This window comes from Ensifer sp. LC384, from assembly GCF_001695865.1.
In the GTDB taxonomy this organism is placed as follows: Bacteria; Pseudomonadota; Alphaproteobacteria; order Rhizobiales; family Rhizobiaceae; genus Ensifer.
In genome coordinates, this window is sequence record NZ_MBST01000019.1 from 1 (window position 1) to 100,413 (window position 100,413).

Annotated in this window: 104 protein-coding genes and 1 tRNA gene; 58 read left to right on the plus strand and 47 right to left on the minus strand. The window is 62.3% G+C overall.

All coding sequences use genetic code 11. The features are described 5' to 3' along the window. From BC363_RS35705 to ureG, 15 genes are all read left to right on the plus strand, one after another. A partial coding sequence (locus tag BC363_RS35705; protein WP_210183662.1) for a hypothetical protein occupies positions 1–264 on the plus strand: 264 nt, incomplete at its 5' end. Between the two features lie 44 nt (positions 265–308). Continuing rightward, positions 309–1,283 (plus strand): D-glycerate dehydrogenase, encoded by a 975-nt coding sequence (locus BC363_RS15830; protein WP_065783138.1) that lies wholly within the window; start codon positions 309–311, stop codon positions 1,281–1,283. A gap of 117 nt (positions 1,284–1,400) precedes the next feature. Then, complete coding sequence (locus BC363_RS15835) at positions 1,401–2,234, plus strand: urease accessory protein UreD (RefSeq protein WP_065783137.1); 834 nt, start codon at positions 1,401–1,403, stop codon at positions 2,232–2,234. A 25-nt stretch (positions 2,235–2,259) separates the two neighbouring features. Then, positions 2,260–2,562, plus strand: a complete 303-nt coding sequence (locus tag BC363_RS15840) for an urease subunit gamma (protein ID WP_025428139.1) — start codon at positions 2,260–2,262, stop codon at positions 2,560–2,562. A 12-nt stretch (positions 2,563–2,574) separates the two neighbouring features. Beyond that, positions 2,575–2,829: a DUF1272 domain-containing protein gene (locus BC363_RS15845; protein ID WP_065783136.1), complete on the plus strand. Its 255-nt coding sequence runs from the start codon at positions 2,575–2,577 to the stop codon at positions 2,827–2,829. Between the two features lie 17 nt (positions 2,830–2,846). Then, complete coding sequence (locus BC363_RS15850; protein WP_065783135.1) at positions 2,847–3,152, plus strand: urease subunit beta; 306 nt, start codon at positions 2,847–2,849, stop codon at positions 3,150–3,152. Between the two features lie 8 nt (positions 3,153–3,160). After that, positions 3,161–3,577 (plus strand): lysozyme inhibitor LprI family protein, encoded by a 417-nt coding sequence (locus BC363_RS15855; RefSeq protein WP_065783152.1) that lies wholly within the window; start codon positions 3,161–3,163, stop codon positions 3,575–3,577. A gap of 2 nt (positions 3,578–3,579) precedes the next feature. Continuing rightward, on the plus strand, positions 3,580–4,227 hold the full coding sequence (locus BC363_RS15860) for a Urease operon accessory protein (RefSeq protein WP_141690342.1): 648 nt from the start codon (positions 3,580–3,582) through the stop codon (positions 4,225–4,227). Positions 4,228–4,231: 4 nt separating this feature from the next. Then, positions 4,232–5,944 (plus strand): urease subunit alpha, encoded by a 1,713-nt coding sequence (ureC, locus tag BC363_RS15865; protein ID WP_065783133.1) that lies wholly within the window; start codon positions 4,232–4,234, stop codon positions 5,942–5,944. A 64-nt stretch (positions 5,945–6,008) separates the two neighbouring features. Next, on the plus strand, positions 6,009–6,659 hold the full coding sequence (locus tag BC363_RS15870; protein WP_244519885.1) for a TIGR02117 family protein: 651 nt from the start codon (positions 6,009–6,011) through the stop codon (positions 6,657–6,659). A 191-nt stretch (positions 6,660–6,850) separates the two neighbouring features. After that, on the plus strand, positions 6,851–7,390 hold the full coding sequence (locus tag BC363_RS15875; protein ID WP_065783132.1) for a peroxiredoxin: 540 nt from the start codon (positions 6,851–6,853) through the stop codon (positions 7,388–7,390). A 95-nt stretch (positions 7,391–7,485) separates the two neighbouring features. Further along, a complete protein-coding gene (locus BC363_RS15880) occupies positions 7,486–7,782 on the plus strand; it encodes a putative quinol monooxygenase (RefSeq protein ID WP_065783131.1) in 297 nt (98 codons plus the stop codon). 1 nt (position 7,783) lies between these two features. Beyond that, positions 7,784–8,260 (plus strand): urease accessory protein UreE, encoded by a 477-nt coding sequence (gene ureE, locus BC363_RS15885; RefSeq protein ID WP_065783130.1) that lies wholly within the window; start codon positions 7,784–7,786, stop codon positions 8,258–8,260. Beyond that, on the plus strand, positions 8,253–8,924 hold the full coding sequence (locus BC363_RS15890) for an urease accessory protein UreF (RefSeq protein WP_065783129.1): 672 nt from the start codon (positions 8,253–8,255) through the stop codon (positions 8,922–8,924). The genes ureE and BC363_RS15890 overlap by 8 nt, the downstream gene beginning before the upstream one ends. Positions 8,925–8,955: 31 nt before the next feature. Continuing rightward, a complete protein-coding gene (ureG, locus tag BC363_RS15895) occupies positions 8,956–9,567 on the plus strand; it encodes an urease accessory protein UreG (RefSeq protein WP_065793309.1) in 612 nt (203 codons plus the stop codon). Positions 9,568–9,875: 308 nt separating this feature from the next. Here the strand turns inward: ureG and BC363_RS15900 are convergent, their stop codons facing one another. From BC363_RS15900 to BC363_RS15940, 9 genes are all read right to left on the minus strand, one after another. Next, positions 9,876–10,556: a Crp/Fnr family transcriptional regulator gene (locus BC363_RS15900; protein ID WP_065783127.1), complete on the minus strand. Its 681-nt coding sequence runs from the start codon at positions 10,554–10,556 to the stop codon at positions 9,876–9,878. A 135-nt stretch (positions 10,557–10,691) separates the two neighbouring features. After that, positions 10,692–13,997 (minus strand): efflux RND transporter permease subunit, encoded by a 3,306-nt coding sequence (locus tag BC363_RS15905; protein ID WP_065783126.1) that lies wholly within the window; start codon positions 13,995–13,997, stop codon positions 10,692–10,694. Between the two features lie 14 nt (positions 13,998–14,011). Further along, complete coding sequence (locus BC363_RS15910) at positions 14,012–15,199, minus strand: efflux RND transporter periplasmic adaptor subunit (protein ID WP_065783125.1); 1,188 nt, start codon at positions 15,197–15,199, stop codon at positions 14,012–14,014. Between the two features lie 639 nt (positions 15,200–15,838). Beyond that, on the minus strand, positions 15,839–16,831 hold the full coding sequence (locus tag BC363_RS15915) for an ABC transporter substrate-binding protein (RefSeq protein ID WP_065783124.1): 993 nt from the start codon (positions 16,829–16,831) through the stop codon (positions 15,839–15,841). Positions 16,832–16,928: 97 nt separating this feature from the next. After that, entirely contained in the window at positions 16,929–17,798 is an 870-nt protein-coding gene (locus tag BC363_RS15920) for an ABC transporter permease (protein ID WP_065783123.1), read from the minus strand. Next, positions 17,795–18,679: an ABC transporter permease gene (locus BC363_RS15925; protein ID WP_065783122.1), complete on the minus strand. Its 885-nt coding sequence runs from the start codon at positions 18,677–18,679 to the stop codon at positions 17,795–17,797. Before BC363_RS15925 ends, BC363_RS15920 begins: the two co-directional genes overlap by 4 nt. A gap of 2 nt (positions 18,680–18,681) precedes the next feature. Next, a complete protein-coding gene (locus tag BC363_RS15930; RefSeq protein ID WP_065783121.1) occupies positions 18,682–19,017 on the minus strand; it encodes a hypothetical protein in 336 nt (111 codons plus the stop codon). Continuing rightward, entirely contained in the window at positions 19,014–19,490 is a 477-nt protein-coding gene (locus BC363_RS15935; protein ID WP_065783120.1) for a GNAT family N-acetyltransferase, read from the minus strand. The genes BC363_RS15930 and BC363_RS15935 overlap by 4 nt, the downstream gene beginning before the upstream one ends. Next, the gene (locus BC363_RS15940) at positions 19,480–20,271 is read right to left on the minus strand and encodes an ABC transporter ATP-binding protein (protein WP_065783150.1); all 792 of its coding nucleotides are present in this window, start codon (positions 20,269–20,271) and stop codon (positions 19,480–19,482) included. The genes BC363_RS15935 and BC363_RS15940 overlap by 11 nt, the downstream gene beginning before the upstream one ends. Before the next feature lie 121 nt (positions 20,272–20,392). On the opposite strand from BC363_RS15940, the gene BC363_RS15945 reads away from it, so the two are divergent. After that, positions 20,393–20,806, plus strand: a complete 414-nt coding sequence (locus BC363_RS15945; protein WP_065783119.1) for a cupin domain-containing protein — start codon at positions 20,393–20,395, stop codon at positions 20,804–20,806. Between the two features lie 98 nt (positions 20,807–20,904). Here the strand turns inward: BC363_RS15945 and hydA are convergent, their stop codons facing one another. Together hydA and BC363_RS15955 are read right to left on the minus strand one after the other, a co-directional pair. Then, on the minus strand, positions 20,905–22,359 hold the full coding sequence (gene hydA, locus BC363_RS15950) for a dihydropyrimidinase (RefSeq protein ID WP_065783118.1): 1,455 nt from the start codon (positions 22,357–22,359) through the stop codon (positions 20,905–20,907). Positions 22,360–22,441: 82 nt separating this feature from the next. Next, positions 22,442–23,692, minus strand: coding sequence for a Zn-dependent hydrolase (locus tag BC363_RS15955; protein WP_141690337.1), 1,251 nt, complete (start codon positions 23,690–23,692; stop codon positions 22,442–22,444). A 284-nt stretch (positions 23,693–23,976) separates the two neighbouring features. Here BC363_RS15955 and rutR point away from each other — a divergent pair, with 284 nt between their 5' ends. Continuing rightward, positions 23,977–24,630, plus strand: a complete 654-nt coding sequence (gene rutR / locus BC363_RS15960) for an HTH-type transcriptional regulator RutR (RefSeq protein WP_065783149.1) — start codon at positions 23,977–23,979, stop codon at positions 24,628–24,630. Between the two features lie 12 nt (positions 24,631–24,642). Here rutR and BC363_RS15965 read toward each other — a convergent pair whose 3' ends face one another. The 4 genes from BC363_RS15965 to BC363_RS15980 form a co-directional block, all read right to left on the minus strand. Further along, a complete protein-coding gene (locus BC363_RS15965; protein WP_065783116.1) occupies positions 24,643–25,572 on the minus strand; it encodes a DMT family transporter in 930 nt (309 codons plus the stop codon). 49 nt (positions 25,573–25,621) lie between these two features. Then, entirely contained in the window at positions 25,622–27,298 is a 1,677-nt protein-coding gene (locus BC363_RS15970) for an adenylate/guanylate cyclase domain-containing protein (protein ID WP_065783148.1), read from the minus strand. Positions 27,299–27,437: 139 nt separating this feature from the next. Further along, positions 27,438–27,809, minus strand: a complete 372-nt coding sequence (locus BC363_RS15975) for a VOC family protein (protein ID WP_065783115.1) — start codon at positions 27,807–27,809, stop codon at positions 27,438–27,440. 63 nt (positions 27,810–27,872) lie between these two features. Further along, entirely contained in the window at positions 27,873–28,772 is a 900-nt protein-coding gene (locus BC363_RS15980; RefSeq protein WP_065783114.1) for a LysR family transcriptional regulator, read from the minus strand. Positions 28,773–28,878: 106 nt separating this feature from the next. Here BC363_RS15980 and BC363_RS15985 point away from each other — a divergent pair, with 106 nt between their 5' ends. Further along, a complete protein-coding gene (locus tag BC363_RS15985; protein ID WP_065783113.1) occupies positions 28,879–29,901 on the plus strand; it encodes an NAD(P)-dependent alcohol dehydrogenase in 1,023 nt (340 codons plus the stop codon). 57 nt (positions 29,902–29,958) lie between these two features. Here the strand turns inward: BC363_RS15985 and preA are convergent, their stop codons facing one another. Together preA and BC363_RS15995 are read right to left on the minus strand one after the other, a co-directional pair. After that, positions 29,959–31,272 carry an NAD-dependent dihydropyrimidine dehydrogenase subunit PreA gene (preA, locus tag BC363_RS15990; protein ID WP_065783112.1) on the minus strand — a complete coding sequence of 438 codons (1,314 nt, stop codon included), beginning with the start codon at positions 31,270–31,272 and terminating at the stop codon, positions 29,959–29,961. A gap of 20 nt (positions 31,273–31,292) precedes the next feature. After that, positions 31,293–32,654, minus strand: coding sequence for an NAD(P)-dependent oxidoreductase (locus tag BC363_RS15995; RefSeq protein ID WP_065783111.1), 1,362 nt, complete (start codon positions 32,652–32,654; stop codon positions 31,293–31,295). Positions 32,655–32,970: 316 nt separating this feature from the next. Between BC363_RS15995 and BC363_RS16000 the strand changes: the two genes are divergently transcribed. From BC363_RS16000 to BC363_RS16040, 9 genes are all read left to right on the plus strand, one after another. Further along, positions 32,971–33,924 carry a sugar-binding transcriptional regulator gene (locus BC363_RS16000; protein WP_065783110.1) on the plus strand — a complete coding sequence of 318 codons (954 nt, stop codon included), beginning with the start codon at positions 32,971–32,973 and terminating at the stop codon, positions 33,922–33,924. Positions 33,925–34,133: 209 nt separating this feature from the next. Next, positions 34,134–35,444 carry a sugar ABC transporter substrate-binding protein gene (locus BC363_RS16005; protein ID WP_065783109.1) on the plus strand — a complete coding sequence of 437 codons (1,311 nt, stop codon included), beginning with the start codon at positions 34,134–34,136 and terminating at the stop codon, positions 35,442–35,444. A gap of 142 nt (positions 35,445–35,586) precedes the next feature. After that, positions 35,587–36,459, plus strand: a complete 873-nt coding sequence (locus BC363_RS16010) for a sugar ABC transporter permease (RefSeq protein ID WP_065783108.1) — start codon at positions 35,587–35,589, stop codon at positions 36,457–36,459. Between the two features lie 5 nt (positions 36,460–36,464). Beyond that, on the plus strand, positions 36,465–37,295 hold the full coding sequence (locus BC363_RS16015; RefSeq protein WP_065783107.1) for a carbohydrate ABC transporter permease: 831 nt from the start codon (positions 36,465–36,467) through the stop codon (positions 37,293–37,295). Between the two features lie 11 nt (positions 37,296–37,306). Next, positions 37,307–38,308: an ABC transporter ATP-binding protein gene (locus BC363_RS16020; protein WP_065783106.1), complete on the plus strand. Its 1,002-nt coding sequence runs from the start codon at positions 37,307–37,309 to the stop codon at positions 38,306–38,308. Beyond that, positions 38,305–39,078 carry an L-iditol 2-dehydrogenase gene (locus BC363_RS16025; protein ID WP_065783105.1) on the plus strand — a complete coding sequence of 258 codons (774 nt, stop codon included), beginning with the start codon at positions 38,305–38,307 and terminating at the stop codon, positions 39,076–39,078. Before BC363_RS16020 ends, BC363_RS16025 begins: the two co-directional genes overlap by 4 nt. A gap of 40 nt (positions 39,079–39,118) precedes the next feature. Then, a complete protein-coding gene (locus tag BC363_RS16030) occupies positions 39,119–40,603 on the plus strand; it encodes a mannitol dehydrogenase family protein (protein ID WP_065783104.1) in 1,485 nt (494 codons plus the stop codon). 6 nt (positions 40,604–40,609) lie between these two features. Continuing rightward, entirely contained in the window at positions 40,610–41,278 is a 669-nt protein-coding gene (locus BC363_RS16035; protein ID WP_065783103.1) for an HAD family hydrolase, read from the plus strand. A 21-nt stretch (positions 41,279–41,299) separates the two neighbouring features. Further along, positions 41,300–42,883, plus strand: coding sequence for an FGGY-family carbohydrate kinase (locus BC363_RS16040; RefSeq protein WP_065783102.1), 1,584 nt, complete (start codon positions 41,300–41,302; stop codon positions 42,881–42,883). A 286-nt stretch (positions 42,884–43,169) separates the two neighbouring features. Here the strand turns inward: BC363_RS16040 and BC363_RS16045 are convergent, their stop codons facing one another. Beyond that, positions 43,170–43,964, minus strand: coding sequence for a response regulator (locus tag BC363_RS16045; RefSeq protein ID WP_065783101.1), 795 nt, complete (start codon positions 43,962–43,964; stop codon positions 43,170–43,172). A gap of 135 nt (positions 43,965–44,099) precedes the next feature. On the opposite strand from BC363_RS16045, the gene BC363_RS16050 reads away from it, so the two are divergent. From BC363_RS16050 to BC363_RS16060, 3 genes are all read left to right on the plus strand, one after another. Then, a complete protein-coding gene (locus BC363_RS16050; protein WP_053248081.1) occupies positions 44,100–44,294 on the plus strand; it encodes a NepR family anti-sigma factor in 195 nt (64 codons plus the stop codon). Between the two features lie 8 nt (positions 44,295–44,302). Then, entirely contained in the window at positions 44,303–44,857 is a 555-nt protein-coding gene (locus tag BC363_RS16055; protein ID WP_053248082.1) for an RNA polymerase sigma factor, read from the plus strand. Positions 44,858–45,004: 147 nt separating this feature from the next. Further along, positions 45,005–46,513 carry an HWE histidine kinase domain-containing protein gene (locus BC363_RS16060; protein WP_065783100.1) on the plus strand — a complete coding sequence of 503 codons (1,509 nt, stop codon included), beginning with the start codon at positions 45,005–45,007 and terminating at the stop codon, positions 46,511–46,513. Here BC363_RS16060 and BC363_RS16065 read toward each other — a convergent pair. From BC363_RS16065 to hemP, 7 genes are all read right to left on the minus strand, one after another. Then, entirely contained in the window at positions 46,510–46,941 is a 432-nt protein-coding gene (locus BC363_RS16065; RefSeq protein ID WP_065783099.1) for a hypothetical protein, read from the minus strand. The genes BC363_RS16060 and BC363_RS16065 overlap by 4 nt on opposite strands. An 84-nt stretch (positions 46,942–47,025) precedes the next feature. Beyond that, on the minus strand, positions 47,026–47,394 hold the full coding sequence (locus BC363_RS16070; RefSeq protein ID WP_065783098.1) for a DUF883 family protein: 369 nt from the start codon (positions 47,392–47,394) through the stop codon (positions 47,026–47,028). Positions 47,395–47,561: 167 nt separating this feature from the next. Beyond that, complete coding sequence (locus tag BC363_RS16075; protein ID WP_065783097.1) at positions 47,562–48,353, minus strand: heme ABC transporter ATP-binding protein; 792 nt, start codon at positions 48,351–48,353, stop codon at positions 47,562–47,564. 9 nt (positions 48,354–48,362) lie between these two features. Next, complete coding sequence (locus tag BC363_RS16080) at positions 48,363–49,487, minus strand: iron ABC transporter permease (RefSeq protein ID WP_065783096.1); 1,125 nt, start codon at positions 49,485–49,487, stop codon at positions 48,363–48,365. Further along, positions 49,474–50,424: a hemin ABC transporter substrate-binding protein gene (locus tag BC363_RS16085; protein WP_065783095.1), complete on the minus strand. Its 951-nt coding sequence runs from the start codon at positions 50,422–50,424 to the stop codon at positions 49,474–49,476. Before BC363_RS16085 ends, BC363_RS16080 begins: the two co-directional genes overlap by 14 nt. A gap of 10 nt (positions 50,425–50,434) precedes the next feature. Then, positions 50,435–51,496 carry a ChuX/HutX family heme-like substrate-binding protein gene (locus BC363_RS16090; RefSeq protein WP_065783094.1) on the minus strand — a complete coding sequence of 354 codons (1,062 nt, stop codon included), beginning with the start codon at positions 51,494–51,496 and terminating at the stop codon, positions 50,435–50,437. Positions 51,497–51,506: 10 nt separating this feature from the next. Beyond that, positions 51,507–51,734, minus strand: a complete 228-nt coding sequence (gene hemP, locus BC363_RS36355) for a hemin uptake protein HemP (RefSeq protein WP_065783093.1) — start codon at positions 51,732–51,734, stop codon at positions 51,507–51,509. A gap of 168 nt (positions 51,735–51,902) precedes the next feature. Between hemP and BC363_RS16100 the strand changes: the two genes are divergently transcribed. The 5 genes from BC363_RS16100 (at position 51,903) to BC363_RS16120 (ending at position 54,623) form a co-directional block, all read left to right on the plus strand. After that, positions 51,903–52,337: a hypothetical protein gene (locus tag BC363_RS16100; protein ID WP_141690343.1), complete on the plus strand. Its 435-nt coding sequence runs from the start codon at positions 51,903–51,905 to the stop codon at positions 52,335–52,337. Positions 52,338–52,398: 61 nt separating this feature from the next. Then, positions 52,399–53,316, plus strand: coding sequence for a TonB family protein (locus BC363_RS16105; RefSeq protein ID WP_065783091.1), 918 nt, complete (start codon positions 52,399–52,401; stop codon positions 53,314–53,316). A 234-nt stretch (positions 53,317–53,550) separates the two neighbouring features. Next, positions 53,551–53,961, plus strand: coding sequence for a DUF2325 domain-containing protein (locus BC363_RS16110; RefSeq protein ID WP_065783090.1), 411 nt, complete (start codon positions 53,551–53,553; stop codon positions 53,959–53,961). A 67-nt stretch (positions 53,962–54,028) separates the two neighbouring features. Further along, a complete protein-coding gene (locus BC363_RS16115; protein ID WP_065783089.1) occupies positions 54,029–54,298 on the plus strand; it encodes a hypothetical protein in 270 nt (89 codons plus the stop codon). A 10-nt stretch (positions 54,299–54,308) separates the two neighbouring features. After that, positions 54,309–54,623: an antibiotic biosynthesis monooxygenase gene (locus BC363_RS16120; RefSeq protein WP_065783088.1), complete on the plus strand. Its 315-nt coding sequence runs from the start codon at positions 54,309–54,311 to the stop codon at positions 54,621–54,623. Between the two features lie 31 nt (positions 54,624–54,654). Here the strand turns inward: BC363_RS16120 and BC363_RS16125 are convergent, their stop codons facing one another. Together BC363_RS16125 and BC363_RS16130 are read right to left on the minus strand one after the other, a co-directional pair. Beyond that, a complete protein-coding gene (locus BC363_RS16125; RefSeq protein WP_065783087.1) occupies positions 54,655–55,023 on the minus strand; it encodes a DUF423 domain-containing protein in 369 nt (122 codons plus the stop codon). 7 nt (positions 55,024–55,030) lie between these two features. Further along, positions 55,031–55,423 (minus strand): group II truncated hemoglobin, encoded by a 393-nt coding sequence (locus BC363_RS16130; RefSeq protein WP_065783086.1) that lies wholly within the window; start codon positions 55,421–55,423, stop codon positions 55,031–55,033. A 139-nt stretch (positions 55,424–55,562) separates the two neighbouring features. Between BC363_RS16130 and BC363_RS16135 the strand changes: the two genes are divergently transcribed. The 4 genes from BC363_RS16135 to BC363_RS16150 all read left to right on the plus strand — a co-directional run bounded on the left by BC363_RS16135 (position 55,563) and on the right by BC363_RS16150 (position 58,424). After that, positions 55,563–56,123, plus strand: a complete 561-nt coding sequence (locus BC363_RS16135) for a TetR/AcrR family transcriptional regulator (RefSeq protein WP_065783085.1) — start codon at positions 55,563–55,565, stop codon at positions 56,121–56,123. Between the two features lie 17 nt (positions 56,124–56,140). After that, positions 56,141–56,482: an SMR family transporter gene (locus BC363_RS16140; protein ID WP_065783147.1), complete on the plus strand. Its 342-nt coding sequence runs from the start codon at positions 56,141–56,143 to the stop codon at positions 56,480–56,482. A 107-nt stretch (positions 56,483–56,589) separates the two neighbouring features. Further along, on the plus strand, positions 56,590–57,375 hold the full coding sequence (locus BC363_RS16145) for a ThuA domain-containing protein (protein WP_065783084.1): 786 nt from the start codon (positions 56,590–56,592) through the stop codon (positions 57,373–57,375). Positions 57,376–57,380: 5 nt separating this feature from the next. Then, on the plus strand, positions 57,381–58,424 hold the full coding sequence (locus BC363_RS16150) for a Gfo/Idh/MocA family oxidoreductase (protein WP_065783083.1): 1,044 nt from the start codon (positions 57,381–57,383) through the stop codon (positions 58,422–58,424). 9 nt (positions 58,425–58,433) lie between these two features. On the opposite strand, the gene BC363_RS16155 is transcribed toward BC363_RS16150, so the two are convergent. Next, positions 58,434–59,450 (minus strand): substrate-binding domain-containing protein, encoded by a 1,017-nt coding sequence (locus BC363_RS16155; protein ID WP_065783082.1) that lies wholly within the window; start codon positions 59,448–59,450, stop codon positions 58,434–58,436. Between the two features lie 66 nt (positions 59,451–59,516). Continuing rightward, positions 59,517–60,722, minus strand: coding sequence for an alpha/beta hydrolase (locus tag BC363_RS16160; protein WP_065783146.1), 1,206 nt, complete (start codon positions 60,720–60,722; stop codon positions 59,517–59,519). Positions 60,723–61,074: 352 nt separating this feature from the next. Here BC363_RS16160 and BC363_RS16165 point away from each other — a divergent pair, with 352 nt between their 5' ends. The 6 genes from BC363_RS16165 to BC363_RS16190 are packed head-to-tail and all read left to right on the plus strand — an operon-like array spanning position 61,075 to position 67,425. Beyond that, positions 61,075–62,130: a dipeptidase gene (locus tag BC363_RS16165; RefSeq protein WP_065783081.1), complete on the plus strand. Its 1,056-nt coding sequence runs from the start codon at positions 61,075–61,077 to the stop codon at positions 62,128–62,130. A 48-nt stretch (positions 62,131–62,178) separates the two neighbouring features. Continuing rightward, on the plus strand, positions 62,179–63,819 hold the full coding sequence (locus BC363_RS16170; RefSeq protein ID WP_065783080.1) for an ABC transporter substrate-binding protein: 1,641 nt from the start codon (positions 62,179–62,181) through the stop codon (positions 63,817–63,819). Positions 63,820–63,843: 24 nt separating this feature from the next. Beyond that, entirely contained in the window at positions 63,844–64,905 is a 1,062-nt protein-coding gene (locus BC363_RS16175) for an ABC transporter permease (protein ID WP_141690340.1), read from the plus strand. Further along, entirely contained in the window at positions 64,902–65,834 is a 933-nt protein-coding gene (gene nikC / locus BC363_RS16180) for a nickel transporter permease (protein WP_065783078.1), read from the plus strand. Before BC363_RS16175 ends, nikC begins: the two co-directional genes overlap by 4 nt. Next, a complete protein-coding gene (locus tag BC363_RS16185; protein WP_065783077.1) occupies positions 65,831–66,664 on the plus strand; it encodes an ABC transporter ATP-binding protein in 834 nt (277 codons plus the stop codon). The genes nikC and BC363_RS16185 overlap by 4 nt, the downstream gene beginning before the upstream one ends. Continuing rightward, on the plus strand, positions 66,661–67,425 hold the full coding sequence (locus BC363_RS16190) for an ABC transporter ATP-binding protein (protein WP_065783076.1): 765 nt from the start codon (positions 66,661–66,663) through the stop codon (positions 67,423–67,425). Before BC363_RS16185 ends, BC363_RS16190 begins: the two co-directional genes overlap by 4 nt. 133 nt (positions 67,426–67,558) lie before the next feature. Here the strand turns inward: BC363_RS16190 and BC363_RS16195 are convergent, their stop codons facing one another. From BC363_RS16195 to rfbF, 4 genes are all read right to left on the minus strand, one after another. After that, positions 67,559–68,296 carry a hypothetical protein gene (locus BC363_RS16195; protein WP_244519886.1) on the minus strand — a complete coding sequence of 246 codons (738 nt, stop codon included), beginning with the start codon at positions 68,294–68,296 and terminating at the stop codon, positions 67,559–67,561. A 61-nt stretch (positions 68,297–68,357) separates the two neighbouring features. Next, entirely contained in the window at positions 68,358–69,590 is a 1,233-nt protein-coding gene (locus BC363_RS16200) for a class I SAM-dependent methyltransferase (RefSeq protein ID WP_065783075.1), read from the minus strand. A gap of 7 nt (positions 69,591–69,597) precedes the next feature. Further along, entirely contained in the window at positions 69,598–70,665 is a 1,068-nt protein-coding gene (rfbG, locus tag BC363_RS16205) for a CDP-glucose 4,6-dehydratase (RefSeq protein WP_065783074.1), read from the minus strand. Then, positions 70,662–71,429 carry a glucose-1-phosphate cytidylyltransferase gene (rfbF, locus tag BC363_RS16210; RefSeq protein WP_065783073.1) on the minus strand — a complete coding sequence of 256 codons (768 nt, stop codon included), beginning with the start codon at positions 71,427–71,429 and terminating at the stop codon, positions 70,662–70,664. The genes rfbG and rfbF overlap by 4 nt, the downstream gene beginning before the upstream one ends. A 233-nt stretch (positions 71,430–71,662) precedes the next feature. On the opposite strand from rfbF, the gene BC363_RS16215 reads away from it, so the two are divergent. Continuing rightward, the gene (locus BC363_RS16215) at positions 71,663–72,493 is read left to right on the plus strand and encodes a glycosyltransferase (RefSeq protein WP_065783072.1); all 831 of its coding nucleotides are present in this window, start codon (positions 71,663–71,665) and stop codon (positions 72,491–72,493) included. Positions 72,494–72,503: 10 nt separating this feature from the next. On the opposite strand, the gene BC363_RS16220 is transcribed toward BC363_RS16215, so the two are convergent. The 6 genes from BC363_RS16220 to BC363_RS16245 form a co-directional block, all read right to left on the minus strand. Next, positions 72,504–73,613 carry a DegT/DnrJ/EryC1/StrS family aminotransferase gene (locus BC363_RS16220; protein WP_065783071.1) on the minus strand — a complete coding sequence of 370 codons (1,110 nt, stop codon included), beginning with the start codon at positions 73,611–73,613 and terminating at the stop codon, positions 72,504–72,506. A 148-nt stretch (positions 73,614–73,761) separates the two neighbouring features. Further along, entirely contained in the window at positions 73,762–74,913 is a 1,152-nt protein-coding gene (locus tag BC363_RS16225) for a methyltransferase domain-containing protein (protein ID WP_065783070.1), read from the minus strand. Continuing rightward, positions 74,910–75,767, minus strand: a complete 858-nt coding sequence (locus BC363_RS16230) for a phytanoyl-CoA dioxygenase family protein (protein ID WP_083223482.1) — start codon at positions 75,765–75,767, stop codon at positions 74,910–74,912. Before BC363_RS16230 ends, BC363_RS16225 begins: the two co-directional genes overlap by 4 nt. After that, positions 75,764–76,489 (minus strand): WbqC family protein, encoded by a 726-nt coding sequence (locus BC363_RS16235; RefSeq protein ID WP_065783069.1) that lies wholly within the window; start codon positions 76,487–76,489, stop codon positions 75,764–75,766. The genes BC363_RS16230 and BC363_RS16235 overlap by 4 nt, the downstream gene beginning before the upstream one ends. Continuing rightward, positions 76,486–76,995, minus strand: a complete 510-nt coding sequence (locus BC363_RS16240) for a GNAT family protein (protein WP_244519887.1) — start codon at positions 76,993–76,995, stop codon at positions 76,486–76,488. Before BC363_RS16240 ends, BC363_RS16235 begins: the two co-directional genes overlap by 4 nt. A 35-nt stretch (positions 76,996–77,030) precedes the next feature. After that, the gene (locus tag BC363_RS16245; protein ID WP_065783068.1) at positions 77,031–77,783 is read right to left on the minus strand and encodes a CmcI family methyltransferase; all 753 of its coding nucleotides are present in this window, start codon (positions 77,781–77,783) and stop codon (positions 77,031–77,033) included. Positions 77,784–77,967: 184 nt separating this feature from the next. On the opposite strand from BC363_RS16245, the gene rfbC reads away from it, so the two are divergent. Together rfbC and BC363_RS16255 are read left to right on the plus strand one after the other, a co-directional pair. Then, positions 77,968–78,501: a dTDP-4-dehydrorhamnose 3,5-epimerase gene (rfbC, locus tag BC363_RS16250; RefSeq protein WP_065783067.1), complete on the plus strand. Its 534-nt coding sequence runs from the start codon at positions 77,968–77,970 to the stop codon at positions 78,499–78,501. A 92-nt stretch (positions 78,502–78,593) separates the two neighbouring features. Then, positions 78,594–80,306, plus strand: a complete 1,713-nt coding sequence (locus tag BC363_RS16255; protein WP_065783142.1) for an adenylate/guanylate cyclase domain-containing protein — start codon at positions 78,594–78,596, stop codon at positions 80,304–80,306. Between the two features lie 97 nt (positions 80,307–80,403). On the opposite strand, the gene BC363_RS16260 is transcribed toward BC363_RS16255, so the two are convergent. Continuing rightward, complete coding sequence (locus BC363_RS16260) at positions 80,404–81,147, minus strand: SDR family oxidoreductase (protein ID WP_065783066.1); 744 nt, start codon at positions 81,145–81,147, stop codon at positions 80,404–80,406. A gap of 97 nt (positions 81,148–81,244) precedes the next feature. Here BC363_RS16260 and BC363_RS16265 point away from each other — a divergent pair, with 97 nt between their 5' ends. Both BC363_RS16265 and BC363_RS35470 read left to right on the plus strand, forming a co-directional pair. Continuing rightward, positions 81,245–82,150 (plus strand): AraC family transcriptional regulator, encoded by a 906-nt coding sequence (locus BC363_RS16265; protein WP_065783065.1) that lies wholly within the window; start codon positions 81,245–81,247, stop codon positions 82,148–82,150. Positions 82,151–82,365: 215 nt separating this feature from the next. Then, positions 82,366–83,157, plus strand: a complete 792-nt coding sequence (locus tag BC363_RS35470; RefSeq protein ID WP_065783064.1) for a DUF559 domain-containing protein — start codon at positions 82,366–82,368, stop codon at positions 83,155–83,157. Between the two features lie 191 nt (positions 83,158–83,348). Here BC363_RS35470 and BC363_RS16275 read toward each other — a convergent pair. The 4 genes from BC363_RS16275 to xylF form a co-directional block, all read right to left on the minus strand. After that, positions 83,349–83,425, minus strand: a tRNA-Arg gene (locus tag BC363_RS16275). Between the two features lie 320 nt (positions 83,426–83,745). Further along, positions 83,746–84,531 (minus strand): ATP-binding cassette domain-containing protein, encoded by a 786-nt coding sequence (locus BC363_RS16280; RefSeq protein WP_053248122.1) that lies wholly within the window; start codon positions 84,529–84,531, stop codon positions 83,746–83,748. Positions 84,532–84,546: 15 nt separating this feature from the next. After that, the gene (locus BC363_RS16285; RefSeq protein ID WP_065783063.1) at positions 84,547–85,875 is read right to left on the minus strand and encodes a sugar ABC transporter permease; all 1,329 of its coding nucleotides are present in this window, start codon (positions 85,873–85,875) and stop codon (positions 84,547–84,549) included. A 339-nt stretch (positions 85,876–86,214) separates the two neighbouring features. Continuing rightward, entirely contained in the window at positions 86,215–87,252 is a 1,038-nt protein-coding gene (gene xylF / locus BC363_RS16290) for a D-xylose ABC transporter substrate-binding protein (protein WP_065783062.1), read from the minus strand. A 575-nt stretch (positions 87,253–87,827) separates the two neighbouring features. Between xylF and BC363_RS16295 the strand changes: the two genes are divergently transcribed. Together BC363_RS16295 and BC363_RS16300 are read left to right on the plus strand one after the other, a co-directional pair. Further along, on the plus strand, positions 87,828–89,048 hold the full coding sequence (locus tag BC363_RS16295; protein ID WP_065783141.1) for an ROK family transcriptional regulator: 1,221 nt from the start codon (positions 87,828–87,830) through the stop codon (positions 89,046–89,048). A gap of 132 nt (positions 89,049–89,180) precedes the next feature. Then, entirely contained in the window at positions 89,181–91,547 is a 2,367-nt protein-coding gene (locus tag BC363_RS16300) for an EAL domain-containing protein (RefSeq protein WP_065783061.1), read from the plus strand. A gap of 70 nt (positions 91,548–91,617) precedes the next feature. Here the strand turns inward: BC363_RS16300 and iolG are convergent, their stop codons facing one another. Next, positions 91,618–92,610: an inositol 2-dehydrogenase gene (gene iolG, locus BC363_RS16305; protein WP_065783140.1), complete on the minus strand. Its 993-nt coding sequence runs from the start codon at positions 92,608–92,610 to the stop codon at positions 91,618–91,620. Positions 92,611–92,962: 352 nt separating this feature from the next. On the opposite strand from iolG, the gene BC363_RS16310 reads away from it, so the two are divergent. After that, a complete protein-coding gene (locus BC363_RS16310; RefSeq protein WP_065783060.1) occupies positions 92,963–93,217 on the plus strand; it encodes a hypothetical protein in 255 nt (84 codons plus the stop codon). A gap of 13 nt (positions 93,218–93,230) precedes the next feature. On the opposite strand, the gene BC363_RS16315 is transcribed toward BC363_RS16310, so the two are convergent. Further along, positions 93,231–93,665 carry a hypothetical protein gene (locus tag BC363_RS16315; protein WP_065783059.1) on the minus strand — a complete coding sequence of 145 codons (435 nt, stop codon included), beginning with the start codon at positions 93,663–93,665 and terminating at the stop codon, positions 93,231–93,233. 152 nt (positions 93,666–93,817) lie between these two features. Next, positions 93,818–94,798 carry a LysR family transcriptional regulator gene (locus BC363_RS16320; RefSeq protein ID WP_141690344.1) on the minus strand — a complete coding sequence of 327 codons (981 nt, stop codon included), beginning with the start codon at positions 94,796–94,798 and terminating at the stop codon, positions 93,818–93,820. 281 nt (positions 94,799–95,079) lie between these two features. Between BC363_RS16320 and chvE the strand changes: the two genes are divergently transcribed. The 5 genes from chvE to BC363_RS16345 form a co-directional block, all read left to right on the plus strand. Continuing rightward, complete coding sequence (chvE, locus tag BC363_RS16325) at positions 95,080–96,147, plus strand: multiple monosaccharide ABC transporter substrate-binding protein (RefSeq protein ID WP_065783057.1); 1,068 nt, start codon at positions 95,080–95,082, stop codon at positions 96,145–96,147. A gap of 98 nt (positions 96,148–96,245) precedes the next feature. Continuing rightward, the gene (gene mmsA / locus BC363_RS16330; protein ID WP_065783056.1) at positions 96,246–97,781 is read left to right on the plus strand and encodes a multiple monosaccharide ABC transporter ATP-binding protein; all 1,536 of its coding nucleotides are present in this window, start codon (positions 96,246–96,248) and stop codon (positions 97,779–97,781) included. Then, on the plus strand, positions 97,781–98,989 hold the full coding sequence (gene mmsB / locus BC363_RS16335; protein WP_065783055.1) for a multiple monosaccharide ABC transporter permease: 1,209 nt from the start codon (positions 97,781–97,783) through the stop codon (positions 98,987–98,989). The genes mmsA and mmsB overlap by 1 nt, the downstream gene beginning before the upstream one ends. Before the next feature lie 170 nt (positions 98,990–99,159). Beyond that, positions 99,160–100,155, plus strand: a complete 996-nt coding sequence (gene araD1, locus BC363_RS16340) for an AraD1 family protein (protein WP_065783139.1) — start codon at positions 99,160–99,162, stop codon at positions 100,153–100,155. 73 nt (positions 100,156–100,228) lie between these two features. Next, a partial coding sequence (locus BC363_RS16345) for an aldehyde dehydrogenase family protein (RefSeq protein WP_141690341.1) occupies positions 100,229–100,413 on the plus strand: 185 nt, incomplete at its 3' end.

The window sequence follows — 100,413 nt, forward strand, 5'->3', positions numbered from 1 at the left end:
ACCGGCCATGGCGTGAGCCGGCGCGTCCTTCTTCCCCTCCGCCAAAACACGGCCGTCAAAAACAACCCAATCCGCAAAACAAAACCCGCCGAAAAATCGACGGGTTTGTCAGCGGTCTGGGCCCGGCGAGTGATCGCCGGGCTTTTCGTTTCGGGGTGGGAGTTCTCGGCGGGTGAGGATGGTTCTTCACCCCCGTTCCGTCTCGGCAAAGTCATTGCTCAGGCCTTCATTCGTCGGCGCGCAGCAGGCTGTCCGTCGCCGTGATTTCGTGCACTATCGCCGAACGATTCTGTTTCGGAGGTTGCCCCATGAGTTCCAAGCCGCGCATTCTCGTCACCCGCCGTTGGCCCGAAGCGGTGGAGCGCGTGCTGGCCGACCGTTTCGATGTGGTGCTGAACGAGCAAGACGTGGCGATGTCGGGCGATCAGATGGCGCAGGCGCTGCGCGATTTTGATGCCGTGCTGCCGACGGTTTCCGACCGTCTGCCGGCAAGCCTGTTCGACGGCGGCGGCATCAGGGCAAGGATCCTCGGCAACTACGGTGTCGGTTACAACCACATCGACGTTGCCGCCGCCAAGGCAGCCAATATCGTCGTCACCAACACGCCTGGCGTTCTGACCGATTGCACCGCCGATATCGCCATGACGCTGCTGCTTGCCGTGGCGCGGCGCGCGGGCGAGGGGGAGCGCCAGATCAGGGCGGGCGAATGGACCGGCTGGCGACCGACCCACATGATCGGCGGCAAGGTGACCGGCAAGACGCTCGGCATCATCGGCTTCGGCCGGATCGGCAAGGCGATGGCAAAGCGCTGTCATTTCGGGTTCGACATGGAGGTGGTGTTCTACAACCGCTCGCCTATCGATGCGGCCGAAGCCGCACGCTACGGCGCACGCCAGCTCGATACTGTCGATGAGGTGCTGAAGGTCGCCGACTTCGTCTCGCTGCACTGCCCGGGTGGTGGCGAGAACCGGCATCTCATCAATGCTGAGCGGCTGGCGATGATGAAAAAAGGCGCCCACCTCGTCAACACGGCGCGCGGCGATGTGGTGGATGAGCCGGCGCTGATCGAGGCGCTGAAGAACGGTGTCATCAGAGGCGCCGGCCTCGACGTCTTCGAGGCGGAACCGAATGTCCCGGCCGGCCTGCGAGCGCTCGAGAACGTCGTTCTGCTGCCGCATCTCGGCAGTGCGACCGAGGAAACACGCGTCGCGATGGGCATGAAGGTGGTCGACAACATCACCGCCTTCTTCGACGGGCGGGAGCCACCGGATCGGGTGGCGTAAGGACTTGGTCGTTCGTTGGGCATTGACTGCTCATAAAGCGGTCACTTTGATGATTTTCTTTGCAAAACAATAGCTTGACTTGACGCCTCCAGATGCCGACGATGGCGGCGGATGAACATGAGCATTGCGGCAATCATCGCCCCGCAGCGGGCGTTTGGAAAAGGACGGCTGGTGGCCAAGGCGGCCGTCGGTCGAACGGGCATTGCCGAGCTTTACCAGGAAGGCTGCGCCAAGATCCGGCTGCCGAAAACCTTCGACAGCTCCATGGAGGCCGTGTTGATCAACTCGTCGGGCGGGCTGACCGGCGGTGATCGCATGCTCTGGGAGATCGAAGCCGGTGTGGCGACCGAGCTGACCATCACCACGCAGGCCTGCGAGAAGATCTACAAGGCCAGCGCCGGCACGGTCGATGTCACGACACGCATTGACGTGGCGGCGGGGGCGCGGGTCGAGTGGCTGCCGCAGGAGACGATCCTGTTCGATCGCGCCTCGCTGTCGCGCTCACTCGACGTCGAGCTTGACCACGGCGCAACATTTCTTGGCGTCGAAGCCGTGCTGCTCGGCCGCAGAGCCATGGGCGAAGCGGTGCACTCAGGGCTCTTCCGCGATCGCTGGCGCATTCGCGTCGATGGCCGGCTGCTGCACGCTGAGAACCTGACCTTTGCCGACGATATTGCCGCCCTTGCGGCGCGCGCTGCGGTCCTCGGTGACAATGTGGCCTTTGCGACGTTGTTTTATGCCGGACCCGATTGCGAATTGCTGCTGCCACGACTGCGCGCGCAGCTTGAAACGCAAGCGGGGGCGGGCATCAGCCATGTCCAGGTTGGTGGTCGCGACAAGCTGGTTGCGCGCTTTGTAGCAGCGGACGGCTTCTCGCTCAGAAAAATCCTCATCCCGGTCATTTCGCACTTGCGTAAGCAAACGACAGTGCCGAAAGTCTGGGTCCTCTAATCCGCAATCAAACCGGTGGCGACGCATGAATCTTACCCCGCGCGAAAAGGACAAGCTGTTGATTTCCATGGCCGCGATGGTTGCCCGCCGCCGCCTTGAGCGCGGCGTCAAGCTCAACCATCCTGAGGCGATCGCGCTGATTACCGACTTCGTCGTCGAAGGTGCGCGTGACGGTCGATCGGTCGCCGAACTGATGGAAGCGGGCGCCCATGTGATCACCCGCGCGCAGGTGATGGAGGGGATCGCGGAGATGATCCACGACATCCAGGTCGAGGCGACCTTCCCGGATGGCACCAAGCTTGTCACCGTGCACGAACCGATCCGCTGAGGAGGCTAAGAGATGCTGGCACTGCGCCCGAACTGCGAATGCTGCGACAAGGATCTGCCGCCCGACAGCCGCGAAGCGATGATCTGCACCTTCGAGTGCACGTTCTGCGTCGATTGTGTCGAAGGCACGCTCGATGGCACCTGCCCCAACTGCGGCGGCGAGTTTACCCGGCGCCCGGTGCGTCCGGCCGCGCTGCTGGCGAAGTATCCGGCATTGACCGAGCGGGTGCTGAAGCCGCAAGGCTGCGCCGACGCCAACGCGGCCTGACAGGGGAGAGGGAACAGATGATCCCAGGGGAAATCATTGCCGCAAGCGGCGAGATCGAGCTCAACCACGGCGTCGAGACGGTGGCGATCGAGGTCTCCAACACCGGCGATCGGCCGGTGCAGGTCGGCAGCCACTATCATTTTGCCGAAACCAATGCCGGGCTCGACTTCGACCGCAGTGCGGCCCACGGCAAACGGCTCGATATTCCCGCGGGCACCGCTGTCCGCTTCGAGCCCGGACAGAAAAGACTGGTCACGCTCATTCCGCTTTCGGGCAAGCGCGAGGTTTACGGCTTCCGCCAGCAGGTCATGGGAAAGCTATAGGGATGAGGATGCGAACGACGCTGATCGTGGGCGCCTTGCTGCTGGTAGCCATACCGGCCCTGGCGCAGGAGGACGATGTCGATTGCGCCAATGCGATGACGCAGGCGGACATGAACATCTGCTCGAACAAGGACTATGAGGCGGCCGACGCCGAACTCAACAAGGTCTACAAGCAGACCGTTGTGGCGATGAAGGCCAAGGACAAGGAACTTGCCGACATCAGCGCCGATTATGTCGGTGCGGAGGAAGCGCTGAAAAAGGCGCAGCGCGCCTGGATCGGCTACCGTGACGGCCAGTGCGAGCTTGCCGGCTTCGAGGCGCGCGGCGGATCGATGGAGCCGATGCTGGTGTCCGGTTGCCTGGCGCAACTGACCACGGCACGCACCAAGGAACTCAAAGAGCTGCTCGAGCCCACGGAAAACTGACCCTGATGCCTGGTCGCACCATCATGATCGTGGGGAACGGAGAGGTGCCGGAAGGTGCTGCCGCGACCATCGATGCGGCCGATATCGTCATCCGCTTCAACGATTGTCGTTCCGTCGGCGCCGGCGGGATGAGGACCGATATCGTCGCCGTCTGCAACACGGGCCGGCCGGCGTTTGCCATGCTCGGCGGCGGGCGCTGGAAGAACAGCGCCCCGGTGCGGCAGGCGCGCGAGATCTGGAGCGTGCGATCGGCTAGGAAATTTGCTGGCCTGCGCGCGGCATTGGCCGAAACACACCCGGACCTCGATGATTTCTGCGACGATTACACCGCCGGTTTCGAGAGTTTTGCGGCGTCGACCGGTCGGGCGCATCGGGTCATCGCCAGCGCGTCTCATGAGCGGTTGGACCGGGATTTGTCCCGGTTTGCGCCCGGGCCTTATGTGGTGCCGTCGAGCGGCATGGTGGTGATCGCCGACGTGCTGTCCGGTTTTGCGGCAGCTGATGATGATGTCGTTCTTGCCGGTTTCGGCCATGTCGGCTGGGCGTTGCATCCCTTCGCTGCCGAGCGGCAGTTCGTCGACGCCCTTGTTGCCGAAGGCCGTCTTCGTCGTCTTTCCCCTTCTTCTTCAGACTTGTCCCAAGGAGCCTGAGCCCATGCCCTACAAGATGTCGCGCGCGGCCTATGCCAACATGTTCGGCCCGACGGTCGGCGACAAGGTTCGGCTCGCCGACACGGAGCTGTTCATCGAGGTGGAGAAGGACTTCACCACCTATGGCGAGGAGGTGAAATTCGGCGGCGGCAAGGTTATCCGCGACGGCATGGGGCAAAGCCAGGTGACGCGCGCGGCGGGTGCCGTCGACACGGTGATCACCAACGCGCTGATCGTCGACCACTGGGGCATCGTCAAGGCGGATATCGGGCTGAGGGGCGGGCGCATCGCGGCGATCGGCAAGGCCGGCAATCCCGATATGCAGCCTGGTGTGACGATCATCGTCGGCCCCGGCACCGAGGTGATTGCCGGGGAGGGCAAGATCGTTACGGCCGGCGGCATGGACAGCCACATCCACTTCATCTGCCCGCAGCAGATCGAGGAAGCACTGATGAGCGGGCTCACCTGTATGCTCGGTGGCGGCACGGGACCTGCGCATGGGACGCTCGCAACCACCTGCACGCCCGGCCCCTGGCATCTTGCCCGCATGATCGAGGCGGCGGACGCCTTCCCGATGAACCTTGCCTTTGCCGGCAAAGGCAATGCCTCGTTGCCGGGCGCGCTTGTCGAGATGGTGCTTGCGGGCGCCACCTCGCTGAAGCTGCACGAGGACTGGGGCTCGACGCCGGCCGCCGTCGACTGCTGCCTTGGTGTTGCCGACGAATACGACGTGCAGGTGATGATCCACACCGATACGCTGAACGAGAGCGGTTCCGTCGAGGACACGATCGCGGCGATCAAGGGCCGCACGATCCATGCCTACCACACGGAAGGGGCAGGTGGAGGCCATGCGCCCGACATCATCAAGATCTGCGGCCAGCCGAACGTCATTCCGTCGTCGACCAACCCGACCCGGCCCTACACCAAGAACACGCTGGCAGAACACCTCGACATGCTGATGGTCTGCCATCACCTGTCGCCATCGATCCCCGAGGATATCGCTTTCGCCGAAAGCCGGATCCGCAAGGAGACGATCGCTGCCGAAGACATCCTGCATGACATCGGCGCCTTCTCGATCATCTCGTCGGACAGCCAGGCGATGGGGCGCGTCGGCGAGGTGGCGATCCGCACCTGGCAGACGGCCGACAAGATGAAGCGCCAGCGCGGCGCGCTGCCGCAGGAAACCGGCGACAACGACAATTTTCGGGTCAAGCGCTACATCGCCAAATACACGATCAACCCGGCGATCGCCCACGGCCTCAGCCATGAGATCGGTTCGCTGGAAGTCGGCAAGCGTGCCGACCTTGTCATCTGGAACCCGGCCTTCTTCGGCGTGAAGCCCGATATGGTGCTGATAGGCGGAACCATCGCTGCAGCGCCGATGGGTGACCCGAACGCCTCGATCCCGACGCCGCAGCCGGTGCACTACCGGCCGATGTTCGGCGCATATGGCAAGAGCCGCACGAATTCCTCCGTCACCTTCGTGTCGCAGGCCTCGCTCGATGCTGGTTTGGCGGCCAAGCTCGGCGTCGCCAAGCAGCTCGTCGCCGTCAGGAACACCCGCGGCGGCATCGGCAAGGCGTCGATGATCCACAACAATCTGACGCCGCATGTGGAGGTCGACCCGGAGACCTACGAAGTGCGCGCCGATGGCGAGCTTCTCACCTGCGAGCCTGCGACCGTTTTGCCGATGGCGCAGCGTTATTTCCTGTTCTGAGCGGCAAACGACATTGTCTCGAAGAAGCGGTATCCGGCGGGCCCTCAAGTGGGCCGCGTATGGCGTGTCGGCACTTATTGTGGCTGCCGTTCTCGGGACGATCATCCCGCGACCGCTGCTGACGCGCACGGCCACCGCCGCGGCAGTTGCGTCGGCTACCGCCGGCGAGCGTATCCTGATCCTGTCCGGGCAGATTCACACCGATATCGCCATTCCGCTCAATGACGAGACCCGGACGCGGTTCGCCTTCGCAGGCGAGGCGGGCATGCCGCTTGATCATCCGAAGGCGCGATGGCTGATCTTCGGCTGGGGCGGCCGTTCGTTCTATCTGGAAACGCCGACATGGTCGGAACTGAAGCCGATGCCGGTCGTAAGGGCGCTGACGCTCGACCGCTCGGTCATGCATGTGGATATCGCCAGGGCGATCGTCGAACCCCAGCCTTCGGTCGAAAGCGTCGATCTCGAGCGCTCCGAATTCGAGAAGCTCATGACGTTCATCTCCGAAAGCTTTGCCAGGAACGGTAGCGCCGTCGTTCCGGTCGAGGGCTTTTCCTATGGTTATGCGGACCGCTTCTTCGAGGCCGAGGGCACGTTCAATGCGCTTTTCGGATGCAACACCTGGACGGCACGGGCGTTGAGAGAAGCCGGATTGAAGACGGGGTTCTGGAACCCTCTTCCGTCCACCCTCAGCCTGTCCTTGCGGCTCCATAACTGACCCCCTGCCAGCGCCGATGCAGTGTCGCCACAGGCATGCGTCGGCCGCATGCCTGCCATGCGCGGGCGTAAATCGAAGCCTTTCGTGCTGCACCGCAGCGGAATTTCCGGTAGGAAGCGGACTGATATTTCCGATCACGACTGTTCTCCCAAGACCGCTCGCGATCGAGTGCCTGCACTGAAGGAGATGACATGCTCGGCAGAAAAGTACCCTCCGTAACGTTCCGCACCCGCGTTCGCGATGAAGCCGTCGGCGGCTCCAACCCGTTCCGTTGGCAGGACGTTTCCTCCGACGACTACTTCGCCGGCAAGCGCGTCGTGCTGTTCTCGCTTCCGGGCGCCTTCACGCCCACCTGCTCGACCTTCCAGCTGCCCGACTTCGAAAAGCTGACGGCCGAATTCCGCGCCGAAGGTGTTGACGAAATCTATTGCATCTCGGTCAACGACGCATTCGTGATGAACGCCTGGGGCAAGTCGCAGAACCTGGCAAACGTCAAGCTGATCCCGGATGGTTCGGGCGAGTTCACCCGCAAGATGGGCATGCTCGTTGCCAAGGACAATCTCGGTTTCGGCATGCGCTCCTGGCGCTACGCTGCCGTCGTCAACAACGGTGTCGTCGAGCAGTGGTTCGAGGAAGAAGGCTATTCCGACAATTGCGACAGCGATCCCTACGGCGTTTCCTCGCCGCAGAACATTCTCGAAACGCTGAAGTCGCAGAAGCTCGCAGCCTGATCAGGCCGACGGACGGATCGTTTTTTGAAACCCCGGTGCTAGCGCCGGGGTTTTTTCTTGCTACACTGCCTGATGAAAAAGATGTCGAGGGTTCAATGGTTTACATTATCGCATATCTGACGGCTCACCCGGGCAAGGCCGCCGAGGTCGTGTCGCTCGCAGGTCCGTTGATCGAGGCGACGCGACGGGAAGCGGGCTGCATCAGCTACGATCTCTATCAGAAGCCAGCCGAGCCCGATGCTTTGGTGTTCGTTGAAACCTGGAAGGACAAGGAAGCAGTCGACGCCCATTTCGCCGAGCCGCATCTGAAGGCTTTCCAGGCGGCAATGGCGGATCTGTTGGTTGAGGCGCGCATCGAGCTCGTTCACCCGGAAAAGATCGAGGTGCTCTGACATGCCCTATCGTTCGACCGAGGTGCTCTCGCCGGGGCCCAAGGACAAGGCGCCATTGCACAGCGTCGCCTTGGCCCATGATGCACGGCATCTGCGCCGCAAGCTACTGCATCTCGAGAACGACGATGTGGTCATGCTTGATCTGAAGGAAGCGGTAATGCTGGCCGACGGCGACCTGCTGGTGCTGGAAGGCGGCGGCTATATCCGCATCGTCGCGGCACCCGAAGCGCTTTACGAGATCCGCCCGCGCGATCCACTGCATCTCGTCGAACTGGCCTGGCATTTGGGCAACCGCCACTTGCCCGCACAGATCGAGCCGAACCGCATTCTGATCACCCGCGATCCGGTCATTCGGGCGATGCTCGAGGGGCTGGGCGCCACGGTCGTCGATGTCTCCGAGCCGTTCCATCCGCTGCGCGGCGCCTATCACGCGGCCGCCGGTCACGATCACGGCCATCACCACCATCACCATGGCTGAACGGGTCGATACGCAAGCGCTGCTTCGCCTCGTGACCTGGCTGTCGCCGGCCTTCCCCGTCGGTGCCTTCTCCTATTCGAACGGGTTGGAACAGGCGGTTCACGACGGCCATGTCCCCGATGCCGAAAGCCTGCGACTGTGGCTGGAGACGCTTCTTTGCCACGGCTCCGGCTGGAACGATGCGGTGCTGCTTGGCGAAGCCTATCGAGCCTTCGATGAGCCAGCGCGGCTTCAATCCGTCATCGAGCTTGCCGAGGCGATGGCGGCAAGCCGTGAGCGGCACATGGAAACCATGTTGCAGGGCGAGGCTTTTCTCGCAGCAGCGCGGCATTGGCCGCATCCTGTCTTCGAAGCACTCGGAGACACCGTCGCCTATCCCGTCGCAGTTGGTGCAGTCGCGGGTGCGCACTGCACAGGCCTCGAGCCGGCGATCGCCGCCTATCTCAATGCATCCGTCTCCAATGCGGTATCGGTGGCGATCCGCTGCGGCGTCACCGGCCAGCGCGACGGGGTCGGTTTGATCGCAGGACTTGAACCGACGATTGCTGCAGTGGCCCGCGAAGCGGAGGCTGCATCGCTGGAAAACCTTGGCTCGGCCACGATAACAGCCGATATTTCATCTCTCAGGCACGAGACCCTGCATTCACGGCTCTTCCGCTCCTGAGCGTGAGCGCCGCCTTCGAAAGGAACGTCACATGGCATCGAAAAATGGTCCCCTGCGCGTCGGCATCGGCGGGCCCGTCGGTTCCGGCAAGACAGCGCTGACGGAGAAGCTGTGCAAGGCGATGCGGGGGAAATACTCGGTCGCAGTCGTTACCAACGACATCTACACCAAGGAGGATGCCGAAGCGCTGGTGCGCATGCAGGCGCTGCCATCGGACCGCATCGTCGGCGTGGAGACCGGCGGTTGCCCGCACACGGCGATCCGCGAGGACGCGACGATCAACCTGCAGGCGATCGCCGACCTCAACCGCCGTTTTCCCGATCTCGATGTCGTCTTCATCGAGTCCGGCGGCGACAATCTGGCTGCCACCTTCTCCCCGGATCTGGCCGACCTGACCATCTATGTCATCTCCGTCTGCCAGGGCGAGGAGATCCCGCGCAAGGGCGGGCCGGGCATCACCAAGTCCGACCTGCTTGTCATCAACAAGCGGGATCTTGCGCCCTATGTCGGCGCCGACCTTGACGTCATGGATCGCGACGCAACCCGGATGCGGGCGGGCAAGCCCTTTGTCTTCACCGACATGAAGCGCGGCGACGGTGTCAACCGGATCGTCGATTTCCTGACGCTGCATGGTGGGCTTTGAGGCCGCGCCGACAGGCTCGAACCGAGACCACTGTGAGGAATTCTCGTCCACCGTTGTCACACGGGATATGGACCCGCTTCGGTGCTACTGCATAATTCCTTAAATCGGAATCGATTTAAGGACAAAATTATGCAGCAACTCAAAGTGTTACAGCGACCTTTGCGCGTCTAAATAGACGCGCGGCGCTATAGGGCATGTCCAGGAAAAGTGCGAAGCGGCTTTCCGTCAGGAAGTGCGTAAAAACAAAGAGATAGAGCGTTTCTGCGACTCCGTCTAAGGCGGAAGCGCTCCAGGTCCGGTTGCCGCCGCTAGAAGCGCTCCAGGGCCTGGCGGTCGTGGATCTCGATCATGCGGCCCTTGACGGTGACGCCCGAGCGGCGAAGGGCAGAAAAGGCGCGCGAAAGTGCCTCGGGTGCCAGGCCCAGCTTGCCGGCCAGCACGTTCTTCTGGAACGGCAGCCTGAACGAGAAGGTTGTCGAGCCATCGGGGCAGTGGCCGAGTATGTAGCTCGCGACGCGCTGCGGCGCTGTCAGGAGACGGTCCTCGGCCAGGCAATCCTCGGCCATCTGGCCGTGACGGCAGAGCAGTTCCATCAGCGCCTGGGCGATATCCGGATGCTGCTCGGCAAGCCTGCGCAGGTTCCGGCTGTCGAGCCGGGCAATCATCGAGGACCCGATCGCTTGCGCATTGGCGGTGGCGCGGTTGCCGAGGAACATCGCGTTCTCGCCGAAAATCTCACCCCTGGGAAAGACGGCGATGTCAGCTTCGCGCCCATCCTTGCCGAGCCGATAGACGCGCACGAGGCCGGACAACACGCAGAAGACACTGTCCACCGGCTCATCCTGGTGAAACAGAATATCGTGTTCCTCGTGGTTGGAAACGACCGCGCCTTCGAGAATGGCATCGGACGCCGCTGCCGACAGCTTCTCAAAAAAGCGAGAGCCCAGCAGAACCGCTCTGTCATTCGAGTTCAATCGCAAGGTCTTCATCACACCGGCCCTGAGTAAACGTCTAGTCTCAGGATAACCGGGCTTTTGAAACGTAAATTGACCTCGATCAAACAATTCCTACAAAAAAGGCCCGCACCGGTGGGTGCGGGCCGATTGTCAGGTGATTTGTACCGGTTACTCGGCAGCAAGCGCCGGATGATTGATCACCTTGCCCGCTTGCTTGCCTTTCGACTGGCCGTCCTCGATCGTCTTCAAGCGCTCTTCCAGGTCTTCGATCGTCTTGCCCTGATCGTTGACGAGCTCCGTCAGCGCCTCGCGGTCGAGAGGCAGGTTTTCCTCGTCCTTCTTGCCGACGAAGCGACCGAAGATCCGGGCGAGCAAGCGCGACAGGTCGTCCATGATCAGGAAGAACGACGGCACGACGACGAGGCTCAAGATCGTGGAAACGATGATGCCGCCGATCACCGCGATTGCCATCGGCGCGCGGAACGAGCCACCTTCGCCGACACCGAGCGCGGAGGGTAGCATGCCTGCAGACATGGCGATCGAGGTCATGACGATCGGGCGGGCGCGCTTGCGGCCGGCTTCGATCATCGACAGCGTCCGGTCCATGCCGTGATGCATCATCTCGATACCGAAATCGACAAGCAGGATGGCGTTCTTGGTGACGATGCCCATCAGCATCAGGATACCGATCAGGACCGGCATCGACAGCGCGTTCTGGGTGAGGATCAGCGCACCTGCCACGCCGCCGATGGCAAGCGGCAGCGAGAACAGGATGGTGAAGGGCTGGATCACGTCCTTGAACAACAGGATCAGCACAACCAGCACCAGCATCAGGCCGAGCAGCATGGCGTTGCCGAAGCTCTGCTGCATCTCCGCCTGCACCTCGGCGTCGCCGCTTTCTAGGAACTGCACCGAAGACGGAAGCTCGGCGCCATCGGCGATCTGCTTGAAGCGTTCCGACGCGGTGTTGAGGGCGACTCCGATCGGCAGATCGGCGCCTAGCGTGACCACGCGATTGCGGTCATAGCGTTTGATCGAGCTTGGGCCCTCGGAGTAATTAATGTCGGCAACGCTCGACAACGGCACCGTCGACCCCGAGGCCGTCTGGACCTTCAGATTGCGGATTGCGGCGATATCCGTGCGGAAGTCGCGGTTGATCTGGACCCGGATCGGGATGAGCCGACCATCGAGCGCAATCTTCGTAAGCGCAGCATCGATATCGCCGATGGTCGCCACACGGACCACTTCGGAAATCTGGGCAGTCGTGATGCCGAGGCGCGACATCTGTTCGTCACGCGGACGGATCTGCAGCTCCGGACGCGGCAGGGCGCCATCGGGACTGACATTGGCCAGCAGCGGATCGCTGCGCAGCTTCGATTCGAGTGTCGCAACGGCCTTGTCGAGATCGGCCTCATTGTTGGAAAGCAGGTTGAACGACAGGTCACGCTCGCCGCGGTCGTTGAGCTTGATGACCCGGACATCCGGGATCGAGCCGACCCGTGCGAAGATTTCCTTCTCGATCTGCGACTGCGGAATGATGCGCCCAGTGGGCGGCAGCTTCGGCAGGTACTGGCCGATGACCGGCAGGCCGCCAATGACGTCGTTGACGAGCTTGTTGAGCAGCGAGTGGTCGAGCTTTTTCAGAAGCACGGTGACCGTAGCGCGGCGCAGTTCGAGGTCGCCCTTCGGTGATGCGCCGCCAAGCACGAAGACACTTTCGACGCCTTCGAGGTCTTTGACCCGTTCGTAGATCTCGGCGGTCGTCCGGTCGGTATCCTCGAGCATCGCGTCCGGCGGCAGTTCGATCGACAGGCTGACGCGCGAGGCGTCTTCCGGCGGCAGGAAGCTGCCGGGCACCTGGAACAGGAAGTAGACCGAGATCACCAGGCTGGCGATGGCGGCGAGCAGCGTCGTATAGCGCCAGCGCGTCGTCACTCGGATCAGCCCGGTGTAGAGCTTCATCAAACCGGTATCTTCGTCGCCGTGATGCTTGCCGACATCCGATGCTCGCATCAGGTAAGCGGCCATCACCGGGGTGATCAGGCGGGCAACGAGAAGCGAGAAGAACACCGACACGGCGACGGTCAGGCCGAACTGAATGAAGTACTGGCCCGGTATGCCCGGCATGAACGACACGGGCACGAACACGGCGATGATGGTGAAGGTTGTGGCGATGACGGCGAGGCCAATCTCATCCGCCGCTTCGATCGCCGCGCGATAGGGCGATTTGCCCATGCGGATGTGGCGCTCGATATTCTCGATCTCCACGATCGCATCGTCGACGAGAATGCCGGTTGCGAGCGTCAGGGCCAGGAAGCTGACGAGGTTCAGCGAGAAGCCGAGCATATCCATGATCCAGAAGGTCGGGATCGCGGAGAGGGGCAGGGCGACGGCTGAGATCAGCGTGGCGCGCCAGTTGCGCAGGAACAGCATGACGACGATGACGGCGAGCAGCGCGCCTTCCATCAGCGTATGCAGCGCCGCCTCGTAGTTGCCGTAGGTGAAATAGACGGAATCGTCGACCATCTCGATGGTGACGTCAGGGTTCGCCGCCCGGATTTTATCCAGCGACTTGGCCACGGTTTCGGCAACGCTGACTTCGCTGGCGCCCTTGGCGCGGAAAACCGCGAAGGTCACGCCGGGATTGCCGTTGAAGCGCGAGAAGGAGCGGGGTTCCTCATAGGTATCGGTGACGGTGCCGAGTTCGGACAGCCGGACGAAGCGGCCGCTTGGAACCGAGATCATCGTGTTGGCGAGCTGGTCAACGTTGCGGGCGTCGCCGAGCGTGCGGATCGCCTGCTCGCTGCCGCCGACCTGGCCGCGGCCGGAGCCGAGGTCCATGTTCATGCGGCGAAGCTGGCCGTTGACGTCGGCCGCCGTGATGCCGAGCGAATTCAGCCTGTCCTCGTTGAGCTCGACGCGGACTTCACGGTCGGCGCCGCCGTAGCGGTCGACCCGGCCGATGCCGCTCTTGCCCTGAATTTCACGCTTGATCGTGTCGTCGACGAACCAGGAAAGCTCTTCCAGCGTCATGCCGGGCGAGGAGACCGCAAAGGTCTGGATCGCCTGGCCCTCGACATCGACCTTGGAAACGATCGGTTCTTCGATCGAGGTCGGCAGGTCGCCGCGAATGCGGTCGATCGCGTCCTTGACGTCCTGCACTGCCTGGGTCGTCGGCACTTCCATGCGGAAGATCACGGCCGTGGTAGACGTGCCATCGTTGATCGTCGATTGGATGTGGTCGACGCCGGTGATGCTGGCGACCGCGTCCTCGATTTCCTTGGTGACCTGGGTTTCGAGTTCAGCCGGCGAGGCGCCGCTCTGTGCGACGTTGATCGAGACGATCGGCACGTCGATATTGGGGAAGCGGGTGATCGGCAGGCTGACGAACGACTGATAGCCGAGTACCAGCAGCACGAAAAAGGCGAGGATCGGAGCGATCGGATTTCGGATGGACCAGGCTGAGAAGTTCATGGTCACGGTTCCTGTCAGTTGGTCGCTGGTTGCGCTGATTTGACGGGGTTGATGCGGTCGCCGTCGCGCACATAGGCGCCGGCCCTTGCCACGACCTGCTCGCCGGCCTTCAACCCGTCAACAACCTCGACGAACTTGCCGTCGGAGATACCCGTTATCACCGGCACGATGTTCACCACACCATTGTCGACCTTGCGGACGATGGTTTTGCCGTTCTCATTGGTCACCGCCGTTTGCGGCAGAACGACAGCCTGCTTCTGTTCGGTGGTGATGACGGCGTTGGCATACATGCCCGAGCGTGCCTTGGTGGTGTCCTTGAGACTGATGAAGACGGTACCGAGACGAGACACGGGATCGACCGTCGGTGCGATCAGTCGAATGGCGCCTTCGACCTTGGTGTTGCCGCCCGCAAGAGTGATCGTCGCCGGTTGGCCGACCGCAAGCTTGATGATGTCGGCTTCGGCAACGTCGGCCTTCATCTCGATCGCGCCGTCGCGGATCATCGCAAAGAGCGGCTCGCCGCTGCCATTGGCGATCGCGCCGATCTTGGCGTTCTTGGCGGAAATGACACCGGCGACCGGGGCTTTGACCTCGGTGCGGGTGAGGCGAAGATCGATGTCATCGATCTGGGCTTGCGCCACCTTGATATCGGCACTGGAGACGGCAACGGCCTGTTCGGCCGAGCGGACGCGGGCACGGGTGGCTGCGGCAAGAGCGCGGACACGATCGGCTTCAGCCGTCGAGACCGTGCCGTTCTTGGCAAGCTCTGCGTTGCGATCGCTGACGCGTGTCGCTTCCTCGGAATTGGCCTTGGCTTCACTGAGCTGGGCGTTGAGCTGTGCGAGGCCGGCTTCCGCCTTGGCGAGTGCCGCTTCGAGCTGGCTCTTTTCAAGCCGCAGGGCGTCGTCGTTGAGAACGACGAGGACGCTACCTTCTTCGACCTTGTCGCCGATATCGACGTTCAGCGCGCGGATCGACAATCCCTCGACCTGCGGCGCGACATAGACCTGCTCCACGGCCTGTATCGTCCCGGTTGCAACGACGCGATCGCTGATCGACTGATCGACGGCCTCGGTGACGACGATCGACGGCAGGCTCTGCGCCGGCTGGACCTTGGTCGCTTCTTCGGCAAATGCACTTGAATACGGAGCAATGATCATCGCAGCGCAAACGCTGAGAACAGGTAATACTTTCTGAGCCATCGGCTTTACAATCCTGGCAACGGAAACGACGTAAAAGCGGATCTGTGCCTTCCAAGGCCGGATCCCGGTACAATCAAGCGATTTTCAGTTTCGCCGACGCCTTGTTTTCGCGAACCAGGCGAAACAACGCATAGGCGCACGGCCATCGTATTCATGCGCCGCTCACACGGTATCAGACCGTGAGCGCGGGCAGGACGGGGATAGGCTTCCTCAAGCAAACCGTTCGGAAAATGAACTCCTCCGTGTTGCTTGCCTCCAACAAACATCCGCGCCTATGTAATCTTCACATCATGTGCTTACAAGTGCGGTGAAGTGATGGTTCCTCAATATTTCTTCTGTTCTGCAGTCTTGGTTGCAATCTCGACACGATCTTGACAATCGGGGTGCATCACCGGCCCGTTGACCTCGAATTGCCACCCCCACACCCGGAAATTCGCGGCAACCCTACTGCATAATTCCTTAAATCGGAATCGATTTAAGGAGAAAATTATGCAGCAGATTTAAGGTGTTACAGCGTCCTTTGCGCGTCATATTTGACGCGCGGCGTTGTAGTGGGCCATGAATGGCCTGCACAGAAACGGAAGAGGGCCGCGCGATTGCCGTCGCGCGACCCTTTCCTGTCGTTCAGCCCGGTTCTTCTTACTTCAGCGCTGCGTCGGTGATCTCGTGCGTCCAGGCGCCTTCCGGCTCCTTGGAGATGACCGGATCGGAACCGCCCGAAAGCAGCGACTGCACGGTGCGCTTGTAGTCGGCTTCATCCAGAGCGCCGTTCGAACCGGCGGTCAGCTTGGCCACTTCGCCCATCATGCGTTTCTGGTGTTTTTCCGTCTGGGCGCCGGTCGAGTCATTTTCGAGAACGATGCCGGCGGCTTCATCCGGGTTTTCCTCGGCGTATTTCCAGCCCTTCATCGAGGCGCGCACGAACTTGACCATCTTCTCCTTGAAGGCCGCGTCCTTGAGCTTGTCTTCGAGCACGTAGAGGCCGTCTTCGAGCGTCGCCACACCCTGGTCTTCATACTGGAAGGTCACGAGATCGTCCGGCTTGATGCCGGCGTCGATGACCTGCCAGTACTCGTTGTAGGTCATGGTCGAGATGCAGGCCGCCTGCTTCTGGATCAGCGGGTCGACGTTAAAGCCCTGCTTCAGAACCGTCACGCCTTCCGGCCCGCCATCGGTCGGGATCTTCAGGTGCGACATCCAGGACAGGAACGGATATTCGTTGCCGAAGAACCAGACGCCAAGGGTGTGTCCCTTGAACTTGTCGGGGCTGGTGACGCCGCTCTCCTTGAGGCAGGTCAACATCATGCCCGATTTCTTGAACGGCTGGGCGATGTTGACGAGCGGCACGCCCTTTTCGCGGGTGGCAAGGGCCGAAGGCATCCAGTCGACGACGACGTCGGCGCCGCCACCGGCAATCACCTGCGCCGGCGCGATATCAGGGCCGCCGGGCTTGATGTCGACGTCGAGCCCTTCTTCCTCGTAAAAGCCCTTGTCCTTGGCGACGTAGTAACCGGCGAACTGGGCCTGCGTGACCCATTTCAGCTGCAGCGTCACCTTGTCGGCGGCTTCGGCCTGGAACGCTGTAAGCGAAAAGACGCCTGCGGCGAGAAGCGATGCAAGTCTCTTGTTCATGTCAGTTCCCTCTTGTTTTTGCTTCATTTTCTTTGAGTTGCGCAATTCCGGACGGAAAGCCGTTTCACGCTCTTCCTGGAATTGCTCTGTGTCGTTCTCAGGCGCGCCCTCCGCGAATGGAAGGATGCCAGAAGGTGACGGCGCGCTCGATGAGTGCCACCACCCCGTAAAAAGCCGAACCTGCCACCGCCGCGACGGCGATTTCGGCCCAGACCATGTCGACGTTCATGCGGCCCACTTCCGTGGAGATCCGGAACCCCATGCCGACAATGGGTGTCCCGAAGAATTCGGCGACGATGGCGCCGATCAGCGCCAGGGTGGAATTGATCTTGAGCGCGTTGAAGATGAACGGCCAGGCGGCCGGCAGGCGCAGCTTGACGAGCGTCTGCCACCAGGAGGCGGCATAGGTGCGCATCAGGTCGCGCTCCATGTGGCTGGCCGCCGCCAGGCCGGCGATGGTGTTCACCAGCATCGGGAAGAACGTCATGATGACGACGACGGCGACCTTGGACTGCCAGTCGAAGCCGAACCACATGACCATGATCGGCGCAACGCCGATGACCGGCAGCGCCGAGACGAAGTTGCCGAGCGGCAGCAGTCCCTTCTGCAGGAAGGGCGAACGATCGATGAGGATGGCAACGACGAAGCCGAGGCCGCAACCGAGCGCATAGCCCGTCAGCACCGCCTTCAGGAAGGTCTGGCGGAAGTCTGCCGCCAGCGTCGGCAGCGAGTTGATCAGGCGCTGCCAGATCATCGACGGCGCCGGCAGCAGGACCGAAGGCACGGAAAAGCCCCGCACGATGCCCTCCCAAAGCACCAGCAGGGTGACGCCGAAGAGGAGCGGCACGGCGAAACGCGTGGCCCGGTTGGCGACATCGCTTTCAAAACGCTGGCGCACCAGCCATTCGTTGACGGCCCAGGCGGCAAGCCAGAAGACGATGGCGCCAATCAGGATCGGAAGGTTCATGGCTTGGCCCCCATGCGCTTCAGGACGGCGGTGTGTGCAAAGCCGACGATCATCACCAGGACGGCGGCAAGCGCTGCCGCCATGAATAGAGCCGACCAGATCTGCACGGTCTGGCCGTAATAGGAGCCGGCCAGCAGGCGGGCGCCGAGGCCGGCCACGGCGCCGGTCGGCAGTTCGCCGACGATGGCGCCGACAAGCGAAATGGCGACGGCAACCTTCAGCGAGGTGAAGAGATAGGGCATCGACGACGGCCAGCGCAGTTTCCAGAAGGTCTGTGCCTGCGAGGCGTTGTAGGTGTGCATAAGGTCAAGCTGGATCGCCTCGGGACTGCGCAGGCCCTTCACCATGCCGACGACGACGGGGAAGAAGGAGAGGTAGGTCGAGATCAGCGCCTTCGGCAAGAGCCCGGAGATGCCGATCGCGTTCAGGACGACGATGATCATCGGCGCGACGGCGAGGATCGGGATCGTCTGGCTGGCGATCACCCAGGGCATCAGCGATCGGTCCATGGCGCGGTTGTGGACGATGCCGACGGCCAGGAGGATGCCGAGCACAGCGCCGATGCCGAAACCGAGCAGGGTGGCCGAGAGCGTGATCCAGGCGTGATAGACCAGGCTGCGTTTCGAGGTGATCGGCTTGTTGAACGTCGTGTCCCAGATCTCGGCAATAACCTGATGCGGTGCCGGCAGCACCGGCCGTTCCTGCGCCATGGTGTTGTGAACGATCTGCGAGAAACTGATCTCGGTGCCGGCGCGGGCGGCGGTGTCGCGCTCGAAGGGCGCGTTCAGGAAGACGACAGCGATGTACCAGACCACGATCAGCAGCGCGACAACGGTGCCGACGGGCAAGAGTTTGTCCCTGAGAAAGCTTTCCTCGCGCATGGTCATGCCTTTCCGCTTGCCGGCAGCAACATCAGGCCCATGGCGGCGATGCCGAGCATGACGCCGGCCGCCTGGGTGAGGCTGAGCCTTTCGCCGAACACAGCAAAGGCGATGATGTTGACGAGAACCAGTTGGACTATGGCCGACAGCGAGATCGCAAGGCCAAGCCCGCCATCACGCATCAGTTTTACCATGATGATGTTGCCGATCATGTAGAGCCCGAGTGCCACGACCAGCACGCCGATATGGCTGTTGGAGACATAGGCGCGCGAAGCCGTCGCGCCGCCGAGAAAGATGGTCGTGGCAAGCAGTAGCCAGAGGACATAGGCAAGGTTCATGGCCGCCCCTCCGCTCCGCGCCAATGGTAGAGAATGTCAGGCAGGCTTTCCTCGTTGTCGCCATCGGTGCGGCGAACGGCCGAAAAACCCTGTCGTTCATAGAAGCGCTGGGCTTTGCCGTTTGCCTCAAAGGTCCAAAGGTTCAATTCGCTTGCGGACAGCGATTTGGCGGTCTTGAGCAGATCGCTGCCGACGCCTATGCCGCGGCAGGCGTCGTCGACATAAAGCGCCGTCACATAATGATTGCTGGAGAGTGCCATGAAACCCGCGACCCGGTCGTCCCGCTCGGCGACGACCACCGTCCGTTCGACAAAAACCGTCTCGACATAAAACCGCTCGACGTCGGCATGGTCGTGTATCCGCGGCATCCACGGGGTCGCGTCGATCCAGCGGTTCAGAATGTCGGCGCAGGCGCTCATGTCGGCCCGTGCTGCAGCACGGCAGATGGTCGAAGACGCCCCGCTATTCCTCATAGCTGTGCCCCGCTCTCAGGCCTTCGCGCACGCGATGGGCAACCTCGAGAAATTCGGGCGTTTCGCGAATGCCGAGCGGACGTTCGCGCGGCAGAGGCGATTCGATGATGTCGGTGACGCGGCCGGGCCGCGGGCTCATCACCACGATCTTGGTCGAGAGATAAACCGCTTCGGGAATGGAATGGGTGACGAAACAGATGGTCTTGTTGGTGCGAGCCCAGAGCTTCAGGAGCTGCTCGTTCAGGTGGTCGCGGACGATCTCGTCGAGCGCGCCGAAGGGCTCGTCCATCAAGAGAAGATCGGCGTCGAAGGCAAGCGCACGGGCGATCGATGCGCGCTGCTGCATGCCGCCGGAGAGCTGCCATGGGTATTTTTTGCCGAAGCCGGCGAGGTTGACGAGGTCCAGCGTGCGGTCGATGCGCGCCTTCTGCTCCTGCCTCGAATAGCCCATGATCTCCAGCGGTAGGGCGATGTTCTTCTCGATCGTGCGCCAGGGATAGAGCGCCGCCGCCTGGAAGACATAACCATAGGCGCGCTGGCGCCGGGCTTCTTCGGGCGTCATGCCGTTGACGGTGATCGTGCCGGAGGTCGCCTTTTCCAGATCGGCGATGACGCGCAGGAACGTCGTCTTGCCGCAGCCGGAGGGGCCGATGAAGGAAACGAAATCGCCCTTGGCGACATCAAGATTGACGCCGGTCAGCGCGTTGACCGGGCCGTCGGCGGTCTCGAAAGTCAGGCAGAGGTTCCGGGCCGAAACCACGGATGCGGTATTGGACGTCATCGGCGAATACTCATTCTGGCTTGGCTGTGTCAGACTGCTATCCGGACCGGCAACATGCAATCGCGGATTTGTAAGCGGAGCCGTTTGCTGCTGGTTTTTCAGGGAATTCTGGAGAACAGTCATGTCTCGATCATCCAATCCTGGCTGTCGCGTGGTTCGGCCCGGCAATGGACATGCCGGAAAGCAGGGGCTCAGCTATTTCGAGGGCATCGCGGCGGAAACCGTCGGCGCGACCGGCATCTGCATGCATCTGCTGACGATCCCACCCGGCGCCCGTGCGAAGGCGCACCTGCACGAGGGTCATGAGACGGCGATCTATGTGCTGTCGGGGGAGGCGCACACCTGGTTCGGCGAGCGGCTCGAGGAGCATGTCGTCGTGCGCGCCGGCGAGATGTTCTACATTCCGGCCGGCGTGCCGCATCTGCCGGCGAACCTCTCCGACGCGCCCTGTTCGGCGGTGATCGCCCGCACCGACCCCAAGGGGCAGGAAAGCGTCGTCCTCTTGCCGGAGCTCGACGCTCTCGTGCCTCACTGACGCGACCTGCAACCGCGGCGAAGCGTCCCGCCGGTTCGGCGGGACATGTCCGGTGGGACAGAGCGGTGTGAAGACGTGCAGGCCGCGAAGCAACGAGATCACACTCCGGTTGCCGGAATGCCGGTGCGCTGGACGGCGCGGGGGGCGGTGACTTCCTTCCAGGTCGAGAGCGCGGTGCTGACGGCCGGGAACGGATCGCGGCGGACGAATTCGCCATGGCCCTCGCGCGTCTTGATCGTGCTTTCCTCGATGGCGACGACACCACGGGTCAGTGTGTAACGCGGCAGGCCCTTTACTTCCTTGCCCTCGAAGACGTTGTAGTCGATCGCCGATTGCTGGGTCTTGGCGGAGATCGTCTTCGACCGCTTCGGATCCCAGACGACGAGGTCGGCATCGGCCCCGACAAGAATGGCGCCCTTCTTCGGGTAGATGTTGAGGATCTTGGCGATGTTCGTCGAGGTGACGGCCACGAACTCGTTCATGGTGATGCGGCCGGTGTTGACGCCATGGGTCCACAGCATCGGCATGCGGTCTTCGAGCCCGCCGGTGCCGTTGGGGATCTTGGTGAAGTCACCGACGCCAGAACGCTTCTGCGCAGACGTAAAGGCGCAATGGTCGGTCGCGACCACCTGCAGCGAACCGGACGCAAGGCCGGCCCAGAGTGAGTCCTGGTGCTGCTTGTTGCGGAACGGCGGCGACATCACGCGGCGGGCGGCGTGGTCCCAGTCCTTGTTGAAATACTCGGTTTCGTCGAGCGTCAGGTGCTGGATCAGCGGTTCGCCGAAGACACGCATGCCCTTGGCGCGGGCGCGGCGGATTGCTTCATGCGCCTGCTCGCACGAAGTATGGACGATATAGACCGGGCTGCCGGCCATGTCGGCGATCATGATCGCGCGGTTGGTGGCCTCGCCCTCGACTTCGGCCGGCCGCGAATAGGCGTGCGCCTCCGGCCCGTTGTTGCCTTCCGCCAGCAGCTTCGCCTGCAACTGGGCGACCACGTCGCCGTTCTCCGCATGGACGAGCGGCAATGCGCCGAGCGCGGCGCAGCGCTGGAACGACGAGAACATCTCGTCGTCGTCGACCATCAGCGCGCCCTTATAGGCCATGAAGTGCTTGAAGGTGTTGATGCCCTTGTCTTTGACGATGGTCTCCATCTCGTTGAAGACCTGCTCGCTCCACCAGGTGATCGCCATGTGGAAGGAATAGTCGCAATTGGCGCGAGTGGACTTGTTGTCCCACATATTAAGCGCTTCGAGCAACGACTGGTTGGGCGACGGCAGGGCGAAATCCACCACCATGGTCGTGCCGCCGGCGAGCGCCGCCCGCGTGCCGCTTTCGAAATCGTCTGAGGAGTAGGTGCCCATGAAGGGCATTTCGAGATGGGTGTGCGGGTCGATGCCGCCCGGCATGACGAAACAGCCGCTGGCGTCGAGCGTTTCGTCGCCGGTCAGGTTCGGGCCGATCTCGACGATCGTGCCGCCTTCGATCTTCACGTCCGCCTTGTAGGTCAGGTCGGCCGTGACGATGGTTCCACCCTTGATGACAGTGCTCATTGATTTTCATCCTCGCGATTGTGCTTCCGGTGGCCCGCTGGCCGCCACGAAAAAGGGCGGAACTTTCGTCCCGCCCGCAAACTCATTCGACGATTTCGGCCGTTTCGACGACGGCGTGGAAGAGGACGTCAGCGCCGGCGCCGGCCCACTCCCTGGAGATATCCTCCGCCTCGTTGTGGCTGAGGCCTCCGACGCAGGGGCACATGACCATGGTCGTGGGGGCGACCTTGGCCGCCCAGCAGGCATCGTGTCCGGCACCGGAGATGAGGTTCATGTGGCTGTAGCCGAGCCTTTCGGCGGCGTTGCGCACGGCGGTGACGAGTTTCGGATCGAACGTCACCGGCTCGAAATGGCCGATGGCCTCGACGGAACAGCCAACGCCGAGCGCGTCGGCGATCTTCGGCGCTTCCGCCTCGATCCTGGCGCGCATGCGGTCGAGCTTGGCCTTGTCGGGCGAGCGGATATCGACGGTGAAGACGACCTTGCCCGGCAGCACGTTGCGCGAGTTGGGCGAGAAGACCACCTGGCCGACGCCGCCGACGGCGCCCGGCTGGTTTTCCATGGCCACGCCCTGAACCATTTCGATGATGCGGGACATGGCAAGGCCGGCGTTGACGCGCATGTTCATCGGGGTCGAGCCGGTATGCGCCTCGCGCCCGGTCAGCGTGAACTCCAGCCACCACAGGCCCTGACAGTGGGTGACGACGCCGATGTCCTTGTTTTCAGCCTCGAGGATCGGGCCCTGCTCGATGTGGTATTCGAAATAGGCGTGCATCTTGCGGGCGCCGACTTCTTCGTCGCCGACCCAGCCGATGCGCTTCAGTTCGTCGCCGAAGGCCTTTCCTTCCGGGTCCTTGCGGCCATAGGCAAATTCCTGGCTGTGGACGCCGGCAAAGACGCCGGAGGCGAGCATCGCCGGCGCGAACCGCGCCCCTTCCTCGTTGGTCCAGTTGGTGACGACAATCGGGTGCTTGGTCTTGATGCCGAGATCGTTCATCGAACGCACGACCTCAAGGCCCGAAAGCACGCCGAGCACGCCGTCGAACTTGCCGCCGGTCGGCTGCGTGTCGAGATGGGAGCCGACATAAACCGGAAGGGCGTCGGGGTCGGTGCCGGGCCGGGTGAAGAACATGTTGCCCATGGTGTCGACACCCATGGTCAGGCCCGCCTGCTCGCACCAGGACTGGAAGAGCTTGCGGCCTTCGCCATCCTCGTCGGTGAGCGTCTGGCGGTTGTTGCCGCCGGCGATGCCCGGGCCGATCTTGGCCATGTCCATTAACGTATCCCACAGGCGGTCGGCATTGACGCGCATGTTCTCGCCAGGTGCTGCCACGGCGGTCTCCTCATTCTTTTTGGCGGCACCTTGGGTGGTGCATGCCCTTCATGTTCCCTTGGTCAAATCCAGGCTTGGTTTTTTCTGGTGCCCTTCGATCAGTCGTTGCCTTTGCTGGCGAACTGGCTGATAATTTGACCGGTTGGTAAACATTACAACTTCCGTTGCGGCACTCAAGCCGGAAAAACAAAAAAACGAAGTTGTTGCCCAAAAAGATGGCGGCGCCGAAATTTGGGCAGATACCGCCTGTGCGGATGAACGCGCAGGCACCGGCAGGGGGCGAAATGGTACTTCCGAGAGCGGCCAAGACCCAGAGGCGTACACGCATCCAGGAGGAGAAGGAAGAGCGGATTCTGGAGGCGGCGCTGGAGGTGTTTTCGGCGCACGGCTTTCGCGGCGCGACCGTCGATCAGATCGCCGATGTGGCCGGCATGTCGAAGCCCAACCTGCTCTATTATTTCCGCACCAAGGAAGCGATGCACCGGGCGCTGATCGATCGCGTGCTGGATACGTGGCTCGACCCGTTGCGCGCGTTCGACGCCGAGGGAAACCCGGTTGCCGAAATCCGCAGCTACATCAGGCGCAAGCTGGAGATGGCGCGGGATTTCCCGCGCGAAAGCCGGCTCTTCGCCAATGAGGTGCTGCAGGGCGCGCCGCATATCGAAGACGAACTGAAGGGGCCGCTCAAGGAACTCGTCGACGAGAAGGCGGAGGTCATCCGCGCCTGGACGAAAGCCGGCAAGATCGCCAAATGCGACCCCTACCACCTGATCTTCGCGATCTGGTCGACGACGCAGCATTATGCCGACTTCGACGTGCAGGTGAGGGCCGTGCTCGGGCAGGGCAGTTCCGGCGAGGGGCGGTTCGAGGACGCGGCGCGTTTTCTCGAACGCCTGTTCGTCGACGGGCTGCAGGTGAGCGAACAGCCGATCTCCTGAATGCTGTCGCGATCAGTCGGGCAGCAACGCCATCAGCGCCAGCCCGCAGGCCGTCGTCAGCGCGCCGGCGAGAACCGGCAGGCTGACCCAGCCGTGGCCGAGAATGCCTTCAAGCAGAATGATGAAGCTGGGCGTCAGATAGCCGTAGCCGAGCACCTTGGACGACGGCAGGCGTAGCGACGCGTACTGCAGCAAGAGGAAGGTGATCGCTGTCGTCACGACGGCGAGATAGGCGACGGCGATCCAGACGATTGCCGGCAGGCTCGTGAAGTCGGTGGTGGCAAGGCCGGCGGCGCCGGGAACCAGGAGCCAGGGCACGGTGAAGGCCGCGACCCAGAAGCCGAAGGCGAAGGGGTTCTCCTTGCGGTCGAACTTGCGGATGAGCGGCACGTAGATCGCGTGGCAGATGACGCCGACGAAGAAGATCAGCTCGCCCTGGCCGATATCGAAGGCGAGGATCGCCTGGATATTGGCGCGAAAAATCACCCAGACGGCGCCAAGCGCTGCGATGACGAGGCCCGCGAGCACGCCTGGGCGGGTGTGCTGGCCGAGCAGCAGGAAGGCAAAGCCTGCGCTCAATAGCGGCATCAGCGTGAAGACCGCGCCCGTCGATACGGGGTCGGTAAACTCCAGAGCCTTGAACATCGTCAGCATGTAGACGGCGATCAACCCGCCGAGGATGAGGAAGCGCCACAACTGCTTGGGAACATGAAACGGCACCCTGGCATAGCCGAAGGTCAGCGCACCCAGCACGACGACGGTCAGCAGGTAGCGCCAGAGCGTCAGCGGGCCGGCTCCCATATGTTGCGCCGCCAATCCGCCGAAGGAGAAGGAACCGGCGATCAGCGCCGAAAAGGTCAGCATCGCCAGATGCGCCTTGAGCTTTTCGACGCCGGTGGCGTGGCTCTGGTGCGCCGTTTTCGGCGAGACGTCCTGTTTCATGCTTGCTTCCGGAACTGGAGGTGGCGGGGGCGCATGTGCGCCCGCGCACCTAAGCCGGAGCCGCTGACGGTTGCAAGGCCTTGGCGATATCGCCGGCGTCCTCGACGATCCAGGTTTCGAGCGTCGCCTGGCGCCCGCGAAGGCTGATGTCGAGCCGTTTGTGTGCCTCCATCACCACGCCGGCGCGGTTGACGAGCTCGGCCGAGACGGCAAGCTGGGCGTCATGCTCCTTGGCAAGGCCTTCCAGCCGGCTTGCCGTATTGATCGTGTCGCCGACGGCAGTCAGCGACGTTGCCTGGCCGTAGCCGATCTCGCCGATGATGGCGGGGCCGGCATGCATGCCGATCGCGATCCGCAGCGGCTCGTCGAGCTCGCCGTGGAAGGTCTGGTTGAGGGCGTCGATGCCCTTGGAGATGCGCGCGGCGGCGGCAAGCGATTGCTGGCAGGCTTCGGTAAAGGAGTTCTTCAGGCCAAAGATGGCGAGCGCACCGTCGCCGATGAACTTGTCGATGACGCCGCCCGAGTCTTCCACCGCTTCGCCGACCATCTCGAAATAGCGGTTCAGGAGGAAGACGGTATCGAAGGGCAGCTTGTGCTCGGCGATGCTGGTAAAGCCGCGCAGGTCGCAGAAGAGCACGGCGATGCGCCGCTCGCGGCCTTCGCCATCCTGGCGTACCAGCTGCTTCTTGATGCCGATGCTGTCGGTATCGAGGATAGGAACGACGGTGACGTTGTGGATCGGGCGGAACTGGCAGGCAAGGCGGACATTGTCGGGAGCGCCGATCCGCGTCAGCGTCGTCAGCTCGGCATCTTCGGGCTCCGGCTGGCCTTCGAGGCCCTGGATCACGCGCACGCGGCAAGTGGAGCAGCGGCCGCGGCCGCCGCAGACCGAGACATGCGGGATGCCGGCGGCGCGGCTTGCCTCCAGCACGCTGAAGCCGAGATTGACGGTCGCAACGCGGCCATCGGGATAACGCACGCGGATGCGGCCCCCCTTGGGCAGGACACGCAAGGCGAAGGTGCCGGCGATCAGGCCGGCAAAGCCGAGATAAAGACCGAGCCGGATGTTTTCGAGCAGGTCGACGTCGTAGGGTGGCTTGACCTGAGCGGTGTCGCCGTAGCCGCCATGCTCCGCATAGACGCGCTCGAGCGAGCGGGCGCCGCTGAAGAAGCCGAGAAGCGCGAAGATCGGCACGAGGATCGCGATCGTATAGAGCAGGATCTCGTAGCGCGGAAACCAGGTCCGTCCGCGCATCCAGAACCAGGCACCGAGACAGCCATGGCTCCAGGCAAGCAGCAAGGCGAGTGACTGGCGGCTGGCGTTGGTCCAGCTGGACCAGAGCGCCCGCAGCATGCTGGGATAATCGGCCTCTACACCGGTGAGCAGCGGTTCGATCCGCGCGGCGGTCACGTGGCCCATCAGCAAGAACGGCAGGCTGAGGCCGAAGACGATTTTGAGCGCCTCTCGCATCGGCATGCGCAGTGTCTGGCGGCGATAGAGGCTATCGAGCGCCATGGCGAAATGCGCCAGCAGCGCGCCATAGAGCAGGACCGTGCCGGGCACGCTGTGCCAGACGGCGTTGAAGACCGTGCGGCCGGCCTCCATGGCCTCGATGGAGATCAGCCCGAGCGAATGGTTGAGAAAATGGGCAAGGATGAACGTACCAAGCACTGCCCCGGAAACGAGGTGTATGCGCTTGCGTCTATGGGCGGAAATGATCGTCAAATAGCGAGCCCAGCTCTGCCGGCGAAACACCGGCTTCGGTTATTTCCCCCTTTATTATCCAGATCACATACGCCGACAACTTACCTTTTCTACACAATCTGTTTCGTTTTCGTGTCTTGCGCGTTAGAGGCGGCCGGCGCTATTCGGAGGGGTTCGGCTGCCAGAGCTCGATCGGGTTGCCCTCGGGGTCGTGAAGCCTGGCGAAGCGGCCATTCGGATAGGTTTGCGGATCGATCGTCACCGCGATGCCCGCGGCGCGAAGTTGCTCCGCCATGGCGTCGAGATCGTCGACACGAAAGTTCAACATCCACATCTGCTCGCTGCGGCCGAAATAGTCGCTGTCGCGCTTGAACGGGGCGAAGACCGTGCTGCCGGCGCGCTGCTGCCAGCAGGTGTCGTCGTAGCTCGACGGCACGCGGTCGATGCCGAGATGGGTTTGGTACCAGGCTGCCAGCCCGTCCGGATCGTCGCTGCGGAAGAAGAGCCCGCCGATGCCTGCTACTTTCTGCATGTCGATTGCCTCCCTGACTTAAGCGTTGGTCGGCCACGCTCACAACGGAGGCAGCCGTTAGGGTCATTCCATCATGGGCGGCAGGTGTGCGGCAAGCGTATCGATGAGCAGGCGCAGCTTTGGCGGCATGTACTGGGTTTTCGGCCAGACGACATAGGTGCCATAGGAGAGGGCGGGCGCATCGGCCAGTATGCGCACGAGCGAGCCGGAGGCGATGCGGTTGCCCACAAGCCAGCAGGGCATCCAGGCGATGCCGAAACCGTCGGTCGCCGCATCGGCGATCGACGTCAGGTCGTCGAGCCGCAGTCGCGACGGCGGCGTGATGGCCTGCGTCTGGCCGGCCTTTGCCGGAAAGGACCAGGCGAGCGGCTGCCCGCTGCGCCGATAGAGGATCGCCTGATGTCTCATCAGATCTTCGATCGTCTCCGGCGCCCCGTTCGCCTCGATATAGGCGGGAGAGGCGCACACGGTCATGCGCTGGTCGGCGATCTTGCGCATCATAAGTTCGGGCTCACCCCGAAGCGGGCCGGTGCGGATGGCGAGATCGAAGCCGTCCTCGACGAGGTCGACATTGCGATCGCTGAAGTTGAGGTCGAACTCCAGCCGCGGATGCTGGGAGAGTAGCTCCGACAGCAGCGGCATGACGCATTGACGGCCGAAATGCACGGGCATCGACAGGCGCAGACGTCCCTGGATTTCCTGCTTGCCGGACTCCAGCAGGGCCTCGCCGGCCCTGATTTCGCTGAGCGCCCTCAGGCAGTTTTCGTAGAACAACTGACCCTCGTCGGTGAGACTCTGGGTGCGGGTGGTGCGATGAAACAGGCGAACGCCCAGCCTTTGTTCCAGCTTGGCAACCGTCTTGCCGACGGCGGAGCGCGACAGGTTGAGCCTCTCGGCAGCTGCGGAAAAACCGCCCGCGTCGGCCGCCTCCACGAATACCGAAACGCCGTTCAGGTAGCTCATATTTGTATCCTTCAGGGAACCAATATGACGAAATCATATCGCAACTGGAGAGATAATTTCAACGCTATGCTTTCTTCATCAGATCAATCCGATGAAAGGAAAGACCGTGGCAAGACTGATGAAGGAATGGACGATCGATACATTCGGCGCACAGAACCTGAAGCTTAATGAGCGGCCCGTTCCGCAGGCGGGGCCGGGCGAGGTGCTGGTTCGCACCACCGCCGTGTCGCTCAACTTTCGCGACAAGCTGGTGCTGGAAGACGGCATGGGCATGCCGCTCGTCTTCCCCTTCGTGCCGGGTTCCGACATGGCGGGCGTGGTCGAGGCGGTCGGCAGCGACGTGACGCGTTTCCAGCCTGGCGATCGCGTCATTTCCGTCTTCGACCCCTCCTGGATCGACGGTCAAAAACCGGGGACTGCCCGCCGGCCAACGTCGTTTGCACTCGGCGGCCTCAACCCGGGTGTCGCTTCCGAATATGTCGCATTCCCTGAGGACTGGTTCGTGCAGGCGCCAAAGAGCCTCGACGACGGGGAGGCGAGCACGTTGCCCTGCGCCGGTGTGACGGCCTGGTTTGCGCTGGTCGAGAAGGGACGCCCGAAGGCGGGTGACCGCGTCGTCGTGCAGGGGACGGGCGGTGTCTCGCTGTTCGGGCTGCAGATCGCCAAGGCGCATGGGGCCGAAGTCATCGTGACGTCGGCAAGCCGCGACAAGCTCAAGCGCGCCCTCGAACTCGGCGCCGACCATGGCATCGACCGCGTCAACGAAGACTGGGTAGAGCGTGTTCTTGAGATCACCGGCGATCACGGCGCCGATCATATCCTGGAGCTTGCCGGTGGCGCCAATCTCAGCCGGTCGTTGCAGGCGGTGGCGGTGCAGGGCCGGATCTCGGTCATCGGCGTGCTCGAAGGCGCCGAAATCTCGGCGCCGGTGCCGCCGGTGCTGTTGAAGTCGCCTGTCATTCAGGGCATCGGCGTCGGCCATCGCCGGGCGCTTGAGGATCTGGTGGCGGCTGTCGATCAAACCGGTCTGAAGCCGGTGGTCGATGCGCGCTACCGGTTCGAGGATTTCCGCGCGGCGCTGGCGCATCTTAATCGCGGCGCCTTCGGCAAGGTGGTGGTCGAGGTCTGATCGGGCATCATTTCGAGCCGCCGCCGCCGGACAACGATCCGGCGGCGTCGGTTTCGGTCATTCCGCGGCCTGGCGGGCCATCGGGTTGTTGGGATGGGTCGTCCAGTTGGCGTAGTTCGGATCGACCGGCTTGCCGGTGCGCTGGTCAATGGCACCTGCCGGCAGCTCTTCCATGGTGATGCAGTTCTCGACGGGACAGACGCTGACGCAGAGATTGCAGCCGACGCACTCGTCGTCCATCACCTCGAAGTGGCGCACGCCGTTGACGAACTGGGTGATCGCCTGGTGAGAGGTGTCCTCGCAGGCGATGTGACAGCGGCCGCACTTGATGCAGGAATCCTGATCGATCTTGGCCTTGGCGACGTAGTTGAGGTTGAGGTACTGCCAGTCGGTGACATTCGGCACGGCGCGGCCGGTGATGTCGTCGAGGTTGCGGTGACCCTTGGCATCCATCCAGTCCGACAGGCCGGAGATCATTTCCTGGACGATCTTGAAGCCGTAGGTCATCGCCGCGGTGCAGACCTGCACGTTGCCGGCGCCAAGCACCAGGAACTCGGCCGCATCGCGCCAGGTGGTGATGCCACCGATGCCGGAGATCGGCAGGCCGTAGGTCTCGGGATCGCGGGCGATTTCGGCGACCATGTTGAGCGCGATCGGCTTGACCGCCGGGCCGCAATAGCCGCCATGGGTGCCCTTGCCGCCGACCGTCGGGTTCGGGGCGAAGTTGTCGAGATCGACGGAGACGATCGAGTTGATCGTGTTGATCAGCGACACGGCGTCGGTGCCGCCGGCTTTGGCGGCGCGCGCCGGCTTACGGATGTCGGTGATGTTGGGCGTCAGCTTGGTGATGACGGGCATGCGCGTGTACTGCTTGCACCAGCGCACGACCATCTCGATATATTCCGGCACCTGTCCGACGGCGGCACCCATGCCGCGCTCGGACATGCCGTGCGGACAGCCGAAGTTGAGCTCGATGCCGTCGGCGCCGGTTTCTTCCACCAGCGGCAGGATCGACTTCCACGCCTCTTCCTCGCAGGGCACCATGATCGAGGCGATCAGGGCCCGGTCCGGCCAGTTTATCTTGACCTGCTTCATTTCCCGCAGGTTCACATAAAGATCGCGGTCGGTGATGAGCTCGATGTTGTTGAGACCGAGCAGCCGGCGGTCGGCGCCCCAGATCGCGCCGTAGCGCGGCCCGTTGACGTTGACGACAGGCGGCCCTTCCTCGCCGAGCGTCTTCCAGACGACGCCGCCCCAGCCCGCCTTGAAGGCACGCTCGACGTTATAGGCCTTGTCCGTGGGCGGCGCGGACGCCAGCCAGAACGGGTTCGGGGATTTGATGCCGACAAAATTGTTGCGAAGATCAGCCATTGTTCCGTCCTCCCGATCCGTTATGCAACGGCACTCGCGCGCGGCATGGCCGCGGCGAAAGCCCGGTTGATCGCTTCTGCGGCATCGCGACCCATGGCGACGGCGGAAACCGTCAGGTCCTCGCCGCCCAGCACGCAGTCGCCGCCGGCCCAGACATTGGCAGCTGAGGTCTTGCCTTCGGCATCGGTGACGATGCGGCCGGCTTCGAACGCAAGCGATCCGAGGCCGGACGCCTCGAAGGTCTGACCGATCGCCTTGAAGATCTGGTCGGCGGCAATGATACCCGTTTCCCCCGTCGTGGTCAGCTTTTCATCTACGAGCGTGGTGTATTCGAGCTCGATGCCGGCGACCTTGCCGTCCTTGAGCGCGATGCGCTTGGGCTGCAGCCAATGGCGGATGGTTACGCCCTTGGACGTCGCCAGATCCTGCTCGAATTCGGAAGCGTTCATGTGCTCCTTGCCGCGGCGGTAACAGATCGTCACTTCCTCGGCGCCGAGCAGCTTGGCCTGGACGGCGGCGTCGATGGCGGTCATGCCGCCGCCGAGAACGACGACCCGGCGACCGACGGGAATGTCGGCCTTGGTCTTCGACTGGCGAAGGGCGGCGATGAAGTCGACGGCGTCGTCGAGCCCTTCCGCGTTTTCGCCTTCGATGCGCAGCGCGTTGACGCCGGCAAGGCCGAGGCCGAGGAACACGGCGTCATATTGCTCGGTAAGATCGCCAAGCGAGAAGTCGCGGCCGAGCGCCTGGCCGTGGCGGACTTCGATGCCGCCGATCGACAGCACGTAGTCGACTTCGCTCTGCGCGAAATCATCGACGGATTTGTAGGCGGCGATGCCGTATTCGTTGAGGCCGCCGGATTTCTCGCGGGCGTCGTAGATCACGACTTCGTGGCCCTTGACCGCGAGACGGTGGGCGCAGGCAAGCCCGGCCGGGCCGGCGCCGACGACGGCGACCCTCCGGCCGGAGGTCGCAGCGCGGGTGTAGAACTGCTTGTTCTCCTTCATCGCGATGTCGGTCGCGTAGCGCTGCAGGCGGCCGATCTCGACCGGACGCTCCTCGGCCGTGTTGCGCACGCAGGCCTGTTCGCAGAGCGTTTCGGTGGGACAGACGCGGGCGCACATGCCGCCCAGAATGTTCTGGTCGAAGATGGTCTTGGCCGAGCCGATCGGGTTGCCCGTCGATATCTGCCGAATGAACAGCGGGATATCGATGGAGGTGGGGCAGGCCGTCATGCAGGGTGCATCATGACAGAAGTAACAGCGGTCGGATGCGACCAATGCCTCGTGCCTGTCGAGGGCTGGATGGAGGTCGGAGAAATTGGTTTCGTAGTCCGCGAGCGGCAGGCGGCCGCCGAGGATCCCAGATTGCGTCGTTCCCATTTTTGGCTCCCAATGTTTTCTCAGGATGATGGAACGGTAACACGCTTTATTTTTTTATCAAACGGTAAAAGTTTGACGTCGAAATAACCGGAAAGCCTTGCGATCCCGGACTTTGCGGCAGACCTGCCAAGCCATTGTTCTTGGGTGCTGTTTGACAGGGCGGGGCAAATAGTGGCAGCAAATTGGAGCGGGATGAGGAAAAGTGTGTGCGGTTTTCTGCCCGCATCCCGCTCTAGCTTTAGGGGAAGCGATTGCGATGTTTTTGGGCTGATTCGACCCAAAGACATCGCAATCGCGGGGGGAATGGAGAATAGGCATGGCGCGCAGGGCTGAGGCGAACAACAGGCTGGACGATGCTGCCCGCGCGGGTTGGCTCTACTATGTCGCCGGCCGCACCCAGGACGAGATCGCCACGGTCATGGGCATCTCGCGCCAATCGGCGCAACGGCTCGTTTCGCTTGCCATGGCCGAACGCCTGATCAAGGTCCGGCTCGACCACCCGATCGCCGCATGTCTGGAGGCTGCCGAAAGGCTTCGTGAAAAATACGACCTGAAGCATGTCGACGTGGTGCCGAGCGATCCCGGATCGAGTTCGACCACGGTCGGCATCGCCGAGGCGGGCGCGGCCGAGATCGAGCGCTGGCTCAAGTCACCGGAGCCGCAGGTGCTGGCGATCGGCACGGGCCGCACCCTGAAGGCAGCGATTGACCAGCTGCCGGCGATGGAATGTCCGCAGCACCGCATCGTCTCCTTGACCGGCAATATCAGGCTCGACGGCTCGGCCGCCTATTACAACGTCATCTTCAGCATGGCGGATGCGGTCAAGGCACGGCATTTTCCGATGCCGTTGCCGGTGCTTGCCTCGTCGCCGGAAGAACGCGCGGTGCTGCACAGCCAGAGCCTCGTCCAGGTGGCGCTGAAGCTCGGGGCGCAGGCCAATGTCGCCTTCGTCGGCGTCGGCGAACTCGGCCCCGAAGCGCCGCTTTGCCAGGATGGATTTCTGTCACAGGACGAAATGGGGGAACTGACGAGGTCCGGCGCCGCCGGGGAAATCTGCGGCTGGATGTTCGACCACGACGGCGCATTGCTGGCCGGCAGCTTCAACGACCGCGTCGCCTCGGTTCCGCTACCCTCCCGCGACAATGCGTCGGTGATCGGCATCGCCAAGGGACGGCGCAAATACGAGGCGCTGAGGGCCGCGCTCAAGGGGCGGATCATCAACGGCATTATCACCGACGAGGCGACCGCCGCCTATCTGCTCAACGCCTGATCGCAGCGATTAAGCTTGGGAAGGGCCGGCCATGCGCCGGCCTTTTGGCGTTTATATGGCCGCTTGCTGATAAAAAATCGACAATCAAAACAGCTTCGTAACGTCTCTGGTTGCAGCGCAGCAACGAAAGCGGATTGACATTTTTTCGCGATAGGTGAGTAATTGCTCATGAGCAAGGCAAATGCTCAATTTCTTCTGGGAGGAAGTCGATGAATTTGAGAACTTTCCTGCTGGGCACATGCTCGGCAGTCGCTCTGGCAGGTCTGGCCCAAGCAGAAACGCTGACCATTGCGACCGTGAACAACGGCGACATGATCCGGATGCAGAAGCTGACGGATGCTTTCACGTCCAAGAATCCGGACATCCAGCTCGAGTGGGTAACGCTCGAGGAAAACGTGCTGCGCCAGCGCGTGACGACGGATATCGCCACCAAAGGCGGCCAGTACGACATCATGACCATCGGCACCTATGAAGTGCCGATCTGGGCCAAGCAGGGCTGGCTGTTGCCGCTCGACAATCTCGGCGCCGACTATGATGTCGACGACCTGTTGCCGGCGATCCGCTCGGGCCTGACTATCGACGACAAGCTTTATGCCGCACCATTCTACGGCGAAAGCTCGATGGTGATGTACCGCAAGGACCTGTTCGAGAAGGCGGGGCTCACCATGCCCGACGCGCCGACCTGGGACTTCATCGCCGACGCGGCGCGCAAGATCACCGACAAGGGCAACGAAGTCTACGGCATCTGCCTGCGCGGCAAGGCGGGCTGGGGCGAGAACATGGCCTTCCTGACCGCAACCGCGAACGCCTTCGGCGCGCGCTGGTTCGACGAGAACTGGAAGCCGCAGTTCGACCAGCCGGAATGGAAGAACGCGCTCGACTTCTACGTCAAGCTGATGAACGACGCCGGACCGCCCGGCGCATCCTCGAACGGCTTCAACGAAAACCTGTCACTGTTCCAGACCGGCAAGTGCGGCATGTGGATCGACGCGACGGTTGCGGCCTCGTTCGTCACCAACCCGAAGGAATCGACGGTCGCCGACAAGGTGGGCTTCGCGCTTGCACCCGATACCGGCCTTGGCAAACGCGGTAACTGGCTCTGGGCCTGGAACCTCGCCATCCCCGCCGGTTCGCAGAAGGTGGCCGCGGCCGAGAAGTTCATCGCCTGGGCAACCGGCAAGGACTATCTGACGCTCGTCGCCGACAAGGAAGGCTGGGCCAACGTTCCTCCGGGCACGCGCACCTCGCTTTACGCGAACCCTGAGTACCAGAAGGCGGCGCCATTCGCGAAGATGACGCTCGACTCGATCAACGCTGCCGACCCGAAGAACCCGGCCGTCAAGCCGGTACCCTATGTCGGCGTGCAGTTCGTGGCGATCCCGGAATTCCAGGGTCTCGGCACGGCCGTCGGGCAGCAGTTCTCGGCGGCGCTTGCCGGCCAGATGAGCGTCGACGAGGCGCTTGCCAGCGCCCAGAAGCTGACCGAGCGCGAAATGACCAAGGCCGGTTACATCAAATAGCGCTCCCAAGGGCCCGGGGTGCCGGCCGCAAATGGCTGGCGCCCCGGTAATTCCCGGAGGTAGCCAAGGGGCTCGCGCGCACGAACGCGCCGACCCAACCCGATCTCGAAACAGCATTGAATTCCGTCATTTGGGGGACGCCATGGCGACCTTGCACACCCGCTCCGCCGCGCGTCTGATGATCGCGCCCTCGGTGCTTCTGCTTCTGGCCTGGATGATCGTTCCGCTGGCCATGACAATCTATTTCTCGTTCCTGCGCTACAACCTTTTGATGCCGGGGATGGAAGAGTTCGCGGGCTTTTCGAACTACAGTTACTTCCTCACCGACCCCGCTTTCTTCCAGGCGATCTTCAACACGCTCGCCATCGTGCTCGGCGTGCTCTTTATCACCGTCGTCGGCGGCATCGCGCTGGCGCTTCTTCTGGACCAGCCGATGTTCGGGCAGGGGATCGTGCGCATCCTGGTGATCGCGCCGTTCCTGATCATGCCGACGGTCGCCGCGCTGGTGTGGAAGAACATGTTCATGAACCCGGTCAACGGGCTGTTTGCCTGGGTGGCCAAGCTCTTCGGGCTGCAGCCCTTCGACTTTCTCGCCAATGCACCCTTGATGTCGGTGATCCTCATCGTCGCCTGGCAATGGCTGCCCTTTGCGACGCTGATCCTTTTGACGGCGCTGCAATCGCTCGATGAGGAGCAGAAGGAAGCAGCCCAGATGGACGGCGCCAGCGCCTGGAGCCGCTTCATCTATCTGACCCTGCCGCATCTCTCCCGCGCGATCACGGTCGTCATCCTCATTCAGACGATCTTCCTGCTCTCGGTCTTTGCGGAAATCCTGGTGACGACCAATGGCGGGCCGGGCACGCAGAGCACCAACCTGACCTTCCTCGTCTATGCGCAGGCGCTCCTGCAGTTCGACGTGGGCGGCGCGTCCGCTGGGGGCATCATCGCAGTCATCCTCGCCAACATCGTCGCATTCTTCCTGATGCGCATGATCGGCAAGACGCTGGAGGCTTGAGAACCATGGCACGCAATGTCTCCACCCAACGCAAACTGGTCATCACCGTCGTCGCCTGGACGATCGGGATCCTGATCTTCTTTCCGATCCTCTGGACGTTCCTGACGAGCTTCAAGACCGAGGCCGAGGCGATTGCCTCGCCGCCGTCCTTGCTCTTCTTCGAGTGGACGACGGAGAACTACTTCGAAGTGCAGAGCCGCTCGAACTACTTCCGCCACTTCATGAACTCGGTCGTCGTCTCCTTCGGCTCGACGCTGATCGGCCTCGTCATCGCCATTCCGTCCGCCTGGGCGATGGCGTTCTCGCCGACCAAGCGCACCAAGGACGTGCTGATGTGGATGCTCTCCACCAAGATGATGCCATCGGTCGGCGTACTGGTGCCGATGTACCTGTTGTTCCGCAACACCGGGCTGCTTGATACCCGCACCGGGCTGGTGATCGTGCTGACGCTGATCAATCTGCCGATCATCATCTGGATGCTCTACACCTACTTCAAGGAGATCCCCGGCGAGATCCTCGAGGCGGCACGCATGGACGGCGCCTCGCTCGCCAAGGAGATCATCTATGTGCTGACGCCGATGGCGATCCCCGGCATCGCCTCGACGCTTTTGCTCAACATCATCCTCGCCTGGAACGAGGCGTTCTGGACGCTGAACCTCAGCGCCGCGAAAGCGGCGCCGCTGACGGCCTTCATCGCCTCCTATTCGAGCCCCGAAGGCCTGTTCTACGCCAAGCTTTCGGCGGCCTCGACCATGGCCATCGCCCCCATCCTCATACTCGGCTGGTTCTCGCAGAAGCAGCTCGTGCGCGGCCTCACCTTCGGCGCGGTCAAATAAGGGATACGACAATGGGAAACATTACACTCAGAAACGTCTCGAAGGTCTTCGGCGCCCATGCCGTCATCCCGTCGATCGACCTCAACATCAACGATGGCGAGTTCGTGGTCTTCGTCGGCCCGTCGGGCTGCGGAAAATCGACGCTGCTCAGGCTGATCGCCGGGCTTGAGGATGTCAGCGACGGCGAGATCGTCATCGACGGCAAGAACGCCACCGAACTACCGCCGGCGCAACGCGGCCTGTCGATGGTGTTCCAGTCCTATGCGCTCTATCCGCATATGAGCGTTCGCTCGAACATCGCCTTTCCGCTGAAGATGGCGAACGAGGACAAGGCCGCCATCGACAGGAAGGTGTCGGACGCCGCCCGCGTGCTCAACCTGACCGACTATCTCGATCGCAAGCCCCGCCAGCTCTCCGGCGGCCAGCGCCAGCGTGTCGCCATCGGCCGCGCGATCGTGCGCCAGCCGAAGGCGTTCCTGTTCGACGAGCCGTTGTCGAACCTCGACGCAGCCCTGCGCGTCAACATGCGGCTGGAGATCAGCCAGTTGCACCAGGATCTGAAGACGACCATGGTCTACGTTACCCACGACCAGGTCGAGGCGATGACCATGGCCGACAAGATCGTGGTGCTCAATCGCGGGCGCATCGAGCAGGTCGGCTCGCCACTCGACCTTTACCACAAGCCGGACAATCTCTTCGTCGCAGGCTTTATCGGTTCACCGCGCATGAACTTCGTTTCCGGTACGCCGGCCGCCGCCTACCAGGCGCACACGATGGGCATCCGGCCCGAGCATCTGCTGCTTTCCAAGGAAAATGGCACCTGGAGCGGCACAGTCGGCGTTGCCGAGCATCTAGGCTCTGACACCTTCCTGCATGTCAATGTCGACAATATCGGTACGGTGACCGCGCGTGTCAGCGGCGATTTCGCCGTCACCCACGGCGACCGGGTGTTCCTGACGCCCGATGCCCAACGTGTCCACAGGTTCGACGACAAGGGGCTGGCAGTTCGATGAAACGTCTTCACGGGAAAAGCGCGCTGATCACCGGATCCGCGCGGGGTATCGGTCGCGCCTTCGCCGAAGCCTATGTGCGCGAAGGCGCCAGGGTGGCAATTGGCGACATCAATGTGACGCGGGCGCGTGAGACCGCATCGGAAATCGGCCCGAGCGCCTATGCCGTCGAGATGGACGTGACGCAGCAAGGCTCGATCGATGCGGCGATCGCATCGGTCGTCGCCGAGGCTGGGGGGCTCGATATTCTCGTCAACAATGCGGCGCTCTTCGATCTCGCACCGATCGTCGAGATCACCCGCGAAAGCTATGACCGGCTGTTTGCAATCAATGTTTCGGGAACGCTGTTCACGATGCAGGCTGCCGCCAGGCAGATGATCGCGCAGGGCCGGGGCGGCAAGATCATCAATATGGCGAGCCAGGCAGGCCGGCGCGGCGAGGCGCTGGTCGCCGTCTATTGCGCCACCAAGGCAGCGGTCATCAGCCTGACCCAGTCAGCCGGGCTGAACCTGATCAAGCATCGCATCAACGTCAACGCCATCGCGCCCGGTGTGGTCGACGGCGAGCACTGGGACGGCGTCGACGCGCTGTTTGCCAAATACGAGAACCGTCCGCGCGGCGAGAAGAAAAAGCTCGCAGGTGAGGAAGTGCCCTATGGGCGCATGGGAACGGCCGAGGATCTCACCGGGATGGCGATCTTCCTCGCCTCGGCCGAGAGCGATTACGTCGTTTCGCAGACCTACAACGTCGATGGCGGCAACTGGATGAGCTGAGGCCAGTCTTTGGACGGTGCCTCGATAAGGAAACGGGACCATGACGACCAAACTCTCTCTTGCGGCGCTCGACGCAGTGAAGGCCAGGGCCGGCGTGCCAAGCTACGACCGCGCCGGACTGAAAGCCGGTATTGTGCATTTCGGTGTCGGCAATTTTCACCGTGCCCATCAGGCCGTCTATCTCGACGATCTCTTCAATGCCGGGCACGACCACGACTGGGCGATCATCGGCGCAGGTGTGCTGCTCTCCGACGAACAGATGCGAGCCAAGCTTGAGGCACAGGATTTCCTGACGACGGTTGTCGAGCAGGACAACAACCGCACCGGCGCGCATGTCACCGGCGCGATGATCGACTACCTGAAGCCCGGGGATGTCGCCGGCATCGTTGCGAAGCTTGCCGATCCGGCGATCCGCATCGTTTCGCTGACGATCACCGAGGGCGGCTATTTCATCGACCCGGCCTCCGGCGTCTTCAATCAGACCCACCCAGCCATCGTCGACGACGCCCAAAATCCGGCTTCGCCGAAGACGGTTTTCGGCCTGATCGTCGCCGGGATGAAGGCCCGTCGCGACAGCCAGGTCCCGCCGTTCACGGTGATGTCCTGCGACAACATTCCGGGCAATGGCGAGGTGACGCACGCGGCGGTGTCTGGCCTTGCGCGGCTCTTCGACCCTGATTTCGCCGACTGGATCGATGCCAATGTCGCCTTCCCCAACGGCATGGTGGATCGCATCACGCCGGCCACCGGCGCACGCGAAATCGGCATCGTGGCTGCGGACTACGAGATCGAGGACGCCTGGCCGGTGTTCTGCGAAGAATTCAAGCAATGGGTGCTGGAAGATCATTTTCCGCAAGGACGCCCGGCGCTCGAGAAGGTCGGCGTGCAGTTCGTGCCCGATGTCGCGCCCTACGAGCACATGAAGATCCGTATCCTCAATGGCGGCCATGCGGCGATCGCCTATCCCGCCGCCTTGCTCGACATCCATTTCGTCCACGAGGCGATGGAGGAGCCGCTGATCCGTGCCTTCCTCGCCAAACTTGAACATGACGAGATCATTCCCGTCATTCCGCCGGTGCCGGACACCGATCTCGGCGATTATTACAGGCTGATCGAGACGCGTTTCTCCAACCCGAAGATCGGCGATACGATCCCGCGGCTGGCGCAGGACGGCTCCAACCGGCAGCCGAAATTCATCCTGCCGTCGACAGCGGACCGGCTGGCGCGCGGCGAAGATGTCGTCGGCCTGGCGCTTGTGTCGGCGCTTTGGTGCCGCTACTCCGCCGGCACGACCGACAGCGGCAGGCAGATCGTCTTCAACGACCAGAACGCCGATAGGCTTCAGGCGGCAGCCGTTGCCGCCAAACAGGATCCGATGGCCTTTCTGGCGCTGTCGGACATTTTTGGCGCGGTCGCGCAGTCCGATCTTTTCCGCAGGCGTTTCGCCCAAGTATTGAAAACCCTTTGGGAAAAGGGTACGCGCGCTACGCTCCAGCTTTATCTGGACGGTAAGCTCGGGGGCTAGGGTGTTATGGCGGACGGCGCGTCCAGGCTGGTGATTTTCGATTGCGACGGCGTGCTGGTCGACAGTGAACCGATCTCGCTCGAAGTCCTGGTGGACGTGCTCGCCGCAGCCGGCGTGTCGATGACGAGGGAGGAGGCGACCGAAAGGTTTCTCGGGCGCAGCCTGAAAAGCATGTCTGCCATTCTTCACGACGAGTATGGCCTGGCGACTGACGACGCCTTTCTCGAAGACATGCGCACGCGGCTCTACCAGCGTTTCCGCACGGAGCTGCAGCCGATCGCCGGCATCCGCCAGGCGGTCGAAGGGCTTGGTGTCGCCTGTTGCGTCGCCTCGTCCAGCCAGCCGGAACGCATCCGGCTGTCGCTGACCGTCACCGGCCTGATCGATCTTTTCGAGCCGAATATCTTCTCTGCAACGATGGTCAAACATGGCAAGCCGGCGCCCGACCTGTTTCTGCTGGCAAGCCGGGAGATGGGCTACGCGCCCAAGGACTGTATCGTCGTCGAAGACAGTCCGGCCGGCATCGAGGCGGCGCATGCCGCCGGCATGCGGGCTTTTGCCTTCGCCGGTGGCGGACATGCGCGCAGCGAGCGTCACCGACAGACACTGGCCGACCTCGGCCCCGACGTGCTGTTTGACGACATGGGCGAATTGTTACAGTTTGTCCGCCAATAACAGGGACGGGGACCTCCATTGATGCGTGAATTCGTCGTTGCGGTCGATGTCGGCACCGGCAGCGCCCGCGCCGGTATCTTCGACCGGAATGGCAGGCTGTTGGCGCGCGCCGACCTGCCGATCGCCATGAACCGGCCGGAGGAAAATCATGCCGAACACGATTCGGAAGATATCTGGAGGGCTGTCTGCGGCTCGGTGAGGGCTGCCAGAGACAAGGCCGGCATCGCCCCCGAAAGCGTTGCCTCCATCGGTTTCGACGCGACCTGTTCGCTCGTGGTTCGCGACCGGGACGGTGCGCCGCTTTCCGTCAATCGAAAGGGCGAGGCGCGCTGGGACACGATCGTCTGGCTCGATCATCGGGCGCTGGCGGAAGCCGATTTCTGCACCGCCACCGAACACCCGGTTCTCGATTTCTCCGGCCGCGTCATGTCGCCGGAGATGGAGATGCCGAAGCTGATGTGGCTGAAGCGGAACCTGCCGGCGCAGTGGGAGAAGGCGGGCTTTTTCTTCGATCTTGCCGACTATTTGTCCTGGCGGGCGACGGGTAGTGCGGCGCGCTCGCGCTGCACGCTGACCGCGAAATGGAATTATCTCGCCCATGAACAGCGCGGCTGGCAGGCGGACTATCTTGTGCGGATCGGCCTTGAAGATCTGCTGACGCGGGGCGGATTGCCGGAGGAAACGCTGCCGGTCGCAAGCTCGGTCGGCGGCCTGTCCGCGAAGGCTGCCGCAGAGCTCGGCCTTGATACCGGTTGCCAGGTGGCGCCGGGATTGATCGATGCCTATGCCGGCGCGCTCGGCGTGCTCGGCGGCTTTGCCGGAAAACCGGAAAAGCTCGAGCGGCAGCTCGCGCTGATCGCCGGAACCTCCAGCTGCATCGTCGCCTTCTCCAAGGACATGAAGCCTGGCTTCGGCATGTGGGGGCCGTATTTCGAAGCGGTGCTGCCCGGGGCCTGGCTGATCGAGGGAGGCCAATCGGCAACCGGCGCCCTGCTCGATCACATTGTGCGGGTCCATGGCGGCGGATTGGAGCCGACGACCGAGACCCACGGCCGGATCATTGCACGTGTCCAGGAATTGCGCGCCCTGCACGGAGCGCAATTTGCAGAGCGGCTGCATGTGTTGCCGGATTTCCATGGCAATCGTTCGCCGCTTGCCGATCCGCATGGGCTCGGCGTCATCAGCGGTCTGCCGCTCGATTCGTCGTTCGATGCGCTGTGCCGGCTCTATTGGCGCACCTGCGTGGCGATCGCGCTCGGTATCCGCCATATCCTCGAGACGATGCGTGAGGTCGGCTACGAACTCGACACGCTTCACGTCACCGGCGGCCACGTTCGCAATGCGCTTCTGATGGAGCTTTATTGCGATGTCACGGGGTGCCGGGTCGTTGCACCCGATGCGCCTGACGCTGTGCTGCTCGGCACGGCGATGGCGGCGGCGGTTGCCGGTCAGGTTCACGTCGATCTCGGTGCGGCCGGCGCTGCCATGGCGTCCGGCGGGCGAGAGCAGTTGCCGAACGCCGCCATGCGCGAAATCTACGACGGTGACTACCGCCGCTTCCTTGCACTTTATCGTCATCGGGACGAGCTCGACGCACTCCAATAAAAAATCGAACGCAACGCAGACTGCCGGGAACCTTTGCCTGCGTCACGCATTTTATTGGAGACCGGACGGTGGCGCGCATCGCCCCCAATGTGGCGCCGGAGGCAAGCCGCCGGTCTACAACTCACTTCCCCGGTGAGTTGAAAAATGTCAGCCAGTGCCTTCCCTCGGCACTGGCTGTTTTGTTTTTTAGCCCTTTCATTGCCGGGTGTGCCGGCTGAAACAAGCAGTCAGCAGACAAACGAAAGCCGGCGACCGAGGCCGCCGGCGATAAAGGCTGTGTCGATGATCAGGCTGCGGCCTTCGTCGACTCGTTGAAGAACAGCGCCTGGCTGATCAGTGCCTTCACCATGTCAGGATTGAAAGGCTTGGTGACCAGGAAGGTCGGCTCGGGACGTTCGCCGGTCAGCAACCTCTCGGGGAATGCGGTGATGAAGATCACCGGGATAGCGCTGGTCTTCAGAATGTCGTTGACCGCGTCGATGCCGGAGCTGCCGTCGGCAAGCTGGATATCGGCAAGCACCATGCTCGGCCGGGTCTTCTTGTAAAGCGCAATCGCCTCGTCGTGGGTGCGGGCGATGCCGGTGACACGGTGGCCGAGGCTCTCGACCATGTTTTCGATATCGATGGCAATCAGCGGTTCGTCCTCGATGATCATGATATCGGTTGCGACCTGTCGCGAGATTTCCTGAGAGGCGCGGTCGAGAAGGGCGCCGACCTTGTCGTCGCTGACGTCAAGGATTTCGCTGGCTTCCTCGGGCCGGAAACCTTCGACCGAGACGAGAAGGAAAGCCTGCCGGGCAAGCGGCGACACGTTTGCCAGATTGACCGAGGCGCGTTGCTCCCAGGCAAAGGGCGAAACCGGTTCGGGAACCAGCACCGAAGAGGAGCCGAAGAGCGACGTATAGAGGCGGAACAGCGAGACCCGGTCATTGCGGGCCTCCGGGAAAATGGAGGTATCGGCAATCAGGGCCTCAAGCACGGCGGCCACATAGGCGTCGCCGGATGTCTGCGAGCCGGTCAATGCGCGCGAGTAGCGGCGCAGATAGGGCAGCAGCGGCGCGATCCGTGTGGACAATGTCATTGGGCACTCCCTCGAGAATATTTCTTGCAGTGACGTCGCCAAAACGTTTCACGCAAAAAAAAGTTCCGGGAGGGAACATTTCATTTTTCAGACGCGTTAAGGCGGTAATGAACACCACAAGGCGACATATTGACAATGAAGTATAAAACAGGGGCGGGGCGCACTTCCGGTACGACCTCATGGACCGAAGACCCGAACGCGCAGATTGCGGCCAAGCTGAAGGCGCTCTACCAGTCCGTCCAGGAAGAAGCGATACCCTCACGTTTTCTCGATCTTCTGGAGAAACTCGACGCAGCCGAGCAGCAGGCGGTTCTGCAGGGAAGGGAGTGAACGCCGGAATGTCGTCGGAAAAGAATGATTTCAAGCGAGAGATGCTCGCCGCTCTGCCGAGCCTTCGTGCCTTTGCCATGTCCCTCATCGGTCGCCATGACCGGGCCGATGATCTTGTCCAGGACACGATCATGAAAGCCTGGGCCAAGCAGGACCATTTCCAGATGGGCACCAACATGAAGGCTTGGCTGTTCACGATCCTGCGCAACGAGCTTTACAGCCAGATGCGCAAGCGCGGACGCGAGGTGCAGGACAGCGACGGCCATTTCACCGAATCGCTGGCCCACCATCCGGAGCAATATGGTTCACTCGATCTGCAGGATTTCCGGCGGGCGCTGGAGATGCTGCCGCCGGATCAGCGCGAGGCGATCATTCTCGTCGGTGCGTCGGGCTTTTCCTACGAGGAGGCGGCGACGATCTGCGGCTGCGCCCTCGGTACGATCAAGAGCCGGGTGAACCGCGCCCGCCAGCGCCTTCAGGATATCCTCCAGGTGCAGGGTGAGAACGACTACGGTCCGGACGAGACGTCCGCCCCCATTACGTCACGGGCATTCGTTTCCTGATCCGAAAGCGTTTTTGGCTGCCAGGGCGTTGCAAATCGAGAGCAGCCCTGCTTTCACTGGCGGCCTGAACGCCTCCGCAGACAAGCGCCGTGTGCAGATAGCAATCGGCGCCGGCCGACGGATGCGGCAGCTTGGAGTTGAGGCGGGATGCGCGAAAAAAGAGAAGAAAAAACCGCCCCGCCGGCCACATCGTTGCTCGACGTCCCTGAGCGCCTGAGTGTGCTGCATGCGACGGTGCCCGACATGGCGGTGCCCGACGCGGACTTCGACGGCATTGCCGAAATCGCCGCAGGCCTCTTCGACGCGCCGATCGCGCTCGTGAGCCTTCTCGATCGAGAGTGGCAATGGTTCAAGGCTGCCGTCGGCACAACGGAGACGCGGGCGTCGTCGGAAGATTCGTTCTGCATACACGCCGCCGCCGATGCTGACAGCGTCGGCCTTGTTGTTCTCGACGCCTCCGTCGATCTGCGCTTTCGCAATCGGCCGCGGCCCGCCGGCGCGCCCTTCCTGCGCTTTTACGCCGGCGCGTCGATCATTCTCGATGGCCAGCCGATCGGCACGGTTTGCGTGCTGGATGTCGTGCCGCGCAAGGAGATCGCGCCGTATCTGATGGAACAATTGCGCCGGCTGGCCGATCTGGCCGCCACGCTTTTCAAGTTGAAAGACGAGGCTCGCCGCCGCGCGATCAAGGAGGCGGCGCTTTCCCGCGAGGAACAGCGCCACGCGATGGCGCTGGAAGCGGCCAACATCGGCAGCTGGCTCTGGGACGTCCGGTCTGGCATGATCGCCGGCAACAGCGCCATGATGCGCATGTTCGGATTGCCCGCGGAGCGGCCGTTCGGCGCCAGGGAAGTGTTCGGCGCCATTCATTCCGATGACCGTGGCGCGACCTTCGCCAAGCTTCGCCAGGCAATGAAGGCGGATGAGGAGTATGACGGCATGTTCCGGGTCGGTAACACCGGCCGCTGGCTGCTTGGTCGCGGGCGAGTGCATGATCGGGACAGCAAAGGAAATCCGCTGACCTTCATCGGCGTCACCATCGATGTCACCGACCAGCAGGCATCGGTTCAGCGGACGCGGCTGTTGCTCAAGGAACTCAATCACCGGGTCAAGAATACGCTGGCGATGCTGCAGTCTCTCGCCCGCCAGACCCTGCGCCAGACCAGCGATCCCGCCGAATTCATGACCGCTTTTGCCGGAAGACTTCAGGCAATCTCGGAGGCGCATGGTCTGCTTTCCGACCACGAGTGGGGCACGATCCGGCTTGCGGACCTGATTTCCAAGCAACTGATGCCACATGTCAGCGTCTATGCGGACCAGATCGAATTGCACAAGGACGAAGTGCTGCTCGGCCCCGACCAGGCCGTCGGCCTGGGGCTCGTGCTGCACGAACTTGCGACCAATGCCGTGAAATACGGCTCGCTGTCGGTACTGAACGGCAAGGTGGTGCTGACGGCACGCAACGTCGTCGAGGAAGGCGAGGCGGTGTTGCATCTGACCTGGACTGAGGTTGGCGGGCCGCCAGTGCGCGAACCGAAGCGTCGCGGCTTCGGCTCCATTCTGATCGAGCGCAGCCTCGACAAGGTTCTCGGCAGTTCGGTGAAGGTGGAATACATGGCGGCCGGGGTGACTGCCCTGATCCGCCTGCCGCTTTAGGGTTCCCGCCGCGGCCTGCGTTTCTTGCCTGCGCCGAGCAAGGCGCCGATGGCAAGGGCGGTGCCGACCGCGAGCAGCGGCTGTTTGCGCAGAATGCTGGCCGCGGCCAGCATGGTCAGATTGGTTTGCATCATCGACCGCCGCCGACGCTCTTCGGCGAGCCGCCTATCCCGCCCTTGCAGGGCGATCATCACGATGATCAGCACCAGGGCTGTCAGGATGAGGGCTGCGGCTATCGACGCCGCTGCGACGACCGGCGAATAGGCGGCGCTGAGATAAAGCGCGATTGCGATCAGTGCGAAGATGTAGGCGGTGACAAGCAGCACGGCAACGACGGCGCACAAGACTGCGTTGCGTTTGAAACGTGATGCGGTGGCGCCGATGTCGGCGGCCAGCAAGGCGGACAGGGCAGCCCCGAGTGGTCCCATGCGCTTTTTACTCCTGGTAACACGTCAAAACGGGTGGGACGCTGCTGGCGTTCCCACCCCGTTCCATGATTGCCTGCCGTGCACCTAGCGCCGCAGAAGTGCTGCGGCGATCAGGCCGATGAGAGCCGCCGTGCCAAGTGTTGCGAACGGGTGTTCGCGCACCGCGTTGCGAAGCTGCTTTTCCGTGCCCGCGTAACGATCGCGCAGGTCGCCCAACAATTCCTCGCCGCTTGCGAGCAGGTCCTGAAGGCCGGCTTCCGCCTGGTCGCGCGCATCATGTGCCTTGCTGCGTGCCTGTTTCGACGCGTCGGCACTGCGGTCGGCAAGCAACGCGACGAGTGCCGCCATGTCGCTGCGCAGTTCGCTGAGCTGGTCTTCGATCGAAATGTCCTTGAGCGCGCCGTTGCGCTTGCTCGACCGGGAACTGGAACCTGAGAAGAGGCCTGAAGCCATGACTGGTCTCCCTTTCGCTGCAACGCCGGCCAAGGGCGACCGGCGTGATCTGCTCGAACCGGCATGGCAAGCTCATCGCCACGGCCGGCACTTCAGGAAGGACAACGCACGAGTGCGCAAATTGTTTCGATAAATCTTGAAGTTGGCGCGATTTGCCACCGTCGCCGCTAGAGCGTCGCCGTCTGCGGCAACACGAAGGGCACGCCGGCGGCCGGCATGGCGCTGACCTGCATGCGGCAGCCGAACACCGCTTCCATCGTCTCGTCGGTGAGCACATCGCGCGGAGCGCCGCTTGCTCGGATCTTGCCGGCTTTCATCATGATCATCCGGTCGGCGAACATCGCCGTCAGGTTGAGGTCATGCATGACGGCGATGACGCCGCCGCCCCGCTCGCAGAATCGGCGCGCAAGCTGCATGATCGTCAGCTGATGGCGGATATCGAGGCTCGAGACTGGCTCGTCGAGTAAGAGGTAACGCGGTTCGCCATCGGCGACCGGGTCGGAAATCTGACAGAGGACGCGGGCAAGTTGGACGCGCTGCTGTTCGCCGCCCGAAAGCTCCTGATAGAAGCGCCCGGCAAAGCCGCCGAGATCGACAGCCTCGAGCGCATCGGCGGCAATGCGGTCATTGGCCTTGGCATCGGAGGTCGCGCCCGAGGCCAGGCCAAGCCGCACCACTTCGCGCACCGTGAAAGGAAACGAAATCACGGTGGATTGCGGCAGCACCCCGCGTCTCAGCGCGAGCTCCCAGGGTTTCAGGCCCATGAGATTGCGGCCGTTGATGCTGATCGAACCGCCTTCTGGCGGCAGCTCGCCGGAAATCGCCTTCAACGTCGTGGTCTTGCCACAACCGTTCGGCCCGACGATCGCCGTCAGCGCACCTGGCACTGCTTCAAGCGAAACGCCATGGATGACCTGACGTCCGCCAAGCCGGACGGAGAGGTTGGATACCTTGATCATGGTCTCGTCTCACAGTCCCATATTCGTGCGGCCGCGCAGCAGGATCCAGAGGAAGAACGGCGCGCCGATGAAGGCGGTGACGATGCCGATCGGCAGCTCTGCCGGCGAGGCGATGGTGCGGGCGATCATATCGGCCAGGATCAGCAAGGTTCCGCCGAGCAGCGCCGATGCCGGCACGAGGTAGCGGTGATCCGGGCCGATAACGAGGCGCAGCAAATGCGGCACGACGATGCCGACGAAACCGATGCCGCCGCTGACCGCCACCGACGCGCCGGTTGCCGCGGCGACGCTGACTATGGCGATGTTCTTCATTCGCTGCACTGGAATGCCCATGTGGAACGCGGCCGCTTCGCCGAGCGTGATGGCGTTGAGACCGCGTGACAGGAAGGGCGTGACGGCCAGCGACAGAAGGATGATCGGTGCTGCCGCGGCGATCTTCGTCCAATTGGCGCCGGCAAGCGAGCCGAGGCCCCAGAAGGTGACGTCGCGCAGCTGCTTGTCGTCGGCCATGAAGATCAGCACGCCGGTGAATGCGCCGGTCAGTGCACCGAGCGCAATGCCCGCGAGAAGCAGCGTCGCAACCGACGTCTGGCCGCCGCGCGTGGCGATCCGGTAGAGCAGAAGCGTGGTGACGAGGCCGCCGATGAAGGCCGCAACCGGCAAGGCATAAAAGCCGAAGAGCGCAAACAGCGGCCCGAACACCGCAGAGCCGAGCACGATCAGCAGGACGGCGCCAAGACTTGCACCGGAGGAAACGCCGACAAGGCCGGGATCGGCCAGCGGATTGCGGAACAGCCCCTGCATGACGACGCCGGAGACGGCGAGCGATGCTCCAACGAGCATGCCGAGCACGGCGCGCGGCAGCCGGATGTCGAGAATGATGATACGGTCGCGAACGCTCAGGACCTGGTCCGCGTCGTTGGTGCCCAGGAGCCAGCGCACGACGTTGGACAGCGAAGCATCGGCAGCGCCGGTCATGATCGAACCGACGAAGGTTGCCGCCGCAAAAACGACGAGCAGCGCAATGATGACGCGGGCCAGCCGCGCACGATTGCCGGACCGCCATTCGGCCCGGATATCGGCGGCGAGGGCCGTCAGGCGCATGCCCCGGTCCAATGCCTCACTGCGAGGCATTGGTCTTCTTTCCGTAGATTGCGGCATTGAGCTCGCGGATGGCGCCTGCCGTGCGCGGGCCGAAACCGAGCAGGTGCAGGCCGTCCATGCGGATCAGCGCCTTGTTTTTGGCGGCAGGCGTCAGGCTCAGCGACGGCAGGGCGAAAAGTTCGTCCGCCTTGGCGCTGTGCTCGCCGCCGCGATCCATCATCAGGATGACGTCGGGCTTGGCTTCGATGATCGCCTCGTCGGTCAGGGCCTTGTAGCCGGGGAACTTTCCGGCGGCGTTGATCGCGCCGGAAAGCTCGATGATGCCGTTGGCGGCGGTGCCGGTGCCCGAAGCCATGATCTTGCCGCCCTGGGTGCTGAGCACGAAAAGAACGCGTTTGCGTTCGCTTTCCGGACGCTTGGCGCCATCGGCGATGGCCGCGGCAAGATCGGCTTCCACCGACTTTGCCAGCGCTTCGGCCTTGTCAGGCACATTGAGGAAGGCGCCGACCGAGCGGATCTTGGCCGGGATGCTGTCCTTGTCGAAGGTTTCCGGCACGCTGGTAAAGGCGATGTTGGCCTCCTTCAGGACGGCAAGCGCCTCCGGTGGGCCGCTGCCTTCGATGGCGATGATGGCGCTCGGATTGACCGCGATGATGCCTTCCGGAGCGAGCTGGCGCATGTAGCCGATATCAGGCAGCTTGGTTGCCGCTTCCGGATAGGTGCTCGTCGAGTCGCGGCCGACCAATCGGCCTTCCTCGCCAAGCGCGTAGATGATCTCGGTAATCGCGCCGCCGACCGAAACGACGCGCGAGACGTCCGGCTGCTCTATGCTCTGCGCCATTGCCGGACGGATGAACGACGGCGCCCCCGGCGCCACGGCGGGCAGCAGGAAAGGAGCCGAAACCGCAAATGCGGCCAGGGCCAGCTCCCAGCGGCGAAGGCGGCGGAAGTCGAGACCGTTGATCATCACACTGTCCTTAAGCTGCGACGGTGGTGTTGAGGCGCGCCAGGCCTTCGGCGATATCGCGCCATTCGGGACGCTCGGCAAAACCTTCCTTACGCTTGCCGAAGAACTGGATGATCATCTCGCCCTTGGCATCGAGCGCCTCGATCGAGGTGACGTGACCATCGACCGTCGGCTTGCGCACGGCCCAAAGCTCGGCAATGTGATCGGTGCGCAGGTGAAGATGGAAGGTCGGGTCCATGACGTTGAGCCAAGGGCCCATCGGAGCGATCTTGGCGATCGGGCCGGAATGGATCTGGATCATGCCGCGGTTGCCGACGAAGCACATGATCGGCAGTTCGATCTCGGCGCTGGCGCGCATCATCGTCTCGACGCTTGACGGCTCGAGACGCCATGCAAAGTCGTCACCAATATGCTGCAGCGCCTGACGGCGACCGATCTTCAGCTTGCGCAGCAGGCCGTGGAACTGATGCGTGTCGGTCATCTTGGCCCAGCGGTCGCGTAGTTCGGTAACGTCGACGACGCTTTCCTGCTTGTCATCGGCAGCCGGTGTGCTGGCGTCGGCGACAAAGGTCTGCGACTGGTCGTCGAGACGGAAGTCTTCGACGATCTTGTCGTAGGCCGCAAGATTCGACGTCGGGCGCAGGTGCAGCTTGTGCACGGCATTGCCCCATTTGTCGAAGAACTGCAGGCTCTTGCGTGCTTCGCCGCTGTCGTCGGTCTTGGTCACGGCAAAGGCATGCGCCCATGCGCTCGGGAAGACGCGCAGGTCGATCTGCTCGCCGAGCACGATGCTGGCCATCTCGCCGGTCGTGATCTTTTCGTAGACGCCGATCTTTTCGTGAACGGCGCTCTCGTTGCGGGTCAGCGCCATGACCTCGCCCAGCTCCTCGGCGCGCAGCAGGAAGCGGTTGGCATCCGCGTCGATGCGCACCGCGGTCAAACCACATTCTGCGGCCACGAGGGCTGCTTCCGAAACGCCAAGCTGAGCCGCGATGTCGCGCTCGCGCATTTTCGGGTTTTCAGCGCGGTAGGCACGGATTTCGGACGGGGTAGGGCGGAGGCTCTCGGTCATTGTCATTTGCCTATTTGTTCAGGATCAGTTTGCCTTGGCGGGTGATCTTCATGCGGTAGATCGCCCCGTCGTGGGAAATGAGGATCTCGCTTTCGCCGCGAAAAAGGTCGCGGCTCTCGACGATCCGCTGGACACGCTGCGCTAAGGCCGCAGGTTGCGAAAGTCGCGCATGATCGGTGTCGTCGGCTGCCACGGTTCGGTCGTCTCTAGATGGCGGGAGGCGGTGTCTTTCCCGCATTTCCTGCCGCGCAATGCGTTTGCTATCTTGACTTCATTACTCATATTTCTTTATGGACGCAATACCGGATCGCCACACTCAACTTAAGATGCTCCGCGCTTGTGGATAGATGGCGACGACTTCAACGTTCCGAGCTTCGGAGCGCCGATCGTGAGTGGTATTAGAATGATGCACCTTTCCCGTATGGTTGTTCCCGTGGCCTTCGCATTGGCGCTTGCAGCAAGCGGTGCCGGCGCTCAGGACGCTGCGTCCGCCGGCGCGCTCAACATCGAGCTCAACGAGATCGCGCCGTCGCAGAAGGGTTGCAAGCTGACATTCGTCGCTGGAAACGAATTCGCTCAGTCGTTGAGCAAGGTTTCCTTCGAGTTCGTAATCTTCGACCAGAAGGGACTGGTCGAGCGCATGGCGGTGCTCGACTTCCGCGATCTGCCCGCAGGCAAGACCAAGGTTCGGCAATTCGATCTTCCCGGCACGAATTGCGAAGCGGTGAAGAGCCTGCTGATCAATGACGCGCCCGCCTGCGTCGGCGACGGCGTCCAGGGCGATGCCTGCATGAAGTGCCTGAAGACCGGCTCGAAGTCCGCGGTCGAACTCAAGGGCTGAGATCGGTTTTCGCGTTGGGTACTGCGTTTGCGTCGCGGCTCGCGGCGAAAGTTAGGCTAGGATGAAGCACACCATCAAATGGATCGGCGCGATCGCGTTCTCCCTCGTGGCGCATGCCAGCGGGGCTATGTTGTTTGCACCGTCCGAACCGAAAGACGAGCCGGCCTTCGTGATGGGCGGCGTGGCGACGGAAGTCGCCCTTCTCGGCGATGCCTTCGACGAAACGCTGCAGGCCGGGGACCCTTCCGAAATCGTTGAGCCGACCGAAGACACGCCCGACGAGCTGAAGCCGGAGGAGATAGAGCCGGTCGAGGAGGTGACGTCGACCACGCCCGAGATCGTGGCCGAGCAGCCGCACGACCTGGTCGCCACGGAAGCAGACGTGATCCTGCCGGCGGAAGAGGTTCCCACGCTGCAGGTTGCAGAAGCGATGGTCACGGCCAGCGTTGCCCCGATCGAGACCGTCGTGCCGGAAGAGAAGCCGGAGATCGAGGAGCCGAAGAAGGAGAAGGTCGAAAAGCCCGAACCGAAGAAGGATCCGGTCAAGAAGAAGAAGGTTACCCGCAAGAAGTCGGGCGACAAGGGCGAGCAAGCGCAAAGCCAGGTCAAGGGCAAGGCCGACGGCGTGGAAAACGCCAAGGCTGCAACGGCTTCCGGGCAGGGCAAGGAGGCGAGCGCCGAGGGCAATGCGTCCTTCGACAATTACAAGGGCAAGGTTCGCAACAAGATCAGCAAGAAGCGCAAGTATCCTTCCCAGGCGCGGCGCCAGGGGGTAACCGGCGTTGCAACCGTAAGCTTTGTTGTCCAGGCCGATGGTGGGCTTTCCGGCCTGCGGCTGAGTGGAAGTTCCGGGTCGTCGATTCTCGACGAGGCGGCGCTCGACACCGTGCGCCGCGCGGCACCGTTCCCTTCGATCCCTGCCAGCATCGGCAAGAGCAGCATATCGTTCAATCTCCCGATCGATTACACGCCGGGTTGAGGCTTTCCAAGGCCGCTTCATCGCCGTGTGTGATGGCCGGCGTCTCTCGCCGGGTGGCCTCCGGAACGCTTGAAATAAATATGATTATAAAACTCATGTTTATACTTTACTCTGATAGTCAAGTTTAATAAGTTGCCGCCGTGACGCAACCGAACGGTGTGTGTCGAGATCATATCCCGATGCGATCGGTTGCCATGAGGGCCGTCGACGCAGCAATGAGGCGGAGAAGATTGCATGCGCGGCAAGCGTCACCATAATGCGGCCAAGAACGGCAAGGGTCGTTCCGGTTCCGAACGGGTCGAGGTCCGCGAAGAGGTCGCCAAGACGACCCTCGAAGGCCGCAGCTTCCTCTATGTCGGCGGACGTGACTGCCAGGTTGCGCATCTGCGCGAAATCGCCAGCTCCTTTGGCGCCGAGCTGCTGCACCACGATGGCGGCCTGCGCGAGGCGGTGTCGCGCATCGACCGCGTTCTTCCCTCCGTCGACTGTGTCTTCTGCCCGATCGATTGCATCAGTCACGATGCATGTCTTCGGGTGAAGACCGGCTGCAAGAAGTGGGGCAAGGCCTTCGTGCCCCTGCGCAACGGCTCGAAGTCGAGCCTTGAGCGGGCGCTGCAGGACCTGACCAACAGCCGCAACGACTAGGACAAGCCAAAGTTATGACGTGCGGCGACGGCGAGCGGCCGCCCGCGCGCATGGAGATTTTTTCGAGATGAATGATGACCGCCCGGACCAGTGCATGATGATCGGCCTGCACAAATTGGCAGCGCAGAATGGCGACGGGCTCGTGCCCGAGCTCTACGAATTGCTGACGCGGCGTTCCCGCATGCTCGAGGAAAACCCCAACGTCACCGAGTTCCCGTCCTGGGAAACGCGTCGGCCCGGCCGGGATCCTTTCGGACTTGCAGAGCCGCAGGAGGGCACTATTGTTGCCTTCCCGAGGGCCGCAAACGAGCCGGCTCGCAAGAAAGACAGCGCATAAGAGGCAGACCATGTTCTTTGCAATGAACCGTTTTCGTATCGCCATCGGCCAGGAAGAGGCGTTCGAAGCCGTCTGGAAAGGGCGTGATTCAAGCCTTGCGGACATGCCGGGTTTTGTCTCGTTCCACCTTCTGAGGGGCGAAAGCGTGCCGGAAGAGGGCTACACGCTCTTCGTTTCGAACTCGACCTGGAAGGACAAGGATGCCTTTTCCGCCTGGACGAAGTCGGAGAACTTCCGGGCTGCACACAAGAATGCCGGCGATAACCGCTCGATGTATCTCGGCCCGCCGAAGTTCGAAGGCTTTTCCGTCGTCGAAGGCGCCTGATCCCAGGCGCCCTAGACTGGCGCGGTAAGCGTCAAGGCGCCTTTCGCGGCAGGAAGGCGCCGACCGAAACGGCAAGCCAGCCGGCCATGATCGTCGTGCCGCCGAGCGGCGCGGACATCGGAAACAGCCCGTGTCCCGTGGCGTGACGCATGGCCAGATCGGCGGAAAACAACGCCGTGCCAAAGGCGATCAGCAGGGCTGCGACCGGAGCGGTGCGGAAGCTCGGCCAGGCCGCATAAAGCGCGACGAGCGCCGGCGCATGCGCCAGGCACATGGCCGAGATCCCGGCGAGCAGCCTGGGGTCGGTGCCATGCGAGGCGGCTGCAGCACTGACCACCCCGGCAATCCCCATCAACCCGGCAACAAAGAGCGTCGTTGCGCGCAATCCACTTGAAGGCATGGTCAGGTCATTCCTTGTTCTGCATATGCAAGGCGAGGCGGGTGATCGGATCGAGAATGATCTGCCGCAGTTTCGGGTGGGCAACGGTTTCTTCCAGTGCGCGGGTAAAGCAGAGCAGCCACTCGTCGCGCTCTTCCGGCCCGATCTCGGCGACGAAATGCCGGCGCCGCAGCATGGGATGGCCGCGCTTTTCCACATAGATCGGCGGACCACCGAGCCAACCGGTCAGATACTCGTAGAATTTTTCCTCGCTGCCGGAGAGATCCGCTGGATGAACCGCACGGCAGCGCGCCGCTTCGGGCAGCGTGTCCATCAATTCGTAAAAGCGACGGGTGAGCGCCCGCACCGTCGGGTCGCCGCCGATCGCTTCGTAGAGTGTCGTCGTTTCCGGTTCTGCCATCGCCGTTTCCTTCGTCCCCGAAGTCCTAGCCCGCGAAGCCCTTACGGACAACGGCTTTCCATTCTCGTCTTTGCGGCGTTTCGGCGCGGTTCAACACATTGACCTTGACAAACCGTCCAGACGGTATCTTTATTGAAGCATGACAGAAGCCCATCGCCGCAAGAAGCAACCCGAACAGGTCCGCCAGCAATTGCTGGAGGTGGCCGCACGCCTTTCGCATGAGCAGGGCGTGGCTGGCATCACGCTCGACGCGGTGTCGCACGCGGCAGGCGTCAGCAAGGGCGGGCTGCTGCATCATTTCCCCAACAAGTCGGCGCTGCTCGATGGATTGTTCGACGATCTGATCGCCCGCTTCGATGCGGCGATCGAGGCGGCGATGGCTGACGATCCGGATGCACAGGGGCGCTTTACCCGCGCCTATGTCGATGTCTGCTCGAAGCTCGATCCGGAGACCGACGTTCCGGGCTGGCGCATGCTGACGATCGCGCTGATTGCCGAACCAAACCTGAAAATCCGCTGGCGCGAATGGGTCAACCGCCGTGCCGCGGAGTTTGCGGAAACCGATGGGTCGCCCAACTGCGTGCTCGCCCGTTTTGCCGCCGACGGCCTTTGGCTCGCCGACCTGATGCAGAGCCATGAACTCGATGCCGAAGCCCGTGCCGCATTGGCTGACAATCTCAAAGCGCTTTCGGCGCGATAGGCCGGATGGAGATCAAGATGAACCCCGCCATGCTCTATGCCGTCCTGGTCGTAGCGATCGTCTTCGAGGTGCTTGGCACCTCGGCGATGCAGGCCGCACAGCATTTTACCCGGCTGGTGCCGACCGCAACGATGGTTGTTTGCTACGCCGTCGCCTTCTTCTTTCTGTCCTATACGCTGCGCTACATTCCGGTCGGCATTGCTTACGCAGTCTGGAGCGGCCTCGGCATTGTTTTGATTTCGTTCGTCGGATACTTCGCCTTCGGCCAGAAGCTGGATCTCGCCGCCATGCTCGGGCTCGGGCTCATCATTGCCGGCGTCGTCGTCCTCAACGTCTTCTCGAAATCCATCTTCCACTGACGGCAGGAGAGGGCAAAAAGCTCTTGCAAAGGCGCAGCCGCCTCACTAGTTCTATAAATTGAAACCGCTTTCAATTTTAACAGCTGCGCATAAACGGGAGTTTGCCGATGCCAATCCGCACAGTCGTCTGGGGTGAGAACATCCATGAGCAGACCAATGAGGTCGTCAGAAGCATCTATCCGAACGGAATGCACAACACGATCGCGGCGGCGCTGAACACGGACGTTTCGATCGAGGCGTCGACGGCGACGCTGCAGGAGCCGGAACATGGCCTGACCGAGGAGCGGCTGGCCAAGACAGATGTGCTTCTGTGGTGGGGGCACAAGGATCATGGTGCGGTCAGTGACGAGGTGGTCGAGCGCGTGGCAAAACGCGTTTGGGAAGGCATGGGCCTGATCGTTCTGCATTCCGGCCACTTCTCCAAGATCTTCAAGCGGCTGATGGGCACGCCCTGTGCACTCAAGTGGCGCGAGGCCGGCGAGCGCGAGCGTCTCTGGGCGATCAATCCCCGCCATCCGATCGCCGAGGGGATCGGCGAGAACTTCGTTCTCGAGAACGAGGAGATGTATGGCGAGCAGTTTTCCGTGCCGGAACCGCTGGAGACAGTGTTCATCTCCTGGTTCGCCGGTGGCGAAGTGTTTCGTTCGGGCCTGACCTGGCGCCGTGGCGCCGGCAACATCTTCTATTTCCGCCCGGGCCACGAGACCTATCCGACCTACCATGACGCCAATGTCCAGAAGGTGCTGCGCAACTCGGTAAAATGGGCCTACAACGCCGACAATCGCTACACGGCGATCCATGATGCACCGAACGTGCCGGTCGAAAAGGCGCTGGAGCCGATCGTCGAGCGTGGGCCGAAGCTGCACCAGGCCGGCGAAGCGGGTTACAGGTGAGCGCCATGCGTCTTCTCGTTGTTGGAACCGGCGGCATGGCCAACAGCCATGCCGAAGCCTTCGCCCGGATCGAAGGTGTGGAAATGGTGGGGGCGGTCGACGTCGACCCCAAGCGCGCCAGCGGCTTTGCCGAGAGACACGGCATTGCCAATACATTCACGTCGCTGGACGAGGCGATCGCCTGGGGCAAGTTCGATGCGGCGGCGAACGTGACGCCCGACAAGGCGCATCACCCGACGACGCTGGCGCTTCTTGCCGCCGGCAAGCATGTGCTGTGCGAAAAACCGCTTGCGGAGAACTATGCCAAGGCTGCAGAAATGGCCGACGCAGCTGAACAATCCGGGCTGGTGACCATGGTCAACCTGACCTATCGCAACGTCGCGCCGCTGCAGAAGGCGAGGGCGATGGTGCTGGCCGGCGACATCGGCAAGCTGCGTCATCTCGAGGCCTCCTATCTGCAGAGTTGGCTGGTCTCAAAGGCATGGGGCGACTGGGCGACGGAATCGCAATGGCTCTGGCGGCTGTCCACGAAACACGGCTCGAACGGCGTTCTGGGCGATGTCGGCATCCATATTCTCGACTTTGCGGGCTACGGGGCCGGCACCGATGCCGAGCGGATCTTCGCGCGGCTGAAGACCTTCGACAAGGCGCCGGGAAACCGCATCGGCGAATATGACCTCGACGCCAATGACAGCTTCGTCATGACCGCCGAGTTCGGCAACGGCGCCATGGGCGTGATCCATGCCAGCCGCTGGGCGACCGGCCACCTCAACGAGTTGCGGCTGCGCCTTCATGGCGACAAGGGCGCGCTCGAGGTGGTGCATACACCTGACGGCTCGACGCTTCGCGCCTGCCTCGGCGTCGATGTCGAGACGGCGACCTGGCGCGATGTCGATGCCGGCACGGTGCCGACCAACTACCAGCGTTTTGCGGCCGCCGTCAGCGAGCGCAAGACGGTCGAGCCCGGCTTCCGCCATGCGGCGAACCTGCAGAAGGTGCTCGATCTGGCGATGGAGACAGAGGCCGAAAGGCGCGAACTCTCGGTCTGATGGAAAGTCTCAGCCGGCGGGCGGCGCGGTGGAGTTGCGCATGACCAGTTCCACCGGCCAGACCTCGCTGAGGTCGGCCGCCGGCGTGCCCTGAAGAAGATCCAGAACCATCTCGGCGATCCGCGTTCCCGCAGCGCGGATCGATGAGCGTGTGGTGGTGAGCGTCGGGATCAGGTTCTCGGGGCTCAGATAGGGAAAGACGTCGTCGTGGGCGATCAGCGAAATGTGTTCGCCGACCGTCAGGCCGGCACTGCGGATCGCCCGCATGGCACCGAGCGCCGACATCATCGAGCCCGCCAGCACCGCCGTCGGCCGGCTTTCCTGCGCCAGAAAACCCTGCATCAGGCGAAAGCCCATCTCATCGGTGAAATCGCCATTGCCAAGCAGATTGGGATCGATGTCGATGCCGCAGGCGCCAAGCGCCGCCGCGTAGCCATCTTGCCGATGTTCGGTAAAGGTATAGCCGCGATGCCCGTTGACCAGCGCGATGCGGCGATGACCGAGTGCGGTCAGCAGATCGGTCGCCTGGCGGATCGCGCCGAAATTGTCGATGTCGAGAAAGGCGAAATCGCCTGCCGCCTCGGTGCGCCCATGCAGCACGAAGGGCAGTCGCAGGTCGGAAAGCAAGGCGATGCGCGGATCGTCGACCGCAGGCGAATGCAGGATCACCGCATCGACGCGCTTGCTGGCGGCTAACCGGCGATAGGTCGCAAGCTCCGCTTCCCGCGTGTCGACGGTCGAAAGCAGGATATCGACGTCTGCCTGTTGCAGCCGGCTGCCGAGCCCACCCATGAATTCGCTGGTGTGCGGGCCGAAATCGCCGCCGCCGCGAAAGACGATGCCGATGGTGCCGACGCGTCCGGTCGCAAGCCCGAGCGCGCTGGTGTTTGGTCGGTAGCCAAGCTCGGCCGCCGCCTTCAGCACCCGCTCACGCGTTGCCTTCTTGACTTCCGGATAGCCGCTGAGCGCACGGCTGACCGTCGTTTGAGACAGCCCCAGCCGGCCTGCGAACTCCTTGAGATTCATTTCATTTTCTCGTTGACCCTAGAGATCATAGCCTGCCGGGCTTTGCCTGCGCAACAAGGTCTGACGTCAGGGGGTAACCGCCGAGCCGACGGTGTTTTCCATCGATTGCCCGAGGCGGCGAACCTGATTGTCGTAGTTGGCGCGGGTGCGCGGGTCGAAGATCATGATCGGTGTGGATACCGCGATGCTCGCAGCACTACCGACGGTCTGGGCGGTGCCGAGCGCCACCGCGCCGACGCGCTCTCCGAGACCGACATCGGAATCGGTCACCGTCTGCCCGGCGATCAGGCGGTTGCCGAGCAATTGCACGACCTCAGGGCTTTCGGCGAATTTTCCGTGGTTCAGTTTGTCGCCGCCTTTCAGCGCCGTCAGGTCGAGAACGGTGATGCCGGCCGTTTCCAGCTGGGTCCGATAGGGCTCGACCGTCGGGTCGATCTGCCCAAGCCGGTCGATATTGCCGGAGATCCGGCGCGAGAGGTTGAGCGCGCGGTCGTCGCGCGACACGAACAGCGTGAATTTCGGTCGCGCCTTGCCCATGGCCTGGATCTGCTTGCCGAAGACGTCGACGTCGAGGTCCGGGGACGCGAGAATGACATCGGTAATCTTCGGCGCAATGCGACCGTCGCGGATTGCCATCTGCCGCAGCGCTTCGACGGTGACCCACGATCCCATCGAGTGGGCCATGACGGTGATTTCGCCGACCTTCGGGTCGCGCGCTGCGCGGTGCAGCAGATCTTCCAGCGCATCGCGGGAATAGTTGGTGCTTTCCTTGTCGTAGTTATAGTCGAAGATGCTGGCGCGTGACGGCCAGGTGAAGATCACCGGCGCGACATCCGTTCCTGAATCGTGGACGATCTGGGCATAACGATAGACCGCGTCCTCATAGCGGTTGTTGAAACCGTGAACAAAGATCAGCACGCGCCGGCTTTTCGGCAGATTGCCCTTCAACCAGGACTGGGCATCATCCTTGCCCTTCAACGGCGTCACGCTGACCGTTGAAAACTCGCGTTCGGGATTGGCCGGCAGCTTCTTCGGCCATTGAACCTGGCCCACCACGCGGTTCTTGGCGGGCGGGATCGAGACGACGATTTCCGTCAGAGAGAGTTCGTCAGAGCGCTCACCGCTGAAAAGCACGCCCGGCTCAGTAGAAGGCGCACGGGTGGTGGCGACCAGCAGGTCGACTTCCGAAGCGCCGCCGGCTGTCCCGGACGGGACGAGCACACCGACGGGTCGGCTGGCGCAGGCTGCGAGAACGGATGCCAGGACCAGCATGGTGGCGACGCGGCTGATTTGGCCCGGTCGGCCAGCCAGAGAAAACAAACGCAGCAACAAAACCCCCAATGCCGCATCATGCGGCGTGCCGATCCGTCATCGGGACCAGGCAATTCTCTTGCCCTAGAAATGGCAGAATTTCTGCCCTCCGGATAGCTTTTCGGCCTGTTCGCGCCCTTTCTGACGTCGCACGTGCGGCAAACATGCAACATTTCGCGACAGCCGGCCCTGGGTAAAACCCCTCGATATTCATTGAAAAGGTATCGGCCTTTCAATAGCATCCGACCAACCCTCCTCGGGTGCGGCGTCGAATGCCTCACCCGATCTCCCTGAAATCATGAGGAAATCCGGAATGCAGGCGGTTTTCGATGGCCATAATGACGTACTTCTGCGGTTGTGGCAGAACGCGCGCAAGGGAAGTGACCCGGTTCGCGAGTTCGTCGACGGTACCGATCAGGGGCATATCGATGCGCCGCGTTCGAAAACCGGCGGTCTGGTCGGTGGTCTCTGCGCGATCTACGTGCCGTCCGGCGATCTGGTTCTGAAGGCCCCGGACGAGAATGGCCACTACGTCACGCCGCTCTCGGCACCGCTCGAGCATTTGCCGTCGCTTGGCGTCGCCATCGAGATGGCCGATATCGCCGTTCGTCTCGATCGGGCCGGTGCCTGGAAGCTCTGCGGGTCGACGGCGGACATCCGCGATGCCGTCGGGCAGGGCATCTTTGCTTCCGTTCTGCACATGGAGGGCTGCGAAGCCATCGGCGCGGATCTGTCCGCACTTGAAACGTTCCATGCCGCCGGCCTGCGTTCGCTTGGGCCGGTCTGGAGCCGCCACAACGCGTTTGCGTACGGCGTGCCCTTTGCCTTTCCGATGTCGCCCGACACGGCGCCGGGCCTGACCGACGCCGGCTTCGAGCTGGTCAAGGCCTGCAACCGCCTCGGCATTCTCATCGATCTCGCCCATATTACCGAGAAGGGCTTCTGGGACGTCGCCAGGACGAGCGACCAGCCGCTGGTCGTCAGCCATTCGAACGCCCATGCGCTGACGGCGGTTGCGCGCAACCTCACCGACAAGCAGCTCGATGCCGTCAGCGAGAGCAAGGGCCTCGTTGGCCTGAACTATGCAACGACGATGCTGCGCGCCGATGCGCAGGAAAATGCCGCGACGCCGCTTTCCGACATGGTCCGCCATATCGACTATATGGTCGAGCGCATGGGGATCGATTGCGTCGGGCTCGGTTCGGACTTCGATGGTGCGACGATACCCGAAGACATCGCCGACGCGGCGGGCAGTCAGAAGCTCGTTGCCGCACTCAGGGGCGCTGGATATGGTGACGCCGAACTGGCAAAGATATGCCGAGAGAACTGGCTGAGAGTTCTGGGGCAGGCTTGGCACGAGGCCACCTGATCCATGAAGAAGAGCCCCAAAAGGGCACAAACGAGGGAACTGCAAAAAATGATGCACAAGCTCAATGGACGTCTTCGTCTTCTGACCGCTTCGGCAGCGCTGGCCATGGTGATGGCAGCGACCGCACCGGCCTTTGCCGAAACGCCGAAGGACACGCTGGTCGAAGCCTTTGCAATCGACGACGTCATCACCATGGATCCGGGCGAAGCCTTCGAGCTGACCGCTGCCGAAATCACCGGCAACACCTACAGCATGCTGGTGCGCCTCGACATCAACGACACCACCAAGATTGTCGGTGACCTGGCAGACAGCTGGACGGTTTCCGACGATGGCCTGACCTACACGTTCAAGCTGAAGTCTGGCCTGAAGTTTGCCTCCGGCAACCCGGTCACCGCCGAGGATGTCGCCTGGTCGTTTGAACGCGCCGTCAAGCTCGACAAGAGCCCCGCCTTCATCCTCACCCAGTTCGGCCTCAATGGCGATAACGTGACGGAAAAGGCCAAGGCCGCTGATGAAACGACCTTCGTCTTCACGGTCGACCAGCCCTATGCGCCGAGCTTCGTGCTCAACTGCCTGACGGCGACCGTTGCTGCCGTGCTCGACAAGAAACTCGTGCTCGACAACGTCAAGCCGGTCACGCCGACGGACGACTACAAGTACGACAACGACTTCGGCAATGAGTGGTTGAAGACCGGCTATGCCGGTTCGGGTCCGTTCAAGCTGCGCGAATGGCGCGCCAACGAAGTCATCGTTCTCGAGCGCAACGACAACTACTATGGCGAACAGGCAAAGCTCGCCCGCGTCATCTATCGTCACATGAAGGAAAGCTCGGGCCAGCGCCTGGCGCTCGAAGCCGGCGACATCGACGTCGCGCGCAACCTGGAACCGGGCGACCTGGACGCCGTTTCGAAGAATGCCGATCTCGGCACGACGAATGCGCCGAAGGGCACGGTCTATTACATCAGCCTCAACCAGAAGAACGCCAACCTCGCCAAGCCTGAGGTGCGCGAAGCCTTCAAGTATCTGGTCGACTACGATGCGATCGGCTCGACGATCATCAAGGGTATCGGCGAGATCCACCAGAGCTTCCTGCCGAAGGGCGTTTTGGGTGCCCTCGACGAGAACCCCTACAAGTTCGACGTCGCCAAGGCGAAGGAACTGTTGGCCAAGGCCGGCCTGACCGACGGCTTCACCGTGACCATGGACGTGCGCAACGGCCAGCCGGTCACCGGCCTTGCCGAATCCTTCCAGCAGACACTCGGCCAGGCCGGCGTGAAGTTGGAGATCATCCCCGGCGACGGCAAGCAGACGCTGACGAAGTATCGTGCCCGTAACCACGACATGTATATCGGTCAGTGGGGCATGGACTATTTCGACCCGAACTCGAACGCCGAAACCTTCACCAGCAACCCTGACAACTCCGACGAAGGCAAGAACAAGACGCTTGCCTGGCGCAATGCCTGGGACGTTCCGGAGCTGACGAAGAAGACCAAGGATGCCCTGCTCGAGCGCGACAGCGCCAAGCGTGCGGAAACCTACAAGGAACTGCAGAAGACGGTTCTCGGCGAAAGCCCGTTCGTGATCATCTTCCAGCAGACCGAAGTCGCCGGCTACCGCGGCAACGTCAAGGGCCTGAAGCTCGGCCCGAGCTTCGACACCAACTTCGTTGCTGGCATCTCGAAGGAATAACCCGAAAGGATAGTTCCCTTGAGCATGAGCGGAACAGAACGGATGGGCGGGCGCCGACGCGCCCGTCCGGCGAAGATCATGGGCGCCGTATTGCGCTTCCTCGTGATCGTCGTCACCACCTATCTCGGCCTTCTGGCCGTCACCTTCTTCATCGGCCGGGTGATCCCGATCGACCCGGTTCTGGCCGTCCTCGGCGACCGGGCGCCGTCGCATGTCGTCGAAAGGACGCGCGAGGCGATGGGGCTGAACCTGCCCCTCTATCAACAATTCTTCATCTATGTCCGCCAGGCGCTGACCGGTGACTTCGGGATTTCGGTTCTGACGACCAATCCCGTGATGACCGATATCCGCCGCGTCTTCCCGGCGACAATGGAGCTTGCGACGCTCGGCACCCTGATCGGCGCCGTCTTCGGCGTGCCGCTCGGCGTACTCGCGGCCGTCAAGCGCGGCAGCATCGCCGACCAGATCGTGCGCGTCATCGGCCTTGTCGGCTATTCCGTGCCGATCTTTTGGCTGGCGCTCCTGTCGCTGCTGGTTTTCTACGCCCGGCTGAAGTGGGTCGCCTATCCCGGCCGCATCGACATCGTCTTCGAATATACGTTTACGCCGATCACCGGCTTCTACCTGTTTGACGCGCTCTGGCAGCGGCAGTGGGACGTGCTCTGGGATGTCTTCCGCCACATCATTCTGCCGGCGTCGCTGCTCGGCTATTTCTCGCTCGCCTATATCAGCCGCATGACACGCAGCTTCATGCTGAACGAGTTGCAGCAGGAATACATCGTTGCCGCTCGCGCCAAGGGGCTTTCGGAAACCCGCATCATCTGGGGCCATGCGCTGCGCAATGCCGCCGTGCCGCTCGTCACCGTGATCGCGCTTTCCTATGCCGGTCTGCTCGAAGGTTCGGTCCTGACCGAAACCGTCTTCGCCTGGCCGGGCCTTGGCCTCTACATCACCAACTCGCTGCAGAATGCCGACATGAATGCCGTTCTCGGTGGCACCATCGTCATCGGTTCGGTGTTCATCGGCATCAATCTCCTGTCCGACCTTCTCTATCGGACGCTTGACCCGAGGACGCGCCAGCGATGAGCACCGTCACTGAAACACGCCCGATGACACGCCGGGAATGGCTGCTGTCCGACCGGCCGCAGTCGCGCACGCAGGCGCGTCTCGGCCGCGCCTACATGACCTGGCGGCGCTTTTCCGCCAACAAGCTGGCCGTGCTCGGCCTGTTGATCCTCCTGGCGCTGGTGTTCGTGGCTGCCTTTGCCGGCGTGCTCGCGCCGCATTCGCCCTATATCGGCGATCTTGCCAATGCCCGTCTGCTGCCGCCCGGCAGCGAGGGCTATCTGCTCGGCACCGACGATCTCGGGCGAGACATTCTCTCCCGGCTGATCCACGGCTCGCGGCTGACGCTTGCGGTGGTGCTGCTGGTTGCGATCATTGCCGCACCCGTCGGCCTCATCGTCGGCGCGATCGCGGGCTATGCCGGCGGATGGGTCGACGCGGTGTTGATGCGCATCACCGATATCTTCCTCGCCTTTCCGAAGCTGGTTCTGGCGCTTGCATTCGTCGCAGCGCTCGGGCCTGGAATCGAGAATGCCGTCATCGCCATCGCCATTACCTCTTGGCCGCCCTATGCGCGCATTGCCAGGGCGGAAACGCTGACGGTGCGCAATTCCGACTACATCGCCGCCGTACAATTGATGGGCGCATCGCCGGCGCGCATCGTCTTCCGGCATGTGATGCCGATGTGCATGTCGTCCCTGATCGTGCGCGTCACGCTCGACATGGCCGGCATCATCCTCACGGCCGCCGGTCTCGGCTTCCTCGGCCTTGGCGCACAGCCGCCTCTGCCGGAATGGGGTGCGATGATCGCCTCCGGTCGCCGCTTCATCCTCGATCAGTGGTGGGTCGCGACCATGCCCGGCGTCGCGATCCTGATCGTCAGCCTCGGCTTCAACCTGCTTGGTGACGGCCTGCGCGACGCGCTCGACCCGCGGGAGAGCGGACAATGAAGCCGCTTTTGACCGTTGACGACCTCAAGGTTTCGTTTCCGACCCGCACCGGGCTGATCGAAGCCGTTCGCGGCGTCTCCTTCACGCTCGGCCGCGAGCGCCTGGGCATTGTCGGCGAGAGTGGCTCCGGCAAGTCGCAAACCGGGCGGGCTATCATGGGACTGACGCCGGCGCATGCGCAGGTAACAGCCAAGACGCTTTCCTTCGAAGGCATCGACCTGCTTTCTGCTTCGCCGAAGGTCCGGCGGGATCTGAGGGGAAAGCGGATCGCCATGATCCTGCAGGACCCGAAATACTCGTTGAACCCCGTCATGAGCATTGGGCGGCAGATCGTCGAAACGCTAAGGCGGCATGAGAGCGTCAGTCGCTCAGAAGCGCGCGAGCGGGCGCTCGACATGCTGGCGGCGGTACAGATCCGCGACCCCAAGCGCGTCTACGATCTCTATCCGCACGAAGTCTCGGGCGGCATGGGGCAGCGTGCGATGATCGCGATGATGCTGGTGGCGGGCCCGGAGCTTCTGATCGCCGACGAACCGACGTCGGCGCTCGATGTGACGGTTCAGCTCGAAGTGCTTGGCATCCTCGACAAGCTGGTCGCCGATCGCGGCATGGGGCTGATCTTCGTCTCGCACGACCTGCGGCTGGTGTCGTCGTTCTGCGACCGCGTTATCGTCATGTATGCCGGCAAGATCGTCGAAGAGCTTGCCGCTTCAGACCTTGCCAATGCCCGCCATCCCTATACCCAGGGCCTGTTGAACTGCATGCCGGCGATCGGCTCCGATCGCCATCCCCTGCCGGTTCTTGATCGCAAACCGGAGTGGGCACTATGACGACCGCCACCGTATCCGCCGAAAATCTTGTCGTCACCTATGACGAGTTCAAGGCGCTGGACGATGTCAGCATCGATGCCGCACCCGGCGAATCCTTCGGGCTCGTCGGCGAGTCCGGCTCGGGCAAGTCGACGTTGCTTCGCGCGGTCGCCGGTCTTGCGCCGGTGACATCGGGCAAGATCCGTGTGCATGACCGGGTTCTGACCGGCAATCGTCGCGACAAGGCATTTTATCGCGATGTGCAGATGGTGTTCCAGGACCCCTATGGTTCGCTGCATCCGCGCCAGACGATCGACCGGCAGTTGCTCGAACCTCTCGCAATTCACGGGGTGGCCGATGGCGAGCGGCGCATTCTCAAGGCGCTCGATGAGGTCGGCCTCGGCTCGGGCTTCCGTTTCCGCTACCCGCACCAGCTGTCCGGCGGCCAGCGCCAGCGCATCGCGATTGCCCGGGCACTGATCCTCGAGCCGTCGATCCTGCTTCTCGACGAGCCGACTTCGGCGCTCGATGCGTCGGTGCAGGCGGAGGTCCTGAACCTGCTCGAACAGGTCCGGCGCGACCGCAAGCTCACCTTCATCATGGTCAGCCACGATCTCGGCGTCGTCACCCATATGTGTGATCGCCTGGCGGTGATGCAGAACGGGCGGGTGGTCGAGCGGCTGTCCTCGGCGGATCTTGTCGCGGGACGCATCGGCGAGGAGTACACCCGGAACCTGATGGTTGCGAGCAAGGGCTTCCAGCGCAAGGGTGCTGCCGCCTGATTTCAGCTGCGGTGCAGGTTGATATCACACCCCCGCGCGTCAAAGCTGACGCGCCAGAGACAACGTGACACGTTAGGTTTGCAGCATAATTTCCTCCTTGATTCAGTGGCGATTTAAGGAGGAAATTTTGCCCTCAGCTTGCCTTCTCCCAGGTCGAGGTGGCGTTGACGATGACCTTGTGGATGTTGCGCTGCTCGCGCCATTCCCGTCCCATGTCGCGAATGACAGGCTTTGCTTCCGGCGAGAAGATGTAGTTGCGGTAGCGTCCGACGTAGGCTTCCATTGCCGGATTGACGCCGGAATAGAACTGCTTTTCCGGGTCGCGCGACAGGTCCATCAGCGCTGCGCATTGACGTGCGAAAGCGCCGCGCAAAATCGACGGCGAAGTCGTGAATTTCGGGAAGGTGCGGAAGAGCGGTATCTTGATTCCAAGCAGGCGCCCATATTCGTTTCGCCGATGAAAATGCCCTTTTTTGCCGATATTCCAGTTCTGGTCGGCGGTGTGAAACGACACCTGCTTGATGGATGGATCGGCAAAGGGCTGAAGCAATTCCTCGCCCATTTCCCTCAGCGCTATCCAGTCGTCTTCCAAATGAAACACATACTCTGACGCTGTTGCCGACCACAGTCTCGCGACTGCGGCGCAAAAGCCTGGATGCTCGGGCTGGGAGATCACCGCGTCGGGGAAACGCTCGCGAACGATGTCGACACAAGCAACCTGGTCCTCTGGCGAGCCGAACACCGGATCGAGATTGAGATGGACGATCCCCAGGTCCAAACGGCCGAGGATTTTTTCACCGAAGCTGTTCAGTGTTGCTGCAAGCAACTCCGGTCGCCTGGTGGCGACGATGCAAAGATCGATCCTGGACATTTTACTCCTGCCCGATGCCGTTTCCTTCGCCGTTATGGCGGAGATTGCGAGAAGAGCAAGGTTAAATGACGCGAACTAACGGTATCGCGACGACGAACCGGCCGCCCCAATCGCGGATCTGTGCATTTTGGGCGACGATCTCGTCGGTCAGGTTCCATGGAAGGATCACGAGGTAATCCGGCTTAGCCACTTGCAGGTGGCTTGGTGCGTGCACCGGGATGTGGGTGCCGGGCAAAAGCTTGCCCTGCTTCAGATCATTGCGGTCGACAGCAAAGGCGATTTCGCCGGGTTTCACGCCGCAGACATTGAGGAAGGTGTTGCCTTTCGCGGCCGCACCGTAAGCGGCAACTGTCTTACCTTCGGACTTGGCGCGAGCGAGGAAGTCACGAAACTCCTGGCAGACAGCGGCAATGCGTGCATCGAACTTTGCGTATGTGTCCATCTGTGTGAGGCCGGCGGCCTCTTCGTTCGCACGTATCGAGGCAAGGCGCTCGGTCGTCGGCCGCGTGCCGCTTTCGAGCTGGGCAAACACCCGCAGCGACCCACCGTGGGTCGGCAGTTCTTCGACGTCGAAGACCTTCAGGCCCGACGCTGCGAAGATGCGTTCGACGGCGGCCAGCGAGAGGTAGGAGTAGTGCTCGTGATAGATCGTGTCGAACTGGAGGCCTTCCATCATCCGAAGGAGATGCGGGAACTCGAACGTTGCGACGCCATCCGGCTTCAGCAGAATGGCAAAGCCGCCGACGAAATCGGCAATGTCGGGCACATGCGCCAGCACATTGTTGGCAGCCGTCAGGTCGGCGCGGATGCCGCGGGCAACCAGCTCCGCCGCCGTCTTGCGGCCGAAGAAGGCGACCTTGGTCGGAACGTTGCGGGCCTCGGCAATCTTGGCCGCATTGGCCGCGGGCTCGATGCCCAGCACCGGAATATCCTTGGCGACGAAATACTGCAGCAGGTAGCCGTCATTGGAGGCGATTTCGACCACCTGCGACGTTCCATCGAGCTCGAAGCGCTCGGTCATGGCATCGGCATACCGCCGGGCGTGATCGAGCCAGCTGCTCGAGAAGGAGGAGAGATAGGCATAGCCGTCGGTAAAGATCTCATCGGCCGGAACGGTTTCCGTGGTCTGGACGAGCAGGCACTCGGCGCAGACCATCGCCTTTAGCGGAAAGGAGCGTTCATGCGCGATCGCTTCCTTGGTTGGTTCCAGAAAGGAATTGGACCAGGGCGTCGATCCGAGATCGGCAACGACAGTCTTGAGTGGGGTCGAGCAGAAGCGGCAGTTGTGGGACATTTGGTCGTCAGCCTTTCATGTATGCGTCGATCTGGCCGAGCGTCAAACCGCGGGCGTCGTCGCCCTTGCGCCAACCGTCGTACCAGTTTGCCGTCCAGGCGATCGCTTGGTCCTGCGAAAGCCGGGAGGCCCACGAGAGCGTCTTGGTGGCCAGGGCCGGATCTAGCCCGAGCGTCTGCATTTCCCGCGGTTGGTCGACCGAGGAGGCATCGCGCCATTGTGACGACAGCCCCATGGCTCTCTGCACCGCCGACGCGACGTCGCGGACGGGGATCTGGCGCTCGGCCGGCGAGGGGCCGAAGTTCAGCGCGTCAACGGAAGTCTCGCTGCCATAGAGCGCTTCGGCATAAACGAAGTAGCCGTTGAGGCAATCGAGCACATGTTGCCAGGGCCTTGTCGCCATCGGGCTGCGAATATCGAGCGCCTTGCCGGACAGAGCTGCGCGGACAATGTCAGGTACCAGACGGTCGGTCGAAAAGTCGCCGCCGCCGAGCACGTTGCCCCCGCGCGCTGTCGCCGCCCGTATGCCGCGCTCGCGCAGGAAGGCATCGCGCCAGGTGGAGACGACGAGCTCGCACGCGGCCTTGGAACCGGAATAGGGATCGTGCCCGCCGAGCGTCGCTTCTTCGGCAAAATGCTGCCCGCTTTCATCGTTGCGGTAAACCTTGTCGGTGGTTACCACGACGATTGCCTTCAATGCCGGAGCGCTGCGCGCCGCCTCGAGCAGGCGCACGGTGCCCATGACATTGACATCGAATGTTTCGGCTGGGGCTTTGTAACTTTCGCGCACCAGCGGCTGCGCTGCCATATGCAGGATGATCTCGGGATTGCTCTTTTGCACAGCAGCGGTGAGTGCGTCGGCATCGCGGATGTCGCCGAGATGTCCGTCGGCAATATCCGTTGGTCCAAGCAGCGCGTGCAACGATGGTTCGGTCAGCGGCGGCAGCGCATAGCCGGTGACGTCCGCACCCATTTGCCTGAGCCACAGCTGCGCCCAGCTTCCCTTGAACCCGGTGTGTCCGGTTAGAAAGACGCGCTTGCCGGCCCAAAAGTTTCGGTTTGCTAGGCGGCTCATTCCCAGATTTTCCACGGTGCCGAACCCTGCTGCCAAAGTTCTTCGAGCTGGTTCTTGTCGCGCAACGTATCCATCGGACGCCAGAAGCCATCATGAGGGAAGGCCATCAATTGGCGGTCGCGTGCAAGCCCTTCCAGCGGCTGGCCCTCAAAGGACGTGCTGTCGCCTTCGATGCGGTCGAGAACGCTGCGGTTCAGGACGAAAAATCCACCATTGATGCGACCATTGTCGCCGGCCGGCTTCTCCGTGAAGCTGCGCACTTCGCCATCCTCGGTCGCCAGCGCACCGTAGCGTCCGGGCGGCACGACGCTGGTGACCGTTGCTTCCTTGCCATGACGAAGGTGAAAGTCGGTCAGCGCCTTGATGTCGACATTGGCGACGCCATCGCCATAGGTGAGGCAGAAGGTGTCACCCAGGTGATCGGCCACACGCTTCAACCGCCCGCCGGTCATCGATTCCGAGCCGGTGTCGACGAGCGTCACGCGCCAGGGCTCGGCATTGTTCGAATGGAACAGCGTTTCACCCGTCGCCATGTCGTAGGTCACATCAGACGAATGCAGGACGTAGTTGGAGAAGTATTCCTTGATCATATAGCCGCGATAGCCGAGACAGATCACGAAGTCCGAGAAACCGTAGTGGCTGTAGATCTTCATGATGTGCCAAAGGATCGGCCGCCCGCCGATCTCGATCATCGGCTTTGGCCGCAGATGGCTCTCTTCCGAAATGCGGGTGCCGTAACCACCGGCAAGGATGACGACTTTCATGCGACTGCCTCTAACTGCCCGCGCCTCAAACGCGAGGTGTTTCTCCGCACCGATACCCATGGCACACGTCCGTGGATGCTTCCAACACATTGACAACGCAGGCGCCTGAACTAAGAACGTTGCACTGTAGTTCGTCGGCGCGACAGACTGCGTGGAAGCGTCCGGTTCTTCGCACGAATTGGCACTTCAATGCAATTGCCAGGAGAGGTTAGATGGCTCGAGTTAGCATAGGATTGCCGACCTATAACGGCGTGGAGTTTATCGCCGAGTGCCTTGATTGCCTTCGCAATCAGAGCTTCGAGGACTTCGAGGTCTTCATCGCCGATAACGGATCGACCGACGGAACGAGCGATATTTGTGCGGATGTCGCCAGAGCCGACGCACGGTTTCGTCATGTGCGCTACCCCGAAACCAGCCCGCCGACCGAGAACTTCATCAGGGCGAAGGACATGACCGATGCGCCCTATTTTTGCTGGAGAGCGGATGACGATCTCGCCGATCGCGATCATCTTGCCAGCTTGGTCAGCGCCTTGGATCAAATGCCGGGTGCTGCCCTTGCCGTTTCCCCGGTGTTGAGAATAACGGGTACGACGGAGCGCTTGTTCGACCTTCCGGTGGTGACCAGCGACGAACGCATGCAGCGGATCCACGATGTACTGCTTGGATGCCACCCGAGCTGGTTTTACGGGCTATGGAGGCGAGATGCCGTCGGTGTGGCGCTGGATCGGCTGGCTGGCTACGAATATGCATGGGCAGCCGATCATCTGGCCATGCTGCCGGCAATACTCGACAACGCCGTCGCGCTGTCGCGGAATGGACGCTTTATCCAACGCATCAAACGGCAGGCGAACTACCATCTGCCGCCGGACAAGTTGTTGGCGGCGCGAAAGCGGTACAAGGAGCTTGCCCTTGAGATGATTGCCGAACGGCAGTGGTCGCCGTCGGAGCTAAAATCGATCAGACGAATGCTGGATCTGCATCTCGACCGCCGCGTTGCGCCATTGTTCAAGACTTACAAGCGCGTCGTGAAGCAGAAGTTGCGTTCGACCCTACCTTTCGGGTGAGGTGTTTTCCTCAGGACGCCATGCATTCATGGAGCACCCGCACAACGCGACCGATCTCCTCGTTCGTCATTTCGTGATAGCTCGGCAAGTTCATCGCCCTGCCGGGGAGATCGTAGGCAACCTTGTTTTCGGGCCTCCCCTCGAACGCAGGAAGGGAGCTCAAGGGCCAAAAGAAGACGCGCGCGTCGATATTCTCGGCGCTGAACGCCATCTGCAGCGCTTCGCGGGTCACGCCTGTTTCGGGTGCAAATACAACGGTCGGCATCCAGAAGCCATTCTGCGTTCCCTTGGGTTCAGGGTTCATGGCGATGGTGTTAAGGCCGGCAAGCTGCGACTGGTAAGCATAGAAAATCTCGCGCTTGCGATCGATAAGTTCGTTCACACGTTCGATCTGGGCCAGGCCGATTGCCGCCTGCAGGTTCGACATCTTGTACTTGAAGCCGATCTCATCCGGCCAGAACTGCTTCTTCTGGCCCCGTGCGCGGCCGTGATTGGAAAGCGTCAGAACCCTCTCGTAAAGCTTGTCGTCATTGGTGACGAACATTCCACCTTCTCCCGTCGTCACGGTTTTCGTGCCGTGAAAGGAGAATGCGCCGAAGGCACCAAGAGAACCGGCCTTCCGGCCCTTCCATTCAGACCCGAGGGCCTCGGCAGCGTCCTCGACGATCGGGATGTTGTGACGTGCGCCAATTGCCAACAGCGCATCCATGTCGCAGAGGTTTCCGTAAAGATGGACTGCCATGATCGCCTTGGTCCGCGGCGTGATCGCTGCCTGTGCTTTTTCAGGGTCGATGCACCAGCTGTCGGCGAGCACGTCGACGAAGACGGGTTTGGCGCCGAGATGAACGATCGGCGCCGCGGAAGCCGTCCAGTTCGTGTCGGCCAGGATCACTTCATCGCCGGGGCGGACGCCAAGTGCGGCAAGACCCATATGAAGCGCGCCAGTGCAGCTTGACGTGGAAATTGCATGCCCAACATTCAGGTGCGCCGAAAACGCCGCCTCGAAGCGGTTGATATAGTCATAGCAGCGGTCCCCCCAGCCATTAGCGGCGGCATCGGTCGCATAGGCGACTTCGCGTTCGGTGATCGAGGGTTTGGTATAGAGGATACGTGATTTCATCGTCGTGCGCCGTTGCGAATGAAAGCTGGGATATTGGGAAGTCTAGAGCGTTTCCATTTCATACAGAATTGCCGAAACGCTCTATCTGCTTGTTTTTACGCATTTCCTGACGGAAAACCGCTGCCTTTTCCTGGAAATGCTATGGCTATCAGGAGAGCCAGACGTGGTCGAGCCCGCGCCGTTGCAGCCAGGGCTGGGCAGCGATCGCGTCGCGGGCCTTCAACGGGTTCAGGCCGACAAACAGCGCCTCCGCTTCATCAGGCAGGTGCTCCGGACGAAGAACCGGTACTCCGAAATGTGTGGCCCCTTGAAGGTTTTCGTTCCTGTCCAAGAACGCCACGACATCGACGGTGTCGCCAATCCGGCCGTAGATCCAGCTTCCATAGAAGCCGGCACCATAGATCGCAACCTTGCGCTTGGCGTAGCGAGCAACGTCGCCCTTGAGCTTTTCCGATGCTTGCTCCCAGAACGCACAGATGTCGCGGGCCTCCTGGGCAGAAACAGCAACCGCCGTCGCATCGGCCGTTTCGGTCGCTGCGTCCGTGCGCTGCGCGACGACGAAGAAGGCGCCGGGGAACGAGGTTTTATCGATGATCCGAAGCTTGAAACCGGAGTCCGACAATGCACGGCTGAGCGAAGTTTCGCTAAAATGATTGAGGTGATCGGCAACCGTCATGTCGCCGGGATTGCCGACAACGTCGGGTACCGAGAACAGGAAGCTGCCATCCGGCCGCAGGAGTTTACGCACGGCACGCATGAAGCCGACCGGGTCGGCCACATGCTCAATGACGAAATGGCTCATCACCGCGTCGAAGTTTTCACGCCACGGCTCGGGCACCGAATAGACGGCCTGCGCTGCCGCCGGCAGCCAACCCTGCCAGGCCGTGGCATAGTCTGCGCTGACATCGAACACGTGCGGACGGATGTCGCTGCGCGCGACGGTCATCTTGCGCAGGGTGTCGGCTTTCGCGGCGCCATAGTCGAGGATTGCCGCCCCGTGCGGCAGGTCGAGCAAACGCAGGGCCAACGCCGCCTGGTGGTCGGTGCGGTAGATGATTGTGCCGTCTTCCGCGACCGAAAAAATCTGATCATGGTTCTCGCTGTTCAACGAGATGCGATAGCCGGTGTCGTAGAAAGTCTTGATATCCGGGATATCATCGCTTTGCGCGTGTCCGCAGGCTCCGCAAATGAACACGCGGGTGGGAACGTCGAGCAGGGTCATGATCGACGTCAGCGCTGGCGCAGGCACTTCATAGGTTGGGGTGGCTATGTCGCCGCCGCATACCCGGCAGGCAGTCATGCCCGTTCTCCCTCAGGCGCGACAAGTTCGGGAAGTACATCGGCGAACTTCACATTGGCGGCAAACGATCCCTTCCATCCAATGCGGATGCCGACAGGCTCGGCAAAGTTGAAGTAGCGCAACTGGATGCTCCACCGCGGGATCGACGACACATTGTGGCCGGACTGGTGAAGCGTCAGGAAATCCATGAGGACCAGATCGCCCGGATTGCTCAGCGGTGCGACGTGCTTGTAGCGCGCCAACCGCTCTTCACCCTTGTGCAGGTGAAGCGCATAGGCGCCGACCTTGCCGACGCCTGCGTCGTCTTCGTAAACCGGTACAAGCCCTTCAGCCTGCGAGCCCTCGGCGATCTGGACGGGACCCATGTCTGTGGTCACGGGCAGCAACGGGGTCCAGAAGACGATGCCGTCGACGCTGTGCAACTGCGAGGGGAACTCCTGATGCCACTGCGCGCGGAACTTTTCCTCGCCGGGATTGTCAATGCGCATGCCGTACCCGCCGGCCGCGATACCAGGGATGCTTCCAGGCCGAAGCGCCTTGAACACCTCGTCATTGGCGGCCGAGCTGACGAGACGCATGAATGCGGGGATCTGCTTCACCGCATCATAGACTTCGCCGCCCCACGAGCGGTTGACCGCAATCAGGCTCCGATAGGCGACCGTCATCGCCTCCAGTGCGGTGCCGGTTGGCGCATCGACGCCGTACTTCTTGCACATCAGTTCGAGGATCTGCCGGATACCCTCCTGGATCGGGGCGATCTCCGACTGGATGTCGTAGAAGCCGGGCACAAGGTGGTAGCCCTTGACGTTGAATTCCTGGCGAGCGCTGTCGGAAATAATAGTGCCGTTCTTCATGATACGCGTGCATCCTCCTTCAGGAATTCTTGCCATGAGATGGTCGTCGGGAACAAATGGTTGCGCGCATCAGGACCGGTGCGGGCAATCAGGTCAAGGATCGAAACATAGGGCGTGAAGATGTCACGCGACTGCGGCCAGCCTGTGCAGCTATAGCGCATGTACTCGACGTGCACGCCGGCGGCTTGGAACGCCTGATGGTCGAGATAGTTGGCCGCGCCATGCCCTGTCAGGTATCGCGTGCCGTCGGCCTCAAGCACCAGATCGAGCACGCGCTGCCAGGACGTGCCCTCAACTGCCATCTCGCTCGACCGGCGAACGACGCGACCGCCGCCGATACCCATGTAGCGGGCAGGGGTCTCGATGCTGGCGATCAGCAGATCGCAGAGTGACGCATGCGCATAGACCTCATCGAAGATCGCAAGCGCATCGTCGATATAGGGGGCGCCGATAAGGGATCGACGCAGCAGCGCACGATGGCTGGCCCTCCAGGTATCACCGGTCGCCGACAGGTCCTGGATTTTCTGGAAGCTTCCCTTGCCAGCGAGCGGTATCGTCATCCAGCAGCGATCGTTTCCATTCAGGAGCTGGATGCGGTTGGTGAAGCTGCCTTTCGAAAACTGCGCGTCGTCAAGGTAAACATAGCCATCGGCGATCATCAGTTGCTCAAAAAAGCCTGGCCAAGGAAAGAGCATCGGCTGGGAGATGACGACGGCGGTCATGCTCGAACGTCGTCCAGCAGGCGCTCGAGCAGGACAACATCGTGATGTTGGCCGTTCGCGTCGACAAAGTGTTTCTCCAAGGTGCCGACCACTCGATATCCGAGTGCGAGATGGAGATTCATGGATGGCAGGTTGTCTTTCCTGATCTCGGCAAGAAGCTTGCGCAGGCCGAACTGCGCTTTGCCGAATGCTGTCAGTTGCTGCAGCGCAGCCCGGCCGAGCCCACGGCCGCGTGCGCCAGCGGCGAGGACGATGCCGCCGTAGCCGGTCCCGTTCTTGCGATGCACCTGGGCCACTTGAACGTAGCCGACTGCCGCGCCGGTGGCGACATCCTCGATAGCAAGGAATGCTTCGCCCGGTTGGCTCTGCTTTCGCAGCACCCAGGCCTCAAGGTCGGCGTCGGTTGTTCCTTCGGGCACGGTCAGCAGGAGCGATTGCAGGTCTTGGTCGCGACGTAGCGCAAACAGAAGAGGATGATCGCCGGCCGAAGGAGCGCGCAGATGCACGCTGCCATTTCGCGTGGTGGCGATGTTCCCGGTTTCTATTTGCGCACGCACTTCAGATAGCCTCCAGGAGAGCTGGAAAGCACGAGTTTGCCGTTGAGGGCCGCATCCGTCTCGAAACGATCCGTTTCCTTGAGATAGGCGTTGAGCGCCGCATAAGGCTCGTCGCCGGGATGCCAGATCTTGGAGCGCTTCGTTGGCGTCTGTGACGCATCGCCAAAGCCGAGCAACGTATCGGCCACGACGACATACTGGCCCTCGGTCACGAGGGGGCCATAGGTGCGCAGTTCATCGAGAACATGATCGCGGCTGTGGTCGCTGTCGAGCACGACCATGACCGACGCCCCGTCGGGAATTTCAGCCTTCACCTTCGCCAGCGTCTCGGCCGTCGTCGACGGACCCTCGATCAGGGTAATGCGCGACGACATCGGGTGCTTTTCGATCGAGTCGCGGTTGTGGGCGCGGATGTCGATGTCGACGCCGATGACCTTGCCCTTGCCGAGCAGTTGCAGCATCGCGGCCATGAAGATGACGGAGCCACCGCGCGCCACGCCGGTTTCGATGATGATGTCCGGCTTGGTATTCCAGATTACTTCCTGCGTGGCCATGACATCGGCAGGCATCTGGATGATCGGGACACCCATCCAGGACCAAAGGTACGAATAGTCGTACTTGTCGAGTGCAACCAGCGTGTCGAGCGATTGCTGAAAGGCGTCTTGATCCCGACCCAGGGTGAGCGCCATTTCTTTCTTGTGCGCCTCGAATTCGAGACGATCGTCCGATATTGCCATGACTGCCTGGAGCCCTTCATTGGAACATGAGCTAAGATCACACCAATAGCGGCAAAAATGCGTCTCGTACCGATTCGATGCGTTTCCTGTGAACGCTTTCATGTCGCCAATTGCAAATGGGGTCAAGGCCGGTTTGTGAAGGGTTGTGACCAACGAATAGCGCCTTTCAGGCTAAGGGAGACTGATGTCGCGTTTCCATCGTATCGCCACCCCGATCACCAATCTTGTGATCATCGAGCGCCAGCGCTTTGGCGACGAGCGTGGGTTCTTCTCGCGCTTCTTTTGCCGCGAAGAGCTTGCCGATTTCGGCGCCAACGGCACGATCGCCCAGATCAATCACACGATGACCCGGATGAAGGGCACGATCCGCGGCATGCACTTTCAGCGTGCGCCACATGACGAGGCAAAGTTCGTGTCCTGTCTCGCCGGTTCCGTCTTCGATGTCGCCGTCGACCTGCGACCGGGCTCGCCCACCTATCTGCAATGGCACGGTGAGGTGCTGAGCGCGGACAACGGCCGCTCGATGATGATCCCCGGCGGATTTGCGCATGGGTTTCAGACGCTGACCGAGGGCTGCGAACTGATCTATCTGCATGACAAGCCATACACGCCGGAAGCTGAGGGCGGGCTCAATGCACTCGATCCGAAGCTTGCGATCGACTGGCCGTTGCCTGTCGCCCAGATGTCGGCGCGCGACGAGGCGTTCCCTCTTTTGTGAAGCTAACGCTAAAATAGCGATTGCTGTCTGGTCCGCTGCATTATGCTATCCTCCTGTGCTGACAATCGAGTTGGTCGGCGAAGGCGATGGAGATGCAGCGCAAGCTGGTTGCGATCATGGTGGCGGATTTCGTCGGGTCGACTGCGGCGATGGAAGCCCATGAGGAAGAGGCTGTGGAATGCGTCTCCGCGTGCCTGAGGGCGGTGGGCGACACGGTCGCGCGCCACGATGGCCGGGTTTTTAACACCGCCGGCGATGCGGTGCTTGCGGAGTTCACGAGCCCGGTCAACGCCCTTCGCGCGGCCATGGAGGCGCGCAGTTCGCTGGCGGCTATCCCCGATGCCACGCCGAACGACATGCGCTTCGGGCTGCATCTCGCCGATGTGCTTGCCGTCGGCGACGACCTCCGGGGAAATGGTGTCAATCTTGCCGCCCGGCTGCAATCGAGCGCTGCCGCCGGCGAGATCGAGGTATCCGAGGCACTGTATGAACAGGTCCGCAGGGTCTCGCCCTGCGCCTTCGAAGAGATCGGCGAGCGTCGGTTCAAGGGTGTCAGCGAACCGATGCGTGTCTACCGGGTCGGCACGAACCTCGACAGGCATCGGTTTCTCTCGGCGCCAACGCGCGAGGCGCCGCCGGCCTCAATGCGTCCGAATTCGGTGATCGTCACGCCCTTCGTTGCCTTCGCGGCCGGACAGGAGGACCAGTCGTTCCTGACCGAAGGGTTGACCGATGATCTCACATTGGAACTCGGCCGGCTGAAGGGCCTGTTCGTCAGTTCGCGGTCTGCTTCCGTGGTGCTTTCCATCCGCGACCCCGTCGAGGTGGGAAGGGCGCTTGGCGTGCGTTATGTCGTTTCGGGCTCGGTGCGCAAGCTGGGCGGCGTCGTGCGCCTCAACGTGTCGCTGTGCGAGACCGCCCACGGGCATCTCGTCTGGTCCGACCGGATCGAGCGGCCGTTCGAGGAACTGCTTGCCGTCATCGACGAGGTAACGGCCCGCATCGCCGCGACGGTGGCGGGGCGGATAGAGCAGGCGGAGCTGGTCGCCGCGCGGCTGAAGCGGCCGGAAAATATGTCGGCCTACGAGTACTACCTGCTTGGCCTCGACCACCATCGCCTGATCGGCGTCGCCGATCGGCACATCGGTGAAGCCATGCGCTGGTTCGAGCGCTCCATGGATGCGGACCCGACCTTCGGGCGGCCCGTCGCCATGCATGTGTGCGCCTGGAGTAATCTGCCGGATTTCGACCTCTCGGCCGGCGAGCGGCAGGTCGCGCACGCACTCGACCTCGATCCAACCGACCCGGACTCCCACCGCATCATGGGCGCGATCAAGTGCATGGAGGGAGACTTCGTGGCATCGCGCCATCATCACGAGCGGGCGATGGAGCTTGCGCCCAACGATGCCTATATCGCCGGCCGTTGTGCGGCCTTCTACACCTATGCGAACGAGGCGGAGCGGGCGCTCGAGCTGCTGGACCGGGCAGAGATGCTGGATCCGTTCCTGCCGGTTTGGATCGTGGAAGAGCGCGTCGCCTCGCTTTATGTGCTCGGCCGGCACGACGAGCTTTTTGCCGTGGCGCGGGCGCTGCCCTATCAGACCCGGCGCACGCTGATCTATCGGATCGCCGCGCGGATGGCGCGCGGCGATACCGATCGGGCCCGGCAACTGGTGGCGCAGATCCAGGCTCTCGATCCGAAGCTTTCGGCCGGCTACATCCGCACCCAGGAGTTCTTTAAGGATCGAGCGATCACCGAAGCGCTCGTCAACAGCGTGCATGCCGCAGGCTTGCCGCTCGTCTGACAGTTGCCGTCGGGAAACGGGGCTTTTGCCGTTTCGCATCCGTCGAAAACCTTGGCGCCGTGCCACCGCGCGCCGCGCTGGTCGGCGCCAGCGGCTTTCAGCTAGCGCGCGCCAAAGCCACGGCATCGGCTCCGGCCGGGAAATGCAGCTGTTCCGACAGATCGTTGGCAGCGTGCCAGATTGTTTCCGCAACGTCCGTCTCCCTGGTGATCAGAGCCGGGTTGGCGAAAGCGGCGAAGATCGGCTGCGCGAACGCAGCATAGGTCTCCGGGATCAGGTCTTCGATGCGCACGCCGGTGTTCTGCGAAAACCGCGTGCTCGGAGCGTAGCCGGGCTCGACCAGTTTGGCGCGCACGCCGAAGGGGCGAAGCTCGTGGGCGAGCGACCCTGTGAACCCCTCGATCGCCGTCTTGCTGGCGGTATAGGCGGCCGCCAGCGGCATGGCGGCGAGCGTCACGCTGGACGTGACGTTGACCACGACGCCCGACCGCCTGCCGCGCAACTGCGGGATCACCGCCTGCGTCATCGCCATGACGCCGAACGTGTTGGTCTCGAAGATCTTGCGCACGTGCGACATCGGCGTTGCCTCGAAGGCGCCGACCACGCCGATGCCGGCATTGTTGACGAGCGCATCGATCGGACCGCTTGCCTCCAGGGCCGCCGAAATGCTTTCGGGATCGGTCACATCCAGTTGCACGACGCGCATGCGCTCCGATCGGGGCAGTATATCCTCGCGCGGCGTGCGCATGGTCGCCACCACGTTCCAGCCCTTGGCGTGAAAAAGCCGGGCCGTTTCGAGGCCGTAGCCCGAGGAGCAGCCGGTGATCAATACGGTTTTCATGACGATTTCCTTGTTGGTTTCAATGACGCCATGCTACCGAATGAAATCCGGACGATATATAATTGAAAGTCCGCATTTGATTTGTGGTAGTCCGGAAATGATCGATCCGCTCTCTGAAATCATCACGCTGCTGCGACCACGTGCCGTGTTTACGAAAAGCATCAGCGGTGCCGGCCGCTGGGGCGTGCGCTATTCCGACTTCGGCCATCCCGGCTTCTGCACCGTTCTCGAAGGGGCCTGCCGTCTGGCAGTCGACGGTCAGGCCCCGCTGGCACTGGAAGCGGGGGACTTCGTCCTCTTGCCGACAACGCCCGGCTTCACAATGTCGGGCTTCGAGCCCGTCACCCCGACATTCATCGATCCCAAGGCAGCGCCGGTACCGGGCGACGAAGTTCGCCACGGGGATCCCGATGGCCCGGCGAGTGTGCGGCTGCTCGGTGGCTACTTCGTCTTTGAAACGCAGGATGCTGGATTGCTGGTGTCGCTGCTACCGGCGCAAGTGCATGTGCGCGGCGCCGAACGGCTTTTGATCCTGGTTCGGCTGTTGACAGAAGAGGCGACTGAGCAGCGCCCCGGCCGCGACCTGGTGCTTCAGCGTCTTGTCGAAGTATTGCTGATCGAGGCGCTGCGGCTGACCCAGCGGCCGGACGCCGCGCCGGGTTTGCTCCGCGGCCTCGCCGATCAGCGGCTGGCGGAAGCGATCAGGGCGATGCACGGCGACCCCGCGCGATCCTGGACAGTGGCCGAGCTGGCGAAAGCGGCCGGTCTTTCCCGCTCGGCATTCTTTGAACGGTTCACGCGCAACGTCGGCCTGCCGCCGATGGAATACCTGCTCGCCTGGCGCATGGCGATGGCAAAGGATCTGCTGCGCAACCACAATGCCGAGATCGCCGATGTCGCCGAGCGGGTCGGTTACAGCTCGGCCAGCACCTTCAGCACCGCCTTCAGCCGGCACGTGGGCCAGGCGCCGGGGCGGTATGCACGGGCGGTCGGAGAGGGATAGGCGGCTTGCTCGGAGCCGGGCTAGTGTCTGCCAGAAAGATCAATGTGAAAAGTAGAGCGCCGGAGAAGATGAAAGTGGGAACCGCTATGCCATTGCGGTGGACGTAGATTTGAAGGGCTCCTTGCGGCAGCGTCGGCGTTTCAGAGGCTGGAAAATAATGTGCCGCATCTTTGCATCGTGTGGCTAGCAGGGGCGCCGGATGGTAGGCTTGAACCATGCAACCAAACAAGAATCAACCTAGCACAACCAAGGCGCTAAGGAGCGTCCTCTCCGATCCCGCTGATTTCAGGCGGCTTGCGGACCAATTCATCAGCGAGACAGTCGCGAACATGGATGATTTCGATGGTTTCCGAGAGTACTTCGGTGGGTCGATGAAGGCCCTCACCGTCGTGAACTCTGATGAAATCGACTTGGTTGCGAAGTCGCCCATTGAACGAATCTTCCTACGTTCCCTGCTCCTTGCATTTCTCAAGAATGATGGCCTCGGGCTCCTGGTGCACCCGACGTTCAACGACGCGGCTTCCGAGGTCGCGGATTTCCGCGTAACGCTGGAACGCTTCCGGGAGATGAAGGCATGGTTCAAGGAGCACAAGCCCACCAACGATATAGCGACCTTCCTTGACGATGAGATGGGCCGCGGCAAGATGAGCGCAGAGGAACGTCGCTACTGCGACGAACTCATCTTCAAATACTATTATGTCCCATTGGACGGGAGCTACCACATGAGCCTCCAGCCGCGGTTCCCAAACGTCGTCGCCAGCGGCAAGACCGTCCGGCCAGACATCTACTTTTGGATGCCGACACGCCCGGACATCAACGTCGTCGTGGAATGCGACGGATTCGCGTTCCACTCGGACAAGGAGGCTTTCACAAGGGACAGGCAGCGTGACAGGGCTCTGAAGGCCCGAGGGTACGACGTGCTGCGGTTTTCGGGCTCGGAGATTTTCAACGATCCGGTGAACAGCGCGCACGAACTGGCAACCTATCTTTGGGAGCGAGCCCGCTGAAAGCGATGGTCCACTGCTCCGGCGCCTTGGGCACTCACTCCGTCTAGGCGTGATGCAGATGCTGATAGCAGCCTTCGCGAGGTGAAATTGCTGGAGTGAGCGCCGGCTGCGCGATCAAAAGGCATTGCAACCGGTCAACGGCCTCCGATTAGGACCTTTGTGCCCATCTTTGTTCCAGAGTCGTTGAAAAATGGCGCACCCGACAGGATTCGAACCTGTGACCTTTGGAATCGGAATCCAACACTCTATCCAGCTGAGCTACGGGTGCATCCGTTTGCAGCGAGGCCGCCGAAGCGGGCTGTGAGCGGTTCATAGCTTAGCTTGCGCGTCGCTTCAATGGTGAAATGACGGAGTTTGCAGGGGAATTTGCGAAGGGCTGCAAATTGATAGTCACGCCAGCCGGCGGCTGGGCCCCTGAAATATGTCTGAGGAGGCCTCGGGCGGGAGGACTTGAGGCTTGCCATGCGTGCCGCGCATGGGGGGCGGGCACGGCGATCGCTTGGAATTCGCGTCTTCCAAGGGCGAGGCCTTGCGCCAAGGCCCTGAAACGCATGGCCCGGCAATTGCCGGGCCATGCTTTGTCGTTGATTATGCGGTCTGCATGGCGCCGGGGCCGGGGATCGCCTTGGGCGGGACCTTGCCCATGATGATCATGCCGAGCACTTCATCCTTGGTCACATCCTCGGTGCGGGCCTGGCCGACGACCTGGCCGTTCTTCATCACCGAGACGCGGTCGGCGAGGTCGAAGACATCGTGGATGTCGTGGCTGATCAGGAAGATGCCGATGCCTTCGCGCTTCAGCTGCTTGATCAACTCGCCGACCTGGGCGGTTTCCTGGGGCCCGAGGGCTGCCGTCGGTTCGTCCATGATCAGGATGCGGGCGTCGAACAGGATGGCGCGGGCGATTGCCACCGATTGCCGCTGACCGCCCGAAAGCGCCTTCACCGGTTCCTTGAAACGCTGGAAGTTGGGGTTGAGGCGCCCCATCACTTCGCGGGCCTTGGCCTCCATCGCCACATCGTCGAGCGTGCCCCAGGGGGTGCGCAGCTCGCGGCCGAGATAGAGGTTGGCGGCGGCATCGACGTTATCGGCGACGGCCAGCGTCTGGTAGATCGTCTCGATGCCGTATTTCTTGGCGTCGCGCGGATTGCTGATGTCGGCGGCTTCGCCATTGATCAGAATCTCGCCGGCGTCGCGTTTGTAGGCGCCCGACAGGATCTTGATCAGCGTCGACTTGCCGGCGCCGTTATGGCCGAGAAGCGCCACCACCTCGCCGGGATAGAGGTCGACGGAGGCGTTGTCGACCGCATGGATGCCGCCGAAGGAGATGGAAATGTTCTTCATTTCCACGAGCGGAGTGCGTTGGTCTTTCATTGGTCGGACTCCTTCTTACTTGGCACGGGCGCGGTAGATGGTGTCGAGCCATACGGCCACGACGAGAACCACGCCGACGACGATGCGCTGGAACGGCGAGTCTATCCCCAGCAGCACCATGCCCGACTGCAGCGATTGCATGACGAGTGCACCGATCATCGCGCCGGCGATCGTGCCGACACCGCCGGCAAGCGACGTGCCGCCGATGACCGCGGCCGCGATCGTGTAGAGCTCGTCGAGCTCGCCCTGCGCATTGGTCGCGGCATTGAGGCGGGCCGTCGAGATCGCCGCAGCGATGGCGCAGAGTACGCCCATCAGCATGAAGATCTTGACGGTGACCCAGCGGGTCTTGATGCCGGCGAGTTCAGCGGCCTCCGGGTTGCCGCCAAGCGCAAAGACGTAGCGGCCGAAGCGCAGGCGGGTGGCGATGAAGGTCATGACGATGCCGACGGCGATGGCGACCAGCACGGGAATGGCGATGCCGTGCGAAATCAACAGGCCGCCGTCCGGCCAGGCGATGCCGTTGGCATCGGCGTATTTGCGGGCGATGTTGACCGGCCAGTAATAGCGGTTGGCGATCGAGATCGCGCCCATCACCAGGATGCAGCCAAGGATACCGAGGAAATACTCGGCCCAGACCGGCCGCAGCGGAAAGCCGAAACGCTTGCGCTGCTTGCGCGAGTTGAGGATGGCCCCGACGATGGCGATACAGGCGATGATGCCGACGATCCAGCTGGCCGTCGCTCCGATCGACCCCTCGGTGCCGCCGCCCATCAGGCGGAAGGTGGCGTTCATCGGTGCCACGGTCTGTCCGCTGGTGACGAACCATGTGGCGCCCCGCCAGACGAGCAGGCCGCCGAGTGTGACGATGAAGGCCGGCACGTTGAGGAAGGCGATGATCGAGCCCTGGAGTGCGCCGATCGCTGCGCCGACGGCAATGCCGCAGGCAAGCGTGATGATCCAGATGGCGGGATGCTCGAGCCCGAGATATTGCGGCAGGACCTTGACCTGCATGACCCCCATGATCATGCCGCAGAAGCCAAGCACGGAGCCGACCGACAGGTCGATGTTGCGGGTGACGATGATCAGCACCATGCCGGTCGCCATCACGGCGACGGAAGAAGTCTGAACCGTCAGGTTCCAAAGGTTGCGCGGCGTCAGAAACAGGCCGCCGGTCATGATCTCGAAGCCGAGCCAGATGATGGCCAGCGCGCCGACCATGCCGAGCAAGCGGGTGTCGATCTCGGTGGCGCGGAAAAAGCGCTTCACCGGGTTCTCGTCCGCGTTGCGGGCTCGGTTGGCCTGGGTGCTCTGTGTCTGGTTGCCCTGTGTGATGTCGGCCATGGACGTGCCTTCCCCCCACTTTCTGTTGATGTCACCGCGTCCGCCGGCGCGAAACCGCCGGAATGGGACGCGACAAGTCTGATGATGAAGACAGCAGTCGAGCGCTTCTCTCGTTCGTGCCAATGCGTGCCGAAGGCTTACAGCGCCGCGTGTCAAATTTGACGCACTAAGGACGCTGTAAAACTTCAAGCCTGCTGCGTGACCTTCTCCTTAAATCGGTTCCGATTTAAGGGATTATGCAGCAGGCATTGTCCGCCCCAGTCACACCTTGCGCAAGCGCCGCAACGGCGTGCGTTGCGGCGCTTTTCGAAGGTTAGAGCTCAACCCTGTCCGGGCGGCTTACTTGCACGCAGCGACGTCGCCGTTGACGCCCTGGCAAGCTTCGTCCTTGGAGATCCAGCCGGCGTCGATGACGACGTTCAGGTTGTCCTTGGTGATCGGAAGCGGTGCGAGGAAGACCGACTGCATGGCGACGCCCTTGGGGCCGCCATTGAAGGCCATCACGCCGGCGATTTCTTCCATCTTCTTGCCGCCGGCAAGTTCGGCGGCGATTTCAGCCGCGCGCTTGCCGAGTTCACGCGAGTCCTTCCAGACCGAAACGGTCTGGGTGCCGAGTGCTACGCGGTTGAGGGCTGCCTTGTCGGCGTCCTGGCCGGAAACCGGAACAGAACCGGCCAGCCCCTGGGCGTCGAGGGCTGCGACCGCGCCACCGGCGGTGCCGTCGTTGGAGGCGACGACCGCGTCGACCTTGTTGTCGTTGGCGGTCAGGAACTGCTCCATGTTCTTCTGGGCATTTTCCGGCTTCCAGCCGTCGGTGTAGGCTTCCCCGACATTCTTGATCTTGCCGGCGTCGACGGCTTCCTTCAGCACTTCCATCTGTCCGGAGAAGAGGAAGTCGGCGTTCGGGTCGGCAGACGAGCCCTTGATGAAGACATAGTTGCCTTCCGGCTTGACCTTGAACACTTCGCGAGCCTGCATGCGGCCCACTTCCTTGTTGTCGAAGGTGATGTAGAAGGCGGCCGGATTTTCGATCAGGCGGTCGTAGCCGACAACAGGAATACCTTCGGCGGCCGCCTTTTCGATGGCCGGGGCGATGGCGTCGCTGTCCTGGGCAAGCACGATCAGAGCGTTGGCGCCCTGGGCGATCAGTGCCTCGATGTCGGTCAGCTGCTTGGCAGCGGAAGACTGGGCGTCTGCGGAAATGTATTTGTCGCCGGATGCCTCAAGTGCTGCCTTGATGGCGGCTTCGTCGGTTTTCCAACGCTCTTCCTGGAAGTTGGACCAGGAAACGCCGACCACCAGGTCCTTGGCGATGGCGGCGGAATGCATCGACGCGATGATGGCAGCCCCTGCCATCAGCTTCAAAACGGATTTCATTTCATCCTCCCGAGTGGCGGCCGGCTGAGCGTGCGAACCTCCCGCACCATCCTCGACCAGCCTTGCAACGCTGTCGAAATGCCACCGTAACATCGTCCGGTTTTATTTTCTCGACAGTCGAGAAAATGAATGTCAGAGAATCCGGGGGCTGTCAACACGGCCAAATCGGCAGCGTTCGACACCGCGACACATCCTTTCCCCGTGTTTCCAATCGGGTTTCACGAGAGCGTCGACGATCCTTGTCACGGTTGGGTGGGGGATTGTTATGTGATTTCAACGGTCACAGTCACCAAACCTGTGTCGGGCGCCGGATGCTTTGCCTGCTGCCTCAACGGATCTTGACCGGCTGCCGTGCCGTTCACCCCTGGTCACTACCTTCCCGGCCGACGCCGAGCAGGGGCATCGCCGTTCCTCGGCGCCCGAAATAGCTTGTGGATTATTTCTCGACAGTCGAGAAAATCAGTGGCAGAGATTGGCAAGGCTGTCGACAAGGCCGTCCGCGCCTTGCCTCGCCGTTCAACAGATGCTTTGGGAGGGCATGTGTTCGAAGGATCCGCCACCGGCAAGGACGTATGATGCTGACCAAGTCCAGCACTGAGCTCGTGCGTCAGCAGAACAGCACTCTGGTTCTTGCCGCGCTGAGGCGCGCCCGAAATCTCTCCCATACCGAAATTTCTGCCGCCACCGGGCTGGCGTCGGCGACGGTTTCGGCGATCACCGCCGAGCTCGAGCGGGCAGGCGTGATCGCCAAGGCGGAGCAGCATGTGCAGGGCGGGCGGGGTCGCCCGCGCGTGCTGTTCACGCCGCGCCGCGACTGCGGCTATGTCATCGTCGCGCGCATCTCGTCGGATGTCGTGCAATATTCGCTGACAGACTATGGCGGCACGCTGCTCGACCGCTTCGAGGAGAGCCGCAATCACGACCAGCGCGGCACTGCCGCCTTCGCGCAAACATTTGTCGATGCGCTGGAGCGCTTGCTGCAACGCTCGCGCCTGACGCGCGATCGGGTGCTTGCCGTCTCCATCAGCAGCAAAGGGCTGGTCGACGCGGATACCGGCGCGGCACGGCTGCTCTGGTCTCCCGTCTTCGGCAGCGAGCAACTCGACTTTGCCGCGCTGCTTGCGCCGGGCTGGCGGGCGAAGGTGATGCTCAACAACGAGACGCTGCTGGTGGCGCAGGCGCTGGCGGCCGAAGCGGAGCGCGCGCCGGAGGGCGGCTTCCGGTCGCTCGCCGCCATCTCGCTCGGCCACAGCATTGGCCTCGGGGTTGCCCGCAAGGGCAGGTTCGGCGAGATCGACGTGACGGCGCCGAATTTCGGGCACATGCTGCATGCGCCGTCGGCGGGACTGTGCCGATGCGGCGCCTATGGCTGCATAGAGGCGGCGGCCGGGTTCTACGGCATCCTGCGGGCAGCCTTCGAAGTGCCGCCCGACACGATCCCGGCCAAGTTCGTGCCGATCGCCGAGATGGACAAGATTGCAGCGAATGCGCGCCAGGGCCATCGAATGGCCGGCTACGCCTTTCGCCAGGCCGGCCTCGCGCTCGGCAACGGCATCTCGCGCATGCTCAGTCTTTACGAGCGCATGCCGATCTATGTCACCGGTCCCGGCACACGCTATTTCGATCTGCTGCGCGGCGGGTTGGAGGAGGGCGTGTCCCAGTCGCTCCAGCTCCGGCTTCAGGGAGCGCCGGAAATATCGGTCGTGCTCGACGAGCAGCGGCTCGTTTTCGACGGACATCTGGAGCGTGCCTTGGGCGTGATCGACGGCGATATCGCGGCCGCCGGGCAGGCCTGAAAGGGCCATTGCCTCGATTGTGCGAGCTTTCAACCATTTTTGGGGTTGTGCCGAAGGCGAGCAATCATAGTAATACAATTTACAGTTATTTAGCGACTCCTTGTCAAGGTATCGTTGACGCGGGAGACGGTCATGTTTTCAGTGATTGCATGCATACGCGATGACCACGATTGGCGCCTGGTTCTGGTGGCCGCCGTGGTTTGCCTGGCCGGTTGCGTCGCGACCATGCTGTTGCTGTTGCGTGCGCAGCGAAGCGAAGGCAACCAGCGCGGCCTCTGGACCGCGGCCAGTGGTTTTGCCTGCGGTATCGGCGTCTGGTCGACCCATTTCATTGCCATGCTTGCCTATGATGGCGGGATGACGGTTTCCTACGGCGCCTGGGGAACGACGCTGTCGATCGTACTCGCGATCTCGGCGGCGTGGGTTGCTTTCACGGTCGGGCTTGGTGCGCGCTCGCATTACGCACTGGCATCAAGCGGTGTCATACTGGGCATCGGCATTGCCGCTATGCATTTTACCGGCATGCAGGCGCTCGAGATGCCGGGACACGTTGTCCACGACGCAAGGTTCACGGTTTTCGCCATCGTCGTCGGCACCTTGCTGTCGATCGCTGCGCTTCATGCGTTTCATGTGCTGGGCAATACCCGCCGGCTCGTCGTCTCGACCCTGCTGCTCGTCGTTGCCATCTGCGTCCTGCACTTCACGGCAATGAGCGGTGTCACGCTGGTGCCGGCGCCGGATATTCCGACGGCCGATGTCATCCATCCCGCCTGGCTTGCCGGCGGGGTCATTGCTGCCTCGACCATGTTGATCATCCTGGCTTTCGGCGCCTTGTTCGTCGACCGCCATCTGACCGATCTGCGTGGACTTGCCAATGCGTCACTGGAAGGCATGGCCATCGTGCACGAGGGCTGCATCATCGACGCCAACGAGCGTTTTGCGCGTCTGGCGGGGTGGAAGGTCTCCGAACTCGTCGGCAGAGATCCGGCGGAGATTTTTGCCTTCGGCACGGAGGGATTGGCGCGCCAGCGTCGAGGCGACGGCCCGGCGGAGATCGATCTGGTCAATACGGTCGGCCAGTCCGTACCCGTCGAGTTCATGTGCCGGACCATCGAATACCGCGGGCGCGAATGCGAAGTGATCTTCGTGCGCGACCTCAGCGCGCGCAAGGAGGCCGAACGCACCATCGAGCATCTGGCGCATCACGATGCGCTGACCGATCTTCCCAATCGCGGTTTTTTCGACCGTCGCCTCGCCCAGGCCATGGCGGCTGCGGCGGCGAAGAATGAGCAGCTTGCGATCCTTTGTCTTGATCTCGATCGCTTCAAGGCGGTCAACGATATCTTTGGTCATGGCGAGGGCGATCGCATTCTCATGAAGGTTGCCGACATCCTGCGCAAGGCGACCGGCGAGGGGGATACCGTCGCCCGGCTGGGCGGTGACGAATTTGCCATTCTTCAGGTGGGAGGCTTACAGCCGGAGGCGGCGCGTCACTTATCGGATCGCATCCTGACGTATTTTGCCGCGGAGATGGATACGAACCGCGATCCGACGGCGGTCGGCGTCAGCATCGGTGCTGCAATCTACCCGACCGATGGCGACACCGCCGACCGGCTGCGCAACAATGCCGACACGGCCCTCTACCGCGCCAAGCAATCGGGCAAGGGGATTGCCTGCTTCTTCGATACGGAGATGGACGAGGCGGTGCGCACGCGCCGACAGATCGAAAACGACCTGCGTCACGCCGTGCTGCGCCGGCAGCTCTTCCTTGAGTATCAACCGCTCGTCGATCTACGCGGCGACCGGATCCTGGGCTACGAGGCGCTCTTGCGCTGGATGCATCCGGAACGTGGCCTGATCAGTCCCGATGTCTTCATCCCGATCGCCGAGCAAAGCGGTTCGATCATCCAGATCGGCGAGTGGGTGCTGGAGCAGGCCTGCAGGGAGGCGGCGAAATGGAACGAGCCTTTGCCGGTTTCGGTCAATATCTCGCCGGTGCAGTTCCTGCTTCCCAATCTGTTCGACCAGATCTTCAACACCCTGCGACGCACGGGTCTCGAACCGCGCAGGCTGGAGCTGGAGATCACCGAGGCGGCGCTCCTGCACAATCGCGAAGACGTTCTCGCCACCCTCGGACGGCTGCGAATTCATGGGGTCCGCATCGTCATGGATGATTTCGGCACCGGGCATTCCTCGCTCAGCAACCTGCAGACCTTCCCGTTCGACAAGCTGAAGATCGATTGCAGCTTCACCGCCGTGCTCGACAAGGACCCTTCAGCGCACGCAATCGTGCGGGCGATCATCGCGCTCGGCAACAGCCTCAACCTGCCTGTCGTGACTGAGGGCGTGGAAACGGAGCGGCAGAAGCAGATCCTGGTCGACGAGGGCTGCCTGCAGGTCCAGGGGTTCCTCACCGGCAGGCCGGGCGTCGCGCCGAGCACGGGGCAGGAAGAGCAGGCGAGCGAATGGGCGAATGCGCCGCTGCGCGCCGACGGCTGAAGCGATAGTTCCGAAAGAGACGGCCGAGCGCGGTGCGCCCGGCCGTCTCTTTCGGACTCCGCCTTGCGTGTCAGCCGACGCTGACCTGACGCTTTTCCACAACCGACTTGACGGCCGCGTCGGCAAGCGCCAGCGCTGCCAGACCATCCTTGCCCGAGGGGGTGATTTCCGCGCCCTTTTCGATCGCGGCGATGAAGCTTTCGATCTCGTTGGCATAGGCTTCGGTATAGCGGGTCATGAAGAAATCGTGCAGCGGCGGGCGGGTATAGCCTTCGCCATTGGCGATCTCGATCGACACCGGGCGCTGGTTTTCGGCCGAGACGACACCCTTGGAGCCGTGCACCTCGATGCGCTGGTCGTAGCCATAGGTGGCGCGGCGCGAATTGGAGATGATCGCCTGCTTGCCGGACGCGGTCTGGAGGATGACGGAAACGCTGTCGTAGTCGCCGGCTTCACCGATTGCCTTGTCGACCAGAACGGCGGCGGTCGCGGTGACCGATACCGGCTCTTCGCCGAGCAGGAAGCGCGCCATGTCGAAGTCATGGATCGTCATGTCACGGAAGATGCCGCCCGAACGCTTGATGTAATCGACCGGCGGCGCGCCAGGATCGCGCGAGGTGATCGTCACCATTTCGACGTCGCCGATCTTGCCGGCGTCGATGGCCTTGCGAACGGCCATGAAATGCGGATCGAAGCGGCGGTTGAAGCCGACCATCAGCTTGCCCTTGGTCTCGGCCACCACCTTCATGCAGGCCCTGACGCGATCGACATCGAGATCGATAGGTTTCTCGCAGAAGATCGCCTTGCCGGCGCGGGCGAAACGCTCAATCAGGTCGGCATGGGTGTCGGTCGGCGTGCAGACGACGACAGCGTCGATATCGGCCGAATTTTCGATCGCCTCGATGCTGCGGACCTCGCAGCCATAGGCCTTGGCGATGGCATCGGCGGCGGCCGGAAAGGCATCGGCCACGGCGACGAGCACGGCATCGGGATTGCCGCTGACGGCCTTTGCATGAACCTTGCCGATACGTCCGGCGCCCAGAAGACCAAATCTCACTGTCATCTCTGTCTCTCTCGAAATCCGGCCCTCGACCGGGAAGGTGCGCGATGATCGGCGCTCATCGCGCAAAGGCGCCGCGGAAGGGCAATTCCGCGAATCGGTTGGAAGATGGTTGTCGGCCATGTGTCGCGGATGCCGCGCGCTTTCCTCTCCCTCGCTCGACCTTCTCGACCGCGCGGCGCCGAGCGCCGTTTGTTCGGAATGAAATGGCCGATGAAATCATTTTCGGAATTTTTATTCTATTTTTGCAGCGCTCGTCAAGTGTGCGGCGCGGTCGCGGGCTTGCGGCGGCAGGTCGATTTCCCCTACAAGAAATCCTTTGCCGATCACGAGTGCAAGACAGCCAGAGGACAAGATGATCAAACTCATCGACCCGGACCACGCCTTTTACCGTCCCTTGTGGCGCCGGATCTTGATCTTCCTGGTCTGCGCCGGCTGGGCGGCACTCGAATTCTATCACGACCAGCCGTTCTTCAGCATCATCGCCCTGGCGATCGCCGCCTATGTCGGCTCCTCTCTGCTGCTTTTCTACAAGCCGACCGACAAGGCCACGGGCGGCGAGAGTGTGGCGTCAAAAGACGAAGCGCCCAAACCTGACAACGACGCGTGAGCTAGGTCCTGACCTAGGCTGCCTGCAACTGGCGCGACGCTTCGTCGATGAGCATGTTGGCGAGTTTCATCCGTACCGTCGCATTGGTGCGGTAGTCCTGCGGCAGGCGGTCCGGATGATTGGTGGCGGCGAAGCTTCGTCGCTTGGCAGCGAGCGTCGCGAGCGTCTCCCTTTCGCCAAGGGCGAGTTCTTCTGCGACTTCGGCAAGGCTGATGCGATTGAGAAACTCCGGCATCGGCTCTACCGGCGGAGGCTCGACGAAAGACGCATCGAAATAGGCGCGCTCGACGGCGCTGCGTGCAGCCGACGCGCGATCGGCGCCGCCGGCGACGAACGCGAACGAAGGCGCGCATGACGCAGCGGAAATCTCCGTCTCGGCGGTCTCTTCTTCAGCTTCTTCCGTCTTCAGCCGCTCGAGCACGGACTGAAACACCGACATTCCAAACATGGAGCCTCCGCTATCCCGGCGCAAAATGCCGGATGGAGATTATCCCAGGCTGATCAACCAACGTTGATCATGCCGGGCTGATCAGATCGCCTGATCATGCCGGGCTGATCAGTTCGCCTGATCATGCCGGGCTGATCAGGGGGCCTGATTGATCATGCTCGCCCCTGCTTGAGAATGAGGTCGTAGAGCAGCTTGGCGCTCGGCGGCAGCGCGCGCCCCTCGGCGGTGATTAATCCGTAGGGTTTTATGCGGATCGGGACCTCGGTCTTCAGGATACGGATTTCGCCGGCCGGCGTGCCGTTGTCGGCGATCAGGTTGGCGACATCAAGCGCCACCGGCGCAATCGCGTTGGTGTTGCGCACGATCGACAGCGTCAGGATGATCGACGAGGTGTTGATCACAGTCGCCGGCAGGCGCACGCCGGCGGACATGAAGCTGTCTTCGACCGCGCGCCGAAGCAGCGTTCCCGGCGGCTGGAACACCCAGTCGTAGGCGGGGAGATCTTCGGCGCCGGCGATGGGCTTATCGAGCAGGGGATGGCCGTCGCGCACGATCAGGCAGACCTCCTCGTAGCCGATCTCGACCATGTTGAAGAGCCGCGGGCTGAGATCGTCCGGAATGCGGCCGACGACGAAGTCATGGCGGGCGGCGAGCAGCTCGCGCGTCAGCACATTGCTGTTTTCGATCTGGATGTTGATCTCGATGCCGGGATAGGCGGTAATGACCTGGCGGATCGCCGGAACGGCGAGATTGAGGGCCGGCCCGGTCACAGAGCCGATCGACACCGAGCCGCCGCTGCCGGTCTTCAATTCGCTGATCTCGCGCGATGCTTCCCGCAGTTCCAGAAAGATCGTGCGCGCGCGCCGCGCCAGCGCCTGGCCGTAGCGCGTCAGCTCCACGCCGCGCGCGACTCGCTCGCAGATCGGCGCCTTCAGGATCGTCTCGATCTCGGCCAGCATGCGCGATGCGGCGGGCTGGGAGATCCCGAGCGTCTCGGCAGCAGCGCTGATGCGACGATGATCATCGATCGCAAGGATCAGCCTGAGGTGATTGATCTTCAGTCCTGAGCGAAAGAGCCCGGTGTCGAACTGTTCGCCGGCAATCCCTGTCGTGCCGGGCTTTCCATCCTTCATCATTGTGCCTAATCCAGTTTTCAGAATGTTTCAAAAATCACACTGTTGCCTGCTATTATATCAATAATGGTATGGTGGCAAAGCGATATTGTATTTGACAGTTATGGCTTTTGATTCCAGTTTTTCCCCATGTGCCAGTGCATGTGGGAGCATGCGGGCGGGGAGGACTTTCCTTCACCTGGATCCACCGCCGGAGACGCGATCTCCGGGTTGGTGGATCGCTGCGCATAGCACGGGGAGGCTGCGGGCCTGCCGGCTTCAACACTTTTGGGAGAGACCTGATGAAATTGATTACTTCGCTTCTCGCAGCGGCCGCGATCTCTGTCGCGTCGTTTGCTGCGCCGGCCTTCGCACAGGACAAAGGCACGGTCGGCATTTCCATGCCGACGAAGACCTCGACCCGTTGGATCTCCGATGGCGAGACCATGGAGAAGCTATTCAAGGAAGCCGGTTACACGCCGGACCTGCAGTTTGCCGACGATGATATTCCAAACCAGCTCGCCCAGATCGAAAACATGGTGACCAAGGGTGCCAAGGTTCTCGTCATCGGCGCCATCGACGGCACGACGCTGTCCGACATCCTGCAGAAAGCCCACGACGCCGGCGTCAAGGTCATCGCCTACGACCGCCTGATCCGCGATAGCGGCAATGTCGACTACTACGCCACCTTCGACAACTTCCAGGTCGGCGTGCAGCAGGCAACCTCGCTGGTGCAGGGCCTGAAGCTCGACGGCGCGACCGAGCCAAAGAACGTCGAACTCTTCGGTGGTTCGCCGGATGATAACAACGCCTTCTTCTTCTACGATGGCGCAATGTCGGTCCTGCAGCCGCTGATCGACAGCAACAAGATCGTCGTCAAGTCCGGCCAGAAGGGCATGGACCAGGTCGGCACGCTGCGCTGGGACGGTGCCGTCGCGCAGGCCCGCATGGAAAACCTGCTGTCCTCCAACTACACCGACGCCAAGGTCGATGGCGTTCTGTCGCCCTATGATGGCCTGTCCATCGGTATCATCTCGGCGCTGAAGGGTGTCGGCTACGGCTCCGGCGACATGGCGATGCCTGCCGTCACCGGCCAGGACGCCGAACTGCCTTCGGTCAAGTCGATCCTTGCCGGCGAACAGTATTCGTCGATCTTCAAGGACACGCGCGAGCTCGCCAAGGTCACGGTCGGCATGGTCAACGCGATCATGGAAGGCAAGGAGCCTGAAGTGAACGACACCAAGACCTACGACAACGGCGTCAAGGTCGTTCCGTCCTACCTCCTGAAGCCGGTCGCCGTCGACAAGTCCAACGTCAAGGACGTGCTGGTCTCCTCCGGTTACTACACTGAAGACCAGATCAACAACTGATCGGATGACGCATCGGGGGTCCGCGATCCTTCGCGGACCCTTTTATCCCGGTGAGGGAGCCTGTACTCTCCCGCCGACTGCCGCTGGAATGACTGAACATGGACAATATCATTCTCGAAATGCGTGGCATCACCAAGACGTTTCCGGGCGTCAAGGCGCTGGACAATGTCAGCTTCAAGGTTCGCGAAGGTGAGATCCACGCGCTGGTTGGTGAAAACGGCGCCGGAAAATCGACGCTGATGAAGGTACTGAGCGGTGTCTATCCCGCAGGTACCTATGAGGGTGAGATCCATTATGACGGCGAGGCCCGCCGCTTTTCGACGATTTCCGACAGCGAAGATCTCGGCATCATCATCATCCATCAGGAACTGGCGCTGGTTCCGCTGCTGTCAATCGCCGAAAACATCTTCCTCGGCAACGAGATCGCCACCAATGGCGTGATCCATTGGCCGCAGACGTTTGCCCGCACGCAGGAGCTTTTGAAGAAGGTGGGCCTGAGCGAGCCTCCGGCGACGCTGATCACCGACATCGGCGTCGGCAAGCAGCAGCTGGTCGAGATCGCCAAGGCGCTGTCGAAGAAGGTGCGGCTCTTGATCCTGGACGAGCCGACCGCCTCGCTCAACGAAAACGATTCCGACGCGCTGTTGAAGCTCTTGATGGAGTTTCGCACGCAGGGCATGACCTCGATCATCATCTCGCACAAGCTGAACGAGATCCGCAAAGTCGCCGACCAGATCACCATCCTGCGCGATGGCGGCACCGTTGAAACGCTCGACTGTCAGACCGAAGATGTCGGCGAAGACCGGATCATCAAGGGCATGGTCGGCCGCGCCATGGAAGACCGCTATCCGCCGCGTGAGCCCAAAATCGGCGAGACGCTGCTGGAAGTGAAGAACTGGAACGTCTTCCACCAGCACCACCGCGACCGGCAGTTCCTGCACGACGTCAATTTCACCGTGCGCGCCGGCGAAGTGGTCGGCATTGCCGGCCTGATGGGGGCGGGGCGAACCGAAACGGCGATGAGCATCTTCGGCAAGTCCTGGGGACACAAGATTACCGGCGACGTGCTGATGCGCGGGAAGCCGGTCGATGTCAGCACCATCCCGCGCGCCATCGACGCAGGTCTTGCCTATGTCACCGAGGACCGCAAGCAGTTGGGTCTCGTGCTGATCAACAACATCAAGGAGAACACGACGCTCTCCAACCTGAAGGCGGTGGCGTCAAACGGCGTCATCGACGATCGCAAGGAGGTCAAGGTCGCCTCCGACTATCGTTCGAAGCTGCGCATCCGCTCGCACTCGATCTATCAGGAAACGGTCAATCTTTCCGGCGGCAACCAGCAGAAGGTCGTGCTGTCGAAGTGGCTGTTCACCAATCCGGAAGTCCTCATCCTCGACGAGCCGACACGCGGTATCGATATCGGCGCGAAGTATGAGATCTACACCATCATCAACCAGCTTGCAGCCGAGGGCAAAGGCATCCTGATGATTTCATCGGAGATGCCGGAACTGCTTGGAACCTGCGATCGCATCTACGTCATGAACGAGGGCCGCATCGTCGCCGAGCTTTCGAAGGCGGAAGCGAGCCAGGAATCCATCATGCGTGCCATCATGCGCTCAGGGGAGAAACACTAATGGTCGCCGATACGAGCACCCAACCGAACAAACCCTCGATCGGGGACTATCTCAAGAACAACATCCGCGAATACGGCCTGCTGGTCGCGCTCGTGGTCATCATGCTGTTCTTCCAGTTCGTCACCAATGGCGTGCTGTTCCGCCCGGTCAACATCACCAACCTGGTGCTGCAGAACTCGTTCATCGTCATCATGGCGCTGGGCATGCTTTTGATCATCGTCGCCGGGCATATCGACCTTTCTGTCGGCTCGATCGTCGCCTTCATCGGGGCGATATCGGCGATCATGCTGGTCAAATGGAGCCTGCCGGCCATCGTCGTCATTCCCGCCTGTCTGATCGTCGGCGGCATCATGGGGGCGGCGCAGGGTTACTGGGTCGCCTATCAGAAGATCCCGTCGTTCATCGTGACGCTGGCCGGCATGCTTGTGTTTCGCGGGTTGACGTATGTCGTGCTTGGCGGTCGGCCGATCGGTCCGTTCCCGAAGGAATTCCAGCTGCTTTCGACCGGTTTCGTTCCCGACTTCCTGTCGCTTTCCGATCCGGCGACGAGCCTGATCAAGAACTATGTTGCGCTGTTCGCCGTGTTGGCTCTGGTCGCCTATGCGATCTATGCCGGTTTCCGCAATCGCCGGATCAACGAGCAGCATGGTACGGAAAACGAGCCCTTCATCTTCTTTGCGATCCAGATGGCTGTCATCGCCGTCGTTGCGCTGTTCATCGGCTTCCAGCTTTCGACCTATCGCGGTCTGCCGAACGTGCTGATCGCCATGGCGGTGCTGATTGCGCTCTACACCTTCATCACCACGCGCTCGACGATCGGCCGCCGCATCTATGCGATGGGTGGCAACGTCAAGGCGGCGAAACTGTCGGGCATCAACACCGAGCGGCTGACGTTCTACACCTTCATCAACATGGGCGTACTCGCAGCGCTTGCCGGCATGATCATCACCGCGCGGCTTAATTCGGCGACGCCGAAGGCCGGTGTCGGCTTCGAGCTTGATGTCATTGCGGCCTGTTTCATCGGCGGTGCATCTGCATCCGGTGGCGTCGGCAAGATTACCGGCGCGGTGATCGGCGCCTTCATCATGGGCGTGATGAACAACGGCATGTCGATCATGGGCATCGGCATCGACTACCAGCAGCTGATCAAGGGTCTGGTGCTGCTCGCTGCCGTGTTCTTCGACGTCTACAACAAGAACAAGGGCTGACGAGACCGAACAGCCCGGATCGAACCAGTAACATTGAGCAGGCGGCTTCGGCTGTCGGGGTTGACAGCCGAAGCTGTTGGGATTGGGCGGCGACAGCCACCCGAGGGGCGGCGTTTTGCCTGACATCAGGCATGAGCGGGGTGCCCAAAGATGCAAGGAAGGACAGGATCGTGCTGATTTCTCAGATCAGGAACGAAGACGGATCGACAACGGTCGCGGTGCGCGCGCCGGGTGAAGCGGCCCGTGCGGTCAACGGCGCGATGAGCGTCTATGCGCTGGCGATGGAAGCGGCCAATGCCGGGCGCAGCCTCAGGGACACGATCGAGGCCAAGGGTCTTGGTGCGGTGGTCGATCTCGAAAAGGCCTATGCCGAAGGCCGTCTCCTGCCGCCGATCACCCATCCCGATCCGGCGCACCTGCATCTGACCGGAACCGGGCTGACGCATCTGGGCTCTGCCGCAACCCGCGACGCCATGCACAAGAAGACCACCGAGGCGGCAGAGGAGACGCTGACCGACTCGATGAGGATGTTCCGCATGGGGCTCGAAGGCGGCAAACCGCAGCCAGGTGAAACCGGCGTGCAGCCGGAATGGTTCTACAAGGGCAACGGCACCTCGGCTGTGGCGCCCGGTTCGGCGCTCGTCTCTCCGGCCTTTGCCGAGGACGGCGGCGAGGAGCCGGAGATGGCCGGCATCTATGTCATTTCCGACAAGGGTGTGCCGTTCCGCATCGGCTTTGCCGTTGCCAACGAGTTTTCCGACCACAAGACCGAGCGGGTCAACTATCTCTGGCTAGCTCACTCGAAGCTGCGCCAGGCGAGCTTTGGACCGGAAATCCGTGTTGGTGCAGCGCCTGAGGACATCAGAGGCACCTCGCGCATTCTGCGTGGCGGCAAGGTCCTTTGGGAAAAGCCGTTCCTGTCGGGCGAAGCCAACATGTCGCACAGCTTTGCCAACCTCGAACACCACCACTTCAAATACGGCCTGTTTCGCCAGCCGGGCGACGTCCACGTGCACATGTTCGGCACGGCAACGCTGTCCTTCGGCGACGGCATTCGCACGGAAGTGGGAGATGTCTTCGAGATCGAGGCAGCCGAGTTCGGCCTTCCCTTGCGCAACCCGCTCGCAATCGCCGCCGACGAACCGGTCGCCATACATCAACTCTGATATATCTGGTACGCCAGCGGCAGGCCGCGCACAATGGCTCCCAGCGAAAAGAAGATGAAGGAGGCCGAGGCCCATGACATTGCACCAGAACCTGATTGCCGGCGAGTGGGTTGGCGGTGATGGCGTTGCCAATATCAATCCGTCCGACACCAACGACGTGATCGGGGACTATGCCCGCGCCTCGGCCGAGGATGCCAAGGCGGCGATTGCCGCCGCCAAGGCAGCGTTTCCGGCCTGGTCGCGCTCCGGCATTCTCGA

What these genes read in the sequence shown, in the direction of transcription:
- BC363_RS15830 (WP_065783138.1), top strand. Translation starts at nt 309, where the DNA reads ATGAGTTCCAAGCCGCGCATTCTCGTCACCCGCCGTTGGCCCGAAGCG.
- BC363_RS15835 (WP_065783137.1), top strand. Translation starts at nt 1,401, where the DNA reads ATGAGCATTGCGGCAATCATCGCCCCGCAGCGGGCGTTTGGAAAAGGA.
- BC363_RS15840 (WP_025428139.1), top strand. Translation starts at nt 2,260, where the DNA reads ATGAATCTTACCCCGCGCGAAAAGGACAAGCTGTTGATTTCCATGGCC.
- BC363_RS15845 (WP_065783136.1), top strand. Translation starts at nt 2,575, where the DNA reads ATGCTGGCACTGCGCCCGAACTGCGAATGCTGCGACAAGGATCTGCCG.
- BC363_RS15850 (WP_065783135.1), top strand. Translation starts at nt 2,847, where the DNA reads ATGATCCCAGGGGAAATCATTGCCGCAAGCGGCGAGATCGAGCTCAAC.
- BC363_RS15855 (WP_065783152.1), top strand. Translation starts at nt 3,161, where the DNA reads ATGCGAACGACGCTGATCGTGGGCGCCTTGCTGCTGGTAGCCATACCG.
- ureC (WP_065783133.1), top strand. Translation starts at nt 4,232, where the DNA reads ATGCCCTACAAGATGTCGCGCGCGGCCTATGCCAACATGTTCGGCCCG.
- BC363_RS15875 (WP_065783132.1), top strand. Translation starts at nt 6,851, where the DNA reads ATGCTCGGCAGAAAAGTACCCTCCGTAACGTTCCGCACCCGCGTTCGC.
- BC363_RS15880 (WP_065783131.1), top strand. Translation starts at nt 7,486, where the DNA reads ATGGTTTACATTATCGCATATCTGACGGCTCACCCGGGCAAGGCCGCC.
- ureE (WP_065783130.1), top strand. Translation starts at nt 7,784, where the DNA reads ATGCCCTATCGTTCGACCGAGGTGCTCTCGCCGGGGCCCAAGGACAAG.
- BC363_RS15890 (WP_065783129.1), top strand. Translation starts at nt 8,253, where the DNA reads ATGGCTGAACGGGTCGATACGCAAGCGCTGCTTCGCCTCGTGACCTGG.
- ureG (WP_065793309.1), top strand. Translation starts at nt 8,956, where the DNA reads ATGGCATCGAAAAATGGTCCCCTGCGCGTCGGCATCGGCGGGCCCGTC.
- BC363_RS15900 (WP_065783127.1), bottom strand. Translation starts at nt 10,556, where the DNA reads ATGAAGACCTTGCGATTGAACTCGAATGACAGAGCGGTTCTGCTGGGC.
- BC363_RS15905 (WP_065783126.1), bottom strand. Translation starts at nt 13,997, where the DNA reads ATGAACTTCTCAGCCTGGTCCATCCGAAATCCGATCGCTCCGATCCTC.
- BC363_RS15910 (WP_065783125.1), bottom strand. Translation starts at nt 15,199, where the DNA reads ATGGCTCAGAAAGTATTACCTGTTCTCAGCGTTTGCGCTGCGATGATC.
- BC363_RS15915 (WP_065783124.1), bottom strand. Translation starts at nt 16,831, where the DNA reads ATGAACAAGAGACTTGCATCGCTTCTCGCCGCAGGCGTCTTTTCGCTT.
- BC363_RS15920 (WP_065783123.1), bottom strand. Translation starts at nt 17,798, where the DNA reads ATGAACCTTCCGATCCTGATTGGCGCCATCGTCTTCTGGCTTGCCGCC.
- BC363_RS15925 (WP_065783122.1), bottom strand. Translation starts at nt 18,679, where the DNA reads ATGCGCGAGGAAAGCTTTCTCAGGGACAAACTCTTGCCCGTCGGCACC.
- BC363_RS15930 (WP_065783121.1), bottom strand. Translation starts at nt 19,017, where the DNA reads ATGAACCTTGCCTATGTCCTCTGGCTACTGCTTGCCACGACCATCTTT.
- BC363_RS15935 (WP_065783120.1), bottom strand. Translation starts at nt 19,490, where the DNA reads ATGAGGAATAGCGGGGCGTCTTCGACCATCTGCCGTGCTGCAGCACGG.
- BC363_RS15940 (WP_065783150.1), bottom strand. Translation starts at nt 20,271, where the DNA reads ATGACGTCCAATACCGCATCCGTGGTTTCGGCCCGGAACCTCTGCCTG.
- BC363_RS15945 (WP_065783119.1), top strand. Translation starts at nt 20,393, where the DNA reads ATGTCTCGATCATCCAATCCTGGCTGTCGCGTGGTTCGGCCCGGCAAT.
- hydA (WP_065783118.1), bottom strand. Translation starts at nt 22,359, where the DNA reads ATGAGCACTGTCATCAAGGGTGGAACCATCGTCACGGCCGACCTGACC.
- rutR (WP_065783149.1), top strand. Translation starts at nt 23,977, where the DNA reads ATGGTACTTCCGAGAGCGGCCAAGACCCAGAGGCGTACACGCATCCAG.
- BC363_RS15965 (WP_065783116.1), bottom strand. Translation starts at nt 25,572, where the DNA reads ATGAAACAGGACGTCTCGCCGAAAACGGCGCACCAGAGCCACGCCACC.
- BC363_RS15975 (WP_065783115.1), bottom strand. Translation starts at nt 27,809, where the DNA reads ATGCAGAAAGTAGCAGGCATCGGCGGGCTCTTCTTCCGCAGCGACGAT.
- BC363_RS15980 (WP_065783114.1), bottom strand. Translation starts at nt 28,772, where the DNA reads ATGAGCTACCTGAACGGCGTTTCGGTATTCGTGGAGGCGGCCGACGCG.
- preA (WP_065783112.1), bottom strand. Translation starts at nt 31,272, where the DNA reads ATGGCTGATCTTCGCAACAATTTTGTCGGCATCAAATCCCCGAACCCG.
- BC363_RS15995 (WP_065783111.1), bottom strand. Translation starts at nt 32,654, where the DNA reads ATGGGAACGACGCAATCTGGGATCCTCGGCGGCCGCCTGCCGCTCGCG.
- BC363_RS16000 (WP_065783110.1), top strand. Translation starts at nt 32,971, where the DNA reads ATGGCGCGCAGGGCTGAGGCGAACAACAGGCTGGACGATGCTGCCCGC.
- BC363_RS16005 (WP_065783109.1), top strand. Translation starts at nt 34,134, where the DNA reads ATGAATTTGAGAACTTTCCTGCTGGGCACATGCTCGGCAGTCGCTCTG.
- BC363_RS16010 (WP_065783108.1), top strand. Translation starts at nt 35,587, where the DNA reads ATGGCGACCTTGCACACCCGCTCCGCCGCGCGTCTGATGATCGCGCCC.
- BC363_RS16015 (WP_065783107.1), top strand. Translation starts at nt 36,465, where the DNA reads ATGGCACGCAATGTCTCCACCCAACGCAAACTGGTCATCACCGTCGTC.
- BC363_RS16020 (WP_065783106.1), top strand. Translation starts at nt 37,307, where the DNA reads ATGGGAAACATTACACTCAGAAACGTCTCGAAGGTCTTCGGCGCCCAT.
- BC363_RS16025 (WP_065783105.1), top strand. Translation starts at nt 38,305, where the DNA reads ATGAAACGTCTTCACGGGAAAAGCGCGCTGATCACCGGATCCGCGCGG.
- BC363_RS16030 (WP_065783104.1), top strand. Translation starts at nt 39,119, where the DNA reads ATGACGACCAAACTCTCTCTTGCGGCGCTCGACGCAGTGAAGGCCAGG.
- BC363_RS16035 (WP_065783103.1), top strand. Translation starts at nt 40,610, where the DNA reads ATGGCGGACGGCGCGTCCAGGCTGGTGATTTTCGATTGCGACGGCGTG.
- BC363_RS16040 (WP_065783102.1), top strand. Translation starts at nt 41,300, where the DNA reads ATGCGTGAATTCGTCGTTGCGGTCGATGTCGGCACCGGCAGCGCCCGC.
- BC363_RS16045 (WP_065783101.1), bottom strand. Translation starts at nt 43,964, where the DNA reads ATGACATTGTCCACACGGATCGCGCCGCTGCTGCCCTATCTGCGCCGC.
- BC363_RS16050 (WP_053248081.1), top strand. Translation starts at nt 44,100, where the DNA reads ATGAAGTATAAAACAGGGGCGGGGCGCACTTCCGGTACGACCTCATGG.
- BC363_RS16055 (WP_053248082.1), top strand. Translation starts at nt 44,303, where the DNA reads ATGTCGTCGGAAAAGAATGATTTCAAGCGAGAGATGCTCGCCGCTCTG.
- BC363_RS16060 (WP_065783100.1), top strand. Translation starts at nt 45,005, where the DNA reads ATGCGCGAAAAAAGAGAAGAAAAAACCGCCCCGCCGGCCACATCGTTG.
- BC363_RS16065 (WP_065783099.1), bottom strand. Translation starts at nt 46,941, where the DNA reads ATGGGACCACTCGGGGCTGCCCTGTCCGCCTTGCTGGCCGCCGACATC.
- BC363_RS16070 (WP_065783098.1), bottom strand. Translation starts at nt 47,394, where the DNA reads ATGGCTTCAGGCCTCTTCTCAGGTTCCAGTTCCCGGTCGAGCAAGCGC.
- BC363_RS16075 (WP_065783097.1), bottom strand. Translation starts at nt 48,353, where the DNA reads ATGATCAAGGTATCCAACCTCTCCGTCCGGCTTGGCGGACGTCAGGTC.
- BC363_RS16080 (WP_065783096.1), bottom strand. Translation starts at nt 49,487, where the DNA reads ATGCCTCGCAGTGAGGCATTGGACCGGGGCATGCGCCTGACGGCCCTC.
- BC363_RS16085 (WP_065783095.1), bottom strand. Translation starts at nt 50,424, where the DNA reads ATGATCAACGGTCTCGACTTCCGCCGCCTTCGCCGCTGGGAGCTGGCC.
- BC363_RS16090 (WP_065783094.1), bottom strand. Translation starts at nt 51,496, where the DNA reads ATGACCGAGAGCCTCCGCCCTACCCCGTCCGAAATCCGTGCCTACCGC.
- hemP (WP_065783093.1), bottom strand. Translation starts at nt 51,734, where the DNA reads ATGCGGGAAAGACACCGCCTCCCGCCATCTAGAGACGACCGAACCGTG.
- BC363_RS16100 (WP_141690343.1), top strand. Translation starts at nt 51,903, where the DNA reads ATGCACCTTTCCCGTATGGTTGTTCCCGTGGCCTTCGCATTGGCGCTT.
- BC363_RS16105 (WP_065783091.1), top strand. Translation starts at nt 52,399, where the DNA reads ATGAAGCACACCATCAAATGGATCGGCGCGATCGCGTTCTCCCTCGTG.
- BC363_RS16110 (WP_065783090.1), top strand. Translation starts at nt 53,551, where the DNA reads ATGCGCGGCAAGCGTCACCATAATGCGGCCAAGAACGGCAAGGGTCGT.
- BC363_RS16115 (WP_065783089.1), top strand. Translation starts at nt 54,029, where the DNA reads ATGAATGATGACCGCCCGGACCAGTGCATGATGATCGGCCTGCACAAA.
- BC363_RS16120 (WP_065783088.1), top strand. Translation starts at nt 54,309, where the DNA reads ATGTTCTTTGCAATGAACCGTTTTCGTATCGCCATCGGCCAGGAAGAG.
- BC363_RS16125 (WP_065783087.1), bottom strand. Translation starts at nt 55,023, where the DNA reads ATGCCTTCAAGTGGATTGCGCGCAACGACGCTCTTTGTTGCCGGGTTG.
- BC363_RS16130 (WP_065783086.1), bottom strand. Translation starts at nt 55,423, where the DNA reads ATGGCAGAACCGGAAACGACGACACTCTACGAAGCGATCGGCGGCGAC.
- BC363_RS16135 (WP_065783085.1), top strand. Translation starts at nt 55,563, where the DNA reads ATGACAGAAGCCCATCGCCGCAAGAAGCAACCCGAACAGGTCCGCCAG.
- BC363_RS16140 (WP_065783147.1), top strand. Translation starts at nt 56,141, where the DNA reads ATGAACCCCGCCATGCTCTATGCCGTCCTGGTCGTAGCGATCGTCTTC.
- BC363_RS16145 (WP_065783084.1), top strand. Translation starts at nt 56,590, where the DNA reads ATGCCAATCCGCACAGTCGTCTGGGGTGAGAACATCCATGAGCAGACC.
- BC363_RS16150 (WP_065783083.1), top strand. Translation starts at nt 57,381, where the DNA reads ATGCGTCTTCTCGTTGTTGGAACCGGCGGCATGGCCAACAGCCATGCC.
- BC363_RS16155 (WP_065783082.1), bottom strand. Translation starts at nt 59,450, where the DNA reads ATGAATCTCAAGGAGTTCGCAGGCCGGCTGGGGCTGTCTCAAACGACG.
- BC363_RS16160 (WP_065783146.1), bottom strand. Translation starts at nt 60,722, where the DNA reads ATGCTGGTCCTGGCATCCGTTCTCGCAGCCTGCGCCAGCCGACCCGTC.
- BC363_RS16165 (WP_065783081.1), top strand. Translation starts at nt 61,075, where the DNA reads ATGCAGGCGGTTTTCGATGGCCATAATGACGTACTTCTGCGGTTGTGG.
- BC363_RS16170 (WP_065783080.1), top strand. Translation starts at nt 62,179, where the DNA reads ATGATGCACAAGCTCAATGGACGTCTTCGTCTTCTGACCGCTTCGGCA.
- BC363_RS16175 (WP_141690340.1), top strand. Translation starts at nt 63,844, where the DNA reads ATGAGCGGAACAGAACGGATGGGCGGGCGCCGACGCGCCCGTCCGGCG.
- nikC (WP_065783078.1), top strand. Translation starts at nt 64,902, where the DNA reads ATGAGCACCGTCACTGAAACACGCCCGATGACACGCCGGGAATGGCTG.
- BC363_RS16185 (WP_065783077.1), top strand. Translation starts at nt 65,831, where the DNA reads ATGAAGCCGCTTTTGACCGTTGACGACCTCAAGGTTTCGTTTCCGACC.
- BC363_RS16190 (WP_065783076.1), top strand. Translation starts at nt 66,661, where the DNA reads ATGACGACCGCCACCGTATCCGCCGAAAATCTTGTCGTCACCTATGAC.
- BC363_RS16195 (WP_244519886.1), bottom strand. Translation starts at nt 68,296, where the DNA reads ATGTCCAGGATCGATCTTTGCATCGTCGCCACCAGGCGACCGGAGTTG.
- BC363_RS16200 (WP_065783075.1), bottom strand. Translation starts at nt 69,590, where the DNA reads ATGTCCCACAACTGCCGCTTCTGCTCGACCCCACTCAAGACTGTCGTT.
- rfbG (WP_065783074.1), bottom strand. Translation starts at nt 70,665, where the DNA reads ATGAGCCGCCTAGCAAACCGAAACTTTTGGGCCGGCAAGCGCGTCTTT.
- rfbF (WP_065783073.1), bottom strand. Translation starts at nt 71,429, where the DNA reads ATGAAAGTCGTCATCCTTGCCGGTGGTTACGGCACCCGCATTTCGGAA.
- BC363_RS16220 (WP_065783071.1), bottom strand. Translation starts at nt 73,613, where the DNA reads ATGAAATCACGTATCCTCTATACCAAACCCTCGATCACCGAACGCGAA.
- BC363_RS16225 (WP_065783070.1), bottom strand. Translation starts at nt 74,913, where the DNA reads ATGACTGCCTGCCGGGTATGCGGCGGCGACATAGCCACCCCAACCTAT.
- BC363_RS16230 (WP_083223482.1), bottom strand. Translation starts at nt 75,767, where the DNA reads ATGAAGAACGGCACTATTATTTCCGACAGCGCTCGCCAGGAATTCAAC.
- BC363_RS16235 (WP_065783069.1), bottom strand. Translation starts at nt 76,489, where the DNA reads ATGACCGCCGTCGTCATCTCCCAGCCGATGCTCTTTCCTTGGCCAGGC.
- BC363_RS16245 (WP_065783068.1), bottom strand. Translation starts at nt 77,783, where the DNA reads ATGGCAATATCGGACGATCGTCTCGAATTCGAGGCGCACAAGAAAGAA.
- rfbC (WP_065783067.1), top strand. Translation starts at nt 77,968, where the DNA reads ATGTCGCGTTTCCATCGTATCGCCACCCCGATCACCAATCTTGTGATC.
- BC363_RS16255 (WP_065783142.1), top strand. Translation starts at nt 78,594, where the DNA reads ATGCAGCGCAAGCTGGTTGCGATCATGGTGGCGGATTTCGTCGGGTCG.
- BC363_RS16260 (WP_065783066.1), bottom strand. Translation starts at nt 81,147, where the DNA reads ATGAAAACCGTATTGATCACCGGCTGCTCCTCGGGCTACGGCCTCGAA.
- BC363_RS16265 (WP_065783065.1), top strand. Translation starts at nt 81,245, where the DNA reads ATGATCGATCCGCTCTCTGAAATCATCACGCTGCTGCGACCACGTGCC.
- BC363_RS35470 (WP_065783064.1), top strand. Translation starts at nt 82,366, where the DNA reads ATGCAACCAAACAAGAATCAACCTAGCACAACCAAGGCGCTAAGGAGC.
- BC363_RS16280 (WP_053248122.1), bottom strand. Translation starts at nt 84,531, where the DNA reads ATGAAAGACCAACGCACTCCGCTCGTGGAAATGAAGAACATTTCCATC.
- BC363_RS16285 (WP_065783063.1), bottom strand. Translation starts at nt 85,875, where the DNA reads ATGGCCGACATCACACAGGGCAACCAGACACAGAGCACCCAGGCCAAC.
- xylF (WP_065783062.1), bottom strand. Translation starts at nt 87,252, where the DNA reads ATGAAATCCGTTTTGAAGCTGATGGCAGGGGCTGCCATCATCGCGTCG.
- BC363_RS16295 (WP_065783141.1), top strand. Translation starts at nt 87,828, where the DNA reads ATGCTGACCAAGTCCAGCACTGAGCTCGTGCGTCAGCAGAACAGCACT.
- BC363_RS16300 (WP_065783061.1), top strand. Translation starts at nt 89,181, where the DNA reads ATGTTTTCAGTGATTGCATGCATACGCGATGACCACGATTGGCGCCTG.
- iolG (WP_065783140.1), bottom strand. Translation starts at nt 92,610, where the DNA reads ATGACAGTGAGATTTGGTCTTCTGGGCGCCGGACGTATCGGCAAGGTT.
- BC363_RS16310 (WP_065783060.1), top strand. Translation starts at nt 92,963, where the DNA reads ATGATCAAACTCATCGACCCGGACCACGCCTTTTACCGTCCCTTGTGG.
- BC363_RS16315 (WP_065783059.1), bottom strand. Translation starts at nt 93,665, where the DNA reads ATGTTTGGAATGTCGGTGTTTCAGTCCGTGCTCGAGCGGCTGAAGACG.
- BC363_RS16320 (WP_141690344.1), bottom strand. Translation starts at nt 94,798, where the DNA reads ATGAAGGATGGAAAGCCCGGCACGACAGGGATTGCCGGCGAACAGTTC.
- chvE (WP_065783057.1), top strand. Translation starts at nt 95,080, where the DNA reads ATGAAATTGATTACTTCGCTTCTCGCAGCGGCCGCGATCTCTGTCGCG.
- mmsA (WP_065783056.1), top strand. Translation starts at nt 96,246, where the DNA reads ATGGACAATATCATTCTCGAAATGCGTGGCATCACCAAGACGTTTCCG.
- mmsB (WP_065783055.1), top strand. Translation starts at nt 97,781, where the DNA reads ATGGTCGCCGATACGAGCACCCAACCGAACAAACCCTCGATCGGGGAC.